The organism is Streptomyces sp. NPDC005955 (genome assembly GCF_042871255.1).
In the GTDB taxonomy this organism is placed as follows: domain Bacteria; phylum Actinomycetota; class Actinomycetes; order Streptomycetales; family Streptomycetaceae; genus Streptomyces.
In genome coordinates this window covers 284,997-396,635 of record NZ_JBIAIF010000006.1, presented here as the reverse complement: position 1 = coordinate 396,635, position 111,639 = coordinate 284,997, and the positions used below count along the sequence as shown (strand labels likewise).

The 111,639-nt window shown below is 73.1% G+C and carries 104 protein-coding genes, 2 tRNA genes, 3 pseudogenes and 1 riboswitch (2 of these 110 running past the window's edge); of the genes and pseudogenes, 35 read left to right on the top strand and 74 right to left on the bottom strand.

Features of this window, described 5'->3' with window-relative positions; genetic code table 11:
* On the top strand, nt 1–505 hold the 3' portion of the coding sequence (locus tag ACFYOU_RS18210; RefSeq protein WP_391306768.1) for a methyltransferase domain-containing protein. 125 nt of this gene lie to the left of the window's left edge; 505 of the gene's 630 nt are visible here — the last part of the coding sequence; its start codon lies off the left edge, out of view; its stop codon occupies nt 503–505.
* Nucleotides 506–599: 94 nt separating this feature from the next.
* Here the strand turns inward: ACFYOU_RS18210 and ACFYOU_RS18205 are convergent, their stop codons facing one another.
* The 20 genes from ACFYOU_RS18205 to bldG all read right to left on the bottom strand — a co-directional run bounded on the left by ACFYOU_RS18205 (nt 600) and on the right by bldG (nt 28,256).
* Nucleotides 600–791 carry a DUF5708 family protein gene (locus tag ACFYOU_RS18205; RefSeq protein ID WP_391306767.1) on the bottom strand — a complete coding sequence of 64 codons (192 nt, stop codon included), beginning with the start codon at nt 789–791 and terminating at the stop codon, nt 600–602.
* 133 nt (nt 792–924) lie between these two features.
* Nucleotides 925–1,389, bottom strand: coding sequence for a S26 family signal peptidase (locus tag ACFYOU_RS18200; RefSeq protein WP_391306765.1), 465 nt, complete (start codon nt 1,387–1,389; stop codon nt 925–927).
* Nucleotides 1,386–2,132: an ATP-binding cassette domain-containing protein gene (locus tag ACFYOU_RS18195; RefSeq protein WP_391306763.1), complete on the bottom strand. Its 747-nt coding sequence runs from the start codon at nt 2,130–2,132 to the stop codon at nt 1,386–1,388. The genes ACFYOU_RS18200 and ACFYOU_RS18195 overlap by 4 nt, the downstream gene beginning before the upstream one ends.
* Nucleotides 2,129–4,003 carry an ATP-binding cassette domain-containing protein gene (locus ACFYOU_RS18190; protein WP_391306761.1) on the bottom strand — a complete coding sequence of 625 codons (1,875 nt, stop codon included), beginning with the start codon at nt 4,001–4,003 and terminating at the stop codon, nt 2,129–2,131. Before ACFYOU_RS18190 ends, ACFYOU_RS18195 begins: the two co-directional genes overlap by 4 nt.
* Nucleotides 4,000–4,557 carry a redoxin family protein gene (locus ACFYOU_RS18185; protein WP_391306759.1) on the bottom strand — a complete coding sequence of 186 codons (558 nt, stop codon included), beginning with the start codon at nt 4,555–4,557 and terminating at the stop codon, nt 4,000–4,002. The genes ACFYOU_RS18190 and ACFYOU_RS18185 overlap by 4 nt, the downstream gene beginning before the upstream one ends.
* Before the next feature lie 127 nt (nt 4,558–4,684).
* The gene (locus tag ACFYOU_RS18180; RefSeq protein WP_391306757.1) at nt 4,685–5,215 is read right to left on the bottom strand and encodes a MauE/DoxX family redox-associated membrane protein; all 531 of its coding nucleotides are present in this window, start codon (nt 5,213–5,215) and stop codon (nt 4,685–4,687) included.
* Nucleotides 5,212–7,893 (bottom strand): FtsX-like permease family protein, encoded by a 2,682-nt coding sequence (locus tag ACFYOU_RS18175; RefSeq protein WP_391306756.1) that lies wholly within the window; start codon nt 7,891–7,893, stop codon nt 5,212–5,214. Before ACFYOU_RS18175 ends, ACFYOU_RS18180 begins: the two co-directional genes overlap by 4 nt.
* 43 nt (nt 7,894–7,936) lie before the next feature.
* The gene (locus tag ACFYOU_RS18170; protein ID WP_391306755.1) at nt 7,937–8,176 is read right to left on the bottom strand and encodes a hypothetical protein; all 240 of its coding nucleotides are present in this window, start codon (nt 8,174–8,176) and stop codon (nt 7,937–7,939) included.
* An 828-nt stretch (nt 8,177–9,004) separates the two neighbouring features.
* Nucleotides 9,005–10,228 carry a nucleotide disphospho-sugar-binding domain-containing protein gene (locus ACFYOU_RS18165; RefSeq protein ID WP_391306754.1) on the bottom strand — a complete coding sequence of 408 codons (1,224 nt, stop codon included), beginning with the start codon at nt 10,226–10,228 and terminating at the stop codon, nt 9,005–9,007.
* An 886-nt stretch (nt 10,229–11,114) separates the two neighbouring features.
* A tRNA-Thr gene (locus ACFYOU_RS18160) sits at nt 11,115–11,188 on the bottom strand.
* Nucleotides 11,189–11,284: 96 nt separating this feature from the next.
* Nucleotides 11,285–12,946, bottom strand: coding sequence for an alpha/beta fold hydrolase (locus tag ACFYOU_RS18155; protein WP_391306752.1), 1,662 nt, complete (start codon nt 12,944–12,946; stop codon nt 11,285–11,287).
* A gap of 142 nt (nt 12,947–13,088) precedes the next feature.
* Entirely contained in the window at nt 13,089–14,321 is a 1,233-nt protein-coding gene (locus ACFYOU_RS18150) for a DNA polymerase III subunit delta' (RefSeq protein WP_391306749.1), read from the bottom strand.
* A gap of 103 nt (nt 14,322–14,424) precedes the next feature.
* Nucleotides 14,425–18,015, bottom strand: a complete 3,591-nt coding sequence (tmk, locus tag ACFYOU_RS18145) for a dTMP kinase (RefSeq protein ID WP_391306748.1) — start codon at nt 18,013–18,015, stop codon at nt 14,425–14,427.
* Between the two features lie 150 nt (nt 18,016–18,165).
* Nucleotides 18,166–21,045 (bottom strand): type I DNA topoisomerase, encoded by a 2,880-nt coding sequence (topA, locus tag ACFYOU_RS18140; RefSeq protein ID WP_391306746.1) that lies wholly within the window; start codon nt 21,043–21,045, stop codon nt 18,166–18,168.
* A gap of 315 nt (nt 21,046–21,360) precedes the next feature.
* Nucleotides 21,361–21,558: a hypothetical protein gene (locus ACFYOU_RS18135; RefSeq protein ID WP_391306744.1), complete on the bottom strand. Its 198-nt coding sequence runs from the start codon at nt 21,556–21,558 to the stop codon at nt 21,361–21,363.
* Between the two features lie 155 nt (nt 21,559–21,713).
* Nucleotides 21,714–23,198, bottom strand: coding sequence for a methyltransferase (locus tag ACFYOU_RS18130; protein ID WP_391306742.1), 1,485 nt, complete (start codon nt 23,196–23,198; stop codon nt 21,714–21,716).
* A 533-nt stretch (nt 23,199–23,731) separates the two neighbouring features.
* A complete protein-coding gene (locus tag ACFYOU_RS18125) occupies nt 23,732–24,301 on the bottom strand; it encodes a small secreted protein (protein ID WP_385484304.1) in 570 nt (189 codons plus the stop codon).
* A gap of 158 nt (nt 24,302–24,459) precedes the next feature.
* A complete protein-coding gene (locus ACFYOU_RS18120; protein WP_391306741.1) occupies nt 24,460–26,934 on the bottom strand; it encodes a sodium-translocating pyrophosphatase in 2,475 nt (824 codons plus the stop codon).
* Between the two features lie 444 nt (nt 26,935–27,378).
* The gene (locus ACFYOU_RS18115; protein WP_385484310.1) at nt 27,379–27,783 is read right to left on the bottom strand and encodes an ATP-binding protein; all 405 of its coding nucleotides are present in this window, start codon (nt 27,781–27,783) and stop codon (nt 27,379–27,381) included.
* A gap of 131 nt (nt 27,784–27,914) precedes the next feature.
* The gene (bldG, locus tag ACFYOU_RS18110; RefSeq protein WP_003975386.1) at nt 27,915–28,256 is read right to left on the bottom strand and encodes an anti-sigma factor antagonist BldG; all 342 of its coding nucleotides are present in this window, start codon (nt 28,254–28,256) and stop codon (nt 27,915–27,917) included.
* Nucleotides 28,257–28,449: 193 nt separating this feature from the next.
* Here bldG and ACFYOU_RS18105 point away from each other — a divergent pair, with 193 nt between their 5' ends.
* The gene (locus ACFYOU_RS18105) at nt 28,450–30,852 is read left to right on the top strand and encodes a DEAD/DEAH box helicase (RefSeq protein ID WP_391306740.1); all 2,403 of its coding nucleotides are present in this window, start codon (nt 28,450–28,452) and stop codon (nt 30,850–30,852) included.
* A 24-nt stretch (nt 30,853–30,876) separates the two neighbouring features.
* Here ACFYOU_RS18105 and ACFYOU_RS18100 read toward each other — a convergent pair.
* From ACFYOU_RS18100 to ssd, 7 genes and pseudogenes are all read right to left on the bottom strand, one after another.
* Nucleotides 30,877–31,302, bottom strand: a pseudogene (locus ACFYOU_RS18100) (Rv3654c family TadE-like protein); the annotation flags it as partial.
* Between the two features lie 2 nt (nt 31,303–31,304).
* Complete coding sequence (locus ACFYOU_RS18095) at nt 31,305–31,745, bottom strand: TadE family type IV pilus minor pilin (RefSeq protein WP_391306738.1); 441 nt, start codon at nt 31,743–31,745, stop codon at nt 31,305–31,307.
* Nucleotides 31,732–31,998, bottom strand: coding sequence for a DUF4244 domain-containing protein (locus ACFYOU_RS18090; protein WP_391306737.1), 267 nt, complete (start codon nt 31,996–31,998; stop codon nt 31,732–31,734). Before ACFYOU_RS18090 ends, ACFYOU_RS18095 begins: the two co-directional genes overlap by 14 nt.
* Before the next feature lie 83 nt (nt 31,999–32,081).
* Entirely contained in the window at nt 32,082–32,828 is a 747-nt protein-coding gene (locus ACFYOU_RS18085; RefSeq protein ID WP_391306736.1) for a type II secretion system F family protein, read from the bottom strand.
* Between the two features lie 44 nt (nt 32,829–32,872).
* Entirely contained in the window at nt 32,873–33,811 is a 939-nt protein-coding gene (locus tag ACFYOU_RS18080) for a type II secretion system F family protein (protein ID WP_391306734.1), read from the bottom strand.
* Entirely contained in the window at nt 33,808–34,968 is a 1,161-nt protein-coding gene (locus ACFYOU_RS18075; RefSeq protein WP_391306732.1) for a TadA family conjugal transfer-associated ATPase, read from the bottom strand. The genes ACFYOU_RS18080 and ACFYOU_RS18075 overlap by 4 nt, the downstream gene beginning before the upstream one ends.
* Nucleotides 34,965–36,092, bottom strand: coding sequence for a septum site-determining protein Ssd (gene ssd / locus ACFYOU_RS18070; protein WP_391306731.1), 1,128 nt, complete (start codon nt 36,090–36,092; stop codon nt 34,965–34,967). Before ssd ends, ACFYOU_RS18075 begins: the two co-directional genes overlap by 4 nt.
* Before the next feature lie 895 nt (nt 36,093–36,987).
* On the opposite strand from ssd, the gene ACFYOU_RS18065 reads away from it, so the two are divergent.
* Nucleotides 36,988–37,830, top strand: coding sequence for an HAD family hydrolase (locus tag ACFYOU_RS18065; RefSeq protein WP_389771741.1), 843 nt, complete (start codon nt 36,988–36,990; stop codon nt 37,828–37,830).
* A 471-nt stretch (nt 37,831–38,301) separates the two neighbouring features.
* Here ACFYOU_RS18065 and ACFYOU_RS18060 read toward each other — a convergent pair whose 3' ends face one another.
* On the bottom strand, nt 38,302–39,126 hold the full coding sequence (locus tag ACFYOU_RS18060; RefSeq protein ID WP_389771743.1) for an oxidoreductase: 825 nt from the start codon (nt 39,124–39,126) through the stop codon (nt 38,302–38,304).
* Nucleotides 39,127–39,227: 101 nt separating this feature from the next.
* On the opposite strand from ACFYOU_RS18060, the gene ACFYOU_RS18055 reads away from it, so the two are divergent.
* Nucleotides 39,228–40,217, top strand: a complete 990-nt coding sequence (locus tag ACFYOU_RS18055) for an ATP-binding protein (RefSeq protein ID WP_389771746.1) — start codon at nt 39,228–39,230, stop codon at nt 40,215–40,217.
* Nucleotides 40,218–40,289: 72 nt separating this feature from the next.
* On the opposite strand, the gene ACFYOU_RS18050 is transcribed toward ACFYOU_RS18055, so the two are convergent.
* Complete coding sequence (locus ACFYOU_RS18050) at nt 40,290–41,567, bottom strand: hypothetical protein (protein ID WP_391306729.1); 1,278 nt, start codon at nt 41,565–41,567, stop codon at nt 40,290–40,292.
* A 483-nt stretch (nt 41,568–42,050) separates the two neighbouring features.
* On the opposite strand from ACFYOU_RS18050, the pseudogene ACFYOU_RS18045 reads away from it, so the two are divergent.
* From ACFYOU_RS18045 to ACFYOU_RS18020, 6 genes and pseudogenes are all read left to right on the top strand, one after another.
* Nucleotides 42,051–42,791: pseudogene (locus ACFYOU_RS18045) on the top strand (carbonic anhydrase); the annotation flags it as partial.
* Nucleotides 42,792–42,943: 152 nt separating this feature from the next.
* On the top strand, nt 42,944–44,902 hold the full coding sequence (gene acs / locus ACFYOU_RS18040) for an acetate--CoA ligase (protein ID WP_389771750.1): 1,959 nt from the start codon (nt 42,944–42,946) through the stop codon (nt 44,900–44,902).
* 348 nt (nt 44,903–45,250) lie between these two features.
* Nucleotides 45,251–46,645, top strand: coding sequence for a Na+/H+ antiporter NhaA (nhaA, locus tag ACFYOU_RS18035; RefSeq protein WP_391306727.1), 1,395 nt, complete (start codon nt 45,251–45,253; stop codon nt 46,643–46,645).
* Between the two features lie 136 nt (nt 46,646–46,781).
* Entirely contained in the window at nt 46,782–47,267 is a 486-nt protein-coding gene (locus ACFYOU_RS18030; RefSeq protein ID WP_385484348.1) for a phage holin family protein, read from the top strand.
* Nucleotides 47,264–48,208 (top strand): alpha/beta fold hydrolase, encoded by a 945-nt coding sequence (locus ACFYOU_RS18025; RefSeq protein WP_385761874.1) that lies wholly within the window; start codon nt 47,264–47,266, stop codon nt 48,206–48,208. Before ACFYOU_RS18030 ends, ACFYOU_RS18025 begins: the two co-directional genes overlap by 4 nt.
* Before the next feature lie 96 nt (nt 48,209–48,304).
* Nucleotides 48,305–48,493 carry a hypothetical protein gene (locus ACFYOU_RS18020; protein WP_385484354.1) on the top strand — a complete coding sequence of 63 codons (189 nt, stop codon included), beginning with the start codon at nt 48,305–48,307 and terminating at the stop codon, nt 48,491–48,493.
* Between the two features lie 41 nt (nt 48,494–48,534).
* On the opposite strand, the gene ACFYOU_RS18015 is transcribed toward ACFYOU_RS18020, so the two are convergent.
* The 3 genes from ACFYOU_RS18015 to nth all read right to left on the bottom strand — a co-directional run bounded on the left by ACFYOU_RS18015 (nt 48,535) and on the right by nth (nt 51,829).
* Entirely contained in the window at nt 48,535–49,737 is a 1,203-nt protein-coding gene (locus ACFYOU_RS18015; protein WP_387010569.1) for a MarP family serine protease, read from the bottom strand.
* A 60-nt stretch (nt 49,738–49,797) separates the two neighbouring features.
* Complete coding sequence (locus ACFYOU_RS18010) at nt 49,798–50,502, bottom strand: NUDIX hydrolase (RefSeq protein ID WP_389771772.1); 705 nt, start codon at nt 50,500–50,502, stop codon at nt 49,798–49,800.
* Nucleotides 50,503–50,851: 349 nt separating this feature from the next.
* On the bottom strand, nt 50,852–51,829 hold the full coding sequence (gene nth / locus ACFYOU_RS18005; protein ID WP_391306723.1) for an endonuclease III: 978 nt from the start codon (nt 51,827–51,829) through the stop codon (nt 50,852–50,854).
* A 251-nt stretch (nt 51,830–52,080) separates the two neighbouring features.
* Here nth and ACFYOU_RS18000 point away from each other — a divergent pair, with 251 nt between their 5' ends.
* On the top strand, nt 52,081–52,755 hold the full coding sequence (locus ACFYOU_RS18000) for a Crp/Fnr family transcriptional regulator (protein ID WP_006382668.1): 675 nt from the start codon (nt 52,081–52,083) through the stop codon (nt 52,753–52,755).
* 112 nt (nt 52,756–52,867) lie between these two features.
* On the opposite strand, the gene ACFYOU_RS17995 is transcribed toward ACFYOU_RS18000, so the two are convergent.
* The 4 genes from ACFYOU_RS17995 to ACFYOU_RS17980 all read right to left on the bottom strand — a co-directional run bounded on the left by ACFYOU_RS17995 (nt 52,868) and on the right by ACFYOU_RS17980 (nt 55,330).
* Nucleotides 52,868–53,698: an MBL fold metallo-hydrolase gene (locus ACFYOU_RS17995; protein WP_389764943.1), complete on the bottom strand. Its 831-nt coding sequence runs from the start codon at nt 53,696–53,698 to the stop codon at nt 52,868–52,870.
* Nucleotides 53,695–54,600 carry an NUDIX hydrolase gene (locus ACFYOU_RS17990; protein ID WP_391306721.1) on the bottom strand — a complete coding sequence of 302 codons (906 nt, stop codon included), beginning with the start codon at nt 54,598–54,600 and terminating at the stop codon, nt 53,695–53,697. Before ACFYOU_RS17990 ends, ACFYOU_RS17995 begins: the two co-directional genes overlap by 4 nt.
* Nucleotides 54,601–54,701: 101 nt before the next feature.
* Nucleotides 54,702–55,172, bottom strand: a complete 471-nt coding sequence (locus ACFYOU_RS17985; protein ID WP_389764941.1) for a RidA family protein — start codon at nt 55,170–55,172, stop codon at nt 54,702–54,704.
* Entirely contained in the window at nt 55,169–55,330 is a 162-nt protein-coding gene (locus ACFYOU_RS17980; protein WP_385484375.1) for a DUF4177 domain-containing protein, read from the bottom strand. The genes ACFYOU_RS17985 and ACFYOU_RS17980 overlap by 4 nt, the downstream gene beginning before the upstream one ends.
* A gap of 71 nt (nt 55,331–55,401) precedes the next feature.
* Here ACFYOU_RS17980 and ACFYOU_RS17975 point away from each other — a divergent pair, with 71 nt between their 5' ends.
* Entirely contained in the window at nt 55,402–56,391 is a 990-nt protein-coding gene (locus ACFYOU_RS17975) for an ArsA family ATPase (protein WP_389764939.1), read from the top strand.
* Nucleotides 56,388–57,860 (top strand): ArsA-related P-loop ATPase, encoded by a 1,473-nt coding sequence (locus tag ACFYOU_RS17970; RefSeq protein WP_391306719.1) that lies wholly within the window; start codon nt 56,388–56,390, stop codon nt 57,858–57,860. Before ACFYOU_RS17975 ends, ACFYOU_RS17970 begins: the two co-directional genes overlap by 4 nt.
* 551 nt (nt 57,861–58,411) lie before the next feature.
* On the opposite strand, the gene ACFYOU_RS17965 is transcribed toward ACFYOU_RS17970, so the two are convergent.
* Nucleotides 58,412–58,804 carry a WhiB family transcriptional regulator gene (locus ACFYOU_RS17965; RefSeq protein ID WP_385484384.1) on the bottom strand — a complete coding sequence of 131 codons (393 nt, stop codon included), beginning with the start codon at nt 58,802–58,804 and terminating at the stop codon, nt 58,412–58,414.
* 431 nt (nt 58,805–59,235) lie between these two features.
* On the opposite strand from ACFYOU_RS17965, the gene ACFYOU_RS17960 reads away from it, so the two are divergent.
* A complete protein-coding gene (locus ACFYOU_RS17960; protein WP_391306718.1) occupies nt 59,236–61,533 on the top strand; it encodes a transglycosylase domain-containing protein in 2,298 nt (765 codons plus the stop codon).
* Nucleotides 61,534–61,716: 183 nt separating this feature from the next.
* Here the strand turns inward: ACFYOU_RS17960 and ACFYOU_RS17955 are convergent, their stop codons facing one another.
* Nucleotides 61,717–62,181, bottom strand: coding sequence for a GatB/YqeY domain-containing protein (locus tag ACFYOU_RS17955; RefSeq protein ID WP_389764934.1), 465 nt, complete (start codon nt 62,179–62,181; stop codon nt 61,717–61,719).
* 188 nt (nt 62,182–62,369) lie between these two features.
* Between ACFYOU_RS17955 and ACFYOU_RS17950 the strand changes: the two genes are divergently transcribed.
* From ACFYOU_RS17950 to ACFYOU_RS17940, 3 genes are all read left to right on the top strand, one after another.
* A complete protein-coding gene (locus ACFYOU_RS17950; RefSeq protein WP_391306716.1) occupies nt 62,370–63,308 on the top strand; it encodes a metallophosphoesterase in 939 nt (312 codons plus the stop codon).
* Between the two features lie 97 nt (nt 63,309–63,405).
* Nucleotides 63,406–63,479 (top strand) — tRNA-Pro (locus ACFYOU_RS17945).
* 212 nt (nt 63,480–63,691) lie between these two features.
* Nucleotides 63,692–65,002 (top strand): HNH endonuclease, encoded by a 1,311-nt coding sequence (locus ACFYOU_RS17940; RefSeq protein ID WP_391306714.1) that lies wholly within the window; start codon nt 63,692–63,694, stop codon nt 65,000–65,002.
* A 28-nt stretch (nt 65,003–65,030) separates the two neighbouring features.
* On the opposite strand, the pseudogene ACFYOU_RS17935 reads toward ACFYOU_RS17940, so the two are convergent.
* From ACFYOU_RS17935 to ACFYOU_RS17905, 7 genes and pseudogenes are all read right to left on the bottom strand, one after another.
* A pseudogene (locus tag ACFYOU_RS17935) lies at nt 65,031–65,783 on the bottom strand (LacI family DNA-binding transcriptional regulator); the annotation flags it as partial.
* A 38-nt stretch (nt 65,784–65,821) separates the two neighbouring features.
* Complete coding sequence (locus ACFYOU_RS17930; protein ID WP_391306712.1) at nt 65,822–66,691, bottom strand: NERD domain-containing protein; 870 nt, start codon at nt 66,689–66,691, stop codon at nt 65,822–65,824.
* 169 nt (nt 66,692–66,860) lie between these two features.
* Entirely contained in the window at nt 66,861–69,674 is a 2,814-nt protein-coding gene (locus ACFYOU_RS17925; protein ID WP_391306710.1) for a DUF6185 family protein, read from the bottom strand.
* Nucleotides 69,675–69,743: 69 nt separating this feature from the next.
* Nucleotides 69,744–70,409, bottom strand: a complete 666-nt coding sequence (locus ACFYOU_RS17920; protein ID WP_391306708.1) for a hypothetical protein — start codon at nt 70,407–70,409, stop codon at nt 69,744–69,746.
* Between the two features lie 9 nt (nt 70,410–70,418).
* Complete coding sequence (locus ACFYOU_RS17915; protein WP_385484434.1) at nt 70,419–70,610, bottom strand: hypothetical protein; 192 nt, start codon at nt 70,608–70,610, stop codon at nt 70,419–70,421.
* 324 nt (nt 70,611–70,934) lie between these two features.
* Nucleotides 70,935–71,909: a helix-turn-helix domain-containing protein gene (locus tag ACFYOU_RS17910; RefSeq protein WP_391306707.1), complete on the bottom strand. Its 975-nt coding sequence runs from the start codon at nt 71,907–71,909 to the stop codon at nt 70,935–70,937.
* A 141-nt stretch (nt 71,910–72,050) separates the two neighbouring features.
* Nucleotides 72,051–72,908, bottom strand: a complete 858-nt coding sequence (locus tag ACFYOU_RS17905) for a trypsin-like serine protease (protein ID WP_391306705.1) — start codon at nt 72,906–72,908, stop codon at nt 72,051–72,053.
* A gap of 120 nt (nt 72,909–73,028) precedes the next feature.
* On the opposite strand from ACFYOU_RS17905, the gene ACFYOU_RS17900 reads away from it, so the two are divergent.
* Nucleotides 73,029–74,159, top strand: coding sequence for a helix-turn-helix domain-containing protein (locus ACFYOU_RS17900; RefSeq protein WP_391306703.1), 1,131 nt, complete (start codon nt 73,029–73,031; stop codon nt 74,157–74,159).
* Here ACFYOU_RS17900 and ACFYOU_RS17895 read toward each other — a convergent pair.
* From ACFYOU_RS17895 to ACFYOU_RS17875, 5 genes are all read right to left on the bottom strand, one after another.
* The gene (locus ACFYOU_RS17895; RefSeq protein ID WP_391306701.1) at nt 74,040–74,585 is read right to left on the bottom strand and encodes a Pycsar system effector family protein; all 546 of its coding nucleotides are present in this window, start codon (nt 74,583–74,585) and stop codon (nt 74,040–74,042) included. The genes ACFYOU_RS17900 and ACFYOU_RS17895 overlap by 120 nt on opposite strands.
* Nucleotides 74,582–75,520, bottom strand: coding sequence for a hypothetical protein (locus tag ACFYOU_RS17890; RefSeq protein WP_391306700.1), 939 nt, complete (start codon nt 75,518–75,520; stop codon nt 74,582–74,584). The genes ACFYOU_RS17895 and ACFYOU_RS17890 overlap by 4 nt, the downstream gene beginning before the upstream one ends.
* The gene (locus tag ACFYOU_RS17885; protein WP_391306698.1) at nt 75,517–77,571 is read right to left on the bottom strand and encodes a hypothetical protein; all 2,055 of its coding nucleotides are present in this window, start codon (nt 77,569–77,571) and stop codon (nt 75,517–75,519) included. Before ACFYOU_RS17885 ends, ACFYOU_RS17890 begins: the two co-directional genes overlap by 4 nt.
* Nucleotides 77,568–78,494 carry a hypothetical protein gene (locus ACFYOU_RS17880; RefSeq protein WP_391306697.1) on the bottom strand — a complete coding sequence of 309 codons (927 nt, stop codon included), beginning with the start codon at nt 78,492–78,494 and terminating at the stop codon, nt 77,568–77,570. The genes ACFYOU_RS17885 and ACFYOU_RS17880 overlap by 4 nt, the downstream gene beginning before the upstream one ends.
* A 180-nt stretch (nt 78,495–78,674) precedes the next feature.
* The gene (locus ACFYOU_RS17875; protein ID WP_391306695.1) at nt 78,675–79,316 is read right to left on the bottom strand and encodes a cyclic nucleotide-binding domain-containing protein; all 642 of its coding nucleotides are present in this window, start codon (nt 79,314–79,316) and stop codon (nt 78,675–78,677) included.
* 206 nt (nt 79,317–79,522) lie between these two features.
* Here ACFYOU_RS17875 and ACFYOU_RS17870 point away from each other — a divergent pair, with 206 nt between their 5' ends.
* Entirely contained in the window at nt 79,523–80,125 is a 603-nt protein-coding gene (locus tag ACFYOU_RS17870; RefSeq protein WP_391306694.1) for a hypothetical protein, read from the top strand.
* Here ACFYOU_RS17870 and ACFYOU_RS17865 read toward each other — a convergent pair.
* Together ACFYOU_RS17865 and ACFYOU_RS17860 are read right to left on the bottom strand one after the other, a co-directional pair.
* The gene (locus tag ACFYOU_RS17865; RefSeq protein ID WP_391306692.1) at nt 80,112–80,933 is read right to left on the bottom strand and encodes a CbtA family protein; all 822 of its coding nucleotides are present in this window, start codon (nt 80,931–80,933) and stop codon (nt 80,112–80,114) included. The genes ACFYOU_RS17870 and ACFYOU_RS17865 overlap by 14 nt on opposite strands.
* A 19-nt stretch (nt 80,934–80,952) precedes the next feature.
* Nucleotides 80,953–81,174 (bottom strand): CbtB-domain containing protein, encoded by a 222-nt coding sequence (locus ACFYOU_RS17860; protein WP_389764909.1) that lies wholly within the window; start codon nt 81,172–81,174, stop codon nt 80,953–80,955.
* 63 nt (nt 81,175–81,237) lie between these two features.
* Nucleotides 81,238–81,315: riboswitch (cobalamin riboswitch) on the bottom strand.
* 182 nt (nt 81,316–81,497) lie between these two features.
* Between ACFYOU_RS17860 and ACFYOU_RS17855 the strand changes: the two genes are divergently transcribed.
* Nucleotides 81,498–82,082: a histidine phosphatase family protein gene (locus tag ACFYOU_RS17855; protein ID WP_391306690.1), complete on the top strand. Its 585-nt coding sequence runs from the start codon at nt 81,498–81,500 to the stop codon at nt 82,080–82,082.
* Nucleotides 82,083–82,108: 26 nt separating this feature from the next.
* Here ACFYOU_RS17855 and lysA read toward each other — a convergent pair whose 3' ends face one another.
* A complete protein-coding gene (gene lysA, locus ACFYOU_RS17850; protein ID WP_391306688.1) occupies nt 82,109–83,458 on the bottom strand; it encodes a diaminopimelate decarboxylase in 1,350 nt (449 codons plus the stop codon).
* Entirely contained in the window at nt 83,455–83,898 is a 444-nt protein-coding gene (locus tag ACFYOU_RS17845; protein WP_391306686.1) for an SAV_915 family protein, read from the bottom strand. Before ACFYOU_RS17845 ends, lysA begins: the two co-directional genes overlap by 4 nt.
* A 338-nt stretch (nt 83,899–84,236) precedes the next feature.
* On the opposite strand from ACFYOU_RS17845, the gene ACFYOU_RS17840 reads away from it, so the two are divergent.
* Together ACFYOU_RS17840 and ACFYOU_RS17835 are read left to right on the top strand one after the other, a co-directional pair.
* Nucleotides 84,237–85,466: a 4-hydroxybenzoate 3-monooxygenase gene (locus ACFYOU_RS17840; protein WP_391306684.1), complete on the top strand. Its 1,230-nt coding sequence runs from the start codon at nt 84,237–84,239 to the stop codon at nt 85,464–85,466.
* Between the two features lie 49 nt (nt 85,467–85,515).
* The gene (locus ACFYOU_RS17835; protein WP_391306682.1) at nt 85,516–86,190 is read left to right on the top strand and encodes a hypothetical protein; all 675 of its coding nucleotides are present in this window, start codon (nt 85,516–85,518) and stop codon (nt 86,188–86,190) included.
* Between the two features lie 59 nt (nt 86,191–86,249).
* Here ACFYOU_RS17835 and ACFYOU_RS17830 read toward each other — a convergent pair whose 3' ends face one another.
* Together ACFYOU_RS17830 and ACFYOU_RS17825 are read right to left on the bottom strand one after the other, a co-directional pair.
* Complete coding sequence (locus ACFYOU_RS17830) at nt 86,250–87,326, bottom strand: DNA glycosylase AlkZ-like family protein (RefSeq protein ID WP_391306680.1); 1,077 nt, start codon at nt 87,324–87,326, stop codon at nt 86,250–86,252.
* Between the two features lie 26 nt (nt 87,327–87,352).
* Nucleotides 87,353–88,087: an alpha/beta fold hydrolase gene (locus ACFYOU_RS17825; RefSeq protein ID WP_391306678.1), complete on the bottom strand. Its 735-nt coding sequence runs from the start codon at nt 88,085–88,087 to the stop codon at nt 87,353–87,355.
* Nucleotides 88,088–88,179: 92 nt separating this feature from the next.
* Here ACFYOU_RS17825 and ACFYOU_RS17820 point away from each other — a divergent pair, with 92 nt between their 5' ends.
* On the top strand, nt 88,180–89,157 hold the full coding sequence (locus ACFYOU_RS17820; protein WP_391306676.1) for a WYL domain-containing protein: 978 nt from the start codon (nt 88,180–88,182) through the stop codon (nt 89,155–89,157).
* Nucleotides 89,158–89,374: 217 nt separating this feature from the next.
* Here ACFYOU_RS17820 and ACFYOU_RS17815 read toward each other — a convergent pair whose 3' ends face one another.
* A complete protein-coding gene (locus ACFYOU_RS17815) occupies nt 89,375–89,878 on the bottom strand; it encodes a hypothetical protein (RefSeq protein WP_391306674.1) in 504 nt (167 codons plus the stop codon).
* Nucleotides 89,879–90,015: 137 nt separating this feature from the next.
* Here ACFYOU_RS17815 and ACFYOU_RS17810 point away from each other — a divergent pair, with 137 nt between their 5' ends.
* The 3 genes from ACFYOU_RS17810 to ACFYOU_RS17800 are packed head-to-tail and all read left to right on the top strand — an operon-like array spanning nt 90,016 to nt 91,265.
* On the top strand, nt 90,016–90,963 hold the full coding sequence (locus tag ACFYOU_RS17810; protein ID WP_391306672.1) for a Scr1 family TA system antitoxin-like transcriptional regulator: 948 nt from the start codon (nt 90,016–90,018) through the stop codon (nt 90,961–90,963).
* Complete coding sequence (locus ACFYOU_RS17805; RefSeq protein ID WP_391306832.1) at nt 90,881–91,057, top strand: DUF397 domain-containing protein; 177 nt, start codon at nt 90,881–90,883, stop codon at nt 91,055–91,057. The genes ACFYOU_RS17810 and ACFYOU_RS17805 overlap by 83 nt, the downstream gene beginning before the upstream one ends.
* A complete protein-coding gene (locus tag ACFYOU_RS17800; RefSeq protein ID WP_391306671.1) occupies nt 91,038–91,265 on the top strand; it encodes a DUF397 domain-containing protein in 228 nt (75 codons plus the stop codon). Before ACFYOU_RS17805 ends, ACFYOU_RS17800 begins: the two co-directional genes overlap by 20 nt.
* Before the next feature lie 62 nt (nt 91,266–91,327).
* Here the strand turns inward: ACFYOU_RS17800 and tgmC are convergent, their stop codons facing one another.
* The 3 genes from tgmC to tgmA are packed head-to-tail and all read right to left on the bottom strand — an operon-like array spanning nt 91,328 to nt 93,692.
* The gene (tgmC, locus tag ACFYOU_RS17795) at nt 91,328–92,482 is read right to left on the bottom strand and encodes an ATP-grasp peptide maturase system methyltransferase (RefSeq protein ID WP_391306670.1); all 1,155 of its coding nucleotides are present in this window, start codon (nt 92,480–92,482) and stop codon (nt 91,328–91,330) included.
* Nucleotides 92,479–93,447, bottom strand: a complete 969-nt coding sequence (gene tgmB, locus ACFYOU_RS17790) for an ATP-grasp ribosomal peptide maturase (RefSeq protein WP_391306668.1) — start codon at nt 93,445–93,447, stop codon at nt 92,479–92,481. The genes tgmC and tgmB overlap by 4 nt, the downstream gene beginning before the upstream one ends.
* Complete coding sequence (gene tgmA, locus ACFYOU_RS17785; RefSeq protein WP_391306666.1) at nt 93,444–93,692, bottom strand: putative ATP-grasp-modified RiPP; 249 nt, start codon at nt 93,690–93,692, stop codon at nt 93,444–93,446. Before tgmA ends, tgmB begins: the two co-directional genes overlap by 4 nt.
* Before the next feature lie 322 nt (nt 93,693–94,014).
* Between tgmA and ACFYOU_RS17780 the strand changes: the two genes are divergently transcribed.
* On the top strand, nt 94,015–94,236 hold the full coding sequence (locus ACFYOU_RS17780; RefSeq protein ID WP_391306664.1) for a DUF397 domain-containing protein: 222 nt from the start codon (nt 94,015–94,017) through the stop codon (nt 94,234–94,236).
* Between the two features lie 42 nt (nt 94,237–94,278).
* Here ACFYOU_RS17780 and ACFYOU_RS17775 read toward each other — a convergent pair whose 3' ends face one another.
* Nucleotides 94,279–95,130, bottom strand: coding sequence for an arylamine N-acetyltransferase (locus tag ACFYOU_RS17775; RefSeq protein WP_391306662.1), 852 nt, complete (start codon nt 95,128–95,130; stop codon nt 94,279–94,281).
* Between the two features lie 65 nt (nt 95,131–95,195).
* Complete coding sequence (locus ACFYOU_RS17770; protein WP_391306660.1) at nt 95,196–95,513, bottom strand: hypothetical protein; 318 nt, start codon at nt 95,511–95,513, stop codon at nt 95,196–95,198.
* Nucleotides 95,514–95,763: 250 nt separating this feature from the next.
* Between ACFYOU_RS17770 and ACFYOU_RS17765 the strand changes: the two genes are divergently transcribed.
* Nucleotides 95,764–96,387: a Scr1 family TA system antitoxin-like transcriptional regulator gene (locus tag ACFYOU_RS17765; RefSeq protein ID WP_391306658.1), complete on the top strand. Its 624-nt coding sequence runs from the start codon at nt 95,764–95,766 to the stop codon at nt 96,385–96,387.
* A gap of 30 nt (nt 96,388–96,417) precedes the next feature.
* On the opposite strand, the gene ACFYOU_RS17760 is transcribed toward ACFYOU_RS17765, so the two are convergent.
* From ACFYOU_RS17760 to ACFYOU_RS17750, 3 genes are all read right to left on the bottom strand, one after another.
* Complete coding sequence (locus ACFYOU_RS17760; RefSeq protein ID WP_391306656.1) at nt 96,418–97,017, bottom strand: HAAS signaling domain-containing protein; 600 nt, start codon at nt 97,015–97,017, stop codon at nt 96,418–96,420.
* Nucleotides 97,014–97,406 (bottom strand): PadR family transcriptional regulator, encoded by a 393-nt coding sequence (locus tag ACFYOU_RS17755; protein ID WP_389764866.1) that lies wholly within the window; start codon nt 97,404–97,406, stop codon nt 97,014–97,016. The genes ACFYOU_RS17760 and ACFYOU_RS17755 overlap by 4 nt, the downstream gene beginning before the upstream one ends.
* A 90-nt stretch (nt 97,407–97,496) precedes the next feature.
* Nucleotides 97,497–98,618 carry a MerR family DNA-binding transcriptional regulator gene (locus ACFYOU_RS17750; protein WP_391306654.1) on the bottom strand — a complete coding sequence of 374 codons (1,122 nt, stop codon included), beginning with the start codon at nt 98,616–98,618 and terminating at the stop codon, nt 97,497–97,499.
* Nucleotides 98,619–98,723: 105 nt separating this feature from the next.
* Here ACFYOU_RS17750 and ACFYOU_RS17745 point away from each other — a divergent pair, with 105 nt between their 5' ends.
* Nucleotides 98,724–99,287 (top strand): isochorismatase family protein, encoded by a 564-nt coding sequence (locus ACFYOU_RS17745; protein WP_391306651.1) that lies wholly within the window; start codon nt 98,724–98,726, stop codon nt 99,285–99,287.
* 205 nt (nt 99,288–99,492) lie between these two features.
* Here the strand turns inward: ACFYOU_RS17745 and ACFYOU_RS17740 are convergent, their stop codons facing one another.
* Nucleotides 99,493–100,218 (bottom strand): hypothetical protein, encoded by a 726-nt coding sequence (locus ACFYOU_RS17740; RefSeq protein ID WP_391306649.1) that lies wholly within the window; start codon nt 100,216–100,218, stop codon nt 99,493–99,495.
* A gap of 195 nt (nt 100,219–100,413) precedes the next feature.
* Complete coding sequence (locus ACFYOU_RS17735; RefSeq protein WP_391306647.1) at nt 100,414–100,806, bottom strand: SgcJ/EcaC family oxidoreductase; 393 nt, start codon at nt 100,804–100,806, stop codon at nt 100,414–100,416.
* 133 nt (nt 100,807–100,939) lie between these two features.
* Between ACFYOU_RS17735 and ACFYOU_RS17730 the strand changes: the two genes are divergently transcribed.
* The 4 genes from ACFYOU_RS17730 (at nt 100,940) to ACFYOU_RS17715 (ending at nt 104,589) form a co-directional block, all read left to right on the top strand.
* Complete coding sequence (locus ACFYOU_RS17730) at nt 100,940–101,335, top strand: molybdopterin-binding protein (RefSeq protein WP_389764854.1); 396 nt, start codon at nt 100,940–100,942, stop codon at nt 101,333–101,335.
* Between the two features lie 53 nt (nt 101,336–101,388).
* Nucleotides 101,389–102,240, top strand: a complete 852-nt coding sequence (gene modA / locus ACFYOU_RS17725) for a molybdate ABC transporter substrate-binding protein (protein WP_391306646.1) — start codon at nt 101,389–101,391, stop codon at nt 102,238–102,240.
* A complete protein-coding gene (locus tag ACFYOU_RS17720; protein WP_391306644.1) occupies nt 102,237–104,171 on the top strand; it encodes an ABC transporter permease in 1,935 nt (644 codons plus the stop codon). The genes modA and ACFYOU_RS17720 overlap by 4 nt, the downstream gene beginning before the upstream one ends.
* 154 nt (nt 104,172–104,325) lie before the next feature.
* Complete coding sequence (locus ACFYOU_RS17715; protein ID WP_391306642.1) at nt 104,326–104,589, top strand: chaplin family protein; 264 nt, start codon at nt 104,326–104,328, stop codon at nt 104,587–104,589.
* A gap of 89 nt (nt 104,590–104,678) precedes the next feature.
* Here the strand turns inward: ACFYOU_RS17715 and ACFYOU_RS17710 are convergent, their stop codons facing one another.
* From ACFYOU_RS17710 to ACFYOU_RS17680, 7 genes are all read right to left on the bottom strand, one after another.
* Nucleotides 104,679–105,545 (bottom strand): tyrosinase family protein, encoded by an 867-nt coding sequence (locus ACFYOU_RS17710; RefSeq protein ID WP_391306640.1) that lies wholly within the window; start codon nt 105,543–105,545, stop codon nt 104,679–104,681.
* Nucleotides 105,546–105,580: 35 nt separating this feature from the next.
* On the bottom strand, nt 105,581–106,012 hold the full coding sequence (locus ACFYOU_RS17705; protein ID WP_389764844.1) for a tyrosinase family oxidase copper chaperone: 432 nt from the start codon (nt 106,010–106,012) through the stop codon (nt 105,581–105,583).
* Between the two features lie 599 nt (nt 106,013–106,611).
* Complete coding sequence (locus ACFYOU_RS17700; protein WP_391306638.1) at nt 106,612–107,112, bottom strand: hypothetical protein; 501 nt, start codon at nt 107,110–107,112, stop codon at nt 106,612–106,614.
* Nucleotides 107,113–107,251: 139 nt separating this feature from the next.
* Nucleotides 107,252–107,755 carry a DUF5949 family protein gene (locus tag ACFYOU_RS17695; protein ID WP_389764841.1) on the bottom strand — a complete coding sequence of 168 codons (504 nt, stop codon included), beginning with the start codon at nt 107,753–107,755 and terminating at the stop codon, nt 107,252–107,254.
* A 170-nt stretch (nt 107,756–107,925) separates the two neighbouring features.
* Nucleotides 107,926–108,207, bottom strand: a complete 282-nt coding sequence (locus ACFYOU_RS17690; RefSeq protein WP_385484587.1) for a hypothetical protein — start codon at nt 108,205–108,207, stop codon at nt 107,926–107,928.
* A 301-nt stretch (nt 108,208–108,508) separates the two neighbouring features.
* On the bottom strand, nt 108,509–108,946 hold the full coding sequence (locus tag ACFYOU_RS17685) for a hypothetical protein (protein ID WP_391306636.1): 438 nt from the start codon (nt 108,944–108,946) through the stop codon (nt 108,509–108,511).
* A gap of 248 nt (nt 108,947–109,194) precedes the next feature.
* Nucleotides 109,195–109,434 carry a chaplin family protein gene (locus ACFYOU_RS17680; RefSeq protein WP_391306634.1) on the bottom strand — a complete coding sequence of 80 codons (240 nt, stop codon included), beginning with the start codon at nt 109,432–109,434 and terminating at the stop codon, nt 109,195–109,197.
* Between the two features lie 339 nt (nt 109,435–109,773).
* Here ACFYOU_RS17680 and ACFYOU_RS17675 point away from each other — a divergent pair, with 339 nt between their 5' ends.
* Both ACFYOU_RS17675 and ACFYOU_RS17670 read left to right on the top strand, forming a co-directional pair.
* Nucleotides 109,774–111,018, top strand: coding sequence for a DUF3344 domain-containing protein (locus ACFYOU_RS17675; RefSeq protein WP_391306632.1), 1,245 nt, complete (start codon nt 109,774–109,776; stop codon nt 111,016–111,018).
* Nucleotides 111,008–111,639 carry the 5' portion of a glycosyltransferase gene (locus ACFYOU_RS17670; RefSeq protein WP_391306631.1) on the top strand. Its footprint extends 712 nt past the window's final position, so the window shows 632 of its 1,344 coding nt (coding positions 1–632); it begins with the start codon at nt 111,008–111,010; the stop codon falls past the right edge of the window. Before ACFYOU_RS17675 ends, ACFYOU_RS17670 begins: the two co-directional genes overlap by 11 nt.

The following is a 111,639-nucleotide window of genomic DNA, read 5'->3' as shown; positions in this document are numbered from 1 at the left end:
ACTGGTGCGCGCGACGGGCAACCCGCGGGCAGCGGACGTCGGGTGCGGGCCCGGACATCTGACAGCCATGCTGCACGAACTGGGCCTGGACGCCTTCGGACTCGACCTTGCCCCCGGCATGGTCGACCACGCCCGGCAGGCCCATCCGACGCTGCGCTTCCAAGAGGCGCGGATGGAATCCCTGCCGATCGAGGACGGCGCGCTCGGCGGCGTGCTGGCCCACTACTCGATGATCCACACCCCTCCGGGGGAGCTGCCGGAGCTACTCTCCGAACAGGTACGCGTCCTGGCGCCGGATGGCCTGCTCCTGGTCTCCTTCTTCGGGACCGACGGACAAGAACCGGTTCGCTTCAACCACAAAGTGGCGCCCGCCTACAGCTGGCCGGCAGATAGCCTCGCCGAACTGCTGGCCGATGCCGGTCTCGATCCCTTCGCCCGGCTGCTCCACGATCCGGCCTCTGAACGGGGTTTCCTCGACGCCCACCTGCTGGCCCGCCGCTCGTAGGTCCTGCCCGGCAACACCCGCCAGATGTCGGCGCACATCCGGGCTGCCAGCTCGACGGACGCTCGCCGGTCCGACGGGAATTGTCAGACAGGCCCTAGGTGAGCCTCGACATCGTCGACCGGAAGAGTCCCGTCACCCCGACGACGGCGCCGATGCCCATGAGGACCACGCCGACCTTCGTCAACTCCACGACCGGCGTGTCCACTCCGTCGGCGAAGAGCCGCAGCCCCAAGCCGAGGGCGAAGATGACGACGCCTTCCAGTAAGTTCCGTGCTGCCCGCGTCATGTGCGACCACTCCCTTGGTTGGGTCGGAGGTGTTCGCCAGCCTAGGAAGGGAGCGTGCGCGCGTCCTCACCCCGCAGGACGAGCGGGAGTACATCGTTCGATGCACAGGCCCCGGCCCACGGGGGGTCTCCGGTCAGTGGGGCTGCGCCAGGTCCGGCCCGCGGCTCAGGGTGCGGACGACGACCCCGAGCACCTGGTCCTGTGGACAGGGCCCGAAGTGCCGCGAGTCCGTGCTGAACACGCTGTCCCCCACCACCGCGAGCTCGCCCGCCGGCACCGGCCGTTCCTGGAACGGGTCGCCGGCGAGCGCCACCGCCCGCTTGATGTACCACTCGGTGGCCGACAGGTCCCCCGAGACCGGCGGCTTGCCCCGCCAGGCGGTGTCCACATCGGGGCAGGCGACCACCACGATGTCGCCCCGCCGCAGTCCGCGCGCCCCGCGCCGGATCAGCACCCGGTCACCGTCGCGCAGGGTGGGCAGCATGCTCCCGCCGCGCACGGTCACCGCGACGTACCCGGTCCGCACCCGCCACGCGGCGACGGCGGCGACGGTCCCCGCGGTGACCGCGGCGACGGCGAGGGCCGCGGAACGCCTCATGCGACCTTGCCGTCCCGCAACTGGACCACCCGGTCGCAGCGGGCCACCACGTCCGGGTCGTGGGTGGCGATCACCACCGTCGTCCCGTGCCGTTCCCGCAGCCCCATCAGCAGGTCGAGGACCTCCTCGCTGGACCGGGAGTCCAGATTGCCCGTCGGCTCGTCCGCGAGGATCAACCGCGGCCCCCCGATCAGGGCGCGCGCCACGGCGACCCGTTGCTGCTGGCCGCCCGACAGCTTCGACGGCAGGAACTCCTCCCGCCCCTCCAGGCCCACCGAGGACAGCAGTTGACGGGCCCGGGTCCGCCGGTCGAAGTCCACCCGGTACGGCAGCACCGGCGCGATCACGTTGTCCAGCGCGGTCAGCGTGGGCAGCAGGTGGAACCGTTGGAAGACGAAGCCCACCCGCCGCCGGTACGCGGCGAGTTCCGAGCGCTTCAGCGCGGTGATGCGTTCCCCGGCCACGTCGATCGTGCCCGCGTCGGCCTCCTCCAACGCCCCCAGGAGGTACAGCAGGGTCGACTTGCCCGAACCGGAGGGACCGGTCAGGGCGACCGTCTCGCCCTCCTCGATCCGCAGGTCCACCTCGTCGCAGGCCCGCACCGGGGTCCCGGACCCGCCGGCGTACGTCTTGCACAGCCCGCTCACCTCGACCACGGGGTCCGCCCCCGCCCCGGTGCCCTTCCCCGACCCGGGGTCCTGCTCGCCCTCCGACGGGGTCGCCCCGCCGTGCGGTTCGCTCACACCGTCACCTCCTCGTCCTCGGTGTAACCGGATGCCTGAAGCGCGAACAGTCGCGCGTACTCGCCGCCCTGCGCGATGAGTTGGGCGTGACTGCCGCACTCGCTGATTCTTCCTTCCGCGAGCACCACGATGCGGTCGGCCCGGCGGGCGGTGCCCAGCCGGTGGGAGATCAGCAGACTCGTCGCGCCCTCCCGGTAGGCCCGCAGCCGCTCGTGCAACTGCTGTTCCGCGGCGGGGTCGAGACCGGTCGTGGGTTCGTCCAGGATGAGGAGGTCGCGGCCCTCGCGCAGCATCGCACGGGCCAGGGCGAGCCGCTGCCACTGCCCGCCGGACAGGGCCACCCCCGCCGAGGGCTCGCCCGTCTCCTCGTCGTCCGGTTCGGGGAACGTGCGGGACAACAACGTACGGTATCCGCGCGGTAGTTCGGTGATGAAGTCATGGGCGCCCGCGCGGCGTGCGGCGGCGGCGATGCGGTCGGGGTCGTGCAGGTGGGGCAGGTCCCCGATGCCGATGTTGTCCGTCGCCGACAGGTCGTAGTCGACCCGGTCCTGGAACACGGCGCTGACCCGGTCCCGCAGCGCGGCCGGGTCCATCTCGCGGATGTCCGTGCCGTCCCAGCGGATGGTGCCCCGGGTCGGGTCGTACAGCCGGCACAGCAGCTTGACCAGGGTCGACTTCCCGGCCCCGTTCAGCCCGATCAGGGCCACCGACTCGCCGCGGCCGATCGTCAGGTCCACCCCGCGCAGCACCCACGGCCCGTCGTCGCGGTAGCGGAACCACACGTCGTCCACCTCGATGCGGTCGGCCAGCGGGTGCACGGGCACCGGTTCGGTGCGGACCGGCAGGTCGGCGGGGAGCCGGCCCACGTCCACGTAGTGCCGGAAGGTGAGCAGCCCGTGGTACCCGCCGGTGACGTGGCCGATCGTCGCGGAGAGCGCGCCCTGCACCCCGGCGGTGGCCGCGAGGTAGGCGGAGACGTCCCCGACCCCGAACCCCCCGGACAGCGCCCCGTGCACCATCCACGCCAGGCCGCCCGCGGCGATCAGCGCGCCCAGGACGGCCGGCGGCGACTGGAGGCCCACCTCCGTGCGTTCGTAGCGTTCTTCGGCAGCGTTGATCTCCCGGGTCTCGGCGTCCATCCGGCCGAGCAGGAAGGCACCCGCCCCGAACAGCCGCACCTCCTTCACCGCGGACAGGTCCAGCATCAACGCCTGGTAGAAGAGTTGGCGCCGGTTGCGCGGGCTGATCGTCCACGACAGCAGCGCCTGGCGCCGGGTGAGCGAGATCTGCGCCAGCAGGGCCGGGAGCGCCGCGGCGATCGTCACCGCCGTCAGCCAGGGGGAGACCGCGGCGAGCACCGCCACCATCCCCAGGATCGCGATGGTCTGCTGCACCAGGCCGAACAGCGCACCGGTGATCTGGTGGGGCGCGCTGATCGCCGACTCCTGGGCCAGTCGCAACCGGTCCAGGAACGGGGGGTCCTCGAACCGCGCGAGGCCGACGAACCCGTTCACCTTGGCGTAGAGCCGTTGCTGGGCCAGGTAGACGATGCCGCGCTGGAGCCGGGCCTGGGTGTAGTTCGCCGCGAACGGCAGGACGACCATCAGCCCGGTCACCGTACCGATGCCCACCGCGAGCGCCACGGGGGACGGGCCCGCGGTCTTCCCGCCCTGCGCGAGCGCGTCGAACAGCCACTTGGTGAGCAGGGTGATCGCGACCGGCAACAGCCCCTGGGTGACGGTCAGCAGGACGTGGCAGACGACGGTGACGGGCCCCGCGCGCCAGGTCAGCGCCAGGGCCGCCGCCGCGCCGGTGACCGTGCCCCGTAGCCCGCCCAGCCGGTGCACCCCGGCGTCCCGGCCGTCGCTCACGCGGGCAGCTGGTCCAGCACCGGGTGGGTGCCCGCCTCGGCGTAGGTGACGGTGCCGTCCGGGTCGACCATGACCACGGTGGGCGCGGCCTTGATCGCGTACCCGGTGGTCAGCGGGCCCGAGGACTCCTCCAGGAGCACCCGGGCGACCCCGACCAGGGGGGCGGCCAGGGAACGCGCGGTCTCCTCGTCACCGGCGATCACCACCACCATCTGGTCGACGTCCATCCCGGTGCGCCGGGCGAACTCGGGCAGGTCCCCGGCGGCGGCGACACAGGCGGAACAGTCGGTGGACAGGAACGTCAGCGCGGCTTCCCGGCCGCGCAGGCCGTCCGAGGTGACCGTCGAGCCGTCGAGGGCGACCGCGGTGAGGGCGGGCAGCGGCTCGCCCACCGGCGGCCCCGACGGCAGGTTCCCGAAGCCGTCGAGGCTTCGGTGCGACTGCTCGCGCTCCTCCTCGTGGCGCCGCAGTCGTCGGATGACGGCGAGGATCAGCACCAGGTTGAGCGCGGTGACGGTGCCCAGGAGCAACAGTGCCAGGGACAGGTAGATCATGCCCATTTCCCTTTCGTCGCAGGTGAGTCGCAGATGAGGCGTAGGTGAGGCGGAGATCCTTCGGCGTGTGCCGCACGGGCCGCGCGGCACGGGCCGCGCCACCCGGTCTGCCCGGTGGTCACGGTGGTCAAGGAGTGGCCAGGAGGTCGGCGATGTCGTCGAAGAAGGCGGTGAGCGCGGTGATCAGCGCGGCCGTCAGCGCGCACAGGACCACGGCGGGCAGCGCCGGTGACGGGCCCGAGGCCACGGCGCTCCCCCACAGCCCCAGGACCGCGAGGCCCAGCAGGGGCGCGTTGCGGACGATGTGACGGGGGCCCAGCCGCGCCGTCGGCCGGCCGAAGCAGGCGCACGCCACCTCGGTGCGGGTGACGGTGGCCACCACGGCCAGCGCGGTGAAGCCCGCGGTCAGGGCGGTGGCGGCCACCAGCCCGAGCCGCGCCGCGGGCGCCGGGCCGAGCAGCGCCAGCCCGGTGACGGCCTCCGCCGCGATCAGGGCGAGGGCCGCGGGCCGGGCGAGCCGGCGGGCGCCGGGGCCGAGACGGCGCAGCAGCCCGTCCACCATGGCCCGGGTGTCGTCGAGGGCGCGGACCTTGGCGACGGCGGACACCAGGAGGACTCCGGCGAGGGCGAGCCGCACCGTGAGGAGCACGTACGTCATACGCCCTCCTCCGCCAGCAGCCGGGCCGTGGAGCGGCGGCGGTGGAGCAGTACGGGGACCAGGCTGGCGAGCGCGGACAGGGCCGTGCCCGCGGCGATCACGCTCAGGGCGGGGACGACCAGGTCCGTGGCGCCGCCGGCGGGTGCCAGCCAGAGGGCGGCGGCGGTGCCGAGCAGCGTTCCGGTGAGCGAGCCGACGAGGCCGATGAGGGCGCCTTCGAGGAGGACGAGTCGGGTGGTCACCCGTTCGTCCCAGCCGACGGCGCGCAGCAGGGCGAACTCGGCCGCGCGGTCCTGGACGCCGAGGTACATGACGTCGCCCACGGCCACCGTGGAGAGGATCACCATCGTGGCGACCGCGGCGAGGTCGGTGGTGCGGACCTGTACGGAGATGGTTTCGCCCAGCAGCGAGCCGGCGAGGGTGCCGCGGAAGGTGGCGGTGGCCGCGACGAGGAGGAGGGTCGCGGCCGCGGCGGTGGCCACGGCGGCGGCTCCGAGCAGGCTCCGGCCCCGGGCCCGTACCGCGCCCGCCAGTGCCATGCCCGTCACCCCGGCGAACATGCGGGTCCGCCGTCCGGTGGTGGCGGCCGACCGCAGCGCGCTGACGGGGCGGGCCCGGGCGGCCGACCACGCCGGCACGGCGCCGCTGACCGCGGCGACGGCCAGGGCGACGGGCACCGCGAGCAGTGCCCGGCCGGGCGGCACGTCGATGTCGAGCGCCCGCCCCGCCGCCCAGGCCGTGCCCGTGCCCAGCACCCCGGCGACGGCTCCCAGGAGCAGCAGTTCGCCGAGGACGACGGCGAAGAGGTGGTGGGGCCGCCAGCCGACGGCGGTGAGGAGGCCCAGTTCCGCGCGTCGGGTCCGCACCGAGGCCGCGGCGGCGTTGGCGACGAAGAGGGTGCAGACGACGAGGACCAGGGTGAGCAGGACGAGGGACTTGGTGTCGGACGCCTTGATGATCTGGGTGGCGACGTTCTTCTTGCTCCACCATTCGGTGAGCCGGAGTTCGGGGCGCCCGTTCTCCCCGGCCGGCAGGGCCACTTGCTGGGCGACGGGGGAGGAACCGAGGACGATGTCGACGTGGAGTCCGGTGCGTTCGCGGATCTCCTCGGCGGCCACCCGCACCCGCTCGCGGGACACCTCGTCGGCGCCGGTGACCCCGGCGACCCGGACCCGGACCGCCGAGACGGGCGCGATGTTCTGCCGGTAGGACAGGTGGTTGTGGTCGGCGAGCCAGCGCACCGACTCCATCGAGATCAGGGCGGAGGGCGGCTGCTGGACGTAGGCGGTGGGCGAGGAGGCGGGCCGCAGGGACCGGTCGCCCAACAGGGCGCGGGAGCGGGCGTCCGCTCCGGAGAGGGCGGGCTCGCCGTAGGTGCCGAGGGGGAGCCGGCTGGCCGCGTCGTACTCGGGGAGCCGGCGGGGGTCGAAGGTGCCGACGACCCGGGGCAGGGGGCTTCCCCAAGGCCGGTTCTGGCCCAGTGACTTGAGCTGGCGGAACCAGGTGTCCTGGCCGTCGAGCGGCAGGACCGTCTCGTCGTGCTCGGGGCGTTCGACGGTACGGGGGCGCAGGGCGCCGCCGTCGGTGCGGTCGTAGGTGACCGGGCTGGTGGGCCGGAAGAGGAGGCCGCCCAACTCGTCCACCTTGCCGATGCGTTGCCTCGGCTTGAGCGATCCGGCCTCGTACCGCTTGCGGGTCACGGGGCGGTCCTCACCCCGGCGGGTGAGGGTCACCGAGAGTTCCAGGTCCCGGGCGGCGCGGTCGGAGCGCAGCACCTGGACGGCGGAGGCGGGGTCGTCGGCCGGTCGGGAGGCGACGGGGGTCGGGGCCTTCGGGCTCAGGTAGTCGCCCTCGGTCACTGCGGTGTCGAGGCCGAAGAGGCGGGATTCGGCCTCCGGGTCGACGCCCGCGACCAGGCGCGCGGTCGGGAAGCCGGTGTAGACGAGGGTCTGGGGCCCGAACTTCCCGTCGCCGCTGAGGGGTTCGAGGTCGGTGACGCCCGCCCAGGACAGGCAGCTCACCGCCTCGACGAGTTGGGTGGTGTGCTCCTCCACCCGGACGCCGCCCTTGCACACCTCGCGGCGCTCGCCCGAGGGGAGGACCTCGAAGTACCGGTTGGTCTGTGCCGACTCGAAGTCGGCCCCGCCCGCGCTGGGGCGCGTCACGGTGGGGCCGCGGCGGGCTTCCAGCCGGTGCGGGGTGATGAAGACGGCCCGCCGCTGCTGCCGGACGGTCGACAGTCCGCCGTCGTACTTCCAGACGCGGTCCAGTTCGAACGTCGCCCGGGTGCCCCGGGGGACCAGCTTCGCGAGGTCGATCACCGTGACGCTGGTGTCCGTTTCGTGTCCGAGGGCGGCGAAGGGTGCGGCGACCTCGACGCCGGGGGTACGACGTACCGCGTCGACCTGGTCGAAGGTGATGCCGCCGTAGATGTCGGTGAGCGAGTTGGGTCGGATCAGCCCTTCGCTGCGCTCCAACTCCTGCACCGCCTTGCCGGGTCGCACGAGGATGTCGTAGGGGCCGCGGCTCTTGGCGATGGTGCCGGTGACGGTGAGCTTGCTGGATTCGGTGGTGGCGGTCAGCACGACGAACGAGGAGACCGCCACGAGCATGCCGGTGAGGAGGGCCGCGGACCGGGCCCACTGGCGCACCGCGTGGTGCCACAGCAGACGGATCAAGGACCCTCCTCCTCGGATCAGTTACAGCGGGTGCGCGGGCCGGTCAGCACAGGCCGCAGTACGTCCACGCGGTGCAGTAGCGGACGGGACAGGCGCTGCCGCCCCAGAAGCAGCACCGGGAGTTGTACTTGTGGTCCCGGCAGGGGCTGTCCTCCCGCGCGGCGCTCATGCACGCCCCGCTGGGGCAGTAGCCGAGGCACGGCCTCGGGGTCTGGGCCGAGGCCTCGGTCTCGGGTGCCAGCTTGCCGAGCAGGGTGTCGCCGAGTCGGTTCAGGAACTTCATGGTTCGCCTCACTTCTCGTCGGTCGTCGGTGCCCTGAGCGGTTCCGGTGGCCCGGTCCCATGGGTTCGGCCCCGTGGATTTCGGTCCCCGGGGTTGCTGCACTTTCGAGCCAGGGACGGAGTGGCCACCCTGAAACGCACGTAGGAGTAGACCATTCACTCCCGGTCACCACAACGAGTTGATCAGCCAATGCGACGGGAGTTGCAGGGCAAGGCGGCTGTGCAAGCACTTCCCTCCTGGGGCGGGGAGTGCGGGTAGTCGTGCTCGGATTGCTGCCCAACGTCCAGGACCCGGCCGCGATGATGTGCACGATGGTCAGCCGAGATCCGGGCACACCGCGGTTCAAGAGCTGAAGCCAGAGGCGCATTGCGTGCGCCGCAGCACGGAACAGACCAGTGCGTCCTGGAATGAGACAGGTGCAAACCGTTACCCGCCCCAAGAGTTACACCGGCCGCCTCCGCAGACTCGACTAACAACCTTGAAGGCAAGGGAGTTCGAGATACGCCGCAGTGGAGGATCGCATAGTGGCTGATCATCCGGGCGGTCCGTCATGCGTTACGAGCCGATCGTGACCGTGATTGCTTGCCCAGCCTCTACGACCGTGCTGGCCAGACCAGTGCCTGGGCGACGATGACGCTCAGACCGTCTGAGGGCGCGCTCGTGAGGAGAAGGATTCCAGGCACACCTGCCCCCAACCAGCGCGCCAGCACCTCCCGAACGGAGCCAATCGCCTCCAAGTCCGTAACCCGATAGCCTCCTACCAGATCAGAGACATGCCTGTACCGCAACGCTGAGGGCCAGAACGCCTCTCGGCGAGCGCTCCCTGGCTCACCCGTCCACCGGGCGCTGACCGACGATGTCGAGCAGCTGCTCCGCTGCCAGTCTCGCCCCGTCGCCACGGATCGTGCCGGCCACGGTGGCCGCTCGTGCGCGAGTCTCGCTCGACAGGGCCGTCCTCAACGCGGCTGACAGGGATTCCAAGGTCGGAGTGGGATCCGCGTGTTCCCTACCAATGCCCAACTCAGCCACACGCCGGGCCCAGTACGGTTGGTCCACCGATTGTGGTATCACCACCTGAGGCACACCGGCTCGCGCGGCCGCGGTCGTCGTACCCGCGCCGCCGTGGTGCACGACAGCAGCCACCCGGCCGAACAGCGCCTGGTGGTTAGCCTCGCCAAGGACGAAGCAGTCGTCTCGGTCGTCTATCAGGTCCAGGTCGGCCCAACCGCGGCTGACGACCGCGCGGCGGCCCTGTGCACGGATCGACTCAATGGCGACATGGGAGACGTCCCTAGGGGCACGCCCACTCCCGAAGCTCACGAACACCGGTGGTGTACCGGCGTCCAGGAACTCCAGCAACGCTGCCGGGAGCGGCCGCGTGTCTGCCACGATCCACGCACCGGTCTGCACCACGTCGAGGTCCGTCGGCTCCTGCCACGGTGCCAGGACCGGGTCTGCCGCCAGCCACGGTGTATCGGTGATGACGTGGTCCCGGACATTGTCCACGAAGGGAAGGCCCATAGCTGCCCGCTGGGCATTGAGCCCCGCGCTGAACAGCGCGTTGAAGCCCTTCCCGTCCGGATCCCAAAGTTCCCGGTTGTTGGTGACGTCTGGTCCGGCATCCCGGTCCTTCAGCGTCAACGGCGGGTGGTGCGGTGACGGCAGCATGATAGGGCAGTAGCTCGCGTACACATAGCGGATCCCCAGCTTCTCGGCCACCGATCGCGCACCGACTTGCATCAGCCCAGCAGCCACCAGCACGTCGCACCCCTCGGCAGCTGCCCCGATCACTCCGAACTGCGCAGCGAGCACCCCGATCGCGAGGTGGGACAGGTCATCCCCCGAGGGCGCTTCCGTCCCGGTCATCATCGCGCGCATCGGCGGGCCGACCGGAACCAGCGACACGCCAACACCAGCGAGCCGTTCCGCAAACTCCTGGTCCGGCGGGGCGCAGACCCTCACCTCGACCCCGAGCCCCCGCAACTGCACAGCCAGTCCCACCAGCGGTTCGACATCCCCGCGCGATCCCAACGTCGACAACAGCACACGCACTTCGCAACTCGCATTCCGTAGGCTCTGCTTGAAGTCGATCCTGCATCCAACTCGGCTGTTCTGCCAGCCCCTTTAACTTGCGCGCTCGGCTCGACTCTGAGTCCGCGGGTGCAGAGCCGTCGGTAGTCACTCATGTACCTCGCGCGAGAGCGCGGAGATCAGCGGGTTTCGAGTCCGGACGACGAGTGCACAACAAGGGTCCTCATAGCGGCTCGGCGAGACGAACCCGGGTCATCCGGGCCTTCTATGAGCCTGTATGAGCCTGTCCTCGACGGCCTCGGCCGCTCCGCTTCCGAGGCCGTTGTCCAACTCACCCCTCAGATCCACGGGCACAGCACCTGCTGAACAAGCCGATCACCTTCAACTGGTGCCATACCAGCCGTCGAAGCGGACTCCACGGAAGGCCGAGTCGACCTCGGGTGTGACTGCGGGTACGTCTGCTCGGGCCTCGGTTGTGGCTTTGAGGACGGAGTTCGATCAGCTCCTTCCTCACCTCGATGAACGGCGCCGACGGATCTACCTGGCCAGTGAGGCCGCCGCGCTTGGCCGTGGCGGGATCACGCTGGTGGCGGCCGCTCTGGTACCAGGAGGCCTTGTCTGCTACGTCCTGACCGTGCCGAAATCCCAGCATGTCCACGCCCTGGCCGTATCGGCTTCGCCGTCACCCGGGCTCCCGACGATGCTTGGGAGCCTCGCTCCTGCGGCAACGGCGCGAAGGGCCCGCGCGCCCGAGGCCCGCAACCCCAACAGTAACGGGCAGCGGGCAGCTGCCACCCCTTGGCCACCTCTGGATCACGCGGCCTCGTTCAAGGTTCCGGTAGCCCCGCCCCAATCCCGAAAAACGAAAAACCCCAGGTCACGGCGAGTGAGTCCTGAGGTTCTTCAGAGCCGCCTTCGGGATTCGAACCCGAGACCTACGCATTACGAGTGCGTTGCTCTGGCCATCTGAGCTAAGGCGGCTGGCGTGTGCACCAGGATGTGGTGCGCGACGGAGGAAAGTCTACACAGTTTCGACTAGTGCTCCGGACCACCCCCGGGAGAGCGGCCCGGGCACCGCTACGAGCAGCGCTTCCCGTCGGCGGGCGGGGTGCCGGTGAGGAGGTAGCGGTCGATCACCGAGTCGACGCAGGTGGATCCGCGCCCGTACGCGGTGTGGCCGTCGCCGTCGTAGGTGAGGAGGACCCCGGAGGCGAGCTGGTCGGCGAGGGCCTCGGACCAGCGGTACGGGGTCGCCGGGTCCCGGGTGGTGCCGACGACCAGGATCGGAGCGGCGCCCCGGGCCTCGATGCGGCGGGGGGCACCGGTCGCCGGGACCGGCCAGTACGCACAGTTCAGGGCGGACCAGGCCAGCCCCTCGCCGAAGACCGGCGACGCCGCCTCGAAGTCGGGCAGCGCCACCTCGACCTCGTCCGGCGAGGTGAAGGCCGCGGGCAGGTCGAGACAGTTGACCGCGGCGTTGGCGAACATCAGGTTGCCGTACTCGCCGTCGGCACCGCGCTCGTAGTAACCGTCCGAGAGGGCCAGCAGGCGGCTGCCGTCGCGTTCGTCCATGGCGGCGGTCAGGGCCGAACGGAGCCGGGGCCACGTCCCCTCGTCGTACATCGCCGCGATCACCCCCGTCCTGGCCAGCGCCTCGCCCAGTTCCCGGCCGCCCTTCGCGGCGGGCACGGGTGCGCGGTCCAGCGCGCGGAAGAACTCCTTCAGCCGCGGGCCGGCCTGCGCGGCCGAGCGGCCCAGCGGACAGGAGGAGCGCCGGACGCAGTCCTTCGCGAAGGACGCGAACGCCGCTTCGAACCCGGCCGTCTGGTCCGTGTTCATGCGCCGCGCGGGCAGCGACGGGTCCAGCGCGCCGTCCAGCACCAGCCGTCCGACCCGGGCCGGGAACAGCCCGGCGTACGTCGCACCGAGGAACGTCCCGTACGACGCGCCCACGAAGGTGAGTCGCCGGTCGCCCAGGGCCGCCCGCACCAGGTCCATGTCCCGCGCGGCCTCGACCGTCGACACATGGGGCAGCACCCGTTCGGAACGGCTCGCGCAGCCCTTGCCGAACTCCTTGAACGAGGCCACCAGGGCCTGCCGTTCCCGCTGCTCGTCGGGGGTGACGTCGGTCCGCGTGTACGCGTCCATCCGGGCGCCGTCGAGGCAGCGCACCGCCTCGCTGCGGGCCACCCCGCGCGGGTCGACGGCCACCAGGTCGTAGCGCGCCCGCACCTCGTCCGGATAGCCCACCCCCGCGTACGACTGGAGGTAGCCGATCGCGGAGCCGCCGGGGCCGCCCGGGTTGACCAGCAGCGACCCGAGGCGCCGGCCCGGTCCGGTCGCCTTCTTGCGGGCGACGGCGAGCTTCACGTCACCGGACCCGGGGCGGCCGTAGTCCAGCGGGGCGCGCAGCGTCGCGCACTGGAACCCGGCGGTGGCGCACTCCCGCCAGCGCGGCTCCTGCGCGTAGTACGGGGCCAGTGCCTCGGGCGTGCGGCTCGGCAGGGCGCCCGCCAGCGACACCTCGGTGGTGGAGCCGCTCACGGCACAGCCCGGCAACAGGAGCGCCGCGACCGCCAGCAGGGCACCGGCCGCGCGTCGGCCGCGCGGCCGACGGCCACGGGCGGGCGGGCGCCCGGGGGACGGACCGCGGGGCGGGCTCCCCGGGGCACGGCCGGACGGGGACAGCGGGTGGGCCCCCACGGGGTGCGGACCACGACGGATGATGCTCGTACGCATCCACCGAGACTACGATCCGCGGTCGAACCCTCACGCAGGGTCTTCGGCCAATCGGCTCGTACGAGTGAACGGGAGGTCGGCGGGGTGCCCGGACGTCAACCGGCCCGCAGGGACCTCGCCATCCCCACCCGTGGGGACCTCGTCATCCCGCCCGCAGCACCATCGTCATCGCCTCGACCGCCAGCAGCGGGGCGACGTTGCTGTCCAGGGCGTCCCGGCACGCCGAGATCGCCTCGATCCTGCGCAGGGTCGCCTCCGCGGTGCCCTCCCGGGCCAGCCGGTCCAGGGCGTCCTGCCGGTCGGTGTTGGCGAGGGCGAGTCGGGTGCCGAGCTGGAGCGCGAGCACATCGCGGTAGAACCCGGTCAGTTCGGTGAGCGCGTGGTCCAGGCTGTCGCGCTGGGTGCGCGTCCGGCGGCGCTTCTGCCGGTCCTCCAACTCCTTCATCACGCCCGCCGTGCCGCGGGGCATCCGACCGCCCTGCGCCGCGCCGAGCGCCGCCTTGAGTTCCTCGGTCTCCTTGACGTCGAGCTCCTCGGACATCTCCTTGGCGTCCTCGGTCGCCGCGTCGATCAGTTCCTGCGCGGCCCGCAGACAGCCGCCGACGTCCGCCACCCGCAGCGGCAGCTTGAGGACCGCGGCCCGCCGCTCCCGGGCCCTCGGGTCGGTGGCCAGGCGGCGGGCGCGACCGATGTGTCCCTGGGTGGCCCGGGCGGCGGCGGCCGCGGCTTCCGGCTCGATGCCGTCGCGGCGGACCAGGACGTCCGCCACGGCGTCCACCGGCGGGGTGCGCAGGGTGAGGTGGCGGCACCGGGAGCGGATGGTCGGGAGCACGTCCTCCAGGGAGGGGGCGCAGAGCAACCAGACCGTGCGGGGCGCGGGTTCCTCCACCGCCTTCAGCAGGACGTTCCCGGCGCCCTCGGTCAACCGGTCGGCGTCCTCCAGGACGATGACCTGCCAGCGGCCCACCGCCGGCGAGAGCTGGGCCCGGCGGACCAGTTCCCTGGTCTCCTTCACCCCGATCGACAGCAGGTCCGTGCGGATGATCTCCACGTCCGCGTGCGTCCCGACCAGGGTGGTGTGGCAGCCGTCGCAGAAGCCGCAGCCGGGGGCGCCGCCGAGGGCGCGGTCCGGGCTGACGCACTGGAGCGCGGCGGCGAACGCCCGGGCGGCCGTCGCCCTGCCGGAGCCGGGCGGGCCGGTGAACAGCCAGGCGTGCGTCATCCGGGAGCCCTCGGAGGCGGTGCCGTCAGAGGCTCCGGCGGCGCCCGCGGTGCCGCCCTGCGCCGCCGTCACGAGTGCGTCGGCGTCCCGGGCGGCGCCGGCGAGCTGTCCGCTCACCCGCTCCTGGCCCACCAAGTCGTCCCACACGGTCAAGGGGCTGCCGCCTTCGTGTCTCCCGCGTACGCGTGACGTACGTCTGCGCGGTCCATTGTGGACGACGCCACCGACAGCCCCGGTCGCCCCGGACATCCAGGGGTCATCGACCGCCCCGGCCGCCCCGACCGCCCCGGCCCTCCCTGGGGTCGTAGCCGGGGCCGTAACCGGGGTGGTTGCGGTCGTCGTGATCGTCATGGTCGTCGCGCGGGCCGAGCAGTTCGTCGGCGAGGCTCGGGAGGTCGTCGAGCGGGGTCTCCTCCGCCCAGTCCGGCCGCGGTCGCCGCCGGGGCACGCCCTGCTCGTCCAGCTGCGGCAGCTCGGCCGTGCGGTCGTTGGGCCCCAGGAGGCCCCCGGCGCCGGCGCCGCCGCCGGCCTCGCCCCCGGCCGGCTTCCCGGCTTCGGGCGACGCAGCGCGGCGGTCGGTGCGCGCGTCACGGAACTCGTCGCGGAAGTAGCCGGGCGGCACGCGGTGCGTCGACCGCCGGGCCGCCTGTTCCTCGGTCACCTGCGGCAGCACCGCGGTGTCCTCCTCGGAGCCGTCCGGCCGGACGGGCGGCAGGACCGCCGTCTCGTCCGCCGCGCCGGGCGGGACGCGGGGCAGCGTCGCCGTGTCGTCGTCCGCTCCGGCCGGACGCGCGCCGGGCTTCGCCACGACGGGGGTCGGTACGGTCACCTCGGCGTCCGACGAACCGAGCCGGGGGTCCACGGGCCGTCGCGGCTCCTCGGACGCGGGGTGCCCTGCCGCCCGCTGGGCCCCGTCCGCCCGCTCGGCCTCGACAGCCGCACGGGACTGAGCCGCGCGCCGAGCCGCGTCGTCCGCCGCCCGGTCCGCGTCCGCCTTACGCGCCGCGTCCGCCTTACGCACCGCGTCCGCCTTACGCACCGCGTCCGCCTTACGCGCCGCGTCGGCCTTGCGCGATTCCTCCGCCCGGCGCGCCTCGTCAGCCAGCCGCGCCTCGTCAGCGAGCCGGGCTTCCTCGGCCAGCCGCGCCTCCTCGACCTTGCGGGCCTCCTCGGCCAGCCGGGCCTCTTCCGCCCTACGGGCGTCCTCCGCCTTGCGGGCCTCAGCGGCACGCCGCGCGGCCTCCGCTGCTTCCGCCGCCGCGGCGGCCCGCCGCGCCTCCTCGGCCTTCAGCAGCGCCTCTTCCGCCTTGCGCTGCCGCTCCAGCCGGCGGGCCTCCGCCTCCGCCTGGAGCCGGGCCTCCTCCTCGGCCTGACGACGCTTGCGCTCCTCCTCCGCGGCGCGCACGCGTTCCTCGGCGAGCCGCTTGCGCTCCGCCTCCTCGGCGCGCTTGCGCTCCTCCTCCTCGCGGCGACGGGCCTCCTCCGCCTTGCGGCGGGCCTCCTCGGCCTGGCGTTCGGCCTCGCGGCGCTGCGCCTCCTCCAGCTCGCGGCGCTTGCGCTCCTCCTCCTCGGCTCGCAGCTTGGCGAGCTGTTCCTGCCGCTCGCGCTCCAGCCGCTCCTCCTCGGCCTTGCGCGCGGCCTCCTCCTCGGCCTGGCGGCGGGCCTCCTCCTCGGCGGCCTTGCGCGCCTCCTCCTGGGCCTTGATCTCGGCCTCGGACAGCGGCAGCAGCACGTCGAGCCGGTTGCGGATCACCGTGGTGACGGTCTCCGGCTCCTGTCCCGCGTCGACCACGAGGTAGCGGCCGGGCGCGGCGGCGGCCAGCGTCAGGAAGCCGGCGCGCACCCGGGCGTGGAACTCCAGGGGCTCCGACTCCAGCCGGTCCGGCGCCTCGGTGAAGCGCTCGCGGGCGGCCTCGGGGTCGACGTCCAGCAGCACGGTGAGGTGCGGGACGAGCCCGTCGGTGGCCCAGCGGGAGATCCGGGCGACCTCGGTGGGCGACAGGTCGCGGCCGGCGCCCTGGTAGGCGACGGAGGAGTCGATGTACCGGTCGGAGATCACCACGGCGCCCCGGGAGAGCGCGGGCCGGACCACCGTGTCGACGTGTTCCGCCCGGTCGGCCGCGTACAGCAGGGCCTCCGCGCGGTGGGACAGTCCGGCGTCGGAGACGTCCAGCAGGATCGACCGCAGTCGCTTGCCGACCGGGGTGGCGCCCGGTTCGCGGGTGACGACGACCTCGTGGCCCTTGCCGCGGATCCACTCGGCGAGCGCTTCGGCCTGGGTGGACTTGCCGGCGCCGTCGCCGCCCTCCAGGGCGATGAAGTAGCCGGTCTCGGCCGGTGCCTGTGCGGGGTCCGAGCCGCGCAGCGCGTCCAGCAGGTCCTGGCGCAGCGGTACGCCCGAGCGGTCGTCGGCGCGGGCGAGGACGAGGGCCGCGACGGGCAGCAGCAGGGCGCCGACGAGCATGAGCGTGAAGCCCGCGCCGCCGTGGTCGAAGACGAACTTGCCGTTCTCCAGGCGGTGCGGTCCGATCAGTCCGGCCAGGACCGGGGCCGTCACCGCGCCCAGTGCCACGAACACGCGCACCACGGCGTGCAGGTGGTCGGTGGTGCGGGCGCGGCGGTACTCCTCGGTCTCCAGGTCGATCAGGCCGTGCCCGGTGTGGGCGGCGACCCCGGCGGCGGTGCCGGTGAGGGCCATGATCAGCAGGACCGTGGTCACGTCCGGGACGAGGCCCGCCGCGAGCAGGGCGACGCCGGTGACGGCGATGGCCAGGGCGAGCAGTCGGCGCCGGGACAGCGCTGGCAGCACGGCGTGGCCGACCCGGATGCCGAGGACGGTGCCCCCGGTCAGGGCGAGCACCAGCAGGCCGTACAGGACGGGCCCGCCCCCGAGGTCGGCGGCGTGCAGCACGGCGACGCCGACCGCGGCGGCGACCGCGGCGGCGACGGCCGCGCAGGCCAGGACCAGCAGGGTGATCGCCCCGGTGCGGCCCTGGTCGGGGCCGGTGCCGGTGCGGGGCCGGCGCAGCCCTTCCAGCGGCGAGCGCGCGCGGGGGGTCGGGGTGGCGGGGAAGCTGAGGAACCAGACGACGGACAGCGAGCCGGCGAACAGTCCGGCGGCGGCGTACGAGGCGAGGGCCGCCTGGTGGGCACCGAACCATTCGATGCCCGCGCCGAGCAGGTTGCCCACCAGGGTGACCACGACGAGCGCGGCGGCGGCGAGCGGCACGGCGGCGAAGCCGGTGCGCAGGGACAGGCTCCGCAGCGCTCCGAGGTGGTCGGGCAGCGGGCGGATCGCGGCGCCCTCCGGCGGGGGCGCGGGCAGCAGTGCGGGGGCCGCGCTCTCCCGGCAGACCGCCCAGAAGCGTTCGGCGACGCCGGTGACGAAGGTGGTGACCAGGAGCAGCATGACGGCGTTGCCGGGGGTCCAGTCGAGCCACAGGGGGGCCACGACCAGCAGGGCGACGCGCAGCCCGTCGGCGGTGATCATGGTCCAGCGGCGGTCCAGCAGTCCGCCGGGTGAAGTGAGCGAGGTGAGCGGGCCGAGCAGGACCGCGCCGGTGAGCAGCGTCGCGAACAGGCGGACGCCGAGGACGGCCGCGACGGCCAGTGCGGCGCCCCGGTAGTCGCCGCCGAAGGACGCCTCGGAGACTGCTGCCCGCAGGGTCAGCAGTACCAGGACGAGCAGGGCGAGGGCGTCGCCGACACCCCCGATGAGCTGGGCGCCCCAGAGGCGCTTGAGGGGGGCGTTCCGCAACAGGGCGCGGATGGCGCGCTCTCGGGAATCGGCGACCAGGGCGGTGTCGGGGGCCGGATTCCCGGCCGTTGGCTGCTCGGCTCGGGTCATCCTGACAGCCTATCGGCCCTTGCTGACACCGGGTTCCGGACGGAACCCGGCCGGGTGGTCCGCGGGGCCGCCCACCGGGTCGGGCGGGCGTCGCCGCGTCCGTCGTACGGCGCGGTGGGGCGCCGTACGACGGACGACCTGCGGAGCGGGTCAGCCCTCGGGGGCGGCCTCCGGGGCCTTGGCGGTGGCCTTGGCGGTGGCCTTCGTCGCCGTCTTCTTCGCGGCGGTCTTCTTGGCCGGGGCTGCGGTCTTCTTGGCGGCGGCCGTCTTGGCGGTGGCGGCGGTCTTCTTGGCCGCCGTCTTCTTCGCGGGCGCCTTCTTGGCCGGGGCCTTCTTGGCGGCCTTCTTCGCCGTCTTCTTGGCGGGTGCCTTGGCGCGCTTCTCGGCGAGGAGTTCGTAGCCCCGCTCCGGGGTGATCTCCTCGACGCTGTCGGCGGCCCGCAGCGTCGCGTTGGTCTCCCCGTCGGTGACGTAGGCGCCGAAGCGGCCGTCCTTCACCACCACGGGCTGGCCGCTGACGGGGTCCTCGCCGAGTTCCTTGAGGGGCGGCTTCGCCGCGGCGCGACCGCGCTGCTTGGGCTGTGCGTAGATCGCCAGCGCCTCGTCCAGGGTGATGGTGAAGAGCTGGTCCTCGGCGGTGAGCGACCGCGAGTCGGTGCCCTTCTTGAGGTACGGCCCGTAGCGGCCGTTCTGAGCGGTGATCTCGACGCCCTCGGCGTCCGTCCCGACGACCCGGGGCAGCGACATGAGCTTGAGCGCGTCCTGGAGGGTGACGGTGTCCAGGGACATCGTCTTGAAGAGGGACGCGGTGCGCGGCTTGACGGCGTTCTTGCCGGTCTTCGGGGTGCCCTCGGGCAGCACCTCGGTGACGTACGGACCGTACCGGCCGTCCTTGGCGACGATCGGGTGGCCGCTGATCGGGTCGGTGCCCAGTTCGAAGTCGCCGCTGGGCTTGGCGAGCAGTTCCTCCGCGTAGGCGACGGTCAGCTCGTCGGGTGCCAGGTCCTCGGGCACGTCCGCCCGCTGGTGGCCCTCGGCGTCCCGCTCCCCGCGCTCGACGTAGGGACCGTAACGGCCCACGCGCAGCACGATGCCGTCGCCGACCGGGAAGGACGACACCTCGCGGGCGTCGATGGCGCCCAGGTCGGTGACGAGTTCCTTGAGGCCGCCGAGGTGGTCCCCGTCGCCGTTGCCCGCTTCGGCGGCGCGGCCGGTGTCGCCGACGGGGGCGGGGCCCTCGCCGAAGTAGAACCGTCGCAGCCACGGCACGGCCTGCGCCTCACCGCTGGCGATGCGGTCGAGGTCGTCCTCCATCTTGGCGGTGAAGTCGTAGTCGACGAGCCGCCCGAAGTGCTTCTCCAGGAGGTTGACCACGGCGAACGACAGGAAGGACGGGACGAGCGCGGTGCCCTTCTTGAAGACGTAACCGCGGTCCAGGATCGTGCCGATGATCGACGCGTACGTGGACGGGCGGCCGATCTCGCGCTCTTCGAGTTCCTTGACGAGGCTGGCCTCGGTGTAGCGGGCGGGCGGCTTGGTGGCGTGCCCGTCGACGGACAGCGCGTCGGCGGACAGCGGGTCGCCCTCGGAGACCTGCGGCAGCCTGCGCTCGCGGTCGTCCAGCTCGGCGTTCGGGTCGTCGGCGCCCTCGACGTACGCCTTGAGGAAGCCGTGGAACGTGATCGTCTTGCCGGAGGCGGAGAACTCGACGTCCCGGCCGTCGCTGGCGGTGCCGGCGATCTTGACGGTGACCGAGTTGCCGACGGCGTCCTTCATCTGGGAGGCGACGGTGCGCTTCCAGATGAGTTCGTAGAGCCGGAACTGGTCGCCGGTCAGGCCCGTGGCGGCCGGGGTGCGGAAACGATCACCCGACGGGCGGATCGCCTCGTGCGCCTCCTGGGCGTTCTTGACCTTGCCGGCGTAGGTGCGGGGCTTGTCGGGCAGGTAGTCGGCCCCGTACAGCTGGGTGACCTGGGCGCGGGCGGCGGCGACGGCCGTCTCGCTGAGGGTCGTGGAGTCCGTACGCATGTACGTGATGAAGCCGTTCTCGTACAGCTTCTGCGCGACCTGCATCGTGGCCTTCGCACCGAAGCCGAGCTTGCGGCTCGCCTCCTGCTGGAGGGTCGTGGTGCGGAATGGCGCGTACGGGGAGCGGCGGTACGGCTTGGACTCGACGGAGCGGACGGAGAAACGCGTCTGCTCCAGGGCCGCGGCGAGCGCCCGGGCGTTCGCCTCGTCGAGGTGCAGGGTGTTCGCGCCCTTGAGCTGCCCGAGCGAGTCGAAGTCACGGCCCTGCGCGACCCGCTTGCCGTCGACGCCGGTGAGCCGGGCGACCAGGGAGGCGGGGTCCGAGGCGTCGCCGGCACGGCCGGTGCCGAAGGTGCCGGTGAGGTCCCAGTACTCGGCGGAGCGGAACGCGATGCGCTCGCGCTCCCGTTCGACGACGAGCCGGGTGGCGACCGACTGGACGCGGCCCGCCGACAGCCGCGGCATGACCTTCTTCCACAGGACGGGCGACACCTCGTAGCCGTAGAGGCGGTCGAGGATGCGGCGGGTCTCCTGGGCGTCGACCAGCTTCTTGTTCAGCTGGCGCGGGTTGGCGACGGCATCGCGGATCGCGTCCTTGGTGATCTCGTGGAACACCATGCGGTGCACGGGGATCTTCGGCTTCAGCACCTCTTGGAGGTGCCAGGCGATGGCCTCGCCCTCGCGGTCCTCATCGGTGGCGAGGAAGAGCTCGGTGGACTCGCTGAGCAGGTCCTTGAGCTTCTTGACCTGCGCCTTCTTGTCGGCGTTGACCACGTAGATGGGCTGGAAGTCGTGTTCGACGTCCACGCCGAGGCGGCGGACCTCACCCGTGTACTTCTCCGGGACCTCGGCGGCCCCGCTGGGCAGGTCGCGGATGTGCCCGACGCTCGCCTCGACGATGTAGCCGGGGCCGAGGTAGCCCTTGATCGTCTTCGCCTTGGCAGGCGACTCGACGATCACGAGTCGGCGGCCGCCCTGTGCGGTCTCGCTGGTCGGGGACAACTTCGCTCTTCTCTCCGGTCGGCGCTCGATGACGCTGCGTTACGTCACGGTGGCAGGTGCGGAACGGATGTCCACACGCTGACGCTGCGGAGTGTGACGGTACATCCCGCCCCCGTGTCAAACGGGAAAAGCCCGCAACGGCCACTCGAACGGTAACCCGACTACCACCTTTCCTGCCGCCCGGAGTGTCGACAGGTCCTTCCGGCGCAGTGCGGAGGGTGATCCTCCCGTGGGTTTCGGCCGCCCCGCGGAGCCGCTCCACGCGGCCCGCCGGGGGTTCCCGTGCGAAGGCGGGCGGCACCCGCGGGCGCCGGCTCACACCCAGGTGAAGCACCACGCCGCCAGGACCAGCGCGACCACCCCGACCCCGGTCGCGACCGTCACGGACACCGCCCGGTCGACCCCGTCCGCGACGGGCAGCCCCTGGCGCAGCCGGGTCCCCGTCCACACCAACAACGCAGCCCCGAACAGGGCGAACACCAATCCCGCGAAGATCGCCGGCGCACTTTCCATGGCACAGAGCCTCCCGTTCCGCGGTCCCCAGCGGTGGGAGGCTGGCAGGTACGGACGTCGGCGCGGCGAACCACGGGTGAACGCCGCCCGCCCTCCGGGGTGAACCGTCGTGCACCGCCCCGGTCCGGGCGACCGCCCCCGCCGGCAAGGGGTGCTCAGCCGCCGGCCGGCTCCAGGAAACCCTGCTCGACGAGTGACCGGATCTGGGCGGGGGTCCGCGAGCGCAGTGCCACCGGGTCCTCGCCGAGGAGCTGGGCGATGGCGTCGATGATGCGCCCGGCGCTCATCGAGCCGTCGCACACCCCGGCGAACCCGGCGCCCACGGTGTCGACCCGGGTGGCCCGCCGCATCCCGCGGTTCTGCCGCAGCACCACGTGTTCCGGGTCCTCCGCGCCGGGCAGTCCGACCTGCTCCTGCACCACCTCGTCCGCGAGCCGGAAGCGCCCGGCGAGCAGCGCGGCGTCGTCGTGGGCGCGCAGGTAGTCCTGGCGGGCGAAGTGGGCGCGGACGACGTCCCCGAGGGGCTGCTCCACGGGGTGCGGCCACTCCTCGACGGTCACCGAGGGGCGCGGCGCGTCGCTCCTGCGCAGGGTGATCCAGCCGAAGCCGACCGCGCGGGTGCCGAGCGCGGCGAACTCGTCGAGCCAGGCGTCGTACCGGGCCGCGTACGCCACCGGGTCGGTGCGGTGGTCGCCCGCGTCCCTGAGCCACAGTTCGGCGTACTGGGTGACGTCCTGCACCTCGCGCTGCACGATCCACGCGTCGCAGCCGCGGGGCACCCAGGAGCGGACCCGCTCGGTCCAGTCCTCGCCGTCCACGTGCTGCCAGTTGGCGAGGAACTGCGCGTACCCGCCGGGGTTCAGCCGGTCGCCCGCCTGCTGGACCAGGGCACGGCACAGCGCGTCCCCGCTCATGCCCCCGTCGCGGTAGGTGAGTCGGGCGCCGGGCGAGATCACGAAGGGCGGGTTGGAGACGATCAGGTCGTAACCGCGGTCGGCGACCGGTTCGAACAACGACCCCTCCAGCAGCTCCGCGGCGGGGGCGCCGGAGAGGGCGAGGGTGAGCCGGGTGACGTGCAGGGCGCGCGGGTTGAGGTCCGTGGCGGTGACCCGGGTGGCGTGCCGGGAGGCGTGCAGCGCCTGGATGCCCGATCCGGTGCCCAGGTCGAGCGCGGCACCGACCGTGGTGCGCACGGTGATCCCGGCGAGGGTCGTGGACGCGCCCCCCACCCCGAGGACCACGCCCTCCTCGGCCGGTCCGCCGTCCGCGCCGACCGCTCCGCCGGCGCCGCCGACCGCGCAGCCGAGGTCCGAGACGATGAACCAGTCCTCGCCGTCGGGGCCGCTGTACGGACGGACGTCGACGGTCGCCGCGAACTCGTCCCCGCCGACCTCGGTGAGCCAGCCGGTCGCCTCGCAGGCGGCGACCGGCAGCACGTCCGCGAGTCGGGCCCGGGGCACCGGCTGTTGCAGGAGGAACAGCCGGACCAGGGTCTCCAACGGGCTGTCGCCGCGGCTGGCGCGCAGCGCGGGCACGGTCTCGCCGCGGGCCAGCGCCGCGTAGGCGGGCGCCCCCAGCAGCTCCAACAGGCCGTCGGCGGTGAAGTCGGCGCCGAGCAGGGCCGTCCGGAGCGCCCCCACGACGCCGCCGGGGGCACTGGAGGTATCCGGGGTGCTGGGGGTACCGGGGACGCTGGGGACACCTGGGGCATCAGGTGCAGCAGGGGTGCTGGAGGTGTCAGGGGTGTCGGAACCAGCAGTTCCGTCGAGCACGGGCAGCCGCGAGAGAGTCACCCGCCCATTGTCCCCCGCCGGTCCGACCGGGGACGGCCCCGGACCCGCCGACCGGTGGTGGGCCCGGTCCCCGCCGGCGAGCCGACCCACCGGGTTCCTCGCAGCAGGTCCCCGGACGGCGGGTCCCCGGTGGGCGGGTGCGACGGGGCGCGTGCGCACGGGCGGGTGCGACGGGTCGGGCACGCAGGGGCGGGCACGGCGACGCCCGCCTCCCGGTGGGCGCCGACCCCTCGGACGGGGACGGGCACTCCACGGGGAGACGGGCGCACGTGGTACGGGTACGGGGACGAGGTGCGACCGGCCGCCTGGTGCGACGGGCCGGCCGGGGGCGACGGGCCGCCTGGTCCGTCAGGCCGCCGGGGGTGGCGGACCGGCGGGGGTCAGCCGCTGGCGGCGGCCGGGGACGCGCCCGCCGTCTTGCAGCTCTCCTGCTTCCGCATGGCCTCGCCCACTTCGCCCTCCTCCAGCTTCTTCAAGGCGTCGTTCCCGCTGCGGCTGAGCTTGATCAGCTCGCCGGCGACATCGTCGAGGCCACTGGCGAACTGCCCCTGGTCCTCGGTGTCCAAGCCGTCGACCTGCTTCTTCAGCCCCGCGTACGCCGTGGAGATGGCGTTCAGCTCCTTGACGGCGTTCTGCTGCTTGGTCTCGCCGCCGTCCACGGGCGGTGCCCCGGCCTTGTCCACGGCCGCACCGATCGCCTTGTACGCGTCGGACATGTCCTGGAACGCCTTGGAGTCCGTCGACTTGACGTCCTCCGGCTTGCTGTTGTCGGCGGTCTGCGCCTGGATCGCCTTGTTGGCGCCCTCGATCTTCTTCGCCTGCGGTTGGACGGAGTCGCAGACCGACTTGGCCCAGGAGTCGAGCTTCTCGTTGCCGTCGTCGCTGCATCCCGACAGAGCCAGTACGAGTACCGCACCGCCGGACAGTGCGACTGCGAGCTTCTTGTTCACCGGATCGGTCCCTTCCATGGCCTCTCGGCCCCGGAACATACACGTCGGCCGCCGGCCGATCGCCTGCGGGCTGTCCGCTGCACCCGCTATTGAAGCCATTTGCACCAAGGGCGGTACGGGACGGGGGAGACAAGATTCACGACCGCGGCGATCCGCGGTCAGGGCGCCACCGCCGCACCGTCCGTCGCGGCCGGCCGTCGAGCGCCACCGCCGCCCGGTCCGTCGCCCCGGTGACCGTCGTCCCCGCCCCCGTCTCCCCCACGGCCTCCCCCGTGCCCTCCGTCGCCGTCCAGGGCGGTGCCCCGCCGGTGGGAGATCCCGACGGCCGTGCCGATCACCGCGAGGGCGAGGACCGCGACCAGGGCGCGGACGGCCGGGTTGGCGTCGTCGCCGTAGCTGAAGGCGACGACGGCGGGCGCGATGAGCAGCGCCACCAGGTTCATCACCTTGAGCAGCGGATTGATCGCCGGCCCCGCGGTGTCCTTGAAGGGGTCGCCGACCGTGTCACCGATCACCGTCGCCTCGTGGGCCGCACTGCCCTTGCCGCCGTGCGCGCCGTCCTCGACGAGCTTCTTGGCGTTGTCCCACGCCCCACCGGAGTTGGCGAGGAACACCGCCATCAGGGTGCCCGTCCCGATCGCCCCCGCGAGGAACGCGCCGAGCGGCCCCACCCCGAGGGTGAAGCCGATCACCACGGGGGCCAGCACCGCCAGCAGCCCCGGGGTCGCCAACTCGCGCAGTGCGTCCCTGGTGCAGATGTCGACCACCCGCCCGTACTGGGGCCGTTCGGTGTGGTCCATGATCCCGGGCCGCTCCCGGAACTGCCGCCGCACCTCCTGGACCACGGCGCCCGCCGACCGGGACACCGCGCTGATCGCGAGCCCCGCGAACAGGAACACCACGGCCGCCCCGGCGATCAGCCCGACCAGGTTGTTGGGCTGCGAGACGTCCATCACCAGGTCCAACGGGCCACCGGGACCGACCCGTTCGCCCACGTCCGCCGCCGCCGTGGTGATGGCGTCCCGGTAGGAGCCGAAGAGGGCCGCCGCCGCGAGGACCGCCGTGGCGATGGCGATGCCCTTGGTGATCGCCTTGGTGGTGTTGCCGACGGCGTCGAGTTCGGTGAGCACCCGGGCGCCCTCGCCCTCGACGTCCCCGGACATCTCGGCGATGCCCTGTGCGTTGTCCGTGACCGGCCCGAAGGTGTCCATCGCGACGATGACGCCGACCGTGGTCAACAGCCCGGTGCCGGCCAGCGCCACCGCGAACAGCGCCAAGGTGATGGACGCGCCGCCCAGCAGGAACGCCCCGTACACCGTGAGGCCGATGAGCAGTGCGGTGTAGACGGCCGACTCCAGGCCCAGGGCGACCCCGGCCAGGACCACGGTGGCCGGACCGGTGCGCGAGGCCCCGGCGACGTCCCGGACGGGACGGCGGCCGGTTTCCGTGAAGTGGCCGGTGAGTTGCTGGATCAGCGCGGCCAGCACGATGCCGATCGCGACGGCGGTGAGCGCGAGGACCCGCGGGTCACCGCCGTGGCCCCGGACGGCGGCGTCCGTGACGCCTTCGAGGTCCGCGTACGAGGACGGCAGGTACGCGGCCACCGCCACGGCGACGAGCAGCAGGGAGAGGGTCGCGGAGACGAAGAAGCCCCGGTTGATCGCCGTCAGGCCGCTGCGGTCCTTGCGGCGCGGGACCACCGCGAAGATGCCGATCATCGCGGTGACCACCCCGATCGCGGGCACGATCAGCGGGAACGCCAGGCCGGCGTCGCCGAAGGCGGCCTCGCCGAGGATCAGCGCGGCGACGAGGGTCACGGCGTACGACTCGAAGAGGTCGGCGGCCATGCCCGCGCAGTCCCCCACGTTGTCGCCCACGTTGTCGGCGATGGTCGCGGCGTTGCGGGGGTCGTCCTCCGGGATGCCCTGTTCGACCTTGCCGACCAGATCGGCCCCGACGTCCGCGGCCTTGGTGAAGATCCCGCCGCCCACCCTCATGAACATGGCGATGAGGGCGGCGCCCAGACCGAAGCCCTCCAGCACCTTGGGCGCGTCCGCCGCGTACACCAGCACCACGCAGCAGGCGCCGAGCAGACCGAGCCCCACCGTGAACATGCCGACGAACCCGCCGGTGCGGAACGCGATCCGCATCGCCCGGTGCGCGACGACGCCACGGTCCCTTTCCGGTTCGCCCTTTCCCGAAGCGGCCGCCCGGGCCGCCGCGGCCACCCGCACGTTGCTGCGGACGGCGAGCCGCATTCCCGCATATCCGGTGGCCGCCGAGAACACCGCGCCGACCAGGAAGAAGACCGAACGGCCGGCCCGCTGATTCCAGTCGTCCGCGGGAAGCAGGAGCAGCAGGAAGAACACCGCCACCGCGAAGAGGGCGAGTGTGCGCATTTGGCGGGTCAGATAGGCGTTCGCACCTTCCTGCACGGCAGCGGCGATCTTCTTCATGCGGTCGGTGCCCTGGTCCGCCGCGAGGACCTGGCGCGCCAGGACGGCCGCCACCAGCAGCGCAGCCAGCGCCACGGCCGCGACGGCCACGACGATCAGACGGTTCTCACCGGTCAGGACCGCGGCGGCGGAGGGAGTGGAAGGGCCGATTTCCAGCCGGCGGGAAAGCTCCGCCATTCGTCCTCCTGGAGACTGGGACGTAGCTCGAGCCGTGGACGGATCGCAGGATTCGACCCGGTCACAGCAGATGACGCTGCCGGGTGAGGGGAATTCTCAGGCGCTTCGCATCCGCACGAGCAACGTAATGGCTGGGATGCGGTTTACCGGAAAGGGCCCGGGTGTGTGTCGGGTGGTGTTTCCCGAGGGCACGCCCATTCGGGTGGGCACGGCCCGGAACGTCGGAGCGCACCGTTCGAGCGCCGCAGGTCACTCGCGGGCGGGGGCCGGCCGTGTTCGGGCGCAGGCGGGCGCGTGCGCCGTGGGCCGCGTCGTGGGGCCCGGGGCGTGCGTGGGGCCCCGGGGGGGGCGGCTCGGTGCCGGGGCGCGGCCGTACGGGAGGGAGGAGCGCTGTGCAGGGGAGGGCGCGCCGCCGTGGGGAGACCCCGTCCGGCGGGCGGAAGGTCAGTGTCCCGGCTTGGGCCAGGTCATGCGGATGGAGCCACCGGACTCACCGGCGGTGACCTCGACCTCGTCCACCAGGCCGCTGATCACCGCGAGGCCCATCTCGTCCTCGCTCTCGGCGCTCTCACCGGAGATGACGGCGTCGGGGCCGGAACGGGGCGCTTCGTCCTCCACCTCGATCGAGAACTGCTTCTCCTCCTCGATCAGACGCACCTGGACCGGCGCGTCGATCCCCGCGCTCTGGTGCAGACCGACCGCGCGGGTGCACGCCTCGCCGACCGCCAAGCGCACCTCGTCGAGCACGGCCTCCTCGACCCCGGCCCGACGGGCCACGGCCGCCGCGACGAGACGGGCGGTCCGCACGTGCTCGGGGAGTGCGCTGAAGCGGAGTTCGACGGTTGTCATACGTCCCCCTCGGACGGGCCGGCGTGCTGTGCGGGGGACCGGGCCCGGGGCCCGGTCCCCCAGGGTCGTGCTGCCTCCCGGGACGGGCCCGGGAGCTAGATCGGTCGACACTCGGTCAGTATCAGCCGGTATCAGTCGGTCGCCGCGACGGCTTCCTCGACCGAGGTGTGGATCGGGAACACCTTGGTCAAACCGGTGATGCGGAAGATCTTGAGGATGCGCTCCTGGTTGCACACCAGGCGCAGCGAGCCCTCATGGGCCCGCACCCTCTTCAGGCCGCCCACCAACACGCCGAGTCCGGTGGAGTCGAGGAAGTCGACGCCCTCCATGTCCACGACGAGGTGGAAGCTGCCGTCGTTCACCAGCTCGACCAGCTGCTCCCGCAGCTTGGGCGCGGTATATACATCGATTTCGCCACCGACCTCGACGACCGTACGATCGCCGACGGTACGGGTCGACAGGGACAGGTCCACGGATCCTCCAGCACCTTGCTATCGAGCGGTCGCCCCTAGGGACACCTCGGCTTGAACCCCCGGGACGGATCGCCAGCCGCGTGGGCATTCAATCATGGAGCGCCCCCGAGACGACGGGGACAACCAAAGCCGTAGGAGCCCCGGGGGCGCCTAACAGTGATTGTCCACCAGACCAGTGACACACTCGGTGCCAATGGCCGATTTGACTAATCTTCCTCGCCCTTCCGGACCGGGGGCAGATGCCGGTGACGCCCCTGACGTCGTCCTCGGCCGTCTCGCCGCGCGGCAAGGGAGGGCCACCCGCATCACTCATACGGAGCACTTGCCCCCGCGTGCGGGCCGTCATGCCGAGTGGCCCGAGGGGATTCGGCCGGAGATCACCGCTGCGCTGCGCACCGCGGGCGTCGACCGCCCCTGGGCCCACCAGGCGACCGCCGCGGAGCACGCCCTGGCCGGCGAGTCGGTCGTGGTCGCCACCGGGACGGCCTCCGGCAAGTCGCTGGCGTACCTCGTCCCCATCCTGTCCGCGCTGCTGGACGGCTCCGAGGCGCCGAACGGCCGGGGGGCCACGGCCCTGTACCTGGCGCCGACGAAGGCGCTCGCGGCCGACCAGCACCGCTCCGTGCGGGATCTGGCCGCTCCGCTGGGCAAGGCGGTGCGCCCCGCGGTCTACGACGGCGACACCCCGTTCGAGGAACGCGAGTGGATACGCCAGTACGGCAACTACGTCCTCACCAATCCGGACATGCTGCACCGCGGCATCCTCCCCTCGCACCCGCGCTGGTCGTCGTTCCTGCGGGCCCTGCGGTACGTGGTGATCGACGAGTGCCACACCTACCGCGGCGTCTTCGGCTCGCACGTCGCCCAGGTGCTGCGCCGACTGCGCCGACTGTGCGCCCGCTACGGGTCCGAACCGGTGTTCCTGCTGGCCTCGGCCACCGCCGCCGAGCCGGCCGCCGCCGCGGGTCGGCTGACGGGGGTGCCGGTGCGGGAGGTCGCGGACGACGCCTCGCCGCGGGGTGCGGTGGTGTTCGCCCTGTGGGAGCCGCCGCTGACCGACCTGCACGGGGAGAAGGGCGCCCCGGTGCGCCGCACGGCCACCGCGGAGACCGCCGACCTGCTGACCGACCTGGTCCGCGACGGGGTGCGCACCGTCGCGTTCGTCCGGTCCCGACGCGGCTCCGAACTGATCTCCGTGATCGCCCAGGACCGGCTCGCCGAGGTCGACCGTTCGTTGGCCCGCCGGGTCGCCGCCTACCGGGGCGGCTACCTCCCCGAGGAGCGCCGGGCCCTGGAACGCGCGCTGCACTCGGGCGAGTTGTTGGGGCTCGCCGCGACGACCGCCCTCGAACTCGGCATCGACGTCTCCGGCCTGGACGCCGTCCTCATCTGCGGCTACCCCGGCACCCGGGCGTCCCTGTGGCAGCAGGCGGGCCGGGCGGGACGCTCCGGAACGGGTGCCCTCGCGGTCCTCGTCGCCCGTGACGACCCCCTGGACACGTATCTCGTCCACCATCCGGAGGCCCTCTTCGACCAGCCGGTGGAGTCGACGGTCCTCGACCCCGACAATCCGTACGTCCTCGCGCCGCACCTGTGCGCCGCCGCCGCCGAGATACCGCTCACCGACGAGGACCTGCCCCTGTTCGGTCCCGCGGCCCCCGAACTGCTGCCCCAGTTGGAGGCGGCGAAGCTGCTGCGGAGGCGCGCCTCGGCCTGGCACTGGACGCGCCGCGAACGGGCCGCCGACCTGACCGACATCCGCGGCGGCGGAGGAACGCCGGTCCAGATCGTGGAGGCCGACACCGGGCGGCTCCTCGGCACGGTCGACGCCTCCGCCGCGCACACCTCCGTCCACGAGGGTGCCGTGCACCTGCACCAGGGCCGCACCTACCTGGTCCGGCAGTTGGACCTGGACGACTCCGTCGCGCTCGTCGAGCAGGCGGCCCCGACCTACTCCACGGTCGCCCGTGACGTGACGTCGGTGTCCGTCCTGGAGACCGACGTCGAGGTCCCCTGGGGCTCCGCCCGGCTCGCCTACGGGTCCGTGGAGGTCACCAACCAGGTCGTGTCGTTCCTCCGCCGCCGGCTCGTCACCGGTGAGGTGCTCGGCGAGACCAAGCTGGACCTGCCGCCGCGCACCCTGCGGACCCGTGCCGTGTGGTGGACCGTCACCGAGGACCAACTCGACGCCGCCCGGATCGGCCCCGAACAGCTCGCGGGCGCCCTGCACGCCGCCGAACACGCCGCCATCGGCATGCTCCCGCTGTTCGCCACCTGCGACCGCTGGGACATCGGTGGCGTCTCCGTCCCGCTGCACGCCGACACCCTGCTGCCCACCGTCTTCGTGTACGACGGCCACCCCGGCGGCGCGGGCTTCGCGGAGCGCGCCTTCCGGACCGCCCGGGACTGGCTCACCGCCACCCGCGAGGCCATCGGGGCGTGCGAGTGCGCGGCCGGGTGCCCGTCCTGCATCCAGTCCCCCAAGTGCGGCAACGGCAACGAGCCGCTGCACAAGCGGGGCGCGCTGCGGCTGCTCACCACGCTCCTCGCCGACGCCCCGCAGCGGGACGCGGACCCGGACGGGAACACCGGCTGACACCGCCTCCTGCGGTCCCGCCCGGGCCCTGGCCCGGGCGGCGAACAGCCCCGTCCCCAGGGCCGTCCGCACCTCGGCGACCTCCCCGTCCAGCGCGCACCGCACGATCCGTGCACCGTTCGCCCCGGCGACCGTCCGCGCACGGGCACAGGCCGCCTCCCGGCCCCGCGTCCAGTGGTCGGCGGCGGCGAGCACCGCCAGGTCGGCCGCGGCCGCGGCCCGGTGGCGCGCCACCACGGCCTGTCCCACGGCCAGCAGCGCCACGAACACCGTTGCCAGCACGGCGAAGCCCGTGACGGCCCACACCGACGCCGCGCCCCGGTCCGCGGCTCCCGATCCGGCCCCGTCCCGCCACCGCCCGTCCCGCCACCGGTCGGGCCGCCATCGGTCGGGCCGCCACTGCTGTCGCCGCTGGGGGCACTGTGGGGGCTGTGGGGGCTGTGGGGGCACGTTCACCGCACCGCCTCCTCCGCAGCCGCCACCGCGGTGTGCCGCAGTCGCAGGAGGGGCAGGGCGTCCGGGCCCGGCGCCGGGGCGACGACCTCCACCCGGACGAGACCGCCCTCCCGTCGCACCGTGACCCGGGCACCCGAAGGTGCCGCCCGGTGCACCGCGGCCGACACCACGGCGTCCGGGTCCTGTCGGGCCGCGGCCCGGGCGCCCGCCCGCGCCGCGTCCACGCACTGGATCTGTGCGGCAGCCGCGAGCAGCGCCCACACCAGGCCCACCGTGAACACCACCAGGACCGGCAGGACGACCGCCGATTCCGCCGTCACGAACCCGTGGTCAGCGCGCCGGAGCCGCCGCGGGCCGCCGCGCCCCACCACAGTGAACCGCACCGGGGGCACGGGGCCCACCGGCACGGACCGGCCCGTCGGCTCAGAGCTGGACATCGAGGGCCCGCGCCACCAGGCCGTGCAGCGCGGCGCGCACCCGGTCACCGGTGACCACCTTGTACAACAGCCCGGCGAACCCCACCGCGGCGATCAGCCCCACCGCGTACTCCGAGGTGACGATCCCCCGTTCCCGGTGGTGTCCCCGTACCGCGTTCCGCACCACCGCGGCCACCGCTCGGCCGCCTGCGGCGCGCAGCCGCCGGCCCCGTCCCTCCACCCGCTCCATGTGGACCCCCGTCACCCGTGCCATACCGATCCCCGTTGCTCTCGTGCGTACTTGGTCGATTCTCGAAATCCCGTGCTGGGCACCCCTACTGACGCTGCATCAACAGTTCACCCCCCGTCCCCGCCGAGCAGGCGTCCCGCGAGTCCCATGACCACGGGCAGCACACCGATGACGACGAACGCGGGCAGGAAGCACAGCCCCACGGGGGCCGTGATCAGCACGCCCGCCCGACGGGCGCGGGCCGTCTGGGCCCGGGCCCACCCGGCCCGCACCTCGGCGGCGTACCGCGCCACGGGCACGGCGGCCGGAGCGCCCGACTCGCCCGCGCGCTCCAGCAGCAGGGCGAGCGTCCTCCCGTCCGGAAGGGCAGCCAACTCCCGCCACGCGTCGGCGGGTCGGGCGCCGAGCCGCACGTGCCCGGCGCCGCGGGACAGGGCCGAACCGACGGGCCCGCCCAGCGACTCGCCGACCGCCCGCGCCGCCACCACCGGCTGCGCCCCCGCCGCGATGCAGGCGGCCAGCAGGTCTGCTGCCAGGGGGAGTTCCGCGCCCGCCGACGGGGACGCGCTCGGTCCGGCCGCCGGCCGCCGCCGGTCGAACCACCGGGCACCGGCCGCGGTCAACGCCCCGACCACCACTCCGGCGACCCCCTCGACCAGGAGGAACCCGGCACAGCCGGCGCCGACGATCACCGCCCAGCGCCGCGCCCCGGCGGCTTCCGACCGCCACCGGGCCGACCAGCCCACCGCCCGTCTCAGCAAGCCCGCGCCCCGAGCCTCCGGCGCCCGGGAGCCGCTCTGCTCCCTCGACAGCCGGGTCCACCGCGCGGCGGACCGTTGGCGACGCCCCCTCACCCTTCCTCCTCCCCCACCGGTCGCTGCACCCACCCGCGCAGCCGTCACGCCCCGGCGCTCCGTACGATCCGCAGTGCCCACCACAGCCCCACCGCCTCCAACGCTCCACCCACCGCCAGGCACCCCAACCCGCCGGCGGTGTGCAGCAGCACCCGCAGCGGATCGGCACCCAGTGCCCACCCGAGCACCAGCCCCACCAACGGGAGTCCGGCGAGCATCACGGCGGTGGCCCGCGCCGCCGCGCACCCCGCCCGCAGGTCGCCCCGCAGGTCCCGCTCGGCGCGGAGGGCCGCCTCCACCCGTTCCAGCCCCGCGGCGAGCCCGGCGCCCTGGTCCACCGCCACCCGCCAGCACGCGGCGAGCCCCCGTAGTCCTTCGCCGCCCGGTTCCCGTGCGGCGGCACCCAGTGCCCCCGGCACGTCCCCGCCGAACCGCGCCGCGGCGAGCACCCGCTCCGCCGCCGCGCCGAGCCCGCCGTCGGGTGCCCGCGCCAGGGCCGCCAGCGCCTCGCCCGGTTGCCGTCCCGCCCGCACCTCGCCGACCAGCGCCCCGCACAGGGCGATCACCTCGTCGGCACGCCGCTCCCCGGCCACCCGCCGGGCGCGTGCGCGCAGGGCCCGGCGCACCACGGGCACCGAGAGGGCCGCCAGCAGCAGCGGTACGGGGGACTCTCCGGCGAGGGTCACCGCCGCCCCTCCGACCAGGACCCACGCCTCGGGTCCGACCAGCCCGCGCAGCCGGGCCACCACCGGGCCGCCCGTGCCGTGCAGGGCGCGACCGAGGGCAGCGCGCCGCCCAGCGCCCGGGAAGGGCACCCCGGTCCCGCCGGGCACCGGGGCGGCCACGAGCGCGCGTGACCGCCGCACCCGCACCGTCCGCCGGTCCCGTGCCGCGAGGACCGCGCCGCCCGCGCACACCACGGCCACCCACACCAGGACCGCCGAGCCGAGCGCCCCGGGGGCCGTCGCCCCGGCCCCGCTCACCGGGACTCCCCCAGTAGCTCCCGCAGCCGGGGCCACCCTCGCTCACGGGTGAACCCCTGGGGCGCCCAACGCAGTGCGGGAGCCGTCACCACGAGCCCCGAGGGGTCCCGTCCGAGGACGCTCACCTCGGCGATCCGCCGATGTCCCCGACGGTCACGCACCAGGTGGAGCACCACCGCCACGGCTGCCGCGAGTTGGCTGTGCAGCGCGGCGCGGCCGAGCCCGGCGGTCGAGGCCAGGGCCTCCAGCCGGGCGGGCACGTCGGCCGCGGTGTTGGCGTGCACCGTGCCCGAACCGCCCTCGTGGCCGGTGTTGAGCGCGGCGAGCAGGTCCAGCACCTCGCCGCCGCGCACCTCACCGACGACGAGGCGGTCGGGCCGCATCCGCAGCGCCTGGCGGACGAGGTCCTGGAGGGTCACCAGCCCGGCGCCCTCCTGGTTCGCCGGGCGGGCCTCCAGTCGCACCACGTGCGGGTGGTCGGGGCGGAGCTCCGCGGAGTCCTCGGCGAGGACGATGCGCTCGTCCGGGGGGACCAGGCCGAGCAACGTGCTCAGCAGGGTGGTCTTGCCGGTGCCCGTGCCGCCGCTCACCAGGTACGACAGCCGGGCGTCCAACAGGGCCCGCAACACTCGGTCGCCGCCGGGCGGCACCGTCCCGGCCGCCGCCAGTTCAGCCAGGGTGAACGCCCGCGGCCGGGCCACCCGGAGCGCCAGGCAGGTCGAGCCGACCGCGACGGGTGGCAGCACCGCGTGCAGCCGGGTGCCGTCGGGCAGCCGGGCGTCGACCCACGGGCGGGCGTCGTCGAGGCGCCGCCCGGCCGCCGCGGCCAGCCGTTGGGCGAGCCGTCGGACGGCCGCCGCGTCGGGGAAACCGATGCCGGTGAGCTGGAGGCCGTGCCCCCGGTCGGCCCAGACCCGGTCGGGTGCGGACACCAGGACGTCGGTGACCGCCGGGTCGGCGAGCAGCGGGTCCAGGGGGCCGGTGCCGACGAGTTCGGACCGCAACTGCTCGGTGGTGCCGAGCACCTCGGCGTCCCCGAGGACCACGGACTGGGCGCGCAGGGCCTCCGCCACGTGCGCGGGGGTGGCGTCGAGCCCGCTGCGGGCGAGCCACTGCCGGACGCCGTCGAGCAGGCGCTCACCGACCACCGCGCTCATCCGCCCGCTCCGTCCGCACCACCGGGCACACCACCGGACGTACCACCGTCCGCGCTACCACCCGCGTCACCGGGCGGGCCGTCGGACGAGACGTCGGGCGCGGCCCGTTCCCAGAACGCGGTGCAGAACCGGGCGAGCGGGCTCCGGGGGTCGTGGCCCGGCGGCCGGCCGTCCTCCTGAGCGGTCGACAGCTCGGCCTCGCGCGGGAGTTCACCCGCGTACGGCAGCCCCAGCAGGCGGGCCGTGCCCGGGCCGTCGGGACCGCCGCGCTCCGGTCGGCCGGCCGGGACGACCACCCTCAGGTCCCGCAGCACCGGGCGGACGGCCGCCGCCACCCGGCCCGCCGCCGCCACCGCGCGCAGGCCACCGGCCACCACCAGGAGCCCGACGTCCAGTTGGGCGAGGGCCTGCGCCGAGGCACCGTCGACCCGGCGGGGCAGGTCCACCACGACGGCCCCGCCCCGGCGGCGGGCGGCGCCCAGCACCGCGCGCACCGCCGGGGGCGGCACCGGGACGGGTTCGCCCCGGTCCCAGCTGAGGACCCGCACCCCGTGCAGTGCGGGCAGTGCCTCCTCCAACGCGGCGCCGCCGACCCGGCCCCGGGAGCCCGCGAACGCCGGCCAGCGCAAGCCGTCGACGTCCTCCCCGCCGAGCACCACGTCCAGTCCTCCGCCGAGCGGGTCGGCGTCGACCAGCAGGGTGCGGCGGCCGGCCCGGGCCGAGGTCACCGCGAGGGCGCAGGCCAGGGTGGAGGCGCCGACGCCCCCGCTGCCGCCGAGCACGCCCACCGTCAGGGCGGGCCGGTCCGCCCCTTCGGCGACGTCGGCGATCCGGTCGACCAACCACTCCTCGCCCTCCGGCAGCACGAGTGCGTGGTCGGCGCCGATCTCGACCGCGTGCCGCCACCGCTCGGGGTCGGCGGGCGCCCGGCTCACCAGCACCACGTGGCGCCTGCGGGTGGTGGCCCGCAGCCGGGGGACGGCGTCGGGCCCCACGAGAACCAGCGGGGCGGAGTCCCAACGGGCGGGCTCCGGCGGGCCCGGCCGCACCTCGGCGCGGGCGCCCGCCGCGGCGCACAGCCGCAGCAGGTCGTCGAGGAGGGCCGGGTCCTCGGTGAGCACCAACGGGCCTCCGGGGTCGCGTGATCGCCCCACCGGATCCGCGGCGGCCCCCGGCGTGACCCGGCGCACCGGAGCCGCCCGGGTCAACCCCGCGCCGGAGGAACGCCCCACCGCCCCCGACCCGCGCCCCGCCCCGTACGCAGGTTCCGCCCCCGGGGCCGGCCCCGCCCCGTACTGCGCGTCCGACCAGTACCCCACGTCCGACCCGTACTCGGTGCCCGACCCGTACGCCGGTCCCGACCCGTTCTTCCCCGTGCCGTCCATTCCGATCCCCGCCCCTCGTTCCGTACGCCCGGTGCACGCCGGACGCGACCCGCGTGCCCCTGCACGCGCTCCCTTCCTCGGCGCCCGCCCGGGGCCCACCGGACCCCGCGGGTCCGTGAATCCCGAACGTGGAGTTCCGTTCTCCGCGATACGCACGGCCGTCAGAATCCGGCCATGCGGACCGCGCCATAGCGAACCGTGGGAACTCCGTGGTCGACCGCGTGGGAATCACGATGCGCGGATCCCGGAAAACGTGTGGATCTTGGTCAAATACCGTGGACAAGGCCGCCCCTGTGAATAACTTCATCACCCGAACCAGTGACAGCGACGGCAGCGATCTGACGCTCACAGCGCAGCGCCTTCATCACCGTGTGTGACGGAGGGAGGGAGTGTGCAACCGGGGCGCCAGAGCGCGCGCAGCGGCGAGAAGGTCATCGAGCCGCGGGATAAACGGGAACAAACCGGTCCGGACATGCGACGACCCCCGCCGGGGGGGAGAGCGGGGGTCGTCCCCACGGCCGACTCGGGGGGGGGAGGAGTCGGGCCGGGTTAGCACGGTCGCGAACGATCCGTGACTTCCATGGTGTACCCGAAGGCCCTCCCAGGCAAACCCACACGCCCCGGCTTACGCCGAATGGTGGGCGCCTATGCTCAAGCCGTGGAAAACCACTCGTTGCCCCGCACAGCTGCCTTCTTTGACCTGGACAAGACGGTCATTGCGAAGTCGAGCACGCTCACCTTCAGCAAGTCGTTCTATCACGGTGGCCTGATCAACCGGCGAGACGTGCTGCGCACCGCGTACACGCAGTTCGTGTTCCTCGCCGGCGGCGCCGATCACGACCAGATGGAACGCATGCGCGCGTACCTGTCCGCGCTCTGCCGGGGCTGGAACGTACGACAGGTGCAGGAGATCGTCGCCGAGACGCTGCACGACCTCATCGACCCGATCATCTATGACGAGGCGGCGTCCCTGATCGAGGAACACCACACGGCCGGTCGGGACGTCGTGATCGTCTCGACGTCCGGCGCCGAAGTGGTGGAGCCCATCGGGGAGTTGCTCGGCGCCGACCGGGTCGTGGCCACCCGGATGGTCGTCGGCGAGGACGGCTGCTTCACCGGGGAGGTGGAGTACTACGCCTACGGCCCGACCAAGGCCGAGGCGGTCCGGGAGCTGGCCGCGACCGAGGGGTACGACCTGGCCCGCTGTTACGCGTACAGCGACTCCATCACCGATCTGCCGATGCTGGAGGCGGTCGGCCATCCGCACGCGGTGAACCCGGACCGGGCGCTGCGCCGCGAGGCGGTCGCGCGCACCTGGCCGATCCTCGACTTCCACCGTCCAGTGCGGCTCAAACAGCGCATCCCCGCACTGCGGGTCCCGCCGCGCCCCGCCCTGGTCGCCGCCGCGGCCGTCGGCGCCGCCGCGGCGGCCGGACTCGTCTGGTACGCCAGCAGGCGCCGCGCACCGGTCGTCTGAACGGAGCGCCCCCGCACCCGCCCCACCACTCCACAACATGTCCACTTCTGCACCTTTTAGGGGTAAAGGTAAAGAAGTGGGGCGAGGGGTTCCACTTCCCTGCGGACAGGAGTACAAAGGAGTCAACGGCCCGCGAGACCAAGGGCATCCGAGAGGATCACCCGAAGAAAGCAACCGTGGCCCCACGGACCGAGCATGGAAACCGGGCACCCACGCGACGTCGACCCGTCGAATACGGGCCAGCCGCACCAGGTGACGGGCGAAGCACCCGACCTGATGGGCAACACATCGAGGACGCTTGGTAACCGGGTGGACATGCCAGCGGCGGTACGGATCTTCGTACCGCCGCAACCCCGTTCAGGGGCGCTCGTTCACACCCCGGCGCCGGCGCAACACCGCCCCCGCGCGCCCGCACGGCACGGCACCGCACCGCAGCCCACCGAACCGCACCGGGCCGGCCGGCGCACCGCGTCAGGCGGCCCCGCGCTGCAACGCCTCGCACACCGCCGTGGACTCCCGCACCCCCAGCTCCACCGAACGGCCGCAGTGGGCGATCCACTCGGCCACCCCCTCCGGAGTGCCCGACACGTACCCCGCGAGCGCCGCCGCGTAGGACGCCCGCCCCTGCTCCGCGTGCCCCACCTCGGCCGGGCAGACGGCCTTCGGGTCCAACCCGCTGCCCACCAGGACGATCCGCTCGGCCGCCCGCGCGACGAGCCCGTTGTACGAACCGAAGGGCCGCACCGCCAGCAGCTCGCCGTGCACCACGGCCGCGGTGACCAGCGCCGGCGCCGAACCGCCCGCGACGACCAGCCCCGCGAGCCCGTCGAGCCGCGCGGCCACCTCCTCGGCGCCCGGCAACGGCAACGCGATCAACGGCTCGTCCACCGGCTCGCCCGGCAGCCGCGGACGCCCCACCGACCCGTCCCGCCGGGCGGCGGCCACCAGGTGCAGCCTCGCCAGCACCCGCAACGGGGACTGCCGCCAGACGGAGAGGAGTTGCCCGGCCTCGGCACCCAACCGCAGGGCGGCGCCCACCGCGCGGGACTCGTCGTCCACACCGAAGTCACTGCGCCGGCGCACCTCTTCCAACGCCCAGTCGGCCCCGGCGAGCGCGGCGGAACCACGGGCTCCGCGCAGTGCCGCCTCCGAGGTGACCTCGTTGCTGCGCCGGCGCATCACGCGGTGCCCGTAGACGCGGTCCACCGCCTTGCGCACGGCCGCCACGGATTCGGCCACCCGGGGCAGCTCCCCGAGGGCGACGAGCGGATCGGCCTGCGCACCTGACGTACTCATGGGTACGACCCTACGCACCCCGTGCCGCCGCCCCACGAAGGAGTGGTCTTCTTCACGTCCGGCACGGTCCGACCGAGGGGCGCCCACTAAGCTTACTGAACATGAAAACTGCTTTCGTTGGGAAGGGCGGCAGCGGCAAGACCACCCTGTCGTCGCTCTTCGTCCGGCATCTCGCCGCGACCGGCGCGCCGGTCATCGCGATCGACGCGGACATCAACCAGCACCTGGGGGCCGCCCTCGGCCTCGACGACGAGACCTCGGCCCGGCTGCCCGCCATGGGTGCGCGGCTACCGATGATCAAGGACTATCTGCGCGGCTCGAACCCGCGCATCGCCTCCGCCGACACCATGGTGAAGACCACGCCCCCCGGCGAGGGCTCGCGACTGCTGCGGGTCCGGGAGAACAACCCGGTGTACGACGCCTGCGCCCACCCGGTGGAACTCGACGGTTCCACCGTCCGTTTGATGGTCACCGGGCCGTTCACGGAGGCCGACCTCGGAGTCGCCTGCTACCACTCCAAGACGGGCGCGGTGGAGCTGTGCCTGAACCACCTGGTCGACGGTCGCGACGAGTACGTGGTGGTCGACATGACCGCGGGGTCCGACTCGTTCGCCTCGGGCATGTTCACCCGCTTCGACATGACGTTCCTGGTCGCGGAGCCGACCCGCAAGGGGGTCTCCGTCTACCGCCAGTACAAGGAGTACGCACGGGACTTCGGGGTCGCGCTGCACGTCATCGGCAACAAGGTGCAGGGCCCCGACGACATCGACTTCCTGCACCAGGAGGTCGGCGACGACCTGCTGGTGACCGTGGGGCACTCGGACTGGGTGCGGTCCATGGAGAAGGGGCGCCCGCCCCGGTTCGACCTCCTGGAGGACGTGAACCGCGCCGCCCTGCACACCCTCCAGAAGGCCGCCGACGCGACCTACGGCACCCGCGACTGGGAGCGCTACACGCGCCAGACGGTCCAGTTCCACCTGCGCAACGCCAAGTCCTGGGGCAACGAACGCACGGGGATCGACCTGGCCACCCAGGTCGATCCCGCGTTCGTGCTGCGCGAGCAGTCGGTCGACGCGCCGCAGCCCGTCTGAGGCGTCGACCGCCCGTCCGGGGCGGGCCGCCTCCCGCAGGAGCGGCCCGCCCCGGGGGCCGGGGGCGGGGCGTCAGCGTTCGCCGGCGGCCGGCGCCCCGGGCACGCCCTTGGGCGCCGGTGCGGGTCGGGCCGAGAGGTAGGACGCCCAGCCGCCCTTGGGGGCCTGACCGACCTTCAGGGTGCGCAGCTTGTCGAGGGTGCCCGGGTCCTGGGCGTCCAGCCAGTCGGCGAGTTGCCGGAAGGACACGCACCGCACGTCCTTCTTGGTGCACACCGACTCGATGGTCTCCTCGATGGCCCGCATGTAGGTGCCGCCGTTCCAGGACTCGAAGTGGTTGCCGATGATCAACGGCGCCCGATTGCCCTCGTAGGCCCGGTCGAAGCCCTGGAGGAGGCCGTCGCGCATCTGGTCCCCCCAGTACTCGTGCATCGACGGGTCGCCCTGGGAGGTCGTACCGGACTGGTTGACCATGAAGTTGTAGTCCATGGTCAACGTCTCGAAGGAGCGGCCGGGGACGGGGACGAGTTGCATGGACAGGTCCCACAGTCCTTCCTTCTTCTTCGGCCAGACCTGGTCGTTGACGCCGCTGGTGTCGTAGCGGAAGCCCAGTTCGCGGGCCGCCTTCATGAAGTTCTTCTGCCCTTCGAGGCAGGGGGTGCGGGCGCCGATGAGTTCCTTGTCGTAGTCGAAGGGCAGCGGATCGGCGCCCTTGAGACCGGTGTTGGTCTTCCAGTTCGTCACGAAGGACTTGGCCTGCGCGATCTCGCTCTTCCACTCGTCGACGGACCACTGTCCGACACCGCCGCTGCTGCCGCAGAAGTGACCGTTGAAGTGGGTGCCGACCTCGTTGCCCTCCAGCCAGGCGCCCCGGAGTTGGTCGACGGTGTCCTGGATGCCCTGGACGTCGTTGAAGCCGATGTCGGAGCTGCCCGTGTTGTGCTGCGGCGGGTCGTACAGCTTCCGCTTCTCCTCCGGGAGCATGTACACGCCGCTGAGGAAGTACGTCATCGTGGCGTTGTTGGCCTTCGACACCTTCCGGAAGTGCGAGAACAGTCGCTGACTGTCCTCGCCCGCACCGTCCCAGGAGAAGACGACGAACTGCGGCGGGCGTTGACCGGGCTTCAACCGTTCGGGACGCGGGAGCTTCGGCTGGGGGCCGGTGAAGGCGGTGGACCCGTCGCCGATCAGCTTCACCGCGTTCCTGGGCGCGGGGGCCGCGGACGCCTTCTTCTCCCCCGAACCGGTCTTCCGGGCTCCGGCGCTGTCGGGGTCGCCGCAGCCGGACAGGGCCATGGCGCAGGTCGCGGTCACGGCCAGGCCCGCGGCGATCCTCTGGGTGGCGGCCATCCGCCCACCTTCTTCCTGTACGACAAATCTGGGCGCCGCCAACGTCGCACGGGAACGTCAATACGTTTGTATGACAAGCCGATAAAAATGCCTATTCACTCACCTAGGTGATTGTTTGCGATCCCTAAGGCAAATGTTCGGCACGTCTCTTTACTCTGGATGACGATCCGTTTACCAACAGTTGAGTCATCCCGCCGCTGCAACGCCGTGACCCCACGGCCGCGAGCCCGCCCCCGCCCTCCGTGGGACCGGGGGCCCCTGTCCGCGACCGCGCCGCCCCGGAGGAGACGGGACATGCCTGCCTGCCCCCAGCCCGCCCACGCCACTCACACCCCCCACACCGCTCATACCGCTCATACCGACGACGAGTCCGAGCGCACCGCCTGCGCCCACCCGCCCCACAGCCCGCCGCCCCACGGCCCACCACCCGGTGCGGCGCCGCCCGTTGCGGCACCGCCCGTTGCAACGCCCCGCGGACCGCACGCCGGGCACCCCCTCGCCAGCGGCATCAGCGCGTTCCAACGCCACACGGCCCCCCTGGTACGGGGAGAGCTGGCGAGACTCGCCCGTGAGGGACAACGCCCCTCCCAACTCTTCCTCGCCTGCGCCGACTCCCGTCTCGTCACGTCGATGATCACGTCCAGCCGACCGGGCGACCTGTTCGTGGTCCGCAACGTCGGCAATCTGGTGCCCCGCCCCGGCGCCGACCGCGGTGACGACTCCGTGGCGGCGGCCATCGAGTACGCCGTGGACGTGCTGGAGGTCCGCTCGATCACCGTGTGCGGGCACTCCGGCTGCGGGGCGATGCAGGCACTCCTGTCCACCGAAGCCGCCGGAGCCGCCGGAACAAACACGGATACGGATACGGATACGGATACGAGTACGGAGCCGACGCCGCTGCGCCGCTGGCTCCGGCACGGCCTGCCCAGCCTGGAGCGGATGCGCACCCCCACCGCCGCACCGCCCCGCCTCTCCTGGCGCCCACCCGTCGACGCCGTCGAACAGCTCTGCCTCACCAACGTGCTGCAACAGCTCGCCCACCTACGGGAACACCCGTCCGTCGCCCGACGGCTCGCGCGCCAGCCCCTCGACCTGCACGGGATGTACTTCCACGTCGGCGAGGCCCAGGCCTATCTCCTGGACGAGCCGGAAGCGACGTTCACCCAGGTCACCGCCGTGGAGGACCCCCCGAGCAACCGGCGCGCCCCCGCCTCCCACACCTGACCGGCACCCCGGGCACCCGCCGTCCACCCATCCGCGACATACGCCACACAGGTCTAAACCAATTTTCGGCCAGCCCTTGTCAGCGGCCGTTGCTTCTGGTGAGCTGTGGCGCGGGACACAGCGGACCGGACCTCCTGGGAAAGGGAGAAGTCGTGAGCAACGAAAGCCTGGCCAATCTGCTGCGAGAAGACCGCAGATTCGTGCCTCCCGCCGAGCTGGCCGCACACGCCAACGTGACCGCGGAGGCGTACGAGCAGGCCAAGGCTGACAGGCTCGGCTTCTGGGCCGAGCAGGCCCGCCGGCTGAACTGGGCGACCGAGCCCACCGAGACGCTCGACTGGTCGAACCCCCCGTTCGCCAAGTGGTTCCAGGACGGCAAGCTCAACGTCGCCTACAACTGCGTCGACCGTCACGTGGAGGCCGGCAACGGCGACCGCGTCGCCATCCACTTCGAGGGCGAGCCGGGCGACGGCCGGGCCGTGACGTACGCCCAGCTCAAGGACGAGGTCTCGCAGGCCGCCCACGCCCTCACCGAGCTGGGCGTCACCAAGGGCGACCGGGTCGCCGTCTACCTGCCGATGATCCCCGAGGCGGTCGTCGCGATGCTCGCGTGCGCCCGCATCGGCGCCGCGCACTCCGTGGTCTTCGGCGGCTTCTCCGCCGACGCCATCGCGGCCCGCATCCAGGACGCCAGCGCCAAGGTGGTCATCACCGCCGACGGCGGCTACCGCCGCGGCAAGCCCTCCGCCCTCAAGCCCGCCGTCGACGACGCGCTCGGCCGGGTCGAGGGCGTCGAGAAGGTCCTCGTCGTCCGCCGCACCGGTGAGGACGTCGCCTGGACCGAGGGCCGCGACGTGTGGTGGCACGAGATCACCGCCCGTCAGTCCACCGAGCACACCCCCGAGGCGTTCGACGCCGAGCACCCGCTGTTCATCCTCTACACCTCGGGCACCACCGGGAAGCCCAAGGGCATCCTGCACACCTCCGGCGGCTACCTCACCCAGGCCGCGTACACGCACCACGCCGTGTTCGACCTCAAGCCGGAGACCGACGTCTACTGGTGCACGGCCGACATCGGCTGGGTCACCGGCCACTCGTACATCACCTACGGCCCGCTCGCGAACGGCGCCACCCAGGTCATGTACGAGGGCACCCCGGACACCCCGCACCAGGGCCGGTTCTGGGAGATCGTCCAGAAGTACGGCGTGACGATCCTCTACACCGCGCCGACCGCGATCCGCACCTTCATGAAGTGGGGCGACGACATCCCGGCCAAGTTCGACCTGAGCAGCCTGCGGGTGCTCGGGTCGGTCGGCGAGCCGATCAACCCCGAGGCGTGGATCTGGTACCGCAAGCACATCGGCGGCGACCGCTGTCCGATCGTCGACACCTGGTGGCAGACCGAGACCGGCGCCATGATGATCGCGCCGCTGCCCGGCGTCACGGAGACCAAGCCGGGCTCCGCGCAGCGCCCCCTGCCGGGCATCTCCGCGACCGTCGTGGACGACGAGGCCCGCGAGGTTCCCGACGGGGGCGGCGGCTACCTGGTCCTCACCGAGCCGTGGCCGTCGATGCTGCGCACCATCTGGGGCGACGACCAGCGCTTCCTCGACACCTACTGGTCCCGCTTCGAGGGCCAGTACTTCGCGGGCGACGGTGCCAAGAAGGACGAGGACGGCGACATCTGGCTGCTCGGCCGGGTGGACGACGTGATGCTCGTGTCCGGGCACAACATCTCCACCACCGAGGTCGAGTCCGCGCTCGTCTCCCACCCGTCGGTCGCCGAGGCGGCGGTCGTCGGCGCGGCGGACGAGACGACGGGTCAGGCCATCGTCGCCTTCGTGATCCTGCGCGGCAGCGCCGACGCCGACGACGAGAACCTCGTCGCCGACCTGCGCAACCACGTGGGCCGGACCCTCGGTCCGATCGCCAAGCCCAAGCGCGTCCTGCCGGTGGCCGAACTGCCCAAGACCCGCTCCGGCAAGATCATGCGGCGGCTGCTGCGCGACGTCGCGGAGAACCGGGAGCTGGGTGACGTCACCACGCTGACCGACTCCTCGGTCATGGACCTCATCCAGACCAAGCTGCCGGCCGCGTCCAGCGAGGACTGAACACCCCCGGCCCCCTGAGCGCCCGAAAGGGGCGTCCGGCCCGCGCACGCACCGCGTCGCGCGCCGGACGCCCCTTTCCTGCGTAGAGTGAAGATCATCCAGTACGCCCGTCGCACCACCGGGTAAGCTGTCCGTCGCGTCAAGGTCACGTCAAGAATCGGCGAACCGGACCACCGCACCACGGTGGTGCCGTACCCGCCGTCGGGGTCCGCCCCGAACCGACCGACCGGGTCCGTCCCGGTCGCCTCGACGCCGCGAGAACTACAGGTGCGCCGGGAAGTCTGGTCGGCAGCGCAGTCAGCGACCCGTTGGCCGTGCTCGCCGAACACGACCCGGAGGTCCGCACCCGTGGCCGCGCCCCGTTCCCCCCGCACCTTCCTCGGACGCCTCTCCCTGCCCGAGCGGAACTTCGTCGCCGAGGCCCTGCGCACCGAAACCGTCGGCGGCGTCCTGCTCCTCGTCGCCGCGGTCACCGCCCTGGTCTGGGTGAACACCCCCCTGCGGGACAGCTACGAGGCGGTGCGCGACTTCCACTTCGGACCCGCAGCCCTCGGCCTCGACCTGTCGGTCCAGCACTGGGCCGCCGACGGGCTGCTGGCGATCTTCTTCTTCGTGGCCGGCATCGAACTGAAACGCGAACTCGTCGCCGGGGACCTGCGCGACCCCAAGGCCGCCGTCCTCCCCGTGGTCGCCGCCCTGTGCGGCATGGCCGTACCGGCCCTCGTGTACGTCGTCACCAACCTCAGCGGCGGCGGCTCCCTCACCGGCTGGGCGGTGCCCACCGCCACGGACATCGCCTTCGCGCTCGCGGTCCTCGCCGTCATCGGCACCTCGCTGCCGTCCGCGCTGCGCGCGTTCCTGCTGACGCTCGCCGTCGTCGACGACCTGTTCGCCATCCTGATCATCGCGATCTTCTTCACCAGCGAACTGGACTTCGCCGCCCTCGCCGGCGCCTTCCTGGGGCTCGTCGTCTTCTGGCTGCTGCTGCGCAAGGGCGTCCGCGGTTGGTACGTGTACGTACCGCTGGGCCTGGTCATCTGGGGCCTGATGTACAACAGCGGCGTCCACGCCACCGTCGCCGGGGTCGCCATGGGCCTGATGCTGCGGTGCACCCGGCGCGAGGGCGAGGCCCACTCCCCGGGCGAGCACATCGAACACCTGGTGCGCCCGGTCTCGGCGGGCCTGGCCGTACCGTTGTTCGCGCTGTTCAGCGCCGGCGTACCGATCTCCGGCGGGGCGCTCGCCGAGGTCTTCACCCAGCCCGAGACGCTCGGCGTCGTCCTCGGGCTGGTGCTCGGCAAGGCGCTGGGCATCTTCGGCGGCACCTGGCTCACCGCCCGCTTCACCCGGGCCTCGCTCAGCGACGAACTCGCCTGGCCCGACGTGTTCGCGGTGGCGACGCTCGCCGGCATCGGCTTCACCGTCTCGCTGCTGATCGGCGAGCTGGCGTTCGCCGACGACCCCGCCCTCACCGCCGAGGTCAAGGCGGCCGTCCTGACCGGCTCCCTGATCGCGGCCCTGCTCGCCGGTGTGCTGCTGAAGTTCCGCAACCGCACGTACCAGCGGCTGTGGGCCGACGAGGAGCGCGACGAGGACCTCGACGGCATCCCCGACGTCTACGAGCAGGACAACCCGGAGTACCACCTGAGGATGGCCGAGATCCACGAACGGAAGGCCGCCGAACACCGCAGGCTCGCGAAAGTGATGGCCGGGGCAGGCGACGGGGGCGACAGTCCGGCATGATCTGACATCAAAGCGTCATCGCCGCCCCGTCGGGCGGCGGCGCCCGGCCGCCCCGGACCACCACTGCTCCGGAGCACCGGCCGGACCAGACGGACGCACCGGAACGACGGACACACCGGAACAGAGGGAGTACGCGATGAGCGCACCGGAGGCCCCCGTGGGCGCCGACCGCAGCCTCGGCACCTTGGTGGCCAGCGCCACCAGCGAGATGTCGGCGCTGGTGCACGACGAGATCGCGCTGGCCAAGGCCCAGCTGCGCCAGGACGTCAAGCGCGGCGCGTTCAGCGGCGGCGCGTTCGCCGCGGCCGGCACCGTGCTGCTGTTCTCACTGCCGATGCTGAGCTTCGCGCTCGCGTACGGCATCCAGGCGTGGAGCGGCTGGCACCTCTCCGTCTGCTTCCTGCTGTCGTTCGCCGCGAACGTCCTGGTCGCCGTGGTCCTCGGCCTGATCGGCGTGGCGTTCGCCAAGAAGGCGAAGAAGGGCAAGGGCCCGCAGAAGGTGGCCGCTTCGGCCAAGCAGACGGCCGCCGTGCTCCAGCACGCCAAGCCGCACCCGCGTCCGCTGGCCAAGGACGACGAGTTCCTCGACACGCCCGAGCTTGTGGCACGCTCGTCCTCATGACCGACCCGGCCACCCCCTCGGCGCAGCCGCCCTCACCCGTACGGATCGAGGGCCCCTGGACGCATCGTGACGTCGCCGCCAACGGGGCGCGCTTCCACGTCGCGGAGCTCGGCGAGGGGCCGCTGGTCCTGTTGCTCCACGGGTTCCCCCAGTTCTGGTGGGCCTGGCGGCACCAGCTGGTCGCGCTCGCCGACGCCGGGTTCCGGGCCGTGGCGATGGACCTGCGCGGGGTCGGCGGCAGCGACCGCACCCCGCGCGGTTACGACCCCGCGAACCTCGCCCTGGACATCACCGGGGTGGTCCGCTCCCTCGGGGAGCACGACGCGGCCCTCGTCGGGCACGACCTCGGCGGCTATCTGGCGTGGACGGCCGCGGTGATGCGGCCCAAGCTGGTCCGACGGCTCGCCGTGTCCTCGATGCCGCACCCGCGGCGCTGGCGTTCGGCGATGCTGTCGGACGTCCGGCAGACCGCGGCCGGCTCCTCCGTGTGGGGCTTCCAACGGCCCTGGCTGCCGGAACGTCAGCTGGTCGCCGACGACGGGGCCCTGGTGGGGCGTCTGATCCGGGACTGGTCCGGGCCCCGCATCGACGCGTTCCCCGATCCGGTGGTGGACGCGTACCAGCGGGCGATGTGCATCCCGTCCACCGCGCACTGCTCGATCGAGCCGTACCGGTGGATGGTGCGCTCGCTCGCCCGGCCGGACGGCTTCCAGTTCAACCGTCGGATGAAGCGGCCGGTACGGGTGCCGACGCTGCACCTGCACGGTTCCCTCGATCCGGTCATGCGCACGCGCAGCGCCGCGGGTTCGGGACAGTACGTGGAGGCGCCCTACCGGTGGCGGCTGTTCGACGGGGTCGGGCACTTCCCCCACGAGGAGGACCCGGTCGCGTTCTCCACCGAGTTGGTCAACTGGTTGAAGGACCCCGAGCCGGACCGCTGAGCAGCCCGGGAGACACGCGGCCAATTGCCGCGCGCATAGGCCAATTGGGGGCGCGCGGGGCGGTTACCGACCTTGGGGGCCGGGCACACGTCGGGTATGGGCTGGACGCACGACCACAGTGACGCAGCACGCGAGGGCCGCTCGGGTTCCGGGCCGGGCTCCCTCCAACGGAGCGGTACGCGCCGGGTGGGCGAGAGCCCCGGCGGACGGGCCATCGGCATCCCGCGCATCCTGCGCCGCCGCGCCCGCTGGGTGTCCGCCCGGCTCCGCCATCCCCGCCCCTGACCGGCCCCGCCCGCAGCTAGCCCCCGCCGGGCCGCTGCGGGCTACAGGGCGCAGCCCTGGCTGTCCACCTGCTGGTTGGCCTTCCGGCCCGCCTCGACGTCCTCGCGGACCTCGTCGGCGGTCAGGGCGTACCCCGTGTCGGGATCGTCCAGGGACTTGGCGAAGATCACTCCGTAGACCCGTCCGTCGGGCGTCAGCAGGGGTCCCCCCGAGTTGCCCTGACGCACCGTCGCGTACAGCGAGTACACGTCGCGGTGGACGGTGCCCCGGTGGTAGATGTCGGGTCCGTTCGCGGTGATCCTGGCCCGGACGCGGGCCTCCTGCACGTCGTACGCCCCGTTCTCGGGGAAGCCCGCGACGATCGCCCCCGCCCCGCTCTTCGCCTCCCGGTCCGTGACGAACTGGAGTGCGGGCGCCTTCAGCTGGGGCACGTCGAGCACGGCGATGTCCCGCTCCCAGTCGTAGAGCACGACCTTGGCGTCGTAGAGCCGCCCCTCTCCGCCTATCTGGACGGTGGGCTCCTCGACCCCGCCGACCACGTGCGCATTGGTCATGACCCGCCGCTCGGCGAAGACGAAGCCGGTGCCTTCGAGGACCTTGTTGCAGCTCTGCGCGGTGCCCAGGACCTTCACGATGGAGCGCTTCGCATGGGCGGCGACCGCGCTGTTGGCGAGCGCCGGATCGGGCGGCTTGACCTCGTTGATGGGCTCGTTGGCGAAGGGGCTGAAGACCTGCGGGAAGCCGTTCTGCGCGAGCACGGACGAGAAGTCGGCGAACCAGGTGTCGGCCTGCTCGGGCAGCGCCCGGGAGATCCCGAGGAGCACCTTGGAGCTGCGCACCTCCTTGCCGACGGTGGGCATCGTCGTCCCGGCCAGGGCCGAGCCGATCAGCCAGGCCACCAGCAGCATCGCGACGACGTTGACGAGGGCCCCGCCGGTGGCGTCGAGGGCCCGCGCGGGCGACCAGGTGATGTGGCGGCGCAGCCGGTTGCCCAGATGGGTGGTGAACGCCTGCCCGACGGAGGCGCAGACGATGACGATCACCACCGCGACGATGGCCGCGGTCGTCCCGACCTCGGCGTCGTCCGTGGTGCTGTCCCAGACGACCGGGAGCAGGTAGACGGCGACCAGGCCGCCGCCGAGGAAACCGATCACCGACAGGATGCCGACGACGAAGCCCTGTCGGTAGCCGACGACGGCGAACCACACGGCTGCCACCAACAGCAGGATGTCCAGCACATTCACCGTTCCACGCCTCGCCTTGCCTCGCCGTCCACCGTGGTCCCCGTCCGGTCGCCCACTGTTTCACGCACGCCAGTCGAGGGGGACCTGCCGGGACGGGTCCCAGGGGCGCTCCCAGCCGGCGAAGTGCAGCAGCCGGTCGATGACTCCGGCGGTGAAGCCCCACACCAGGGCCCGCTCCACGAGGAACGCGGGACCGGTGTGGCCCATCGGGTGGACGGCGGTGGCCCGCTTCGCGGGGTCCGTCAGGTCCGCCACGGGGACCGTGAACACCCGGGCGGTCTCGGCCGGGTCGACCACCCCGACCGGGCTGGGCTCGCGCCACCAGCCGAGGACGGGGGTGACGACGAACTGGCTGACGGGGATGTAGAGCTTGGGCAGCACGCCGAAGACCTGCACCCCCTCGGGGTCGAGCCCCGTCTCCTCCCACGCCTCCCGGAGCGCGGCCCGCACCGGGCCGTCCCCGTGCGGATCGCCGTCGGCGGGGTCGAGCGCACCGCCCGGGAAGGCGGGCTGGCCGGCGTGGGAGCGCAGCGAGCCGGCGCGTTCCATCAGCAGCAGTTCGGGACCGCGCTCGCCCTCGCCGAAGAGGACCAGGACGGCGGACTGGCGGCCCGCGCCGTCCGCCGGGGGGAGGAAGCGGCTGAGTTGCGGGGGCTGGACGGTCTCGGCGGCCAGGGCCACCGGGGCGAGCCAGGGCGGCAGCCCGCCACTGCTGACCTCGACCGCGCCGGGGACCTCGCGCACCGGGCCTGGACCCCCGCGCACCGTGCCGGGGACCTCGCGCACCGCGCCGGGACCCCCACGGACCGGGTCGGACCCTCCGCGCACCGGGCCGGCCGCTCGGACCCCGCCGGGGCGGCCGTCGCCGCCCGCTGCCGCGCCCGCGCCTTCCGCGCCGACCCCGCCACCGGTCCTGCCGGTGCCGGCACCGCTGCCACTGCCGTTGCTGCCCGTGTGTGTCATCGACACCCCCGTCCCTGTGGACACAACGCGCGTCCGCCCCCGTATCGTTCCGGCCCGACGCGCCGGGCGCGGGCGCCCCCGCACTCCCGGGCGCCCCGGAAGTCCCGGGCGCCCCGGCCGTCCGGGCGGGCCCCGGCGGGTGCGGAGCGCGTCATCCGGCCTTCCCGGCGGCCGCACCGGTGGTCGCACCGGCGTCCGCACCGGTGGTCGCGCCCAGCGGGGGCGCGGGCCGACCGCCCGCCTCCAGATAGGACCGCGGCGGGTTCAACCGCTGCCCCGGATAGCCGCCCTTCTCGTACTTGAGCAGCTTCTCGGCCTTGTCCGGGTCGGTCTCGCCCTCCCCGTACGCCGGGCACAGCGGGGCGATCGGGCAGGCGCCGCAGGCGGGCTTGCGCGCATGGCAGATGCGGCGGCCGTGGAAGATCACCCGGTGCGACAGCATGGTCCAGTCGCTCTTCGGGAAGAGCGCGCCGACCGCGGCCTCGACCTTGTCCGGGTCGGTCTCCTCCGTCCACTTCCAGCGCCGCACCAGCCGCCCGAAGTGGGTGTCCACCGTGATCCCGGGCCGCCCGAAGGCGTTGCCCAGCACCACGAACGCGGTCTTGCGGCCGACCCCGGGCAGCTTGACCAGCTCCTCCAGGGTGCCGGGGACCTCCCCGTCGTGTTCGTCCCGCAGGGCGGCGGCCAGACCGATGATCGACCTGGTCTTGGCCCGGAAGAACCCGGTGGGGCGGATCAGCTCCTCCACCCGTTCGGGGTCGGCGGTGGCGAGGTCCTCGGGCTTCGGATAGGCGGCGAAGAGCGCCGGGGTGGTCTGGTTGACCCTCAGGTCCGTCGTCTGCGCGGACAGGACGGTGGCCACCAGGAGCTGGAAGCTGTCCTCGAAGTCCAGCTCCGGATGCGCGTACGGGTAGACCTCGGCGAGCTCCCGGTTGATCCGGCGGGCCCGTCGGACGAGGGCGGTACGGGACTCGGACCGCTGCCCCCCGGCCGCCTTCCCGGCCGCCCCGGAAGCCTTCCCGGCGGTCCCCGCGGCACCGCGCCCGGCGGTCGCCGCGGTACTCCGACCCCCCGAACCCCTCGACCGTTTTGCCGCATTTGCGGCAAGCCCGGACGATTGTTCGCCCACAGCGGAATCCCCTCGTGCGGCCACCTGCGCAGCCCCCTTGGCCTGTGCTCTCACCGGCGTTTTGGACACCCGGCCAGCCTAAAGCCCGGCACCGACACCCGCCCGGGACCTGGAGGATCGGCGCCCAATTGGCCCCCACGGGCACTGTGCGGGACGTACGTACGGCAGACTTGTGACTGATCACACTGTTTGGACCGTCCGGCAAGATGGGGAGCACGGACCCCTGAGTCAGGTCGACAAGGAGAGAACTCGTGGACGACGTTCTGCGGCGCGCCCCGCTCTTCGCGGCGCTCGATGACGAGCAGGCCGCGGAGCTGCGCGCCTCCATGAGTGAGGTGACCCTCGCGCGCGGTGACGCCCTCTTCCACGAGGGCGACCCCGGGGACCGCCTGTACGTGGTCACCGAGGGCAAGGTGAAGCTCCACCGGACGTCCCCGGACGGCCGGGAGAACATGCTGGCGGTGCTCGGCCCCGGCGAGCTGATCGGCGAGCTGTCGCTGTTCGACCCCGGACCGCGCACGGCCACCGCCACCGCGCTGACCGAGGTCAAGCTGCTCGGCCTCGGCCACGGCGACCTCCAGCCCTGGCTGAACGCCCGCCCCGAGGTGGCCGCCGCGCTGCTGCGCGCCGTCGCCCGGCGCCTGCGCAAGACCAACGACCAGATGTCCGACCTGGTCTTCTCCGACGTGCCCGGCCGGGTCGCCCGCGCCCTGCTCGACCTGTCCCGCCGGTTCGGCGTGCAGTCCGAGGAGGGCATCCACGTGGTGCACGACCTCACCCAGGAGGAGTTGGCCCAGCTCGTCGGCGCGTCCCGCGAGACCGTCAACAAGGCGCTGGCCGACTTCGCCGGCCGGGGCTGGCTGCGGCTGGAGGCCCGCGCGGTGATCCTGCTGGACGTGGAACGCCTGGCGAAGCGCTCGCGCTGAGCCCCCGACGGCGCCGAGCCGTCCCCTGAACGCCGAGGAGCGCCCCGTGAGGTCACGGGGCGCTCCTCGGCGTTCAGGGCCCCACCGGGCCGGTCAGGGGTCTGCGCGCGGCCTAGATGAGCCCGTGCTCGCCCAAGTAGTCCAACTGGGCCCGGGTGGACAGCTCGGCCGCGGGCCACAGCGAACGGTCCACGTCCGCGTACACCCGGGCCACGACCTCCGCCGCGGTCCGGCAGCCGTCCTCCACCGCGGTCTCCACCTGGGCCAGCCGGTGCGCCCGGTGGGCGAGGTAGAACTCCACGGCGCCCTGCGCGTCGTCCAGGACCGGCCCGTGCCCCGGCAGGACCGTGTGCACCCCGTCGTCGACGGTGAGCGAACGCAGCCGGCGCAGCGAGTCCAGGTAGTCCCCGAGCCGCCCGTCCGGGTGGGCGACCAGTGTGGTGCCCCGACCGAGGACGGTGTCCCCGGTGAGGACCGCCCGGTCCGCGGGGAGGTGGAAGGAGAGCGAGTCCGCGGTGTGCCCGGGGGTGGGCACCACCCGCAGCTCCAGCCCGCCCGTGGTGATCACGTCCCCGGCGGCCAGCCCCTCGTCCCCGAGCCGCAGCGCGGGGTCCAGGGCGCGCACCCGGGTCCCGGTCAGCTCGGCGAAGCGGTGCGCCCCCTCCGCGTGGTCGGCGTGGCCGTGGGTCAACAGGGTCAGGGCGACGCGCTTGCCCGCCCGTTCGGCCGTCGCGATCACGGCGCGCAGGTGCGACTCGTCCAGCGGCCCCGGGTCGATGACGACGGCGAGCGGGGAGTCCGGCTCGGCCACGATCCAGGTGTTGGTGCCGTCCAGGGTCATCGGCGACGCGTTCGGCGCCAGCACGTTCACCGCCCGTTCGGTCGCCGCCCCGGAGACCACCGCGCCCCGCGGCTGGCCGGGCAGGGGAACCGTTCCGGTCATCGCGCACCTCCCGCGCCGGGCTCCGGCGCACCGTCCGGGACGGCCCCGGAGACGGGCACCGCCTTGGTGAACTCCTCGTGGCCCGGCCAGGTCAGCACCACCCGCTCGCCCTCCAGCCGCGCCCGCGCCAGGACGGGCGTCAGGTCCCGTCCGGGAGCTGCGGCCAACGCCTCGGCGGCCGTGCCGAAGCCGGCCAGCTGGCGCAGGGTCGCGATGGTCGGCGGCATCATCGTCAGTTCCCCCCGGTCGTACCGGGCGGCGGCCGCGGCCGGTGGGGTCCACACCGTGCGGTCGGCCTCCGTGGAGGCGTTGCGGGCGCGCTGCCCCGCGGGGAGCACCGCGACGAAGAACCAGGTGTCGTAGCGGCGCGGCTCGAACTCGGGGGTGATCCACCGCGCCCAGGCGCCCAGCAGGTCCGAGCGCAGCACCAGGCCCCGCCGGTCCAGGAACCGGGCGAACGAGGTCTCACGGGCCACCAGGGCGGCCCGGTCGGCCTCCCAGTCCTCGCCGGTGGTGTCCGAGACCACCGCGTCCGGCGCGGGGCCGGCGAGCAGCACCCCGGACTCCTCGTACGTCTCCCGCACGGCTGCGCACACGATCGCCTGGGCGGTCGCCTCGTCGGTGCCGAGCCGGGCCGCCCACCAGGCGCGCGAGGGGCCGGCCCACCGCAGGTCGCGGTCGTCGTCGCGGGGGTCGACGCCACCGCCCGGATACGCGTACGCGCCCCCGGCGAAGGCCATGGAGGCGCGGCGGCGCAGCAGGTGCACCCGGGGTCCGTCGGGGGCGTCCCGCAGCAGCATCACGGTGGCGGCGCGCCGGGGCGGGGCGGCTCTCAGGGTGCCGTCCGCCCACGCGCGGATGCGGTCCGGCCACTCGGGTGGGTACCACTGCCCGTTCACCATGGCGGGAGGCTATCCCGGGGGGCGCTGATGTTCGAGGGGGCCGTGGGGCCCGGCACCGGGGCTCACCACCGGCGCCGCGGCCCGCTACGGGACTACGGAACCTAGTCGGCGACCAGCTCGACCAGGACCTCGATCTCGACCGGCGCGTCCAGCGGCAGCACCGCGACGCCGACCGCACTGCGCGCGTGCACGCCCTTGTCCCCGAAGACCTCGCCCAGCAGCTCGCTGGCCCCGTTGAGGACCCCCGGCTGACCGGTGAAGTCCGCCGCCGACGCGACGAACCCGGTGACCTTGACCACTCGCGCGACCCGGTCCAGGTCCCCGGCGACCGACTTCACCGCGGCCAGGGCGTTCAACGCGCAGGTCCGGGCGAGTTCCTTCGCCTCCTCGGCGGTGACCTCGGCGCCGACCTTCCCGGTCAGCGGCAGGGTGCCCTCCACCAGGGGCAGCTGGCCCGCGGTGTACACGTACACACCGGTCCGCACGGCGGGCTGGTAGGCCGCGAGCGGCGCTGCGACCTGCGGCAACGTGAGTCCCAGCGCGGTCAGACGCGCCTCGACCGCCCCGCTCATTCCGACTTCTCGCGCTTCAGGTAGGCGACGAGCTGCTCCGGGTTCGGACCCGGAACGACCTGCACCAGCTCCCAGCCGTCCTGTCCCCAGGTGTCGAGGATCTGCTTGGTGGCGTGGACGAGCAGCGGCACGGTCGAGTATTCCCACTTCTTGGTCATGCGGCGACTGTATCCGCTGGGAAAGGCGGCCTCCTGCGTAGGCCGTGGCGCCAGTGGTTAGGCTCGCAGGTGTGAGCAGGTTCCAGGTCGTCAGCGGCAAGGGCGGTACCGGCAAGACCACGGTCGCCGCCGCACTGGCGCTCGCCCTCGCGACCGAGGGCAAGCGCACCCTCCTCGTCGAGGTCGAGGGCCGTCAGGGCATCGCGCAACTCTTCGAGACGGAGGCGCTGCCCTACGAGGAGCGGAAGATCGCGGTGGCCCCCGGCGGCGGTGAGGTGTACGCCCTCGCCATCGACGCGGAGTTGGCCCTGCTGGACTACCTCCAGATGTTCTACAAGATGGGCAGTGCCGGGCGGGCCCTCAAGAAGCTCGGCGCGATCGACTTCGCCACCACGGTGGCGCCCGGCGTACGGGACGTCCTGCTGACCGGCAAGGCGTGCGAGGCGGTCCGCCGCAAGGACAAGGCCGGCCGGTTCGCGTACGACCACGTGGTGATGGACGCGCCGCCCACCGGTCGGATCACCCGCTTCCTCAACGTGAACGACGAGGTGGCCGGGCTCGCCCGGATAGGGCCCGTGCACCACCAGGCGCAGGCCGTGATGCGGGTCCTCAAGTCCCCGCAGACCGCCGTCCACCTGGTGACCCTGCTGGAGGAGATGCCCGTGCAGGAGACCGTGGACGGCATCGCCGAACTGCGCGCCGCGAACCTCCCGGTGGGCCGGGTCTTCGTCAACATGGTGCGTCCCCGGCTGCTGGACGGGGCCTCGCTGGCGCTGCTGGACGGAGCGGACGGCGGCGTCCCGCGCTCCGCCGTCGCCAGGTCCCTGTCGGCGGCCGGACTCGGCGGGGCCCGCAAGGGCGGCAACGCCGAGAAGCTCGTCGATCCGCTGCTCGCGCAGGCCGCCGAGTACGCGGAACGCCGCGCCCTGGAACACACCCAGCGGGCCGTGCTCGAAGGCTCCGGCCCCCCGCTGGCCGAACTGCCGCTGCTCGCCGAGGGAGTGGACCTCGCGGGCCTGTACCGGCTCGCCACGGACCTGAGGAAGCAGGACAGCGCATGACGCCACCCACCGAGCGGGCGTTGGCCGTGGACCCCCTGTTGGACGACCCCCGCACCCGGATCGTGGTGTGTTGCGGCGCGGGCGGCGTCGGGAAGACTACGACGGCCGCGGCGATCGGGCTGCGGGCCGCCGAGCGCGGGCGCAAGGTGGTCGTGCTCACCATCGACCCGGCCCGCCGGCTGGCCCAGTCCATGGGCATCGACTCGCTCGACAACACCCCGCGCCGGGTGAAGGGCGTCGACGACGCGGCCGGCGGCGAACTGCACGCCATGATGCTGGACATGAAGCGGACGTTCGACGAGATCGTCGAGTCGCACGCCGATCCCGAGCGGGCCGCCGCGATCCTGGGGAACCCCTTCTACCAGTCCCTGTCGGCCGGTTTCGCGGGCACGCAGGAGTACATGGCGATGGAGAAGCTGGGGCAGCTGCGCGCGCGGGACGAGTGGGACCTGATCGTGGTGGACACCCCGCCGTCCCGGTCCGCGCTGGACTTCCTGGACGCTCCCAAGCGGCTCGGGTCCTTCCTGGACGGGAAGCTCATCCGGGTGCTGATGGCGCCGGCGAAGGTCGGCGGCCGGGCCGGGATGAAGTTCCTGAACGTCGGCATGTCGATGGTGTCCGGCGCCCTCGGCAAGGTGTTGGGCAGTCAGTTGCTGCGGGACGTGCAGACGTTCGTGGCGGCCATGGACACCATGTTCGGCGGATTCCGCACCCGGGCGGACGCGACCTACCGGCTGCTCCAGGCGCCCGGTACGGCGTTCCTGGTGGTGGCCGCGCCGGAGCGGGACGCCCTGCGCGAGGCCGCGTACTTCGTGGAGCGGTTGGCCGCCGACGACATGCCGCTCGCGGGGCTGGTGCTGAACCGGGTGCACACCAGTGGCGCGGCCCGGCTGTCCGCGGAGCGGGCGCTCGCCGCGGCGGAAGCCCTCGACGAGCGGGCGGCGGCGGAAGCCCCGGACGGGCGGGAGGCGGACGGTCTCGACGGGCCGGCGGCGGGCGGGGGCCCTGCCGGGCGGACGGCGGCCGAGGGTCCCGATGCGGAAAATCTTGCCGGGCGGGGCATTGTCGATCAGGGGGACGGGAAAGCTGGTCTTCGGAGCGGTGTGGCTCCCCCCGAATCCCCCGAGCCCCCCAGCTCGCCCCGATCACGGCCGGAACGTCCCGAAACCCCCGATCACCCGCGTGGCGCGAGCGACCCGGGTGACCCCGACCCCCGCCCGAGCGACCGCGGTGGACCCGACCGTCTGACGGCCGGCCTGCTGCGGCTGCACGCCGAGCGCATGCAACTGCTGGACCGCGAGCGGCGCACCCGGGACCGGTTCACCGCGCTGCACCCCGAGGTGGCCGTCACCGAGGTGACCGCACTACCGGGCGACGTCCACGACCTGGCGGGCCTGCGGGACGTCGGCGAGCGGCTGGCCGCGCCGCCGGCAGCCACCACCGGGGGGACGGGGACTCCCGCCGGCTGAGCGGCCGCTCCCGCCCGCCCCCGGCAGACAGAGCACGCCGGGTGCGCGAGCAGGACGAGCACGGCGGGCACGGCGGGCACGGCGGGCACGGCGATCAGGAGGGGGTGGACGGAGGACGGAAGGCACTCGGCAGAACGATCACCGTGGGCCGAGCAACCTCGGGCCCCGCCCCCACGTCTTCCTCCACAGCACGACCCGGCGCCTCCCCCGGCACCGCTCAGCACCGTCAGCAGTTCCCGGCACCGTCAGCGCTGTCAGCACCGCACGCGGCGCACGACACGTACCCGCACGGCACGCACCTGTACGGCATGCACACGTACGACACAGGGCACACGAGCATCAGCGCACGTCGCACGACCGTTCGGCGCGCCGGCGCACGGGTGGTGCACGGGTGGTGCACGCACAGGGCTCGCACAGCGATGCACCCGAGCGGCGCGCGCCCGCGCACACCAGTGCGCGAGCAGGGCACGTGTTCCCGTACCGACGCACGGGCCGCTCCCACGACATCCACCGAACGAGTGATGTTCGGTGCACTCAGTCCACGGTTCCGTCTACCCGACGGCGGCGTAGCTCTCGTAGCGCTCCTCGTACGAAGCCACTTCGTCCATGTCATCCATCTCGCGCATGTCGTCCACGTCGTCGATGTGCACGGGCAGCAGGCCCGCGCCACGTTCGTACTCGGTGCGCGCGGTCTCCAGCAGTCTGCGCCAGGACGTGACCGTCGGGCGCCGGCGCAGCAAAGCGCGGCGTTCCCGCTCGGTCATGCCTCCCCAGACGCCGAACTCGACGCGGTTGTCCAACGCGTCGGCCAGGCACTCCGTACGCACCGGACATCCGGTGCACACCGCCTTCGCCCTGTTCTGCGCTGCTCCTTGTACGAACAGTTCGTCCGGATCGGTAGTGCGACAGGCCGCCTGCGCACTCCAGTCGGTTACCCAGCCCATACCGGCGCCGTCCTCTCCCGAATTCGAGGCTCCCCCACGGCGGCAGCGGCATATTCACCGCCGCCAGTTGAGGACGTTACGGAAGGCAGGCACAGCGCAACACCCCCTTCGGGCCCAATCTTGAATGGCCCGAACGGACTATGCGTACGCGGCAGATCACCCAACGGAGTGACGCCTGGACATGCGTGAGGGAAGCCACAAAGCAGGAGGGTTCCCCTACGTCACTCCGGACGCGGGGCGACACAGGAGGCGGAATCGGACACTGCCCCGCGGGCCGCCGACGCCTCCGGGCGCTCGGGGGAACTTTCCTCGGGCGGAAGGGGTTTGACCATCTGAAGGGTTGATGTCCGGCCGTACTGCTGTGACAGTCGTGAGCAGCTTAGGCCAAGGCATATACGTGTGTCCGGCGAATCAGAACGTAGGCTGCCTCCATGCCAAACAAGCGCTCGGGCGGTGGGCTGTCCCCCACGCAGCAGGCCGCCAAGTTCCTCGGTGTCAGCGTGCTCGCTGGAGTGGTGCTGGCCGGTATCGCGCTGCCCGCAGCGGGCGCGCTCGGCCTCGCGGCCAAGGGCTCGGTCGACAGCTTCGACGAGATCCCCGCCAATCTGAAGCGCCCGCCGCTGAGCCAGCGCACCACCATCCTGGACTCGGAGGGCGGCCCGCTCGCCACGGTCTACTCGCGCGACCGCACGGTGGTCCCGCTCAAGGACATCTCGCCGTACATGCAGAAGGCGGTGATCGCGATCGAGGACTCCCGCTTCTACGAGCACGGGGCGATCGACGCGAAGGGCATCCTGCGCGCCCTCAACGAGAACGCGCAGAGCGGCGGGGTGGCCCAGGGCGCGTCCACCCTGACCCAGCAGTACGTGAAGAACGTCTTCGTCGAGGAGGCGGGCGACGACCCGACGAAGGTCGCCCAGGCCACCCAGCAGACCCTCGGCCGCAAGATCCGCGAGCTGAAGTACGCGATCCAGGTCGAGGAGGAACTGGGCAAGAAGCGCATCCTGGAGAACTACCTGAACATCACGTTCTTCGGGCAGCAGGCGTACGGCATCGAGGCCGCCTCCCAGCGCTACTTCTCCATCCCGGCCAAGAAGCTGAACGTCGAGCAGGCCGCGCTGCTCGCCGGCATCGTCCAGTCCCCCAGCCGGTACGACCCGGTGAACGACGAGGCGGAAGCCACCAAGCGGCGCAACGTCGTCCTCCAGCGGATGGCCGAGGTCGGGGACATCACCCAGGGCGAGGCCGCCAAGGCGAAGGCCAAGCCGCTCGGCCTGAAGGTCAAGCGCCCGCAGAACGGCTGCATCACCGCCGTCAACGGCGGCGGCTTCTTCTGCGACTACGTGCGCAACGTCTTCCTGACCGACCCCGCGTTCGGCAAGACCAAGGAGGACCGCGCGAAGATCTGGAACCGCGGCGGCCTCACCATCCGCACCACCATGGACCCGCAGGCCCAGGAGTCCGTGCAGGACTCGGTCAAGAAGCACGTCTACAAGAGCGACAAGGTCGCGACGGCCATGTCGATCGTGGAGCCCGGGACGGGCAAGATCCTCGCCATGGGGCAGTCCCGCCCCTACGGCCTGGGCAAGGGCGAGACCGTGCTCAACCTCTCGGTCGACAAGGACATGGGCGGCGGCGCCGGCTTCCAGCCCGGTTCGACGTTCAAGCCGATCGTCGCCGCGGCGGCCATCGAGGGCGGCGTCCCCGCGACGAAGGTGTTCCCCTCGCCGTACAAGATGCCCTTCCCCAGCCCGGTGGACACCTGTGGCGGCGGGAAGTACGTGAACACCTCGAACGAGGAGCTGGAGAACGAGAACGAGAGCGAGGTCGGCCCGTACGGCATGAAGGAGGCGACCGCGAAGTCGGTCAACACCTACTACGTCGAGCTGATCAGCGAGATCGGCATCTGCCCGGTCACCACGCTCGCCAAGCAGATGGGCGTCGAGCGGGCCGACGGCGGCAAGCTGGCGCAGGGCCCGTCGATCGCGCTGGGCACCGAGGAGATGTCCCCGCTCACCATGGCGGGCGCGTACGCCACCTTCGCCTCGCGCGGCACGTACTGCACCCCGGTGGCCATCCAGTCGATCACCAACGCCGAGAAGAAGTCGCTGCGGGTCCCGAAGACCACCTGCTCCCGCGCGATGTCCGAGCGGACCGCCGACACCGTGAACACCCTTCTGCGGGGTGTGGTCGAGGCCGGTACCGGCAAGGAGGCCGGTCTGGGTTCCCGCCCGAGCGCGGGCAAGACCGGTACGACGGACTTCCGCTACGCCGCCTGGTTCGTCGGGTACACCCCGAACGCGGCCGGAGCGGTCTGGGTCGGTGACCCGGCGCACAAGCAGCGGATGGTCAACATCACCATCGGCGGCCAGTACCACGACAAGGTCTTCGGCGGTCAGGTCCCCGGTCCGATCTGGCGCGACGCCATGACCGGGGCGCTCGCCGACAAGGCCGCCCCCGACTTCAAGCTGATCAACATCCCCGACACCCCGCGCAAGCCGAAGAACGAGGACGGCGAGGGCGACGGGGGCGACGGGGGCGGTGACGGCGACAACGAGGACGGTCGCCCCGGTGACGGCCTGATCGGCGGACTCCTCGGCGGCACGAACGGCGGCCGGCCCGGTGGCACGGGCGGCCCGGACACCGACGTCCGCCCCGGCACGAGCGGCGGCGGTGGCGGTAGCGCCGGGCGCAGTGGCGGCGCGGGCGACGGGCGCGGAAGCGACTGATCCGCGCCCCCGCCGCCCACGGGTGGCGGGCACCGAACAAGGCTGAGGGGCGCCCCGGCACACATCGCGTGTGCTGGGGCGCCCCTCAGTCGTGCTCGCCGGATACGCCGCGCGTCCGGACCCCGTCCGGGCCGCTGCCGGCGGCTCCGGGTGGGCTCCGGCGTCGCACCGCCGCAGGCTTCGTCAGCCCGCGAGGAGCTGCTTGACGAGGGCGGCGACCCGGCCGCCCTCCGCCAGACCGGCCACCTTCGGGTTCACGATCTTCATGACCTGACCCATCGCACGGGGCCCCTCGGCGCCCGCCGCACGGGCCTGGGCCACGGCCTGCTCGACGATCTCCCGCAGCTCGTCGTCGCTGAGCTGCTTCGGCAGGTACTCGGCGAGGACCTCGCCCTCCGCCTTCTCCCGCTCGGACTGCTCGGCCCGGCCGCCCTGGGCGAAGGCGTCGGCGGCCTCACGACGCTTCTTCGCCTCGCGGGCGATCACCTTGCGCACCTCGTCGTCGGACAGCTCACGGGCCTGGGTGCCGGCGACCTCTTCCTTGGTGATCGCCGTGAGGGTCAGCCGGAGCGTCGAGGAGCGCAGTTCGTCGCGCCCCCGGATGGCGGTGGTGAGGTCTTCCTTGAGCTTGGACTTGAGCGTGGTCATGGGGGGATTGTCGCAGGCGGGACCGGCCGGACGCCCGGCGATTTACGCAGCGCCGCGGGAACACCCCCGCCGCACGTCCCCGCGCGGGTCCGGGCGCGGGTCCGGGCAAGGCTTGGTCGCAGGTCCGGGCGCCGCCGAATGATCACACCGATCGCGGGTGAGTTGTTCGAGTCTGACACGATGGGGGCATGCGAGCGCGTTATGGAGTACCCCTGTCAATCGCGGCAGTCGGCGCCGCCGGCCTGCTCTACTCGGCGGGTTTCGAGGCCCGTTCGTACCGTCTCCGACGGGTGACCGTTCCGGTCCTCCCGCGGGGGATGCGTCCACTGCGGGTCCTCCAGGTGTCGGACATCCACATGGTCAGCGGTCAGCGGAAGAAGCAGCGGTGGCTGCGTTCCCTGGCGGGCCTGCGCCCCGACTTCGTGATCAACACCGGGGACAACCTGTCCGACCCGGAGGGCGTGCCCGAGGTCCTCGACGCGCTCGGCCCGCTGATGGAGTTCCCCGGGGCGTACGTGTTCGGTTCGAACGACTACTACGGACCGACCCTGCGCAACCCCGCGCGGTACCTGTTCGAGAAGGCCCGCGGACAGCACGGCCTGAACGGCAACCCGCCCGCCGTGGGCGTGGTCCGCAACCCGTGGGAGGACCTGCGGGACGGCTTCGACGCGGCCGGCTGGCTGAACCTCACGAACACGCGGAGCACGCTCAAGCTGGCGACGGGCGCGAGCGGCGTCGAGATCGGGCTCACGGGCCTGGACGACCCGCACATCAAGCGGGACCGCTACGCCCAGGTGGCGGGCGGCCCCGACCCCTCGGTCGACTTCTCGATGGGCGTCGTGCACGCACCGTACCTGCGGGCGCTGGACGCGTTCGCCGAGGACGGTTACCCGCTGATCCTGGCCGGCCACACCCACGGGGGCCAGCTGTGCATCCCCTTCTACGGTGCGCTCGTCACCAACTGCGACCTCGACACCGACCGGGTCAAGGGCCTCTCCACGCACACCGCCGCGGGGCGCACCTCGCACCTCCACGTCTCCGCGGGCTGCGGCACCAGTCGGTACACCCCCGTCCGGTTCGCCTGCCCCCCGGAGGTGTCCCTGTTGACCCTGGTCCCCGCGCCCTGACCGGGTGCGCGGACGCCCGCCGGAGCCCGGGAAACCGGATTTCGTCTCCGGCCCCCGGTGGGCTAAAGTAATCGACGTCGCCGCGATGCGGGGACATCGGGGTGTGGCGCAGCTTGGCAGCGCGCTTCGTTCGGGACGAAGAGGTCGTGGGTTCAAATCCCGCCACCCCGACAGCCAGTAAGACCAGGTCAGGGGCCTGATCCGCGAAAGCGGGTCGGGCCCCTCCTGCGTTTTCGGTGATCGTTTGGGAGAAATCCGGGAGACGATCTTGGTGGGTTTCTCCCAGCAGATGATCACTTGGCAGGGGCGGCACACCTTCCACGTGTTCGCTCACACCTGCACGTTCGCGAACTCCAGTCGCCCGCTCGACCCGAGGACTGCCTGTGGACCACAGTTTCGGCAGCAACAACGACGCCGACAACAGCTCCGCCGAGCACACGGGGCGCCCGTGCGCGGTCTGCGGCACATTGATGGAGTACTGGCGCCCGCGCAGCCAGAAATACTGCTCCGATCCCTGCCGCACTTCCGCCGCCAAGAAGCAGCGGGCTGAACTTCCGAAGGGCGCGCCGAGGGTGCGGCGCCCAAAGCAGACACTCACGCCTGGGACGCCGCCGGTGCCTGACCTCGCAAGGACCCGTGAAGTCCGCGGCGATCCCTACTGGAACCCGATCCTCGCTGCTGCCGAACGTGCCACCGGCGGTCAACCTTGCCGGATCTGTGGCAAGCCCGTTCCAAGGAGCGCCCACTGGGAGCATCGTGACCGGCACGTCTGCTCGGGTCGGTGCAACACCACGCTCAAGCGGCGTACGAAGGCGCGGATCGAGCGGGGTGAGATCGACGTGGGCGCCATCGCGGATCACGGTGACCGATCCTCCGCCAATGCCGACCAGCGCGCTCGGTTCGGGGCGGCGCGGGAACCGCGGGTCTTCTGCACCAGGACCGCCGAAGGCGACTTCCCCTACGAGTTCTACGGGCTGAGCCCCATCAAGGGCGATGTCATCGAGCGGCACGGATCCGTCACCACGTACGCCACCGCTACCTCCCTGGGTGCCGACGGTCTCGTCGCCTTGGTGCGAGCCGGCTCCGAACCCGACGTCGAGCCGATGGTCGCGATCCACCAGCAGACCGGAGCACTCCTGGCCTACACGGGCCGCGTCCTGTGGTGGACCAAGGTGCCCGGCCAGCAGCACCCCCTCGGCCAGCAGACGTCATTCGAGGGGGACGACGGGCGGCATTGGCACTGGCAGAACGAGATCTTCCGTGACGTGGACGAGAGCGGGAAGACCTACGACTGGGAAGCCTGGGTCTGCGTCACCGAACCGACACCCACCCTCTGGACCCCGGCATACACTGCCCACTCCGAGAAGCAGCGGCGCTCCACTCGGGCCCGGAACAGCTACCAGGCCCGCATGCGCGGCTACGGCTCTCTCAACGCCGACGCTGACCAGGTGGACCCGTTCGACATCTACGGACGCGACCAATGGGTCTGCCAGTTGTGTCGTCGCGTGATGAACCCCGCCGTTGAATGGCCCGACCCATGGTCCGCCACCCTCGACCACATCAAGCCTGTCGCGGAGAGCGGCGCGCACACAGCCGAGAACCTTCAGGCAGCCCATTGGATCTGCAACATCCGCAAGGGAGACGCCTGGGGCCCCGGAGACGCCCGGCCCTCCGCTGGGGAGGGCCAGGCCTGACCTGACCTGGCCCCAGGACGAGCGATTGCTAGAGCCTGGCCAGTAGCAGCCGGCCCAGCACGGCGACGGATGACCCGGGGCTCATCAATCGACGAGCGTCGAGGGCCGCCTCCCACTGCTCGGTCAAGCCGAGCATGAGGTGTTTGTGCATGCCCGGGGTGACGTGGGCGTAGCGGGCCGAAACGGAGCCGTCGATGTGGCCCATGCACTCGCCCATGAGGACCTTCTCGGTGCCGAAGTCCTCCATCATCGTCCGGTGGGTGTGGCGGAGGCCGTGGGTGATCGGGAGCCAGCAGGCGTCGCCCGGTTGGCGGCGCCGCGTTCCCGTGCCGAAACGCCGGGCCACGGCTCGCTGAACAGAGGGACGGGCCAGGCCTCCTGTGGGGGCCTTCTTCGGGTACCAGCCGGAGACCGCAGGGGTGAACAGTCAGGTTGCAGAACCGCCTCTGTGCCAGTGGGCAGCAGGCGTCGGCGCCGCCCCGCCCTGCACGAACCCGAGGTCCGCGATGGCCTTCTTCACCCGTGCCCGCGAGGCTTCGGTGACGCGGTCGAAGTGGTTGAGGACGTTGGAGACCGTCCCCGAGGAGACCCCGGCGAGACGGGCAAAGTCGACGAGTGCCGCTCCCTGGTGGCCACCCGTACGGGCCGCTCCCTGGCCACGGACATACGCTCGTCCGTGACAGGTGCAGGGCGTCGGCCTCGTACGGACGATGTGGTTGAGGACCAGGGCCGACAGTCAGTCCATCGAGTCGATGGTGTGGTACCTGTCGTCCTTGGGCGGGCGACTCGTCCCTTCGTCTGGCTGTAGCAGGCCCGGCCTCAACGGTCAGACCTCAGCAGGTTCCCCCTGGACGCAGCAGCCCAGGACCGCTGATCGCGAGCCACGGCGTACACGGCGTCGGCCTGCTCAGGGCTCAAGGCTCCAGCCAAGGGGCGCAGCGCGGACAGTTCCCGATCTTCGATGGCCCGCACGTCCTGCAACGTGGGCTCCACCGTGAGTTTGGCCGGCCTGACGAAGACGAGCACCGGGTTCACCGGGACGGAGAACCCGCATCCGCGATCTAGCACACGCTTCACGATGGCGGCCTCGCGCCGACTGCTCCGCGGGTAAGGGCGTCCCTTCCCGTAGTTGATCCGAGTGGCATGGTCACCGACCCAGACGCTCTTGTTGCGGTGGTTCTTGGTGTTGATCGAGAAGACGCCGCCGGGCCCTATGAGGAGGTGGTCGATGTCCCAGGTCGAGGAGAGCGGTACGGAGTGCAGTGTGCGCCAGCCGTGACGCTCCAGTCGCGCCAGCTCACGGCTGACCAAGCGCTCGCCGCGAAGCCCGGCCCTCCAGGAGGCGTCTTCAGTACGACGGCGCAACAGCCACGTGAGAATGCGCCCCGGTAGGGTCGGGGAAACTTCCCTGATCTTGTCTTTCAAGGCATCACCGGGGCCACGCAACGCGAGGTCGTACTCCTCGGGTGGCGGAGTGCGGCGCGTGGGTTCGACAGCATCGGACACGCCGGCCGTCCGGGTCACGTAGGGCGTCAAGGCATCCAGGATCGGCTGCCGCAACGACTCGTCAACGACCTCGATGTGTCCCGTGCGCCGATCGAACCACGCCACGGCCTTGCCATCGGGCGAATTCACGTAGAGCCGATCCTGACCGTGCCGCTTCCACTCCGACACCCGTAACGCGACCATGCCCACCCCCAGCAATCGGGTACACCGAGCTCCCATGGGATCAGGAGCGAACCACATCCCACAAGGTCCCCTAACTGTCGTTCCCTGGGGCGTCGTTACAGGTTTCCCTGCCGCATCAAGGCACCCGGTGCGGGCGCTCAGACTCCGGGATGGATGCGAGGCGCCGTGCTCACTTCGGGCCGGGTTGTCGGGGGGTGGCGTCGGGGGTCGCGAGGAACTCCCAGATGGTGATCAGGGCGATGACCTGGGCGATCAGATAGGCGACCTGGAGCGAGTAGTAGCGCATCTGGTAGACCGACAGGAGCAGGCCCAAGCGGCTCTGCCAGTACCGCCGTTCACCGCGGAACGTGTCGAAGTCGACGCCGATGCCCGTGACCGTCAGCACGAGCAGCATCGTCGACACCGACAGGGCGAGGCTCGCCGTGCTCTCGCCGGTGAACCGGTACACCAGCACGTCCACCCCGACCGGCAGGGCGAAGGCCACGGTCACCGGTAGGGCCTTCGCCGCGCCGCGCCGCCCCGGGAGATGGCGCCACAGCGTGCCCATGACGAACGCCGCCCCGGTCCAGGTCGCCATCCAGAACACGAACTCCAGCAGGACGTCCGGCAATCCGAAGTGGTTCTGTAGCGTCGACTGCCACGCCTCGCCGCTGACCTTCCAGGCCCAGGTCATCAGCAGGGACGCCGGCACGGCCGGGACGAGGGAAAGGCGGGCGCAGCGGCTGCCGTTGGCCCACCAGTCGTCCCGCGGCCCGAGTGCCAGTGCCCCGTCCACCACGGACACGCCCGCCGGGAGTCGGTCGGCGCCGCCGCCAGCGGGCCAGTCGTGCAGGGCGTTCAGTCGCCTCTCCAGGTCGATCCGCTTCGGCGGTACGTCCCCGAACATGCCCTGGTCCAGTCGACGCAGTTCGGCGTGGATCTCACGATAGGAACGGGACTTCTCCAGCAGCACCGCGCGAGCGGCGGGGTCCGCGGACTCGGCCAGGGGCCGTCCCGAGCGTTCGAAGGGCTGGGCGAGTACCGAGCGCCCGGTGAAGAGGGCCACCGTCCCGTACAGCGCGAACGCGGAGAGGGGTATCCACAGGGGGGTGAGCAGCGAACTGCTCAGGAAGTAGCCGCCGACGAGCGCGACCACGTGGGCGAAGAAGGTGAGGAGCAGCAGGCGGTCCGCGGGGGCGTCGAGCGGGGAGAGCCCTGCCGGGGAGAGCCCTGCCGGGGAGGGGCCGGCCGGGGAAGGTCCGGCCGGGGAGGGGCCGGTCGGGGGGCGCCAGGTGCGCAGCACCGCGAGGATCGCCACGGCGGAGAGGAGCCAGGTGCACCAGATCAGCCAGTCCTGCGCGTTGGCGGCGGACCACATCGTCTCCCACACGAAGTCGTTCCGGTGTTCGACGCCGAAGAGCGGGTCCGTGCGGTCGCTCAGCCAGGCGGCCCGTTGCCACTCGCGTTCCTGGGTGAGCGCCCAGCACACCGCCACGACGACCGACCACACCAGGATCACCGGGCCGGCGATGCGGAGCCTGAGCACCCGGGTGCGGCCGGGGAACCTACGGCTCGTCGGGAGCAGCCCGCCGTCGGTGGCCAGGCGCCAGGCCGCGGCGACGAAACCGAGCAGCGTGAGGGCCAGGAGGCACCAGGCGGCGAGTGCCTGGGCCAGCAGGGCGGTGACCGACGCCTCGTAGGGGGCGGAACGCGGTACGTACAGGCCCAACCCGTGCGGCCAGGCGGCCACCACCACCGGCGGCAGGGTCAGCAGGGCGCCCGCGCGCCAGATCCGCGGGGTGGGTCTGGCGGTGCAGAACAGCACGGCGGCGGCACCGAGGGCGAACGCATGGACGCGGACGGTCTGGACGTCCTGCCACAATCCGCCGGCCCACCGGTCCGCGTAGCGCGCGAGCACGTCGTCGGACAACGTCAGCGCGGCCAGGCCGACCAGGGCGACGGCCCACACGGCGAGGTTGTGCAGCGTGCGTTCCTGGGCCGCGGTGGGAACCGCGGGCCGCCGCCGGTACAGGACGTGCGCGTACAGCAGCAGCGCCGCGATCACGGCCGTTCCGAACAGTGCGGCCGCCCGGTCCAGTCCGACGGCGACCAGTCGGTCGCTCTGTGCGGCCCAGGAGCGTTGCCACGGCGGTTCGAGGGAGACGGTGACGGCCGGCGGCGGCTCGGACCCGGCCCGCTCGCGCTCCGGCTCGGCGACCCGTGTCTTCCCCGCCTTCGCCGTCTTCCCGTCGCCGTCGGGCCTGCTCCCGCGCACCGCCTCGTGCTCCATGTGCCCCTCGGGGGCGGGGGGACGCCAGACCAGGGCCGCGGTGGCGCTCCCCCCGTCGGGGCGGGGCCGGGCGGAGTGGGCGCCCGGGCCACCGGGATCGACCGTGATGCGGTGCCAGTGGGCGTCCTTCAGCGCGGTCGGCGGGCGCAGCGCGAGGGTCCAGCGCTCCGCGCCCGCGCGGATCCTCCAGACCCCCACGTCGAGGTGTTCCCGGTAGGCGTTGACCCAGGAGTGCGTACGGTCGACGACCGTCACGCCGCCGTCCCCGGACGAGGACACGATCGGGGGGCCGCTGCGTCGTTCGTGCCAGCGGCGGTGCTGGCCCGGCTCCGGTCGGGACAGGCAGGACATGGCCCGGACGTAGCGTTCGCTGTTCTCGCTCAGCAGCAGGTCCCCGGCCAGTGGCCAGGTGCCGGGGACTTCGACGCGTAACTCGCTGACGATCTTGCTGAAGGTCCGGTCGCGGTGCTCCAGCCGCACGGTGGTGCTCACGCGCGCCGCGGCCAGCGAGGTCGACGTGCAGGGGTCGGCCTCCGGGGCGGAGGAAGGAACGGGAGCCGTGGGAGACGCGTCGGCACGGGCGGTAGCGGTAGCGGTAGCGGTGGTGGCGGAAAGGAGGGCGAGGGCGAGGGCGCACAGTCCGGCCGACACGGTCCTTGCCAAGGCGCGTTCACCCAAGAGACCAGCTCCCCGAGCGGAATCGGTACCCACCATGATGGGGCACGAGGACCTGCCGGGTACGTCGAACGGCCAAGTGCCCGGGGAGCCGTAGGGCGCGACCCGTCAGTGCGGGCGGGGACCGTCGCCGTGCTGACGGGTCCTCGTGTCGCCCTCCTCCGTCGCGGGGAGCGCAGGTGGGCCCGTGGCGCGCAGGGCCGCCGGGTCGAAGCCGCGCAGGGCCGTCGGGTCGAAGCCGGGGAGGGTGGCGCGGGTGAGGAGGGCGGCGGCCAGCTGTTCGGCGTAGGCCGCGCCGGTGCGGGCCACCTCGATCTGCGTGTCGGCCCGCAGCGCCTCCACCCGCTCGACGTGGGCGTGCCGTTCACGTCGTTCGCTCGCCTGCCGCTGGTACGCGACGAGGGTGCGCCGGTCCTCGCGCCAGTAGCGGGCGGCCAGCCCGTAGGCGGCGGCGGTGACCAGGGCCCACAGCAGCAGGGGCAGGGACAGTCCGTCGGCGTACGCGCAGACACCGGTGAGGGCGAGTGCGCCGGAGGCGGCGAACGCGGTTCCGGCGAGGGCGGGGTCTCCGTAGCGGCCGAGGCTCGTGCAGACCCCGGCCGCCGCCGCGGCCAGCGACAGGAGGGCCATCAGCGCCGCGTTGCCGACGGAGTGTTCGGCGCCGTTGGCGTTCCAGATCCGGGCGAGGACGAGCACCGCGGTGGTGGCCACCGCGGGGGCCGCCCTCGGCACGATGACGGCGAGCCGGTGACGGGCGACGGTCCGGTCGTCCATGCCGGCCGCCTACTGGAGTTCGCCGAGCGCGCCGACGACGGCGACGGTGAACTCGTTGACCGGTCCCGCGGCGCTGGTGGAGGCGAGGAGGAAGCCGAAGAGGACCGCGACGAACGCGGCGCCGAAACCCAGGGACTTGGAGCGGAGCAGGATGAACAGGATGATCCCGAGCAGGAGCACCAGGGACACGGTCACGACCACGGCGGGTTCCTTCCAGTGGGGGTGGGGCCGGCCCGGATGCGTTGGCCGGAGGTCCGGCGGCGGCGACTACGGAGCGGGACGGCCGCACGCCACCAGCCGTAACCTAGCGTGATCGTTGACGATTGGGTGGGAGCGAGTGGGGTGCGGGGCTTCGATGCCTCCCTCCGGGGTCGCGGTGGGCCCGCTGGTGAACTGTTGTCCGGTGGACGCCTGATCAGAGCAGGTGTCGCTGCCGGTGCGGGCGGTCGGTGCCGGTGCGGGGCGGCCCGTGCGGCGGACCCGGCGCGGAGCGGTCCGCACCCCGGGTTCCGTCACGCTGCGCTGCTACTCGGGTGGGGGGCCCGGCGTCTCCGGGGGGACGGGGCGCGCCGCCCGGTACGCCCTCGGGGTGGTGCCCGTCAGCCGACGGAAGTGGCGGCGGAAGCTCTCGGGGGAGCCGAAGCCCGTGCGCGCGGCGATCTCGTCGACCGTTCCGTCCCCGGCGGCCAGCAGCTGTCGGGCCCGGTCCAGCCGGACGTGCAGCAGGTACTGGCGCGGGGTGAGCCCGGTGCGTTCCCGGAAGCGGCGGTTGAGGCTGCGCACGCTGGTCCTCGCGTGGGCGGCGATCTCGGCGAGGGTCGGCGGGTCGTGCAGGTTCGCTTCCAGCCACCGCACGGTCGGTTCCAGGCCGGCGGTCCCGGCGAGTTCCCGCTCGATCTCCTGCCGGGTGGCCCCGGCGTGCTCGTACAGGGGCGCGATCAGCTGTCGGGCGGTCCGTGCGGCGACCGCCCGGCCGTGGTCGAGGCCGACGAGGTGGAGGAAGAGGTCGATTCCGCCGAAGACGCCGGCCGAGGAGTGGAACGGCCCGTCCGTCACCAGGAGGCCGGCGGGGTCGACCTCGACGTGGGGATGGCGTGCCGCCAGCTCGCTCGTGCGGCACCACTCGGTGGTCGCGCGGCGTCCGTCGAGCAGCCCGGTCGCCGCGAGGGTGAACGTACCGGTGCCGACGGCCGCGATCCGGCTGCCGCGGGCCGCCGCCGCGCGCACCGCTTCGCGCACTGCCGGCGGGGGCTCGGCCAGGTAGCCGGCATGGCCGGCGAGCACCACCGTGTCGGCGCCTTCCAGTCCGTCCGGCCCCCAGGGGGCGGTGATCTCCAGGGGGACCGGTCCGGCGGTGGTGAGGGCGGGCCCTGGGGAGCAGATGCGCAGTTCGGTGCGGGCGGGTCGGTGGACGCCGGCGGCGGCCTCGAAGACCAGGCCCGGGGTGGTGAGCTGGTGCCCGGGGACTCCGTCGAGGACGAGGAGGGCGACCACGGGCATGGGACGACGGTATCCCCGCGGTGGGGTCCGCACGGTGTCACGCCGTCCGGGGCGGTCACCGGGTCCGGCGGTCCGGTCCGTCGGCCTGGTCCGTCGGCCCGGTCTGGTGGCGCGGTCCATGGGCGGGGTCCGGCGGCGGGGTCAGCGGTGCTGCCGGATCGTCTTCGTGATCCAGGTCTTGTGCGCGGCCACCGAGGTCCAGACGCCGGGCCCGTCGGCACACTGCGGACCGGTCAGGGGGTTCCCGTCACCGGAGGTGGCACCGACCAACTGCCAGCGTCCGCCCGCCCGCTGGATCTGGGGGCCGCCCGAGTCGCCCCCGCACCCCATGGCCCGGGGGACCGACGACCCGGTGCACAGTTCGGCGCCCGCCTTGAAGGGGGAGCACGCGGAGTCGACGATCCTACGGGTGTCGAGTTGCTGGAGCCGCTCGGCGAACGACCAGCCGGAGCCCTCGGCCGTGTTGCCGAAGCCGAGTATCCGCGTCTGCGCACCCACCGCCGGGTCCCGGTCGGCGATGCGCGCCGGCTGCTGGCGGACCGGGCGGTCCAGTTGGAAGAGCGCGAGGTCGTGGTGACCGCGCGGGGCGTCACCGAACGCGTAGTCCGGGTGGCGGACCGTCTTGACGATGGTGCGCACCGTCCCGCCGGAGCTGCGGTGCTCGCTGCCGATCCGGACCGTGCCCGCCGGCCGGGTCTGGGGGATCTCCGGATGACCGGAGCAGTGGGCCGCGGTGAGCACCCAGCGGGGGGCGATCAACGTGCCGCCGCAGACCCCGGACACCGGGCCCCCGGTGGTGTCGAGCACCTGGGGGACGGAGACCATGAACGGATAACGCCCGCTGGAGTCCTCTCCGTTGACGATCGCCCCGGCACTTCCGGACGTACCCGTGAGGGCCAGCGCGGTGACGGCGAGGACGGTCGCCGAGCGGGCGGCGGGGCCACGCGGCGGCCGGCGGTCGGATCGGATCTGGTGCTGCTGCGGGGTCGGACGGGCCATGGTGAACATCCCTTGCACGGAGCTCTGGTGGGGACGCCCGGGCGGGCGCACCCTCATCCTCCGGGCCGCCGACGGACCGGAAACAGCGCCCGCGGTGCCACCGTCGGTTAAATTCTGGCCATGGCAGTGGTCGCCCTCCTCGTGCTCGACGGCATCCCCGGAGCCCAGCTGACCACCCCCGGTCTGCTGCTCGGAGCCGTCCCCCGTGACCGGCACGGGAGGGCCCCCCACGAGCTGCGGATCTGCGCCGGCCCCGGCTTCCGCACCACGGCCGGGCCGGGCCCGTTCGGGCTCGCCACGCGGTGGGGACTCGACGGGCTCGACGGCGCCCGTACCGTGGTCGTGGCCGGATACCGCGGCTTCCGGGACGGGCCCCCGGCCGCCGTGCCCGATGCGCTGCGCGCCGCCGCCGCTCGGGGTTGCCGACTCGGTGCGGTGGGCACGGGTGCGTTCGCGCTCGCGGCGGCCGGGCTGCTCGACGGGCGGCGGGCCACCACGGACTGGCGGCACACCGGGGAGTTGGCCCTACGGTTCCCCCGGGTCGAGGTCGCCCCCGCACAGGAGGTCGTGGCCGACGGGCCGTTCCTCACTTCGGCGGGGGTGCTCGGCGGCAAGGACCTGTGGCTGCGGCTGATCGAGGAGGAGCACGGCGGGTCGGTCGGGCGGGAGGCGGACCGACGTCTCTTCCTCCCGCTCCCCGAGCCGCCGCCCGAGCCGGTCGGGGAAGGTGCGCTCGGGCCGACGATCCGGTGGATGGAAGCGGACCTGCACCGTCCGCTGACCCTGGCGGAGATCGCCGCGCACGCGGGGACCAGCGTCCGCACCCTCAACCGCCGGTTCCGCGCCGAGACCGGGCTGAGCCCGCTCCAGCACCTGCTGCGCGTCCGGGTCGAGCGGGCCCAGCAGTTGCTGGAACGCGGGGACCTCCCGGTGGAACACGTCGCCGCGCGGACCGGGCTCGGGACACCCGCGAACCTGCGCCACCACTTCCAGCGGCTCAACGGCACCACGCCGGGTGCGTACCGGGCGGCCTTCCGGTCGATGGTCGCGATGTTCACCCAGGACGCCCGGGACGCCCGGCACACCCAGGGCACCGGGAGCCGCGCGCCCCGGCCGCCCCGACCGTCCGGGTCAACCGGCGGTCAGGGCGGGGACCGCCACGGTGACCGCGGGGAGCAGGGCGAGGACGGCGCCGCGCACGCAACGGTTCTTGGCCCGGGCGACCCGACTGGTCCCGGTCAGCGCCCGTAACAGCCGGGGACCCGGGTCCGCACCGCCCCTGCCCAGGCCCGCGCACAGCGCCGCGCCCGCCTGCGCCGAGAGGACGTCCTCGTAGTAGGCGAGGACCGGCACGGGTCCCTCCGTCCGCACGGTGGTGCGCGGAACGAGGGCCATCAGCAGGAGCAGCAGCGCCCCGGTCGTCATGACCGTCGCGCACCACCACAGCGGCAGGGCCGGCGTGCCGCCGGACGGGCGGCGGGCGAGCAGCAGGCCGAGCAGGGTCGCGCTGGTGGCGAGGAGCACGGCGGCCTTGCCGTCGGCGCGGCCGATCTCCTGGTGGTTCTGTGCGACGAGTTCCCGGGACAGCCCCGTACCGTCGTCCCCGAACCGACCCGCCGCGTACCGACCCGCCGCGTGCCACCCCGCCCCGTACCGACCCGCCCCGTACGCGTTCACGCCGAACGCCGGTGCGCGCCGGTCCCGTTCGCACGGGTCCCGTTCGCACGGGTCCCGTCCGAGGGGACGCCGTCCCGTTCCATGCGCCGCAGGACCTCGTCCCCCTGGGGCACCCCGATGTCGCTGAGCATCTGCGCGACGTTCGCCCCGACGAACCCGCGGTCCGTCCGGTCGAGTCCGCGCAGGGTCGCCGCGAGCGTGTGTTCCCAGCCGTCCCGATCGGTGAGCAGGTCACGGTGCTCCACCGTCCACGCCAGGACCTCCCGTGCCTGGTCGGGGTGTCGGAGGAGCCAGAAGGCGGCCAGGTCCGCGGGGCCGCCGGCGACCACCTCGCGGTAGAAGCGGTACGCCTCCCGGTTCACCTCGCCGAAGACGGGCGGGAGGTCCGGGCCCGGATCTGCCGCTCCCGTCGGGTGTCCGGGTGCCGGGTCGAGCAGCCAGTAGACGATGCCGGCGGCCTCGATCGTCCTCGGCTGCCCGGGCGGCGGGGCGGCGTGGGTACCGGGTGGCGGGGGCGGCTGGCGCAGCGGGTCCGGGGCCCCGGACGGGGTTCCGACGTCCCGGGCGATCGCCTGCCGGGCCCCTTCCCCGGTCAGGCCCCAGCGGACGGCGGCGACGGGGTCGCTGATCCGCCAGGCGACCCGGTGGCACTGCGGCGGGCGCAGGGGGTGGCCGGTGGCGACGTCGACGGTGCAGGCGTGCTCGGCGAGCGAGACCCGCTGGACCGAGCGGAACCGGCCCCGCCGGACCCGGCTGAGGGCCGGCCGGGGGTACGGGGTCCAGGCCCACGGGTGGCCGCGCGGCGCTTCCACCCGGTCGTCGCCGTCTTCGGCCAGGAACACCAGGGCGGTGTGCGGCTGCGGCACCAGGCGCAGCCGCAGCAGGTGCCAGAAGGGCGACGAGGCCAGCGGGGCGATCAGGGGGTCGGTGATCACGAAACGGTCCTCTCCGGAGGGACGGTGGTGCGTCGTCGGTGGCGGCGCAGCAGGAAGGAGGGCATCCCGCCGCACTCCCCGGCCAGCGCGGTCAGGAAGGCGGGCAGGGCGTCCCGGTGGTGCGGCGGGGAGTCCTCTTCGGCGTCGAGGAGCCCCTCCATCACGGCCTGGCGGACGTCCGGGACGTCGAGGGCCTCGGACACCAGGGCGAGGGCCTGCTGCGGGTGCTCGCCGATCACGTCGGCCAGGCTCACCTTCCGCGGTCCGGACCTGCCGGGCAGCGGGAACGTCGACACGGCCATCGCTTCGACGGCTTCGGCCGCGAAGGCGTGGCGCTGGGTGCCGGCGTCGGCCCGCAACCACCGGTGGAGTTGGTCGAGCACGGGGACGCGGTTCGGCTCCTCGGTGAGCAGCACGCTGAGGGCGAACGAGACGGCCGGGTGCACGCTGCGCACCGTCTGTTCGTCCCGGGGACCGTTGAGGACCGCGTCCAGCAGCCGGAGCGCCCCCGCGGGGCGGCCCAGTCCGTAGGTGCCGGCGCAGGTCTCGGCGACGGTGCACCGGACGTTCACCTGACGGGAGCGGCTCCAGCGGCGCAGTTGGGCGTGGACCGCGCCCTGGGAGTCGACGTGCTGGGCGGCCTCCCCGAGGGCGAAGGCCACCAGCCGGCGTTGCCAGCGCAGCGAGGACGCGGCGAAGGGGGCGAGTTGGTCGAGTGCGTCGGGCCCGGTGGCGTGGGCCAGCACGGTGCCGATCGCCCGACCGGCCGCGAGGTCGGTGCCCGGCTGGTGCGGCAGGTCACCGAGCGCGCGCCACACCAGTTCGGGCATGCGTTCGTGGTCGAGCCACAGTTGCCGCAGCAGTGCCTCGGGGCGGTGCCGGCCGACGAAGTCGACCGGTTGCACCGGGTAGCGGCGCCAGTGGGCCGTGCCGTACTCGCGGGGCAGGAGTCGCGCGCCCACCGCGGCGAGCCGGTCCGCGAGGGAGGGGCCGAGCACATCGGGTCGGTCGGGCCGCTTCCCCACCGGTTCGGTTCCGGCGGGTTCCCCGAGCAGGGGGCGCAGCCGCGCGGCGAAGCGGGTGACGACCGTGCGGTCCTGACGGGGCAGCAGGGCGACCGCGGCCAGCAGCGCGACGGCGTCGGCGCTGTGCCGCGCCTTGTCCAGGGCGAGCCGGGCGGCGGTGTCGCTGCCGAGGCGCAGCCCCTCCAGCGCGGCGGCGACCGGCCGGTCGGCGCGCACGGCCGCGGCCAGTTCCTCGGTCAGCTCCGCGCCGTCGCCGGGCAGGCGGTGCGTCCCCAAGTACGCGTGGACCGGTTCGGATTCGAGGTGGGCCAGGGCCGTGGACAGTCCGGCACCGGTGAGCTTCCCGGCCGCGGCCAGGGCGTGCAGGTGTTGGACGACGACCTGGTGGGGCGCCGGCGGTACGTGCGCCACCTGCCACGGCCGGGTGTCCGCCGCGAGCCCCACCTCTTCGCCGACCGTGACGACGAGATGGGCCCCGGCCCGGCGCAGCAGGTCCGCCAGGGCGGTCAGCTTCACCTCGTTGAGGGCGGCGGCGGCCTGCGGGGAGAGTCCCTGGAGCAGATAGCCGCGCCCGCCCTTCGGTTCCCAACGCACCAGGTCGGCCTGTGGATCGAGCCCGGTGACGCCCGCGACCCCGTGCCGTTCGGCGAGCAGGGCGAAGCCCGCCGTGCCCGCTCCGGTGCCGCTCTGCGCCCTGAGCAGCAGGACCCGGCCGTCCAGCACCTTGCGGCAGCGCACGTGCGAGGGGGGCTCGACGAACCCGCGCAGCTTCCGCGTCACCTCGTCCGCGGGGTAGGGCCCTTCCCGCAGTCGGGGCTTGAGCACCTGTTCGCTGACGAACTCGTCGGGGAGCACGCCCACGATCAGGTCCCCGTGCACGTCCCCCATCACCGCGGCGCCGCCGCCCTGCACCTGCTGCCGGTTGTCGCGGTAGGCGTCCCCGGCGGTCTCGGCGCCCGGGGCGGGGTCCTGTTCCGCCCGCGGTCCGTCGCCGTCGCCGACGGCGGGGTCCGGTGCCGGGTTCACGTCCGGTTCCCGTCGACGTGCTTGTCGCCGGAGACGTTGTCGCCGCCGCCCCAGTGCTGGTTGGTGCCGTGATACTCCGTGGACGTCGTGGAGGTGGTGGACCGGCCGGTGTACGTGAAGTCGCCGCCGATGTCGCCCATCACGGCCGCGCCCTCGGTGACCTGCTGGCTGTTGCCCTCGTACCGCCGCTGCGGCTGCTGCGGCTGCGCGGTGGGCGCCGCGGGCTCCGCGGGCGGCGCCGCGGGTTCCTCGCGGGCCGGGAGCACGCCGGACCGCAGCAGGCCGCTCGACGGGGAGGGCACGTAGAGCCAGGCGCGTTGGGCGAAGTTCTTGCCGTCGACGGTGGCCGGCACCTCCAGGCAGCGGTCCGGGTGCAGGGCGGTGTACCCGCCGAGCACGACTTCCTCGTGGACCCGGTCGGAGATGATCGCGGCGAGGTGGGTGACGTGGGCGCTGCTGTCGGCGAGGATCGCCTTGACCGGGCGGGAGTCGAGCAGCCGGTGGACGTCGTTGCGGGGCGTGCCGTTGCCGTCGCCGCGGCCGCCCCCGTCGGGCAGCGGACCGACGTGGACGCTGGCCCGCAGCCGGATGCGCGGCCCGACCTCCTGTTGGTGGTAGGCGCCGAGCACCCCGTCCAGGACGTCCAGGAACGGCGCGAGCACGAACGGCAGGTGGACGGGGTCGAAGCCGAAGACGATCCCGTCGCCGGTGCTGGCCGGGAACCGCTTGGCGTCCCGCAGGGCGTGCAGACCGGCGCGTTCGAGGGCGTCGTCGACGAGTTCGGGGATGAGTTCGCTGACCGCGGCGTGCTGGACGGCGGGCAGCCCGGTGAAGTCCTTCGCGTCGACGGCGAGCAGGGCCCGGTACGGCGGCAGGGGGCGGCTCTCGGCGTTCGGGACGGGCGGGGTGGTGGTGACGGGCATGCGGAGGACTCCTCGGGAGCTCGGGCCTGGTGTCGGTGCCGCCGGAAGCGGCCGTACCGAGACTGGCCCCGTCCGCCCGGCCCGAGTGCCCAGCGCAGGGCGGAACCCGGGTGGCCCGCCTCACACGTACCGCCCGCGCCCCACGCGTACGGCCCGCGGCTCACACCCGCGGCCCTCGGGTCACTCCGCCGCGGCCCACCGCCGCAGCGCGACGAGGTCCTTGACGACGATCACCCGGCGGGCCGTCTCCACCGCGTCCGCCTCCCGCAGGCGCTGGAGCCCGGTGCTGGCGGCGTTCCGGGTCACGCCGATGGCCTGGGCGAGTTCCTCCTGCGCCAGTCCGCTCAGCCGTACGCTGCCCGAACCGTCCTGCTGGCCGCCCAGTTCGGCCAGCCGCAGCAGGGCCCGCGCCAGCCGCACCACCACCGGCAGGGTGAGCAGTTCGGCGCGGTGCGCATCGGACTCGCGCAGCCGGGTGAACGCCTGGCGCATGAGGTCCATCACCAATCCGCGTTCCTCGACGAACCGTTGGAACCGCCGGGCGTCCAACACGATTGCGGTGCACGGGGTGAGGGCGACCACTTCGGCGCTGCGCGTCGTCCCGTGGAACACCGACACCTCGCCGAGCAGGTCGCCGCGGCCCCGGAAGGCCAGCCAGGTCACCGTGCCGCCCTCCTCCCGGCGCAACACCTGGGCGACGCCGTCGGTGAGGGCCAGCAGATGGGTCCCGGGCGACCCCTGCCGCAGCATGACTTCACGGGCCCGGAACCGGCGGGTCGTTCCCTGGGCACGCAGCTCGCGCCAGACTTCCTCGGACAGCAACGGATCCTCCGACGGGATGCTCGTCCACGCCTACGGGGTCTACCGGGTCTACCGGACCAGGCAGTTGTACGCCCCCGGGCGCCCACGGGACTCCCGAACCGTCCACTTCGGCCGAGAACGTCCCCCCGCACACGGATCGTCCGACGGCGGTCCGGACGGGTGCGCGACGCGGAGCGTTGTCAGTGGGCCGCCCTAGGCTCGTTCGCATGGCGCACACCCTCATGGTCTACGACGGCACCACGGACGCGACCTCCGCCGGACCCCGTACCGGTGGCCTGCCCCTGGCCCCCGCGGACTTCGACTGGCCCCGGTGCGACACCTGCCGCGGGGCGATGCAGTTCCTGGCGCACCTGCCGTTCGACGACGTCGTGGTGGCGGTGTTCAGCTGTGCGAACGAACCCGGCCGGTGCGCGCAGTGGGAGGCGTTCGGGGGCGGCAACCGGGCGTTCCTGTTCCCGCCCGACGGGCTGGTCCCGGCGACCGTGCCCGAGGCGGGCGAGACCCGGCTGGGCGCGGTGACGGCGATCCGGACGGAGGTCGTCGACGAGGACGCCTACGACGACGCGCGCGGGGTGTACGGGGCGCGGGTCGGCCGGGGCCGGGCCGTCCTGGGCTCCTGGGGCGGCGAGCCCGACTGGTACGACGCGGACGGCTGGCCGTCCTGCCCGCGGTGCGCGCGGCGCATGGACTTCACGGCGCACCTGGAGGAGGGCTACGAGCGCAGGACCGCCGCCGACTTCGGCGGCGGCCTCGGCTACGTACTGACCTGCGCGCCGTGCACGCGGGCCGTGTTCCTCACCCAGGGCTGACGGCGTCCCCGGCGGCGGCTTCCTGGGCGGCGGCCTCCCGCACGGCGGCCCGCCGCTCCGGCGCGAGCACCCGTTCGGCGAGTTCCCCGAAGAGCAGCCCGAAGGCCGTCCACAGGGTGGCCTGCACGGCGAGCGCGGCGATGCGGAACTTCCACACCACCGTCGCCGGGAAGTCCGCGGGCATCTCGTTGACGGACGGCAGGAACGCGAAGGCGAGCCCGACCACCAGCACCAGGAACGCCCCCGCGGCGACGGTCGCGTTCCAGTTGCCGAGCCGGGGCGCGAGCCGCTGCCCGAGGATGACCGCGCCGACGGTGAGCAGCACGCTCAGGACGAGCATCAGCAGGTAGAGCGTGGTGCGCCGGCCCACGCTGTCGTCGGCTCCCACGGCCGGCGGGTTGGCGGGGTACTTGAGGAACGGGACGACGTACACGGCGACGAGTCCGGCGACCGCGAGCAGCAGGGCGGTGGCGCGCGGCGTGAACCGCCCGATCCGGCCCAGTGCGTAGCAGTACGCGAGGGCGGCGAGCCCGCCGAAGGCGACCCCGTAGACGAGGATGCCGGTGGCGAGTCCGCCGGTGGCCTGGAGGTCCCGGCTGACGAGCGGTTCCTCCTCGGCCGCGCCGTGGTCGTGGCCGGCGGCGCCGTGGTCGTGACCGGCGCCGGCCGTTTGGGCGTCCTCGTACGCGATGGCCGAATCGACCTGCGGTTCGCCGAGGAAGTAGGCGACGAGCAGGGCGAGTACGCCCGCGGCGAGCCCCGCGAGCATGCCGCGCACGAGGAGCCGTCTGACGGTGGTGGAGTTCATGAGCGCGGTCCGGTTCCCCTCAGTGGCACGGGTAGCCGAGGAGGTGGCGGGCGTCGTGCACCCACTCGTGCACGCCCTCCCCCGAGACGAGCGCGACGGCGCCTTGTTCGGCGCCGATGAAGTACAGCAGGACCAGCATGAGGACGCCGCCGAACACGGCCCAGGGCGCGATGTCCTTGAGCGGCAGTGTGGCGGGCGGTGCGGTGGGTGCGGCGGTCGGTTGGGCGACGGACTGCGCCATGGGGCAGGACCTCCTGGGGAACTCGCGTCCCGGCTCGGTGGTGCACAGGGACGAGGACCGCGGGTCTGACTCACCCGCACCCGCCCGAAGGCGCGTACGGGCACACAGTGGCGCGACCGTGCCGGATTCCCACCGGTTTCCGCCGTGCCCTCGTCGTTGACGTGATGGAGTGGTGCACGCACGCCAGGTTGGCGTGTACGCGACGTGAAGGTACCGCGTACCGGGTGGCGGGGAAAGAGGGCCTTGACGTGCGGTCCGCCCTGTTCACCGGACCGTCATGGGCGACGGGTCCCTCCGGGGTGCGGTGCGAGGGAGTTGGCTGAATGACGACGACACGGGTGACCCTGGTGGCGCCGGCGCTCGGACGGGACCTGAGGGAGGCCAGGTTCTCCGGGGACGGCCCGCTGGACCCCGCATCCCGGGCCGGGGCGACCGCGGCGGGCGCCGAACTCCCCGCTGCGGCGCGCTGGTTCTGCTCCCCCACCGGCCGCTGCCGTGACACCGCCCGCGCCCTACGCACAGCCGCCGAGGCCCGGCCCGTCGCGGAGCCGCCCGCCCTGGCCGGTCTGGACGTGGGCCGTTGGCGGGGCCGGACGCTCGGGGAAGTGAGCGCCGACGACCCCGCCGGTCTGAGCGCCTGGCTCGGCGACCCGGCGGCGACGCCGCACGGCGGCGAGTCCCTGCCCGCCCTGCGCGCCCGCGTCGGCACCTGGCTGGACGCCCTCACCGACGAGGGCGGCCGGGTCCTGGTGGTCGCCGAGCCGGACGTGGTCCGCGCCGCCCTCGCCCACGCGCTGGACCTGCCGGGACCCTCGTTCTGGCGGCTCGACGTGGAACCGCTGGCCTCGGTGGACCTCAGCGGACGGTCCGGCCGCTGGAACGTCCGCCCCGGCCGCCCCCTCGGCTGAGGTCCGGTACGGTCACACCGACCCCGTCACACCCCCACCTCCCGCCCGCACATGTCGTCCAGCGACTCGCGCCGGACCAGCAGCCGGGCCCGGCCGTCCCGTACGGCGACCACCGGCGGGCGGCCCACCAGGTTGTACGCCGACGCCATCGACAGGTGGTACGCCCCGGCGACCGGCACCGCGAGCAGGTCACCGGGGTGCACGTCCCCGGGCAGGGCCGCGTCCGCCGCGAGCACGTCCCCCGCCTCGCAGTGCCGTCCGACGACCGTCACGACCGCCGGTTCGGCCTGCGAGGCGCGGCCCACCAACCGGGGCGCGTACCGGACCCCGTACAGCGCGGGCCGTGGGTTGTCGCTCATCCCGCCGTCCACCGCGACGAACAACCGGGCGCCGGTGCGCTTCACGGCGAGCACCCGGTACAGCGCGACCCCGGCCGGCCCGGCGACCGCCCGCCCCGGCTCCACGATCAGCCGCGGCACCTCGATGCCCGCGGCGGCGCACCCGCTGGCCAACTCCGCGCGCACCTTGTGGGCGAGGCGGGTGACGTCGAGCGCCGGCTCACCGGGACGGTAGGCGATGCCGTGACCGCCCCCGAGGTCCAACTCCGGCAGCACCAGCCCGTGTTGCCGGTGCAGCCGGGCCATCAGCCCGACGATCCGCCGGACCGCCGCCAGATACGGCTTCACCGCGGTGATCTGCGAACCGAGGTGCACGTGCAGCCCGGTCAGGCGCAGTTGCGGCTGGTCGAGTATCCGGGCGATGGTGTGCTGCGCGGAGCCGTCGGTGAGCGACAGCCCGAACTTCTGGTCCTCGCCGCCCGTCCGGATCTTCTCGTGCCCTCCGGCGACGATCCCGGGAACCACCCGCACCATGACCTTCTGCGAACCGCGGGGCCCGATCGCCGCGGCCAGCCGGGCGACCTCCGAGGCGCTGTCGATGACGATGCGCCCCACGCCGAGCCGCAGCGCGGTGTCCAGGTCACGGGGGCTCTTCGCGTTGCCGTGCAACACGATCCGCTCGGCCGGGAACCCGCTGGTGACCGCCAACTCCAGCTCGCCCGCCGAGCAGACGTCAAGACCCAGCCCCTCGTCCCGCACCCAGTGGACCATCGCCCGGCACAGGAACGCCTTCGCCGCGTACACCACATCGGCCTCGGCCGCGGGGAACGCCGCCCGGTACGTCCGGCACCGCTCCCGCACCTCGCCCTCGTCCAGCACGTACGCGGGGGTCCCGTACCGCTGTGCGACCTCCGTCAGCGAGACCCCGCCGACCGCGAGGTCACCGTGGGCGAGGTGCCCCGCCGAAGCGGGCCACACGGACAGGTCGTCGGGCCCCGGCGCACGGACGGCGTCGGGCGCCGCGTGCACGGTGGTCATCGCACACCCGCCGCGGTGGCCGCGAACAGGACGGGGGCCCCGGTCGTCGCACCCCGCACCGGACCCGCCACGAGCACCGGGTCGACGGTGAGCAGCGCCACGCCCAGCGGCACGGTCAGCGCGCGCAGCGCGGGGGCGGCGAGCCGGACGTACGCCTGCCCGGCGCCCAGCGCCCGGGCGAGCCGGTCCGCCGACGTGAACCCGACGGCCGTCCGCTCGCCCAAGGGCGTACGGAACAACCGGGCCGCGCAGCCCACCGTGCCGGCCCGCACCGGCACGTACAGCGCGGCGCCCCCCTCGGACGCCGACCGCTCGGACGCCGACCGCCCGGGTTCGGTATCCGGAGGCTCGGGTTCGTCCGCGCAGGCGCTCGCGCCGCCGGAACCGTCGGCGTCGGGGCGGTCGCTGCGCGCGCTGCTCACGCCGGTGCGGTGCGCCATGGGGTCCTCCGTGGAGTGCGGGGTGGGTGTCCGGGTGGGGGCGCCCCCGGGCCCTCGGGAAGGCAGGGGCCCGGGAGGCCGTACGGAGACGCTATGCCCGGCCCGACGGCCCCGGGGACACCTCCTGACGTGATGCTGATGCGCAGGGGGCGGACGTTGATGCAGGCGATACGCAGGCGCATCCGCTCCCTCGGGCCCACCACTCTGGACCCAATCTCGCCCATATGTGTCCGACTTTGAAAGGACATTGTCTTCTTGTAGGCAAAATCAGTACTGATCGCACTCATCAGGCCAATGTCCCTTATCCATCAGCTTATCGGCGCTTATGATGTTCTCTTATGAGAGAGGACGGAGCGGCGGAAGCCGCCGGCGACAGAGCCGACGTGATCGTCCTCGGCGCGGGCCCCGCCGGGCTCGTCGTCGGGAACCTCCTCCGTGCAGCGGGCGTCGACTGCGTCATCCTGGAACGGGCCACCCGGGCGGCCCTCCGGACCCGGGCCCGCGCGGGCTACCTCGCCCCGAACACCGTGCGCGTCCTCGAACGGCACGGCCTGGCGGATCGACTGCACCGGTACGGCCAGCAGCACTCGCTCTGCGAGTTCCGCACCCCGCACGGCCGGTTCCGCCTGGACTACGGCTCCCTCGGCCCGGGCGAACCGCACACCGTCTACCCCCAGCAGGAACTCGTCACGGACCTGCTGGCGCAGTACGTCGACACCGGGGGCCGCATCCACTTCGCCACCGAGGCGACCGCCGTACGGGACGCCGACGGCACCCGGCCCTCGGTCCTCGCCCGTGACGCGGACGGCCGCACCCTCCGCTGGCACGGCAGGTACGTGGCGGGGTGCGACGGCCGGCACGGGGCGGCCCGCCGCTCCCTCCCACCCGGCACCGTCCGACGGCACCACCGCGACCACGCCGTCTCCTGGCTCGCCCTGCTGGCCCGGGCACCGCAGAGCATCGACGCCGTGGGGTACGCCGTGCACCCCGCAGGATTCGCCGGACAGATGGCGCGCGGCCCCGAGGTCACCCGCTACTACCTCCAGTGCCCCCGCGGCACCCCCGCCGACGCCTGGCCCGACGACCGCATCTGGGCCGAACTGGACCTGCGGATGCGCGCCGCCGACTACGGCCCCTTACACCGGGGCCCCCTCCTCCAACGCCTCGTCTTCCCCCTGGAATCCGACGTGTTGGAACCCCTGCGCCACGGCACGCTCCTCCTCGCGGGCGACGCCGCCAGCCTGCTCGGCCCCTCCGCCGCCAAGGGCGCCAACCTCGCGGTGCTGGAGGCGGAACTCCTCGCCCGCGCCCTGACCGACGACCTCCTGCACGACGACCCCCGCGGGCTCAACGCCTACTCGGACCGCTGCCTGACCCACATCTGGCGGGCCCTGCGGTTCTCCCGGTGGATGGTCCACCTCCTGCACGACCTTCCCGTCCCGCCCGGCCCGGGCGCCTCCGGCCGACCGCCGGACCGCGACGCCCTCCCCCGGCGCCCCTGCCTGGAAACGCTGCGCACCTCGCGCGCGGAGCAGGACTGGTTCGCCGAGAACTACACCGACGTCTGACCACGGCCCGGGCACCGGGCCGTTCGCCGAGCCCCGAGGAGGCCCCACGATGCCGTCGACGACACCGACTCCCGCCACCGACACGGACCGGCTGCGCACCGCGGCCCGCTTCGTCCGGAGCCAGGACACCACCGCACTGCTGTCGTCACTGCTCCCCGGCCTCGACGACGGCAGGACGCGGACGCTGGCGAACCGCTGCCGCTTCTCGCACGCCGCCCTGCTGATCTTCCCGCCCGACCCGCGCACGCTCCACGCCCAACTCGCCGCCTGCGGGCTGCCGGTGGACGAGCGGGTGATCCCGGTGCCCAGTGTCGTCGTACGCGACCGGCTGGCCGCCCGCCATCGGCGCGCAGCGCGCGAACTGGACGTCCGCATCCTGCGCCCGTCCGCCCCCGGGCCGCACGGCACGCACCGTACGGTGGAGGTGTTCGTCCTGCTCGTGCCGCCCGGCTCCGACCTCACCGAGGTCGCCGACCACGAACGCGCCCGGGACCACGAGGCGCACCTCGCCTTCGAGGTCGACGACCCGGACCCGTCGGTGCTGCGCGGCGTGCACGCGACCCTCGTCCAGCACGGTGCGATACCCGAGGGCGGGGGCTACAACCCGCACGAGGACGGCACCGTGTTCTACTTCGTCGCCCCCGGCCACGCGCACGGCGGCTACCGGAGACTGGAACTGTACGCACACGGTGACCACCGCGACCTGCTCACGGCCGCTCCCTGAGCCCCCACCGCAGCCGCAGGCAGTTCCCAGTGGCTCGGCTCCGGCAACCGCGGCGTCGTCTACGCGGTGGGCCGCAGAAAGTCGATGACGGCCTCCTTCTCCCCGTCGATCCCCTGCTCGATCCGGGGCGGGACGGGTGCGAACGCATCCACCTGGACGGAGCGCGAGCCGGGGCCACGGGTCCAGGTGGCGACGGCCAGGCCGTCGGCGATGACGGTGGGCCGGATGAGGCCGCCCCCCGGCCAGACGCGGGCCCGGTGCGCAGCCGGGACGGACAACTCGCGGGTGCGGTAGCCGATCAGGTAGTCGTCGTAGGCGGGCAGCAGGCGAACGTCCGGGGCATCGGACGGGCCCGGGAGTTCCTCCACCCGCCCGGCGAGCACGGTCCGTGCACCGTACTCGGTGATGACGCCGGATTCCGCGAGCGTTCTCCAGGCCCTGCGGGCCCAGGTGAGCGGCAGTCCGGACCAGGTGGCGAAGTCCTCCGGGGTGGCGGGGGCGTGCGCGGCCAGGTAGCGGCGGGCCAACTCGGCGAGCGCGTCGTCGCCCTCCCACCGCACGCGCCCGGTGGGAGGCAGCCAGTCGTCGAACAGCACGTACGTGGCCTCACCGGCGCGCTGCGGGCCGTGGCAGAGGACACCGGTGAGTGCCGCGTGGCGGATCAGGTGGAACGGCGCCTGCCCGTCCGGCGGGACACCGAGGGTGGTGAGGTGTTCGGTCAACTCGGCCCGGGTGAGCGGGCCGTGCGCGGCGAGGACGCGCCGGACGAGACGGTCGGCGCGCTGGCGCAGGTCGTCGCCCAGGCCCAACTGCTGGTAGCGGCGGCCGGCTGCGGCAAGGATGCGCGGGGACAGCAACCGCAACACCCAGGGGGCGTCGTCGCTGGGGACGGTGTGCAGGGTGCCGCGCAGGAACCAGTTGCGGACGATGCTCCGCTCCTCTTCGTAGGCCGTGCGGACGGCCTCGGCGGTGAGGTCCCGGCCGCGTACCCGGATGCCCAGGTCGGCGGCCGTGGCGTCCTGGGCCTGGACGGCGAAGACCCGACGGACGACCGCCTCGGCAGAAGCCTCGCGCGCTCCGCCGGCCAGGGCCTGCGCACGGGCCCGCAGCCTGCGGACGCTCTCCTGGTCAGGCATCGGGCCGTGCCCCTCGGCCGGCGCGCTCAGGACGCGGCCCGGTCGAGGACACGGGCGAGTTCGGCGGGCGCGGACAGCATAGGCCAGTGCCCGGTGGGCAGGTCGAAGCGCCGCCACGGCGGCTGGTCCAGGAAGGCCAGCATCGGCACCCCGGCCTCCAGCAGCCCCGTGAAGTCACGGCAGGCGATCAGGACACGGTCCACACCGGGACCGGGCTCGACCGGGCCGGCGAGGCGCTGGGTGAAGGTGCCGAACGGCTGGGGGGTGGCACGCGTGCGCAGCGCGTTCCGCCGGCCCTCGTCGAGCCCGTCGAGGCTGCTGGACGCGCCCAGGACCTCGAAGGGCGGCATCGGTAGCCGCCACCCGTCGCCGGAAGCGTCGACCTGCTGGCGCAGTTGGTCCGCTGCCTGCGGTGGCATGAGGTCGAGCATGCACATGCCTGCGGCGAACGGGCCGCCGTCCACGTAGACCACGCGCTCCAGCCGGTCGCCGAGCCGACCGGCCGCCCCGGTCACCGGGGCCGCCGCGTAGCTGTGGGCGACCAACGTGACCTCGCGCAGACCGTTCCGCTCGACGAATCCGGTGATGTCCGCGATGTGCGTGTCCACATCCGTCTCGGGTCCGCCCCGGTCGGCGTGCTCGGCCAGGCCCGTCAGGGTCAGCGGCAGCGCCGTGTGGCCGCGCTCCCGCAGGGCGCGGACGGTGTCTTCCCAGGCCCACGCCCCGAGCCAGGCGCCGGGAACGAGTACGAAGGTGGCCATGTGATCTCCCAGAAGTGAGGTCCTGGGGGGAGCGTAGAGTCGATACAGGACAGAATCCGCCCTGAAATGCGCGCCGAAATGCCGAGGGATCCGTGTCGCACCCCCTGACCCGTGTGCTGACCCTGCTGGAACTCCTCCAGTCCCACGCCCGGCTCACCGGGACGGAGCTGGCCGACCACCTGGACACCGACGTGCGCACGGTGCGCCGCTACATGTCCCACCTGCGGGACCTGGGCATCCCCGTGGAGGCCGAACGCGGCCGCTACGGCGGCTACCGGCTGGCCCCCGGCTACCGCATGCCACCCCTGGTCCTCACCAATGACGAGGCCCTCGCCGTCGTCCTCGGCCTGCTCGCCGCGGACCGGCTCGGCATGGGCACCGCCGCGCCGGCCACTGCCGGTGCCCTGGCCAAGATCGAACGGGTGCTCCCCCAGGCCCTGCGCGAACCGCTCGCCGCCATGCGGCAGACCCTGTCGTTCACCGCCGACGCCGTCATCGGGCAGGCACCAGGAACCGGCGTCCTGCTGGCCCTGGCCCAGGCCTCCCGCGCCCGCACGACCGTCGCCATCAGCCACCGGTCCTGGCGCCGGGAACACACCGAACGCGACCTCGACCCCTACGGCGTGGTCTTCCACACCGGCCGCTGGTACGTCGTCGGCCACGACCACCTCCGCGACGACCTGCGCACCTTCCGCATCGACCGCATCGCCTCCGCCACCCCCCGGGCCCACGGCTTCACCGCACCCGACGGCTTCGACCCCGTGGACCACCTGACCTCGACCCTCGCCCAGGGGCCCTACCGCTGGCAGGTCGAGGTCACGATCCACGGCCCGCTCGACGAGATCGCCCGCCGGCTGTCCTGCTCAGCGGTGACCCTCACCGCTGAGCCCACCGGCGTTCGCCTGCACGCACGGGCCGAACGCCTGGACGGCATGGCCCACCTGCTCGCCTCCCTGGAATGGCCCTTCACCGTCCACCAACCCGACGAACTGCGGCAGGCGCTCGCGGAACTGGCCGACCGGCTCGCCGCAGCCGCCCGACGAAGGCCGGAGGAACCACCGCAGCAGTAGACGCCGGATCTCGGTCGCACCCCGCACAGGGGTCAGCCGGGCGCCCCGTGGAACACCGCGACGACGATCACCGCGAGCAGTCCGCCGACCGAGGACGTCATCAGGACGCCGCCCCAGAAGACCCCGTCCAGGCTCACCGCGCGACGGGCCCGGTACGGACGACGCCCGTGCCGCAACCGCCTTCGCCCACCACCGCGCCGCCGCCGTTCCGTCCCGTTCACCGGCCCGACACCCCCTCCGGCGGCTCCAACTCCGCGTAGTCCGCGAAGGTCCTGCGGTACCGCAGGTGCCTGGTCTCCTGCGTGTGCGCACGGAGCCAGTCCTCCACGTCCGCCGGGTGACCGCACGCCCCGGACTCCGCCCCGCAGTCCGCCTCCGCCCCCGACACGCACCGCGCCGCGTACTCCGGCTCCGCGGTGGGGTCCTGCGCGATGGTGAACGGCACGTACCGGAACACCCGCCGCAGCCGCCGCGACCGCGCCTGTGACCGCTGCTCGGAGCGCTCGTTCACCACCCGCAGCCCGGCGCTGATCCGCTCCTCGGTGGTCGCGGGCCGCAACCCCGCGAACTCCGCCTCCCACTCGCGTCCGCCGCCCACCGGACGCAACAACGCGTACGGCCCCGACTTGGCCTGGTACTGGCCCACTTTCTGTCGAACGGGATCGAACACAACAGCACCGCTAATCAATTCCTGGCCGTCGGCTTCCACTTGCTTAACCATGCCCACTCCGTAAGCGAAACCCGTCCTGACACGACGGATGCTCAATTACTGTTCGTACGTGCAGCGTTGCGCAACGGAAGCGTGTCGCTCAATGCTGCGCGTGTTCCAACTGGTCCATGTCACGGAAGGGGCGCCCTGTGAGCCAACGCAACGCCACGGGGGAAACGGGAACCATCACGTCGGCCGGCATGTTCGGAGAGGTCCTACGACATTTCCGCAAGGCCGCGGACTACACCCAGGAGGGCTTGGCGGCGGACATCCCGTGCGATCGCTCGCTCGTCACGCGGGTCGAGTCGGCGACGAGGGTCCCCCAGGACAACTTCGCACGTCGCTGCGATGAGTTGCTCAACACCGGGGGCGTCCTCATAAAGCTGTGGGGCAAGGTCAACTGGTACCCAGCAGTCGAACATCCGGACTGGTTCAAGCGGCGCGCCGAGATGGACGCGGTGGCCGTGGCGTTGTACGAGTACCAGACGCAGGGCATCCCTGGATTGCTGCAGACCGAGGAATATGCCCGTGCGCTGTTCTCGCGGGTGGCCTCAAGCGTTCCCGTGGACGAACGAGTTCGAGCACGAATGAGCTGCCAGCAACGCTTCCTTGCTCCTTACGGGCCGAGCTACGTCGCCCTACTCGATGAAAGTTGCCTGCGCACAGCCGTGGGCGACTTCTCAGTCATGCGCGAGCAGTGCGCGCACCTCCTCGCCGTCAGCCAGCTACCCAACATCCATCTCCAGATCGTCCCGTCCGGCGACCCCACCCTCATCCGCCCGAAGACGCCGTTGTCCTTGATCGTCCTTCCCGGCGGAGAACGTTGGCTCTACTCGGAGTCATTGGAGCGTGGCTACTTCAACAATGATCCAGCCGTTCTGGCCGCTCGGAGCCGCGTCTATGATGCGCTCAGGGCAAACACCCTGTCGGCATCAGAGTCCGCCGCTGTGATCGGCGAGGCATTGGAAGGGTATGGCGACCATGGACAAGCACGGTCTGTCCTCGACCAGCTGGATCAAAAGCAGCTACAGCGGGGACGACGGCGGCAATTGCATCGAAATCGCCCCCGGATTCCCCGACCGCGTCCCCGTAGGTGACACCAAGACCCCGCACGCACCGGCACTGTTCGCGAGCCGCACGGCCTGGGCAACGTTCGTCACGGGAGTCAAGGATGGCAACTTCCCCGCCTGAACCAACGGCAACGACCTGGCACCGTTCCTCGTACAGCGGGGACAACGGCGGCGACTGCGTCGAGTGGTCGCCGTCGCCCGCTCAGGCCCCCGGCAAAGTAGCCGTACGGGACAGCAAGCGGGCGGGGGACGACGGGACGGTCATCGTCACGTCCCCCGAAGCCTGGACGCACCTCCTCAGGTGGACGACGACACAGCACAGCAACTGAACACGCACCCCGCGGGGCCGCGACCCACCAGGTCACGGCCCCGTACGGGTGCCTGGAGGGGGTCACGCGGGTAGCCGCCAGGACGGTCCGTCCGGAGCGCCGAGCCACACGGTCTGGACGGAGTCGGTGACGGTCATGCCGAAGTCGCGTTGCCCGGGCGAGCCCGCGTCGATCCACGCGGCGATGCCGTGCTCGACCTGGTCCCACAGCCGCAGCGGGCCGTCCTGGTGGACGACGCGGACGCCGTCGCGGAGTTCGGTCCACGCCTGGGAGCCCGTCGCCACGTCCACCAGGACCGGTTCCGCCCCGAGGTGCAGCAGTTCGGCGGAAGGTGCGGCGAGTTGGGCGACGAACAGGGCCGTCCAGTCGTCCAGCAGCGCCGGGTCGATGCGGGTGGGGCGCACCTCGCCTTCGTGCCGGTGCAGGGACGGCCGGGGCGGACGGTCATGGGGGCGGGCGAGCATGTAGGTGATCTCGTCGCCGGTGAAACGACCGTGCGCGGTGCCGTCCTCGTCCAGGGCGAGCCGGATCAGCCCGGCGCCGAACATCCACCCGCTGAGCGTGAACGTGAGGCTGCCGCCGTCCGCGAGCTGCCACAGCCACGCGGGCGGCACGGACCGCACCGCGCAGGTGGCGACGACCGCGTCGTAACCGTCGGCCCCCGCACCGTCCTCGTACCCGTCGAGCCCGTCCCCGACGACCAGGGTGGGGCCGGCACCCGCCGCGGCGAGGTGGCGGGCGGCGGACGCGGCCACCCGCGGGTCGTACTCGATGCTGGTCACCCGCTCGTCGCCGAGCCGGTGGCACAGGACGGCCGTCGAGTACCCCGTGCCCGTGCCGACTTCGAGGACCCGTTCCCGTCCGCGCAGTCCGGCCGCGGCGAGCGTGCGCACGACGACCGACGGCAACGTGGACGAGGAGGTCGGCGCCCCGGAGACCGGCCCCTGGGCCGCCTCGGCACCGATCCCGTCGACCTGCGTGACCCAGGTCGTGTCCGCACGGGCCATGCGCAGCCAGGCGTCCTCCCCCACGTCAGCGCGTCGGACCGGCGCCCACCCGGTTCCGTCCCGCCGGAAGACGGCGTCCCCGAGGAACAGTTCCCGGGGCACGGCGTCGACGGCGGGCAACCAGTCCTCCCCCACGCCCGCGAGTCGTTCGCCGACCACCTCGACGAGCGACCGAGGGGGGCTGACGGCGTCTGCGTGTTCACGGGTCATGCATACGCTCCGGGGCGCTGGAGTCGGTCGGCCAGGGCTGCGGCGATCCGACCGGTGATCGGCTCGGGGAACCAGGCCCACTGACCGTTGGGATTGCACTCGTACATCCAGGGCCGGCCGTCGCCGTCCACACCGAAGTCGAAGGCGCCGAAGACCAACCCGAACGCCCTCAGATACTCCCGTACGCCCCGGACCAGTTCCCGGGGCGTCTCGACCAGCTCGTACGAGAGGTCTTCGTAGTGCCGGCGCCAGTCCAACCCCGGGGACCCGGTGATCCGCACCGTGAACAGTTCGTCGCCCACCGCCGTGAGGCGCAAGTCCGCCACGGCGGGCACCCGGCGCTGGAACAGGTGCGCCGTGAGGGCGACCCCGTCACCGATCCCGTCGGGTTCGACCTCGTCCACCCATACCGTCAGGGCCGTTCCGTTGGCATCGGCGTACTCGGTAGCGCGTAGCGGCTTGTAGACCACTCGCCCCTGGGCTCGGGCGAACTCCCTTGCTTGAGCAGGGTCGTTGGTGAGCAGGGTGGGCGGAACCGGCAGCCCGCACCGTGCCGCCGTTGCCAACTGCGCGGGCTTGTACTCGGCTGCCCGGTTGCGGAACGGGTGGTTGACGTAGGCCGCGCCGGGCAGGGCGGCCAACACACCTCCGAGGCCGTACCGGGCCTCCTCCATGCACCACGCGACGTCCTGCGGGGGCAGGAAGGGGTCCGTGGTCGCGTAGGGACTCGGGCGGCGCCAGTAGACGGATCCCACCCGGTTCAACGGGAGGGTGCGGCTGTCGCTCCGCACCGTACCGCTGAGCCCGTCGGGTCCGAAGCGAGCAGACAGGACCACCGAGGACGGAAACCCGCCCGGGTCGACTCGTACGACCGGAACGTCTCGCCGGTTCAGCTCGCCGATCACCACGTCCGCCGTCACGTCATCGGGCTGGGTGACCACGAGTACCGGAGGGGCGCCGGTCAATCCGCGTCTCCGTCCTGGTCATGACCCTCGTCCTGAGTGCCGTCGAGGCTCGTCTTGGGCTTGGTCTCCGCCCAGGTGCGCGAGCGCCGGTGGCGGCCGGACGGCACTGTCGGACCGTCCGGGTCCAGCCACACGCCGGTCTGGGTCTCCGGATCGACCACCGCCCGGCCCGGCGGAACGGACACCACGTCCGGGTAGGGCCTCATCCGGGTCAGGCCCCAGGGAACCAGGTGGGAAGAGGGCATCTCACACCTCCGTCACGTCATCGCGGGCCCCCAGCGTGGCAGCCGGGCCCACCCGGAAGAAGACGGCACCGCACCCCCGCGAACCGGGCGCAACGCCCTCCCCGACCGGGCTCCGCGACCGTCCCACACCCTCCCCGAGCTGCAACGACCGACCACCGAACCCTTCGGCGACACGACCGATTCCCGAGCAACTGCCCCCGCTCCGCCCGATGTTCCAGCCGCACACTGTCACATCGGCTCCCTGCTCCACGCGGGGTAGAAACCCGGCACGACCCGGATGCCGCCACACCGATCGGCTGAGCAACGGAAGGGAACGACGACCATGGACGAACACGACCCGACCCCGACCACCTGGATCAAGAGCAGCTACAGCGAATTCCAAGAAGCCAACTGCCTGGAGTGGTCGCCGTCGCCCGCCCGGGCCCCCGGCAAAGTAGCCGTACGGGACAGCAAGCGGGTGCAGGAGGACGGAGCGGTCATCGTCACGTCCCCCGAAGCCTGGACCCACCTCCTCAGGTGGACGACGACCCACCACACCCACTGAACACGCACCCCGCGGGCGGGTACCGGCGAACCGACCGCACGGTCAGGGCGTCGTCGCCCGCTGCCCCGTGGTCTCCCACTCCTCGTGCGCGGCGCGGACCCGGTGCCACAGATCCGCCCGCTCGGGGGCGGTGACGTCGTTCAGGTTCAGATGGAACACGTCGGCCAGGACGCCGTACCAGTCGTCGGCCGAGTCGACGGTCCTCTCGTACGTGCCTGCGGCGTCGATCCGGCGCAGCAAGCAGCCGCGCAGCACGTCCACGCCCTCGGCATCGCGGAGCTGGGCCTGGAGGACCCGGACGAACCCGGACTCGGGGGAGGTGGACAGCCGCTCGTGCTCCGCGGCGAAGGAGGACAGTTCCACGGGCTCCGGCGCGAAGACCATCGCCGTGAACGCGCCGCGGGGGTCATGGGTGAACCGCCAGCCGCCGGGCACCACCGTCGACGGCGCCATCGCGTAGGTGAACGGCCCCTGGGTGTAGGTGCCTTCGCGCAGCGGCAGGGGCTCGTACATGGCGCCGGCGAGCCCGGTGTCGACGAGCCACCGCTCGCCGTCGAGCCCCACGGTGAGTGCGAGGTGGTCGCCGCCCGGGCCCTCGGGGTCCTCGACCTCGTCCTGCACCCCGGCCCGGTGCAGGGTCACGTCGTAACCGAGGGCCGTGAGCAGCGCGGCGAAGGCTCCGTTGAGGTGGAAGCAGTAGCCGCCGCGCCCGCGCAGGACCCGGGCCACGGATTCGGCGGCGCCGATGCCCGACGGCCGTCCCAGCTGGTTGTCGAGCGTCTCGTAGGCGACCCGCTCCACCTGCGCCCGGTGCAGCGCCCACAACGCATCGGCGGTCGGGGCCGCCGGTCGCTCCACCCCCAGCACGGCCACGTACCCGTCGACGTCGATCATGCGATCAGCCTAGTCGGCGGTGCCTCCCGTGCGCGGGGGCGCATGCGCACGGGAGGCGCCGCCGACTAGGCGGGAGGGGGCTCCTGCCGCTCGTGACCCGTGCGGCGGACGTGCACGGTGCCGGCGTCCAAGTCCACCCGGAAGGGCGGGTCCTGCGCCGGCCTGACGTTCTTGCGCACGCGTTCCTGGTCCATGGCCCGCTTGACGGCCTGCGCCCCGGGGTCGCCCTCCTGGACGAGGTCCACGCCGATGGACGACAGCCCCTTGGTCCTGCGCCAGTAGATCCAGCCGCGGGCCTCCATCGCCAGCAGCACCCGGTCCGCCAGGAACCCGGCGAGGCACAGCCCGACGACCACTCCCGCGACCACCCACACCGTACCCACGTCAGCGCCCGCGCCTCAGCTGCGCACGGCCCCGTGTGCGAAGCCCCTGCGACGAACACCTGGCGCCAGCCCCCTGAAGGAACCCGGGACCCGTGAGGACCCCGGTGAAGGCCCGAGTCGGTAAGAACACGTCCATGCCCAGGAGCGTACTTCGCCGTCCTTCGGCTCCTCACGATGTCAGCCGTCACGGCACGTAGCCAATCGGGACGGCGAGCGGGCATAGGGGGAAACGTCACGGGAAAACTTCGGCATGGCCACTCCCCCAGCCCTCCCCGACCCCGGGTACGTCACGTGGACGGAACTCCACAAGGACGGCCTGCGGCCGATCCAGGAGCAGACCGTGCCGCTCTACCAGCGGACGGAATCGTTCCGTGTCTACGCGTCCAACGTGATCCCGGGGATGCTCCAGACCGCCGGATACGCCACCGGACTACTCAGGTCCATCACCAAGTTCCAGGGCACCCCGGACGACGTGGCGGAGGCAGCCGCAGCTCGGCTCGCCCGATCCCGGGTCGTCCACGACGAGCACCGGCACTTCTCGTTCCTCATCGAGGAGGCCGTCCTGTCGTACCCGGTCTGCGACGACACTGACCTGCGTGAGCAGTTGGAACACCTGCTGACCTTCGTGGAGCGGCAGAACGTGGCGCTCGGAGTCATTCCCCGGCGCGCCCCGCGAACGGTGTGGCCCCTGGAGGCGTTCTACGCCTTCGACGACGAACGGGTGGACGTCGAGACGTTGACGGCCGAGATCAACGTGACCGACGCGGCAGAGGTCGGGGCGTACCTGCGGGCCTTCGCCGCGCTGTCCCTCTCCGCAGTGCGCGGTGCTGCGGCGGAAGCGCTCATCAGGTCGGCGCTCGCCCCACTCGATTGACCGGCGGGCGCCGTACCGCGGCGGAGCCGTTCAGGCGCGGCGGGTCCGCCAGAGCCAGGTTGCCGCGCCGGCCATCAGGACGAACACCCCCAGGTTGGCGAGGAGCGCCGGGGTGCCGACCTCCGGACCGCCGCCGGACAGGTTCGCGACGCCGAAGACCACGCTCGGCAGCACGGCGACGAGCAGCACGCCGGAGGTCTTCTGGACGGCGGTCCAGTGCACCGAGGTGCAGAGCAGCACCGCGCCGGTGATGCGGAACAGGACGCCGAACACCGGCCCGGGCTGGTCGGGGAAGACCAGGATGAAGGGCAGCGACAGGGTGAGCATCAGCAGCGGGACCAGGGGGTGCACCTTGCCGCGCCGGGCGGGTGCATCGCCGGCGCCCGGCGCGCCCGGGGCCCCGGCGGACCCGTGCCCCGCCTCCGCCAGTGCCGTCGCGGCGATCGTGCGGGGGTCCCCCAGGTCCGTCAGGATCTCGCTGATCGAGGCGTCGGGGCGCTCGGCGAGCGTCACCTCCACGTGTTCGACGAGGTCGGCGAGGAGTTCCTGACGGCGTTCGACGGAGAGGGCGGAAGCCTCGCGCTCGACGACGGACAGGTAGTCACGGACGGGGTCGGCGGTGGTCTTCATGCGGGGTCTCCGGTGGCGGGGTGCGGGGTGGCCGGGGAGGCCGGGGCGGTCAGGAAGGCGTCGACGGCGTTGCGGAAGCCGGGCCAGACGCGGGTGAACTCGTCGAGTGCGGCCCGACCGCTGTCCGTGAGCGCGTAGTAGCGACGGGGCGGACCGGAAAGGGACTCCTGCCAGGTGGTGGTGACCAGGTCGTCGCGGCGCAGCCGGGAGAGCAGCGGGTAGACCGTGCCCTGACTGGTGGCGAGGGCGCCGGACTCCTCCAGCGCCTGGAGGAGTTCCACGCCGTAGCGGGGACGGTCCCGCATCAGGGCGAGTACGCAGTACTCCAGGACTCCCTTGCGCAGCTGGGCGGCTGCCCGGGCCTGCTTGGTCGACTCACCTGGTTCCATGCGATGCAAGATACCTGGTTGGGCAAGTAAACGCGAAAGCGCGTGCGGGGGCGCCCCCGCACGCGCCGGAGCGCCCCCCGCGGCGCCCGGTCAGGCCACGAGGAGCCGCAGGCCCAGCTCCGCCGCGTCGAGGCCGACCAGCTCACGGTTGCGTTCCGCCCACCGGCCCGAGGCGAGGTCGTCGCGGAGCCGGCCCACCGCGCGGTGCTCGGCCTCCGGCCCGACCCTGGTCCACGCCGACACCGCACGGCGCACGCGTTCCTCCAGATACGCCTCGGGTCGGCGCCAGTGGGCCTCCAGGAAGCCGTCGGAACAGTCCCACGGGACGAGCACCGGCTCCAGGCGGGCCCCGATCGCGGCGGCCAACTCGTCCACCGGGGGCCGGCCGGCGACCAGGCCCGCGATCTCGGGCAGGTAGTCGCGGGTGAGCCAGAACCGGTGACGCCATCCGGTGTCACTCGCGTCGTGCGTGAACACCACCACCCGGCGGGCCACCCGTCGCATCTCGCGCAGCCCGGCGATCGGGTCCTGCCAGTGGTGGACGGTGCTGAAGGCCATCGCGGCGTCGAAGCTCCGGTCGGCGAACGGAAGCCGCTCCGCCCGCGCGGCCACGCACGGCGCCGCGTCCGCGGGGCGTTGCGCCCGCATCACCGCCGACGGTTCCACCGCCGTCACCTCCCGGTCGGCGGGCTCGTAGGAACCGGTGCCGGCGCCGACGTTCAGCACCGTCCGGGCGTCCCCGAGCGCCGCCCAGACCTGCGCGGCGATCCGCGGCTCGGTGCGCCGCGTCGCCGGGTAGTCGGACCCGATGGCTTCGTACAACTGCGCGCCGAACATCTTCAGTTGGTCCTCCGGTGCGGTGTCGATCCCCATGGCACGTGCCTCCAGTTCCCGGTCCAGAGCGGTCACCATGGCGGCGGCCCGGTCGCGCTGGTCCAGCAGCAGGCCGCGGAGCCGGTGCAGATGGGCGACCGCGTCGGTGGTCGGGTCGTCCACCAGGTCCGCGATCTCGCGCAGGCCGAAGCCCAGCCGCCGGTACGCGAGCACCTCCCGCAGCCGCTCCACGTCGCCCGCCGCGTAGGCCCGGTACCCGGACGCGGTCCGCGCGGACGGCCGTACGAGGCCGATCTGGTCGTAGTGGTGCAGCGTGCGGACGCTCACCCCGGCCAGTTCGGCCACGCGTCCCACGGTCAGGTGCCCTCGCTGTCGCATGGCACCGACGGTGCGGCATGACGTCACGTGAGGGTCAACCGCCCCGCCCCCGACGACGAACAAACGGGGCGACCGCGCACCGCACCTCCCGCTACCGTGCCCCGCATGACTCCCGCATCCCGCCCGCCCGCACGCCCCGCGCTGCTCGTCATCGACATGCAGAACACCATGGTGGGCATCGCGCACCGCCCCGTGGAGACGGTGACCGCCATCGCCGGGCTCCGTGCGCGGGCCAGGGCGGCGGGCGTGCCGATCGTGACCGTGCAGCACCAGGACGGCGAGATCGCGCCGGGCACGGACGGCTGGCGGATCGCACCGGAGCTGACGCCCGGGGACGACGAGGTGGTCGTCCCCAAGTCCACGCCGGACAGTTTCGTGGGCACGGACCTCGACCGGACGCTGCGGCGGCTGGACGTCACCGAGGTCGTCGTCACCGGCTTCGCCACCGAGATCTGCGTGGACACGACCGCCCGCTCGGCCCTCGGCCTCGGCTACGACCTGTTGTTGGTCGAGGACGGGCACACCACCTCCGTCCGACCGGACACCGGCCCCTACGCCGCGCCGGACCCGTCGATCGCGCACCACAACGAGATCTTCCGGAACCTCCGCTACCCGGGCCGCCGCAGCCGCGTACTGCCCGCCGCACAGGTCGACTTCGACGCCCGTTAGCCTGATCCGCCCAGGTCAGCGACCGCCCCCACGCGCTCGACCGCCCTGGAAGCGTTCCCACCTCCGACGGTGCGGGGGAGAACGACGGGGGCACCGTCCGCACCCGCGCGTTCACCACCCACGGGGCCGAGGAAGGGGAAGCCCGGCGAGGTGAACGGGGTCCCGACGGTCGCCCGGGCGGTCACCCACGAGACCGACGGCCCGCTCAGATGAAGTTGTTCGGCCAGATCATGGTGCGCCACATGTGGGCCACCGGGGAGTCGTCGAAGCCCAGCCCCTGCGCGGGCTGGGCGAAGTGGCGGCCCACCACGTCCTCGAACTCCGCGAACTCGATGTCGACCTCGGAATCGAAGGTGTACACGTCGTTGACGGTGACCATGCGGGCCGACATGTACCAGCGGTGGCGGCGGGCCTTCGCGTAGGCGGCCCGGGTGTGGGCCGGCGGCTGGTACTCGGCCCCGAAGAAGTCCCGGTACGCCTCCGGGTAGCCGTACCCCACGCTCTCGTCGGGGAAGTAGCGCAGGACCTCGTGCTGACGGATGGCCCAGGCCACTTCCTCGTCGACGTACGGCTCCACCAGTTGGGCCCCCCAGTGACCGTGCTGGCTGCGCAGCAGACCGGCGAGCGCGACGTCGTGCAGGAGGCAGGCCAGCACCACCTTGTCGCCCATGCCCTGCTCCCGGGCGCGGCGCGCACTGTGCAGCATGTGCCGCACGGCGAACGGGTCGAACGCGAACCGCAGCCGGAAGAAGTCGGCGAGCGTGGGCCGTTCGGGCATGACGGGGAGGGCGGGGTTGTCCCCCATCATGAACACCTGCCCCGGCCGGCGCGAGGACAGCCACTCGCTGCCGGAACGGTGGTCGTCGGTGCCGAGGGTCGCGGCGGCCGGCGGACAGATGATGCGGAGGTGCTCGGGCTGACCCTGGGACATCTACGACCTTCCTGAGGGGGGCACCGGCCCCGGGCACCGGGCACCGGAGCTCCGATCCCATCAGGCGGAACCCCGCGCAGCGCTCCGCGTTCACCCGTACGGCGGAGCGTGCGACGGGAAAGCCCCCGGCGCGGTGGAGCCCGGCCACCCAGGTACGGCACGCCGCGCCCCACTCCCGCTCCCCGCTGCCACGCCCTACTCCGCGTACACCGTGGTGTTCTGATTGGCCGTCAGCAACCACCTCCCGTCCTCCTGCTTGGTCATCACGTAGAGCGGGCTGCCCTCCTGCGGGCCCTCCGCGTGGTGGTAGACCTGCTTGACCTTGACGGCCGCCACGTCGGGCCGCAGGAACTGGAGGTGCACCACCTCGTAGGTGACCTCGCCGTCCTGGGGCGCGTCGGGCAGTACGGAACGGGTGAACTCGGCGATCGCGTCGAACCCGATCAGGACCTTGCCGTGTCCGGTGGTCCACAGGGCGTCGGGGTGGAAGAGTGCGAGGAAGCCCTCGACGTCCCGGGCGCGCTGGGTGCGCTCGACGGTGGCGACGACCTGCTCGATGGCCTTGATGTCTTCGGTTTCCGTAGTCATGGGCGTCAGCCTGCCCCCTCAAGTTTGGTTGAGGTCAAGCCCCGGTCCACCGTGAGGTACGTCTCCGCAACCACCAGGAACAATCACCCATCAGGGTTGCATCTGCGGCGTGATTCTCCCTAACGTGGCGCACATGCCGTCGTACACCATCGGGCAGGCCGCCCGTCTCCTGGGCGTCAGCCCCGACACCGCCCGCCGCTGGGCCGACGCCGGGCGCGTCGCCACCCACCGCGACGAGAGCGGGCGCCGACTCGTCGACGGCGTGGACCTGGCCGCCTTCTCCGTCGAGCTGGCCCAGGGCACCGGCACCGACGAGGAGGTCCCGTACACCTCCGTGCGCAACGCGTTCCCCGGGATCGTCACGGCCGTGAAGCTCGGAGACGTCGCCGCACAGGTGGAGATCCAGGCGGGACCGCACCGGCTGGTCTCCCTCCTCACCCGCGAAGCCGTCGAGGAACTGGCCCTGGAGGTCGGCGCGCAGGCCACCGCCCGGGTCAAGTCCACCAACGTCCACATCGACCGCGCCTGACGCCCCTGCGCCGTCCCTCACCCACCGCACCCCGCCCTCGCCCAAGGAGCCCCATGCCCCGCGCCGCCCGCGCCGCCCGCGCCCCGCACCCCCGGCCGCTGCGCACCCGCGCCCGGATCGCCGGACTCACCGCGACCGCCGCCCTGCTCGTCCCGCTCCTCGCGGCCTGCGGAAGCGACGACGAGAGCGACGGCGACCGGAAGGGCGGACAGGGCGGCGAAAGCGCGGGCCCGGCCTCCTCCGGCAAGCTGACCGTCCTCGCCGCCGCCTCCCTCACCGACGTGTTCAAGACGGTGAAGACCGCGTACGAGGACGCCCACCCCGGGGTCGAGCTCACCTTCTCCTTCGCGGGCTCCCAGGAACTCGCCGCACAGGTGCGACAGGGCGCCCCCGCCGACGCGATCGTCACCGCCGACACCAAGACCATGGACGGACTGCGCGCCGAAACCGGCACCCCCTCCGTCATCGCGAAGAACCGGCTGGTCATCGCCACCCGCGAGGGCAACCCCGACGACGTCAAGACCCTCAAGGACCTCGCCGACCCGAAGCTGAAGGTCGTCCTCGCCGCCGAAGAGGTCCCCGTCGGCCGCTACAGCCGCCAGGTCCTCGACGCACAGCAGGTCGACGTCAAGCCGGTCTCCGAGGAGCCGAACGTCCGGGCCGTGCTCAGCAAGGTCGAACTCGGCGAGGCCGACGCGGGCATCGTCTACAAGACCGACGCCGACACCAAGCCCGACAAGGTCGACGCGATCGCCATCCCCGACGCGCAGAACGCCGTCGCCCAGTACCCGGCCGCCGTCCTCAAGGAGTCCGGCGACAGCCCCTCCGCGCAGGCGTTCGTGGAGTGGCTGTCCTCGCCGCCCGCGCAGAAGATCCTGCGGGACGCCGGCTTCCAGAAGCCGTGACCCGGGCCGCCACCCGGCCCGCCCGTCCGCCATTGGCCCTGGCCCTCCTCGCCCTGCTCGCGGTCGCGTTCCTGCTCGTCCCCCTGCTGGGCGTGCTGGTGCGCACCCCGTGGGACGACCTGGGCACCCACCTGAGCGCACCGGAGTCTGTCACCGCGCTCAAGCTGTCCCTCGTCGTGTCGCTGAGCGCGCTCGGCGTCTCACTGGTGCTCGGCGTGCCGCTCGCCTGGCTGCTCGCCCGGGTCCCGTTCCGCGGCAAGGCGCTCGTCCGCTCGCTGGTGCTGCTGCCGATGGTGCTGCCGCCCACCGTCGGCGGGGTCGCCCTGCTGCTCGGCTTCGGCCGGCGCGGACTGCTCGGGCCCTGGCTGGAGGACTGGTTCGGCGTCACCCTGCCCTTCCACACCGCGGGCGCGGTGGTCGCCGCGACGTTCGTCTCGATGCCGTTCCTGGTCATCAGCCTGGAGGGCACCCTCGCCGCGCTCCACACCCGCTACGAGGAGACCGCCGCCTCGCTCGGCGCGAGCCCGCTGCGGGTGTTCCGCACGGTCACCCTGCCGATGGTCGCCCCCGGCCTGGCCGCCGGGGCGGCGCTCACCTGGGCCCGGGCACTGGGCGAGTTCGGCGCCACGATCACCTTCGCGGGCAACCTCCCGGGCACCACCCAGACCCTCCCGCTCCAGGTGTACCTGCTGCTCCAGGACGACCCCGAGGCGGCGACCTCGGTGTCCCTGCTGCTGCTCGCCGTCGCCATGGCCGTCCTGATCGCCCTGCGCGGACGCTGGACCACCGCCCCCGCCAAGACCGCACCGGCCGAGACGCCCCCCGCCGAGGCACCCGCCCCGCAGCCCCCCGCTCCCCGCCCGACGGCGGACGACCCGCCGCGCCGCGACCCCTCGGCCGCCCGCCTCGACGCCCGCCTCACCGGCTACACCGACCTCGCGCTCACCGCCCCCGGCGGCACCACCCTCGCCGTGGTGGGCCCCAACGGCGCCGGCAAGACCACCCTGCTGCGCGCCCTGCTCGGCCTGCCCACCCAGTCCGCCGCCCGGCTCGCCCTCGGCGGCACCGACCTCTCCGCCGCGCCCCCGCACCGCCGCGACACCGCCTGGGTGCCGCAGGACCCGGCCCTGTTCCCCCACCTCACCGCCCTCGCCAACACCGCCTACGGCCCCCGCGCCCACGGGGTGCCGCGCGCCGAAGCGCTGCGCACCGCGCGGGAGTGGCTCGACCGGCTGGAGGTCGGCCACCTCGCCCACCGCAGGCCCGGCGAACTCTCCGGCGGCCAGGCCGGCCGGGTCGCCCTGGCCCGCGCCCTCGCCTCGCGCCCCCGGCTCCTCCTCCTGGACGAGCCGCTGGCCGCCCTCGACCAGACCACCCGCGGCCGGGTCCGCCACACCCTGCGCCGCCATCTGGACGCGTTCGACGGGGTCTGTCTGATCGTCACCCACGACCCGGTGGAGGCGGTGTCCCTCGCCGATCGGGTGCTCGTCCTGGAGGACGGCCGCACCGTGCAGGACGCCCCGCCCGCCGAGGTGGCCCGCCACCCCCGCTCCGCCTGGGTGGCCCGGATGCTCGGCGCCAACGCCTGGCCGGGCACCGCCACCGCCGACGGACTCGTCACCGCCGCGGGCACCCGGGTGGTCGCCGCCGAACCCCTCGTCCCCGCCACGGACGCACTCGCCGTCTTCGCCCCCGAGGCCGTGGCCCTGCACCGCGAACGCCCCTCGGGCAGCCCCCGCAACGTCTGGCCGGGCACCGTACGGGAACTGACCGCCGTCGGCAGCCGGCTCCAGGTCCTGGTCACCTCGCAGGAGGCCCCCGACCTGGTCGCGGAGGTCACCCCGGGCGCCGCCGCCGACCTCGGGCTGCACGACGGCAGCGCCGTCTTCACCAGCGTCAAGGCCACCGAGATCACCCTCGTCGCCCGCTGAGGCACCCGACCGGCGGGGCACGGCGCCTTTCCCCGGGGCGAGGGATGACAAACCGTGACCCCGGCCGCCTCCTGACGTTGAAGGGGGCGTGCGGACGTCATTCCCCCCGACACCCCGCACGGACCACCGCACAACCCAACTGAAGGAGTACGTGATGTCTCGCATCGCGAAGGCGGCCGTCCTGGCCGTCAGCTCGGGCGCCGTGATGCTCGGTGGCGCGGGCATGGCCACCGCCGACGCGGGTGCCGCCGCCGAGGCCATCGGTTCGCCGGGCGTCCTGTCCGGCAACATCGTGCAGATCCCCGTGCACGTCCCCGTGAACGTCTGCGGCAACACCATCGACGTGATCGGCATCCTGAACCCGGCGTTCGGCAACACCTGTGTCAACGGCAGCGGCCCCGCCGGCTACGGATACTGAGCACCGCGTACGGAGACCTCCGTCCCCGTCACGCACCCGCCCCCGTCAGCAGACCGGCCGACGGGGGCTCCGCCGTGGCCACGACCCGGTCACGCGTAGCGGTAGATCCCGCCGTGCTGCTCCAACGAGGCCGGGGTGACGTCCCACGGCGGCATCCGCTCGTTGCGGGCGACGATCCGACCGCGCTCCAGCGAACCGAACCCGGGCGGCTCGGCCGGTTCGTACGCACCGTCCGGATGCGCCTTGCGCCACCGCGACCACAGCAGGTCGACGAACGAGTGGTGCAGCCAGAACACCGGATCGTTGACCGACGCACCACCGAGCATGGTCCCGCCGACCCAGCGGTGCACCCGGTTGTGGTTGCGCCACCGGCCGTCCCCCGTCCGGGCGCCCGTCCAGCCCTCCAGGCCGTTGCGGAAACCGGACGACACGGTGGAGTTCCAGGGCTCCACGTCGTACACCGACTCCCGCATGGCCAGGGCGAGTTCGTCCTTCGACGGCAGGGGGAACGGGTTGGACGGGCGCCCCAGGTCCCGGACCAGGAAGTCGTCGTCCGTGATGTTCTCGCGGACGATCCAGCCGTTGGCCCGGGCGAACGGGCCGGTCGCCACTCGGCGTTCGGTGCCCCGACCGGTGCCGCCGAGGAGGTCGTCCGTCCAGGGGGACCCCACCGGGGAACGCGCCGCCGTCCAGTCCCAGTACGGGACGGTGACCCCGGGGGCCTCCCGCTGGAGCGCGCGTTCGAACTCCAGCAGGAACCTGCGGTGCCACGGCAGGAAGGACGGCGCCATGTGGGCGACCCGACGGTTGGTGTCCCCGTCGGCCACGTAGTAGTCGATGTGGATGCGGACGAACTCGTCGTAGCGCCCCTGGCGTTTGAGCGCGAGGACCGCGTTCACGAACCGTTTGCGCTCCGCGCTGCTCAGCTCGGTCACGTTCTTGCGGGTGTACACCACGTGCGTTCCCTCTCCGGAGGCCGGTGCCGGTGCGTTCAGGCGCGGTGCGTCGGGGAGGCGGAGAGGTGGGCGGCGCCCAGTTCGTCCACCGCGGCCCGGGCCGCGGCCAGCGGTGTCGGGTACGAGACGTAGTGGTCGACCACGGTGAGGTAGCCGCCGTCCGCGCGGCGCATCAGGTGCAGCGGGCGTCCGTCCACGGTGACGCGCAGGGCGTCCGGTGCGGTGCCGGTGCCGGTGCCGTGTCCGGCCGGGGAGCCGGTGCGGCGGCCCCGTAGGTGCCGTCCGCGGTAGGTCTCGTCGAACAGGACCTCACCGCGGAGGGCGCCGGGGGCGCCGGGGGCGCGGGGCGCTCGGGGGCGGCGGGCGTTGCGGTCCGCGGTGAGGACGGGGGTGAGGGCGGCGGCTGTTCCTCCCGCCAGGGCGGTGAGGAACAGGGCCCTCAGCAGGGCGCGGCGGGTCGCTCGCAACGGTGGCCTCCCGGGTCGGTCTGCGCGTCGTCGTGCCCAACGCGTGAGGGTGCGTGAGGGCACGCATCCCTTTGGCGGGGGCGTTCCGGTTGTCCTCGGGGTGCGATGTCCCGTGCGGGTGCGCCGTGGTTGCTCGCGCAGTTCCCCGCGCCCCTATCGGTACGTCCACCTGCGGGTGCGCTGTGCTGGTGCCGTGCGCACGGGGGTTGCGCAGTTCCCCGCGCCCCTATCGGTGCGTCCAGCTGCGGGGTGCGCTGTTCCGTGCGGGTGCGCTCCGGTTGCTCGCGCAGTTCCCCGCGCCCCTGAGGTACGTCCGGCTGGACGGGCGTTGTCCTGCTGGGGCGGACCGACATCCGAGTGCCCCGATAGGGGCGCGGGGAACTGCGCGAAGCTGGGACGCACCCCGCAGGACAGCGCAGGCCCAGCAGAACGCACCTGTTAAGGGGCGCGGGGAACTGCGCAACACCGGGACGCACCCCGCAGGACAGCGCACCCGCAGGTGGACGCACCGATCAGGGGCGCGGGGAACTGCGCGAAAGCGGGACGCACCTCGCGGGACCGGTGGGCGGGCAGCGGAGCGTACCTACGTGTAGGTACCGTCAGGTGAGGTGGAGCCAGGCGGCGGGGGCGGTTTGGAGGGGGGGCGTACGGAGCCCGGCAACGGGCAGCGCGGCGCGCGGCAGCCCGAACGAATCGGGTCGGGGCCCACTGACCGGCGCGTCGAACGACACCCCGGGCGTACCGACGACCGCATCGGGCCCCCCGACCACCGCAGAGGCCCGTTCGGCCCCGCCCCCCACCACATGGGGCACCAGCGACTGAGCCGCGACCCCGGGCAACGGCACGCTGAACGGCACGACCGGCACCAGCCCGGCCGGCAGCAACCGCCCCTCCACGTACCGGGGCCCGTCCACCGCCCCGGGCACCGGAACCGGCAGCTGCGCCCCGACCCTGGGCGCCGGGATCCCGAGCGCGTGCTCCACGCCCTCCATGGGCACGGAGACGGGCACCCGCTCCCCCGCCACGGCGGACCCGGCTCCCGCGGTGACGGCCGCACAGGCCAGGAGCGCGGCGAGGCTTCCACGCGTCGGTGACTTCATGTCAACGGTCCCCTTCGGGGTCGGCAGGTCTGGACATCCGGTTAACGAGGGAGTCCGGACGACCGCCGCAGAGTTCCCCCGCAGGGGGCAATCGGCGGGTTGTCGGACCGGTGGAGGGGGTCCCGTCCCCGACGGACCCTCAGGTGCGCAGGCTGCGCGCGGGCAGCAGACAGTGCGCGGCCCCCGCCAGCATCTCCTCGTCCCCGGCGAACGCGGACAGCGTCGCCTGGGTCATCTGCACGCCGGGCGAACCCTCGGGCCAGGGCCGGGTGGCGAAGATGAAGTACGCGTGACCGCGCTCCCGGACCGCGGCGAGCCACTCCGGCGGTACGAGGCACTGGGCGTTCAGATGGGGCATGTTGACGACGGCCTGCCCGGCTTCGACGAGGAGCGAGACGGGGAAGCTGGGGCGCGTCGTGGCGTCGACGACGGGTCCGCCGACGGGCAGCCCGGTGTTCTCCAGCAGGGTCCGCACGGCGGCCGACGTGCCCTCGGCACCGCCGGGCCCGTCACCGAGCGCGTAGGCGAGCAGGAAGGCCAGGTCGCCCCGTTCGTCGGGGTGTTCACCGCTCCAGGCCATGACGGCGAGGGTGCCCAGTTCGGCCGGGTGGAAGGGACGCTTGTCGGTGGGGGTTGAGGTCACCCCGGCACCGTAGCGACTTACGGGGAGCACCCGGATGCCCGTGTCACTCGTCCGGGCGACCCGTGCTCCCGGATCACACGATGGGGGCCGCGCACGCGGCGCGGGGAGGGCGCGGGGCCGGTCCGCGCGCCGGTGGGCGGGACGCACCGTCGCACGGACCGCCGGGCGGCCTACTTGCCGACCGGGAGTCCGCCGAGCAGCGGGGCGGCCTTGGCCCCGCCGGCGTTCATCTGGTCGGCGGTGGTCTGCACGCTGTTCAGGAGGGTGCCCTCCTTCTCCGTGTCGAGCGCATTGCTGTGCAGGGGCTGCGCGTCGAGCGTGGACTGGGTGGTGAGCGTCTCCAGAGCGCCGTTCAGGCTGGTGGGCGTCGGGGTGGTGGCGAACGCCGGTGCGGCGGCACCGACCAGGGCGAAGGACCCGGCGACGACTGCGGCAGCCTTGAGGGGCTTCATCGTGTTCCTTTCTTCGGCGGCCTCCGGCGACCGCCTGTGGGAAGGCGTACTACCGCGTTGACTAACGACCTCCGCCCGCACCGGAAACCCCCGGTACGTGAATTCCACACAACCCCCACCCGAAGGAGTTCCGGCACCGTTCTCCGGGAGGATCGGAAAAACCTTGGCAATCATCTTGTATGAATAATTCTCGGTCTGGGGATCACCCATTCCGTTCGATGGGAATTCCCGCGTCCGGGACCGAAAAGGCCCGTCGGGGCCGGCCCGGGTGGGCCGGCCCCGACGGGCCTTCGTCGACGTGTCAGCCCTGTGGCGCCGGAGCCAGCGGGAACGGCAGCGTCGAGGGGGCCCCGCCCTGGTGGAACAGCGACTCCAGGGAGGCGAGCGGCGTCAGCTCGGTCGCCGGGTCGGGCGCGGCCGGCGGCTGTGCGGCGCCGTCGAGCCCGAGGGAGGCGGCGTGCTCGGTGGCCTGCTCCACCAGGGTGGAGGTCTGCGCGGCGAACGCGTCCGCGTCACCGGCCACGGCGGCCGCGACCAGGGCCTCCAGGGTGCTCTGGACCGCCTCGGGCGTGACCGGATCCGTGGCGTCCTTGTCGTGGTCGGGTACGGGTGCCCCGCGGGCCGACCGGTCCGGGGCGGACGGGGCGGCGTCGGAGGCGAACGCGGGAGCGGCGGCGCCGGCGAGGAGGGCGGCGCACAGCGCGGTGGTCCCGAGGCGTCGCGCCAGAAGAGCGCGCATGAGGATGTCCCTTTCGGTGGGGGATGGAACTCCCCCACCGTCGAATCCCCCGCACCCCGCCGCAACCGCTCGGCGCACCGGCGCACCCGGTCCGCGGCGGGTCACGACGCGTTCCCGCTGTTGGGCGCGGCGGTTCGCGGTCCGGGTGAACCGGCGCCCGTTCGGGTCACCGCACCGGGCCGCCCCGCCCCACGGACGAGCCGCCCGTACCCCGGGCGGGGCAGGGCGGCTCGCGCGGCGGTGGAACGTCAGTCGTTGACGCAGGTGTTGCCGAAGGCCGGGTTCAGGATGCCGACCACGTCGATGGTGTTGCCGCAGACGTTCACCGGGATGTGGGCCGGGACCTGGATGACGTTGCCCGAGAGCACACCGGGGGACCCCACGGCGGCACCATGGGCACCGGCGTCGGCAGCGGCGATCCCCGAGGTGCCGGCGACGGCCGCGGCGGCAACGGTGGACAGGACAAGAGCCTTCGCGGTACGCGACATGAGAAGTACTTCCTAGGTCGTTGGGTGACGCACCGGGCGGGGATGCCCGGCCCAAGGACCAACGCCCGACCACGCCGCGGGTTCCGCGCCCGAAAGGGTGATCTCTCGCCGCGTCGGCTCGGCAACACCCGGAGGAGTGCCGAACGGAATCACGGATACGCATTAGTCCGACACACTGACTTCCGCGGTATCAGCAGCAAATAAGCTCGGCGGTTAGAGTGGCCTTCCTCGCCAGCTCGGCCGAATCGCCCGCGAGCGTCACACGGTATCGAAGTGCGATGGTCATACTGCCTTTCGACGGGTTCAGTAGGCTTATCTCCCGAAAGGGCAATACCGGTCATGCGCAATTCCCTCGGTTCCGTTCTCCGGCGGCTCGTACCGCCCCGCACGTCGGTGTGCGTCCTTTCCCTCTGTGCCGTGACGGCGGCGGGGGGCATCGCCGCCGCCCCGCACGTGCACGGCGCGCCGCCGTCCGACCACGGCGCGGGGGTCGAGACGCCCGCGCTGCCCGCTTCCGTACCCACCGCCCTGCCCGCCTCGCCCACCCGGAGCGAGCACGCGGAGGAGGCCGAGGAGGTGCCGTTCACCCAGCGGTTCCACGCCGTGCAGCACGGCGGCATCGTGCGCGCCGCCAACGTGTCGATCACCTGCCGGGGCGCCGAGTCCACGAGCACCCCGGCCGACGGCGGCGAGGCGGTGTCCTGTGCGGACGCCCGCGCCGGGAAGGCCGCCGCCACCAACGACGAGTTCGACATGTTCTACACGGACGTGGACTCCGACGCGAACACCTACAACTCCAGCCGCGCCGAACTGCGCGTCCCCAGCGGCTCCAAGGTCTCGTACGCCCGGCTGTACTGGGGCGGCAACCTGCGGGCGGGCGAGCAGAAGCCGGCCGTCGACAACGACCGGGTGCTCGTCGCCGAACCGGAGGGCCAGTACAAGGAGGTGCTCGCCGACAGCGTCGTCGGGCACCGGACCGCGGGCGGCGCCGACGCCTTCCAGGCGTCCGCCGACGTGACCGCGCAGGTCCGCGCGGGCGGCTCGGGGCAGTGGACGGTCGGCCAGGTCAACGTGGCCATGGGGACCTCCGGCGCCGGGGCCTGGGGCGGCTGGACGCTGGTCGTCGCGTACGAGAAGCAGAGCGAACCGCTGCGGCAACTCGCCCTGTGGGACGGCTTCGCGTACCTCGGCGAAGGGCACCACGAGGCCGCGGTGCGGCTGGACGGGGTGACCGTGCCGGCCGGCGGCGGGGGCACCGCCGGGTTCGTCGCGTACAACGGCGACGCCGGGACCACGGGGGACGCGCTGACCGTGTCGGTCGGTCGGCGCGAGGGGAGCACCCTCAAGGACGCCCGCAACCCGGCCGGCGACCTCCTCAACTCCACCGTCAACGAGTCCGGTACGCAGGGGAGTCGGAACCCCTCGTACGCCGGGACCCTCGGGTACGACTCCGACGTCTTCGACCTCGGCGACGCCGTGGCCGCGGGCGGTGGCCGCCTCGACGTCCGGCTGACCGCCGAGAAGGACGTCGCCTGGGCCGGGGTCCTGTTCGCCGCGGTCGACACCGACGCCGATGCCCGCTGAACCGGGCCCCGCGCTGACCTCCGCGACGGTGACGCCCGGAACGGCGGCGCCCGCACCGGCCGGGTCGCGGTCCACGGGCCCGCCGCTCGTGCTGCACGTGGTCCAGCCGGTCGACGGCGGGGCGGCCCGGGTGGTGATCGACCTGGTGCGCGCCCAGTGCGCCGGGCCGGACGCCGTCCGCGTCGTGGTCGCCTGCCCGCCGGACGGTCCGCTGGCCGAAGCGGTGACCCGGGCCGGGGCCTGCTGGCTCAGTTGGCCGGCGACCCGCTCCCCGGGTCCGGCACTCATCGGCGAAGTGCGCGCACTGGCACGGCTGTTGGACGCGGTCCGACCCGACCTGGTCCATGCGCACAGCGCCAAGGCCGGACTCGCCGCACGGCTCGCGGTGCGCGGTCGGGTGCCCACCGTGTTCCAGCCGCACGCCTGGTCCTTCGAGGCGGTCGGCGGCCCGCTGGCCCTGCTCGGCCGGTGCTGGGAGCGGTACGGGGCCCGGTGGGCCCACCGGATCGTGTGCGTCAGCGAGGCGGAGCGGGTCACCGGCGCGGCGGCCGGGGTGCAGGGGCGGTGGACGGTGGTCCCCAACGGGGTGGACACCGGCCGTTTCCGACCCGGGCCGGCCGC

What these genes read in the sequence shown, in the direction of transcription:
- ACFYOU_RS18205 (WP_391306767.1), bottom strand. Translation starts at nt 791, where the DNA reads ATGACGCGGGCAGCACGGAACTTACTGGAAGGCGTCGTCATCTTCGCC.
- ACFYOU_RS18200 (WP_391306765.1), bottom strand. Translation starts at nt 1,389, where the DNA reads ATGAGGCGTTCCGCGGCCCTCGCCGTCGCCGCGGTCACCGCGGGGACC.
- ACFYOU_RS18185 (WP_391306759.1), bottom strand. Translation starts at nt 4,557, where the DNA reads ATGATCTACCTGTCCCTGGCACTGTTGCTCCTGGGCACCGTCACCGCG.
- ACFYOU_RS18180 (WP_391306757.1), bottom strand. Translation starts at nt 5,215, where the DNA reads ATGACGTACGTGCTCCTCACGGTGCGGCTCGCCCTCGCCGGAGTCCTC.
- ACFYOU_RS18170 (WP_391306755.1), bottom strand. Translation starts at nt 8,176, where the DNA reads ATGAAGTTCCTGAACCGACTCGGCGACACCCTGCTCGGCAAGCTGGCA.
- ACFYOU_RS18155 (WP_391306752.1), bottom strand. Translation starts at nt 12,946, where the DNA reads ATGCGTACGAGCATCATCCGTCGTGGTCCGCACCCCGTGGGGGCCCAC.
- tmk (WP_391306748.1), bottom strand. Translation starts at nt 18,015, where the DNA reads ATGACCCGAGCCGAGCAGCCAACGGCCGGGAATCCGGCCCCCGACACC.
- ACFYOU_RS18135 (WP_391306744.1), bottom strand. Translation starts at nt 21,558, where the DNA reads ATGGAAAGTGCGCCGGCGATCTTCGCGGGATTGGTGTTCGCCCTGTTC.
- ACFYOU_RS18120 (WP_391306741.1), bottom strand. Translation starts at nt 26,934, where the DNA reads ATGGCGGAGCTTTCCCGCCGGCTGGAAATCGGCCCTTCCACTCCCTCC.
- ACFYOU_RS18115 (WP_385484310.1), bottom strand. Translation starts at nt 27,783, where the DNA reads ATGACAACCGTCGAACTCCGCTTCAGCGCACTCCCCGAGCACGTGCGG.
- ACFYOU_RS18105 (WP_391306740.1), top strand. Translation starts at nt 28,450, where the DNA reads ATGGCCGATTTGACTAATCTTCCTCGCCCTTCCGGACCGGGGGCAGAT.
- ACFYOU_RS18095 (WP_391306738.1), bottom strand. Translation starts at nt 31,745, where the DNA reads ATGTCCAGCTCTGAGCCGACGGGCCGGTCCGTGCCGGTGGGCCCCGTG.
- ACFYOU_RS18090 (WP_391306737.1), bottom strand. Translation starts at nt 31,998, where the DNA reads ATGGCACGGGTGACGGGGGTCCACATGGAGCGGGTGGAGGGACGGGGC.
- ACFYOU_RS18075 (WP_391306732.1), bottom strand. Translation starts at nt 34,968, where the DNA reads ATGAGCGCGGTGGTCGGTGAGCGCCTGCTCGACGGCGTCCGGCAGTGG.
- ACFYOU_RS18065 (WP_389771741.1), top strand. Translation starts at nt 36,988, where the DNA reads ATGGTGGGCGCCTATGCTCAAGCCGTGGAAAACCACTCGTTGCCCCGC.
- ACFYOU_RS18060 (WP_389771743.1), bottom strand. Translation starts at nt 39,126, where the DNA reads ATGAGTACGTCAGGTGCGCAGGCCGATCCGCTCGTCGCCCTCGGGGAG.
- ACFYOU_RS18055 (WP_389771746.1), top strand. Translation starts at nt 39,228, where the DNA reads ATGAAAACTGCTTTCGTTGGGAAGGGCGGCAGCGGCAAGACCACCCTG.
- ACFYOU_RS18050 (WP_391306729.1), bottom strand. Translation starts at nt 41,567, where the DNA reads ATGGCCGCCACCCAGAGGATCGCCGCGGGCCTGGCCGTGACCGCGACC.
- ACFYOU_RS18030 (WP_385484348.1), top strand. Translation starts at nt 46,782, where the DNA reads ATGAGCGCACCGGAGGCCCCCGTGGGCGCCGACCGCAGCCTCGGCACC.
- ACFYOU_RS18025 (WP_385761874.1), top strand. Translation starts at nt 47,264, where the DNA reads ATGACCGACCCGGCCACCCCCTCGGCGCAGCCGCCCTCACCCGTACGG.
- ACFYOU_RS18020 (WP_385484354.1), top strand. Translation starts at nt 48,305, where the DNA reads ATGGGCTGGACGCACGACCACAGTGACGCAGCACGCGAGGGCCGCTCG.
- ACFYOU_RS17995 (WP_389764943.1), bottom strand. Translation starts at nt 53,698, where the DNA reads ATGACCGGAACGGTTCCCCTGCCCGGCCAGCCGCGGGGCGCGGTGGTC.
- ACFYOU_RS17990 (WP_391306721.1), bottom strand. Translation starts at nt 54,600, where the DNA reads ATGGTGAACGGGCAGTGGTACCCACCCGAGTGGCCGGACCGCATCCGC.
- ACFYOU_RS17985 (WP_389764941.1), bottom strand. Translation starts at nt 55,172, where the DNA reads ATGAGCGGGGCGGTCGAGGCGCGTCTGACCGCGCTGGGACTCACGTTG.
- ACFYOU_RS17980 (WP_385484375.1), bottom strand. Translation starts at nt 55,330, where the DNA reads ATGACCAAGAAGTGGGAATACTCGACCGTGCCGCTGCTCGTCCACGCC.
- ACFYOU_RS17970 (WP_391306719.1), top strand. Translation starts at nt 56,388, where the DNA reads ATGACGCCACCCACCGAGCGGGCGTTGGCCGTGGACCCCCTGTTGGAC.
- ACFYOU_RS17965 (WP_385484384.1), bottom strand. Translation starts at nt 58,804, where the DNA reads ATGGGCTGGGTAACCGACTGGAGTGCGCAGGCGGCCTGTCGCACTACC.
- ACFYOU_RS17960 (WP_391306718.1), top strand. Translation starts at nt 59,236, where the DNA reads ATGCCAAACAAGCGCTCGGGCGGTGGGCTGTCCCCCACGCAGCAGGCC.
- ACFYOU_RS17955 (WP_389764934.1), bottom strand. Translation starts at nt 62,181, where the DNA reads ATGACCACGCTCAAGTCCAAGCTCAAGGAAGACCTCACCACCGCCATC.
- ACFYOU_RS17950 (WP_391306716.1), top strand. Translation starts at nt 62,370, where the DNA reads ATGCGAGCGCGTTATGGAGTACCCCTGTCAATCGCGGCAGTCGGCGCC.
- ACFYOU_RS17930 (WP_391306712.1), bottom strand. Translation starts at nt 66,691, where the DNA reads ATGGTCGCGTTACGGGTGTCGGAGTGGAAGCGGCACGGTCAGGATCGG.
- ACFYOU_RS17925 (WP_391306710.1), bottom strand. Translation starts at nt 69,674, where the DNA reads ATGGTGGGTACCGATTCCGCTCGGGGAGCTGGTCTCTTGGGTGAACGC.
- ACFYOU_RS17920 (WP_391306708.1), bottom strand. Translation starts at nt 70,409, where the DNA reads ATGGACGACCGGACCGTCGCCCGTCACCGGCTCGCCGTCATCGTGCCG.
- ACFYOU_RS17910 (WP_391306707.1), bottom strand. Translation starts at nt 71,909, where the DNA reads ATGCCCGTGGTCGCCCTCCTCGTCCTCGACGGAGTCCCCGGGCACCAG.
- ACFYOU_RS17905 (WP_391306705.1), bottom strand. Translation starts at nt 72,908, where the DNA reads ATGGCCCGTCCGACCCCGCAGCAGCACCAGATCCGATCCGACCGCCGG.
- ACFYOU_RS17900 (WP_391306703.1), top strand. Translation starts at nt 73,029, where the DNA reads ATGGCAGTGGTCGCCCTCCTCGTGCTCGACGGCATCCCCGGAGCCCAG.
- ACFYOU_RS17880 (WP_391306697.1), bottom strand. Translation starts at nt 78,494, where the DNA reads ATGCCCGTCACCACCACCCCGCCCGTCCCGAACGCCGAGAGCCGCCCC.
- ACFYOU_RS17870 (WP_391306694.1), top strand. Translation starts at nt 79,523, where the DNA reads ATGGCGCACACCCTCATGGTCTACGACGGCACCACGGACGCGACCTCC.
- ACFYOU_RS17865 (WP_391306692.1), bottom strand. Translation starts at nt 80,933, where the DNA reads ATGAACTCCACCACCGTCAGACGGCTCCTCGTGCGCGGCATGCTCGCG.
- ACFYOU_RS17860 (WP_389764909.1), bottom strand. Translation starts at nt 81,174, where the DNA reads ATGGCGCAGTCCGTCGCCCAACCGACCGCCGCACCCACCGCACCGCCC.
- ACFYOU_RS17855 (WP_391306690.1), top strand. Translation starts at nt 81,498, where the DNA reads ATGACGACGACACGGGTGACCCTGGTGGCGCCGGCGCTCGGACGGGAC.
- lysA (WP_391306688.1), bottom strand. Translation starts at nt 83,458, where the DNA reads ATGACCACCGTGCACGCGGCGCCCGACGCCGTCCGTGCGCCGGGGCCC.
- ACFYOU_RS17845 (WP_391306686.1), bottom strand. Translation starts at nt 83,898, where the DNA reads ATGGCGCACCGCACCGGCGTGAGCAGCGCGCGCAGCGACCGCCCCGAC.
- ACFYOU_RS17840 (WP_391306684.1), top strand. Translation starts at nt 84,237, where the DNA reads ATGAGAGAGGACGGAGCGGCGGAAGCCGCCGGCGACAGAGCCGACGTG.
- ACFYOU_RS17835 (WP_391306682.1), top strand. Translation starts at nt 85,516, where the DNA reads ATGCCGTCGACGACACCGACTCCCGCCACCGACACGGACCGGCTGCGC.
- ACFYOU_RS17830 (WP_391306680.1), bottom strand. Translation starts at nt 87,326, where the DNA reads ATGCCTGACCAGGAGAGCGTCCGCAGGCTGCGGGCCCGTGCGCAGGCC.
- ACFYOU_RS17825 (WP_391306678.1), bottom strand. Translation starts at nt 88,087, where the DNA reads ATGGCCACCTTCGTACTCGTTCCCGGCGCCTGGCTCGGGGCGTGGGCC.
- ACFYOU_RS17815 (WP_391306674.1), bottom strand. Translation starts at nt 89,878, where the DNA reads ATGGTTAAGCAAGTGGAAGCCGACGGCCAGGAATTGATTAGCGGTGCT.
- ACFYOU_RS17800 (WP_391306671.1), top strand. Translation starts at nt 91,038, where the DNA reads ATGGCAACTTCCCCGCCTGAACCAACGGCAACGACCTGGCACCGTTCC.
- tgmC (WP_391306670.1), bottom strand. Translation starts at nt 92,482, where the DNA reads ATGACCCGTGAACACGCAGACGCCGTCAGCCCCCCTCGGTCGCTCGTC.
- tgmA (WP_391306666.1), bottom strand. Translation starts at nt 93,692, where the DNA reads ATGCCCTCTTCCCACCTGGTTCCCTGGGGCCTGACCCGGATGAGGCCC.
- ACFYOU_RS17780 (WP_391306664.1), top strand. Translation starts at nt 94,015, where the DNA reads ATGGACGAACACGACCCGACCCCGACCACCTGGATCAAGAGCAGCTAC.
- ACFYOU_RS17775 (WP_391306662.1), bottom strand. Translation starts at nt 95,130, where the DNA reads ATGATCGACGTCGACGGGTACGTGGCCGTGCTGGGGGTGGAGCGACCG.
- ACFYOU_RS17765 (WP_391306658.1), top strand. Translation starts at nt 95,764, where the DNA reads ATGGCCACTCCCCCAGCCCTCCCCGACCCCGGGTACGTCACGTGGACG.
- ACFYOU_RS17760 (WP_391306656.1), bottom strand. Translation starts at nt 97,017, where the DNA reads ATGAAGACCACCGCCGACCCCGTCCGTGACTACCTGTCCGTCGTCGAG.
- ACFYOU_RS17755 (WP_389764866.1), bottom strand. Translation starts at nt 97,406, where the DNA reads ATGGAACCAGGTGAGTCGACCAAGCAGGCCCGGGCAGCCGCCCAGCTG.
- ACFYOU_RS17750 (WP_391306654.1), bottom strand. Translation starts at nt 98,618, where the DNA reads ATGCGACAGCGAGGGCACCTGACCGTGGGACGCGTGGCCGAACTGGCC.
- ACFYOU_RS17745 (WP_391306651.1), top strand. Translation starts at nt 98,724, where the DNA reads ATGACTCCCGCATCCCGCCCGCCCGCACGCCCCGCGCTGCTCGTCATC.
- ACFYOU_RS17740 (WP_391306649.1), bottom strand. Translation starts at nt 100,218, where the DNA reads ATGTCCCAGGGTCAGCCCGAGCACCTCCGCATCATCTGTCCGCCGGCC.
- ACFYOU_RS17735 (WP_391306647.1), bottom strand. Translation starts at nt 100,806, where the DNA reads ATGACTACGGAAACCGAAGACATCAAGGCCATCGAGCAGGTCGTCGCC.
- ACFYOU_RS17730 (WP_389764854.1), top strand. Translation starts at nt 100,940, where the DNA reads ATGCCGTCGTACACCATCGGGCAGGCCGCCCGTCTCCTGGGCGTCAGC.
- modA (WP_391306646.1), top strand. Translation starts at nt 101,389, where the DNA reads ATGCCCCGCGCCGCCCGCGCCGCCCGCGCCCCGCACCCCCGGCCGCTG.
- ACFYOU_RS17715 (WP_391306642.1), top strand. Translation starts at nt 104,326, where the DNA reads ATGTCTCGCATCGCGAAGGCGGCCGTCCTGGCCGTCAGCTCGGGCGCC.
- ACFYOU_RS17700 (WP_391306638.1), bottom strand. Translation starts at nt 107,112, where the DNA reads ATGAAGTCACCGACGCGTGGAAGCCTCGCCGCGCTCCTGGCCTGTGCG.
- ACFYOU_RS17690 (WP_385484587.1), bottom strand. Translation starts at nt 108,207, where the DNA reads ATGAAGCCCCTCAAGGCTGCCGCAGTCGTCGCCGGGTCCTTCGCCCTG.
- ACFYOU_RS17685 (WP_391306636.1), bottom strand. Translation starts at nt 108,946, where the DNA reads ATGCGCGCTCTTCTGGCGCGACGCCTCGGGACCACCGCGCTGTGCGCC.
- ACFYOU_RS17680 (WP_391306634.1), bottom strand. Translation starts at nt 109,434, where the DNA reads ATGTCGCGTACCGCGAAGGCTCTTGTCCTGTCCACCGTTGCCGCCGCG.
- ACFYOU_RS17675 (WP_391306632.1), top strand. Translation starts at nt 109,774, where the DNA reads ATGCGCAATTCCCTCGGTTCCGTTCTCCGGCGGCTCGTACCGCCCCGC.